This is a genomic window from Lysinibacillus sp. G01H (genome assembly GCF_028872195.1).
In the GTDB taxonomy this organism is placed as follows: Bacteria; Bacillota; Bacilli; order Bacillales_A; family Planococcaceae; genus Lysinibacillus; species Lysinibacillus capsici.
Genome location: NZ_CP118397.1, coordinates 4,554,729 through 4,670,071, shown reverse-complemented (window position 1 = coordinate 4,670,071; position 115,343 = coordinate 4,554,729). Strand labels below are relative to the sequence as shown.

At 36.1% G+C, this 115,343-nt stretch carries 110 protein-coding genes, 1 pseudogene and 1 riboswitch (2 of these 112 cut by a window edge); of the genes and pseudogenes, 75 read left to right on the top strand and 36 right to left on the bottom strand.

Features of this window, described 5'->3' with window-relative positions:
• Positions 1–540: the 5' portion of a DUF3267 domain-containing protein gene (locus tag PSR12_RS23730; protein WP_221682468.1), read on the bottom strand. 30 nt of this gene lie to the left of the window's left edge; only the first 540 of its 570 coding nucleotides appear in the window; it begins with the start codon at positions 538–540; its stop codon lies beyond the left edge, outside the window.
• A gap of 176 nt (positions 541–716) precedes the next feature.
• Between PSR12_RS23730 and rpsF the strand changes: the two genes are divergently transcribed.
• The 11 genes from rpsF (at position 717) to PSR12_RS23675 (ending at position 10,960) form a co-directional block, all read left to right on the top strand.
• Entirely contained in the window at positions 717–1,004 is a 288-nt protein-coding gene (rpsF, locus tag PSR12_RS23725; protein ID WP_016992320.1) for a 30S ribosomal protein S6, read from the top strand.
• Positions 1,005–1,047: 43 nt separating this feature from the next.
• Entirely contained in the window at positions 1,048–1,614 is a 567-nt protein-coding gene (ssb, locus tag PSR12_RS23720) for a single-stranded DNA-binding protein (RefSeq protein ID WP_054548816.1), read from the top strand.
• A gap of 40 nt (positions 1,615–1,654) precedes the next feature.
• Positions 1,655–1,891 carry a 30S ribosomal protein S18 gene (rpsR, locus tag PSR12_RS23715; RefSeq protein ID WP_004233359.1) on the top strand — a complete coding sequence of 79 codons (237 nt, stop codon included), beginning with the start codon at positions 1,655–1,657 and terminating at the stop codon, positions 1,889–1,891.
• 423 nt (positions 1,892–2,314) lie between these two features.
• Complete coding sequence (locus tag PSR12_RS23710; protein ID WP_221682467.1) at positions 2,315–2,698, top strand: hypothetical protein; 384 nt, start codon at positions 2,315–2,317, stop codon at positions 2,696–2,698.
• Positions 2,699–2,977: 279 nt separating this feature from the next.
• Positions 2,978–3,469 carry an RNA polymerase sigma factor gene (locus PSR12_RS23705; protein ID WP_004233363.1) on the top strand — a complete coding sequence of 164 codons (492 nt, stop codon included), beginning with the start codon at positions 2,978–2,980 and terminating at the stop codon, positions 3,467–3,469.
• The gene (locus tag PSR12_RS23700) at positions 3,469–4,218 is read left to right on the top strand and encodes a hypothetical protein (RefSeq protein ID WP_221682466.1); all 750 of its coding nucleotides are present in this window, start codon (positions 3,469–3,471) and stop codon (positions 4,216–4,218) included. The genes PSR12_RS23705 and PSR12_RS23700 overlap by 1 nt, the downstream gene beginning before the upstream one ends.
• A gap of 461 nt (positions 4,219–4,679) precedes the next feature.
• Positions 4,680–5,621: a YybS family protein gene (locus PSR12_RS23695; protein ID WP_221682465.1), complete on the top strand. Its 942-nt coding sequence runs from the start codon at positions 4,680–4,682 to the stop codon at positions 5,619–5,621.
• Positions 5,622–5,634: 13 nt separating this feature from the next.
• Complete coding sequence (locus PSR12_RS23690; RefSeq protein ID WP_004233367.1) at positions 5,635–7,605, top strand: DHH family phosphoesterase; 1,971 nt, start codon at positions 5,635–5,637, stop codon at positions 7,603–7,605.
• Positions 7,605–8,051: a 50S ribosomal protein L9 gene (rplI, locus tag PSR12_RS23685; RefSeq protein WP_004233368.1), complete on the top strand. Its 447-nt coding sequence runs from the start codon at positions 7,605–7,607 to the stop codon at positions 8,049–8,051. The genes PSR12_RS23690 and rplI overlap by 1 nt, the downstream gene beginning before the upstream one ends.
• A 13-nt stretch (positions 8,052–8,064) precedes the next feature.
• Entirely contained in the window at positions 8,065–9,426 is a 1,362-nt protein-coding gene (gene dnaB / locus PSR12_RS23680; RefSeq protein WP_004233370.1) for a replicative DNA helicase, read from the top strand.
• Between the two features lie 244 nt (positions 9,427–9,670).
• The gene (locus PSR12_RS23675) at positions 9,671–10,960 is read left to right on the top strand and encodes an adenylosuccinate synthase (RefSeq protein ID WP_004233375.1); all 1,290 of its coding nucleotides are present in this window, start codon (positions 9,671–9,673) and stop codon (positions 10,958–10,960) included.
• 67 nt (positions 10,961–11,027) lie between these two features.
• Here the strand turns inward: PSR12_RS23675 and PSR12_RS23670 are convergent.
• Positions 11,028–12,358 (bottom strand): IS3 family transposase gene (locus PSR12_RS23670; RefSeq protein ID WP_446720643.1). Its coding sequence is split into 2 segments (ribosomal slippage): positions 11,028–11,971 and positions 11,971–12,358, totalling 1,332 coding nucleotides; the frame shifts between segments, so codons are not numbered across the junction.
• Between the two features lie 111 nt (positions 12,359–12,469).
• Complete coding sequence (locus tag PSR12_RS23665) at positions 12,470–13,309, bottom strand: YitT family protein (protein ID WP_255601677.1); 840 nt, start codon at positions 13,307–13,309, stop codon at positions 12,470–12,472.
• Positions 13,310–13,710: 401 nt separating this feature from the next.
• Between PSR12_RS23665 and PSR12_RS23660 the strand changes: the two genes are divergently transcribed.
• The 9 genes from PSR12_RS23660 to rlmH all read left to right on the top strand — a co-directional run bounded on the left by PSR12_RS23660 (position 13,711) and on the right by rlmH (position 23,332).
• Positions 13,711–15,171, top strand: a complete 1,461-nt coding sequence (locus PSR12_RS23660) for a peptidoglycan DD-metalloendopeptidase family protein (protein WP_221682463.1) — start codon at positions 13,711–13,713, stop codon at positions 15,169–15,171.
• Between the two features lie 214 nt (positions 15,172–15,385).
• Positions 15,386–16,099, top strand: a complete 714-nt coding sequence (gene yycF, locus PSR12_RS23655; RefSeq protein ID WP_221682462.1) for a response regulator YycF — start codon at positions 15,386–15,388, stop codon at positions 16,097–16,099.
• Positions 16,100–16,104: 5 nt separating this feature from the next.
• Positions 16,105–17,970, top strand: coding sequence for a cell wall metabolism sensor histidine kinase WalK (gene walK / locus PSR12_RS23650; RefSeq protein ID WP_221682461.1), 1,866 nt, complete (start codon positions 16,105–16,107; stop codon positions 17,968–17,970).
• Positions 17,967–19,292: a YycH family regulatory protein gene (locus tag PSR12_RS23645; protein ID WP_221682460.1), complete on the top strand. Its 1,326-nt coding sequence runs from the start codon at positions 17,967–17,969 to the stop codon at positions 19,290–19,292. The genes walK and PSR12_RS23645 overlap by 4 nt, the downstream gene beginning before the upstream one ends.
• A complete protein-coding gene (locus PSR12_RS23640; RefSeq protein ID WP_257520865.1) occupies positions 19,279–20,103 on the top strand; it encodes a two-component system regulatory protein YycI in 825 nt (274 codons plus the stop codon). The genes PSR12_RS23645 and PSR12_RS23640 overlap by 14 nt, the downstream gene beginning before the upstream one ends.
• On the top strand, positions 20,103–20,891 hold the full coding sequence (locus PSR12_RS23635; RefSeq protein WP_048395252.1) for an MBL fold metallo-hydrolase: 789 nt from the start codon (positions 20,103–20,105) through the stop codon (positions 20,889–20,891). Before PSR12_RS23640 ends, PSR12_RS23635 begins: the two co-directional genes overlap by 1 nt.
• 166 nt (positions 20,892–21,057) lie before the next feature.
• Positions 21,058–22,353, top strand: coding sequence for a S1C family serine protease (locus tag PSR12_RS23630; RefSeq protein WP_221682458.1), 1,296 nt, complete (start codon positions 21,058–21,060; stop codon positions 22,351–22,353).
• Positions 22,354–22,597: 244 nt separating this feature from the next.
• Entirely contained in the window at positions 22,598–22,762 is a 165-nt protein-coding gene (locus PSR12_RS23625) for a CxxH/CxxC protein (protein WP_004233391.1), read from the top strand.
• 90 nt (positions 22,763–22,852) lie between these two features.
• Positions 22,853–23,332: a 23S rRNA (pseudouridine(1915)-N(3))-methyltransferase RlmH gene (gene rlmH / locus PSR12_RS23620; RefSeq protein WP_274771068.1), complete on the top strand. Its 480-nt coding sequence runs from the start codon at positions 22,853–22,855 to the stop codon at positions 23,330–23,332.
• A 97-nt stretch (positions 23,333–23,429) separates the two neighbouring features.
• Here the strand turns inward: rlmH and PSR12_RS23615 are convergent, their stop codons facing one another.
• Positions 23,430–25,328: a BMQ_0737 family morphogenetic spore coat protein gene (locus PSR12_RS23615; protein WP_274771066.1), complete on the bottom strand. Its 1,899-nt coding sequence runs from the start codon at positions 25,326–25,328 to the stop codon at positions 23,430–23,432.
• Between the two features lie 661 nt (positions 25,329–25,989).
• On the opposite strand from PSR12_RS23615, the gene PSR12_RS23610 reads away from it, so the two are divergent.
• Genes PSR12_RS23610 through PSR12_RS23600 form a run of 3 tightly spaced genes read left to right on the top strand, consistent with a single transcriptional unit; the run spans position 25,990 to position 28,225 of the window.
• Positions 25,990–26,772 (top strand): transporter substrate-binding domain-containing protein, encoded by a 783-nt coding sequence (locus PSR12_RS23610; RefSeq protein ID WP_221682455.1) that lies wholly within the window; start codon positions 25,990–25,992, stop codon positions 26,770–26,772.
• 31 nt (positions 26,773–26,803) lie between these two features.
• Positions 26,804–27,469, top strand: a complete 666-nt coding sequence (locus PSR12_RS23605) for an amino acid ABC transporter permease (RefSeq protein WP_221682454.1) — start codon at positions 26,804–26,806, stop codon at positions 27,467–27,469.
• Positions 27,470–27,496: 27 nt separating this feature from the next.
• Entirely contained in the window at positions 27,497–28,225 is a 729-nt protein-coding gene (locus PSR12_RS23600; protein ID WP_221682481.1) for an amino acid ABC transporter ATP-binding protein, read from the top strand.
• 169 nt (positions 28,226–28,394) lie between these two features.
• On the opposite strand, the gene PSR12_RS23595 is transcribed toward PSR12_RS23600, so the two are convergent.
• On the bottom strand, positions 28,395–32,066 hold the full coding sequence (locus tag PSR12_RS23595; protein ID WP_274771063.1) for a S8 family serine peptidase: 3,672 nt from the start codon (positions 32,064–32,066) through the stop codon (positions 28,395–28,397).
• A gap of 309 nt (positions 32,067–32,375) precedes the next feature.
• Positions 32,376–32,422, top strand: a riboswitch (PreQ1 riboswitch).
• A gap of 126 nt (positions 32,423–32,548) precedes the next feature.
• Between PSR12_RS23595 and queF the strand changes: the two genes are divergently transcribed.
• From queF to PSR12_RS23570, 5 genes are all read left to right on the top strand, one after another.
• Positions 32,549–33,049, top strand: coding sequence for a preQ(1) synthase (queF, locus tag PSR12_RS23590; protein ID WP_004233404.1), 501 nt, complete (start codon positions 32,549–32,551; stop codon positions 33,047–33,049).
• Between the two features lie 104 nt (positions 33,050–33,153).
• The gene (gene queC, locus PSR12_RS23585; protein WP_274771061.1) at positions 33,154–33,813 is read left to right on the top strand and encodes a 7-cyano-7-deazaguanine synthase QueC; all 660 of its coding nucleotides are present in this window, start codon (positions 33,154–33,156) and stop codon (positions 33,811–33,813) included.
• Positions 33,814–33,816: 3 nt separating this feature from the next.
• On the top strand, positions 33,817–34,287 hold the full coding sequence (gene queD / locus PSR12_RS23580) for a 6-carboxytetrahydropterin synthase QueD (RefSeq protein WP_221682452.1): 471 nt from the start codon (positions 33,817–33,819) through the stop codon (positions 34,285–34,287).
• On the top strand, positions 34,280–35,008 hold the full coding sequence (queE, locus tag PSR12_RS23575; protein ID WP_221682451.1) for a 7-carboxy-7-deazaguanine synthase QueE: 729 nt from the start codon (positions 34,280–34,282) through the stop codon (positions 35,006–35,008). The genes queD and queE overlap by 8 nt, the downstream gene beginning before the upstream one ends.
• Before the next feature lie 41 nt (positions 35,009–35,049).
• A complete protein-coding gene (locus tag PSR12_RS23570) occupies positions 35,050–35,589 on the top strand; it encodes a VUT family protein (protein ID WP_274771059.1) in 540 nt (179 codons plus the stop codon).
• A 116-nt stretch (positions 35,590–35,705) separates the two neighbouring features.
• Here the strand turns inward: PSR12_RS23570 and PSR12_RS23565 are convergent, their stop codons facing one another.
• On the bottom strand, positions 35,706–36,896 hold the full coding sequence (locus PSR12_RS23565; protein ID WP_274771057.1) for an MFS transporter: 1,191 nt from the start codon (positions 36,894–36,896) through the stop codon (positions 35,706–35,708).
• Positions 36,897–37,133: 237 nt separating this feature from the next.
• On the opposite strand from PSR12_RS23565, the gene PSR12_RS23560 reads away from it, so the two are divergent.
• Positions 37,134–38,381 (top strand): TerD family protein, encoded by a 1,248-nt coding sequence (locus tag PSR12_RS23560; protein WP_274771055.1) that lies wholly within the window; start codon positions 37,134–37,136, stop codon positions 38,379–38,381.
• A 63-nt stretch (positions 38,382–38,444) separates the two neighbouring features.
• Here PSR12_RS23560 and PSR12_RS23555 read toward each other — a convergent pair whose 3' ends face one another.
• Complete coding sequence (locus PSR12_RS23555) at positions 38,445–39,422, bottom strand: tRNA dihydrouridine synthase (protein WP_221682447.1); 978 nt, start codon at positions 39,420–39,422, stop codon at positions 38,445–38,447.
• Positions 39,423–39,646: 224 nt separating this feature from the next.
• On the opposite strand from PSR12_RS23555, the gene PSR12_RS23550 reads away from it, so the two are divergent.
• From PSR12_RS23550 to PSR12_RS23540, 3 genes are all read left to right on the top strand, one after another.
• Positions 39,647–40,657, top strand: coding sequence for a GNAT family N-acetyltransferase (locus PSR12_RS23550; protein WP_274771053.1), 1,011 nt, complete (start codon positions 39,647–39,649; stop codon positions 40,655–40,657).
• A 130-nt stretch (positions 40,658–40,787) separates the two neighbouring features.
• Positions 40,788–42,656 (top strand): leucine-rich repeat domain-containing protein, encoded by a 1,869-nt coding sequence (locus PSR12_RS23545; protein ID WP_274771052.1) that lies wholly within the window; start codon positions 40,788–40,790, stop codon positions 42,654–42,656.
• A gap of 368 nt (positions 42,657–43,024) precedes the next feature.
• A complete protein-coding gene (locus tag PSR12_RS23540) occupies positions 43,025–44,494 on the top strand; it encodes an alpha/beta hydrolase family protein (RefSeq protein ID WP_274771051.1) in 1,470 nt (489 codons plus the stop codon).
• A 220-nt stretch (positions 44,495–44,714) separates the two neighbouring features.
• Here PSR12_RS23540 and PSR12_RS23535 read toward each other — a convergent pair whose 3' ends face one another.
• A complete protein-coding gene (locus PSR12_RS23535; RefSeq protein WP_274771049.1) occupies positions 44,715–45,161 on the bottom strand; it encodes a MarR family winged helix-turn-helix transcriptional regulator in 447 nt (148 codons plus the stop codon).
• A 280-nt stretch (positions 45,162–45,441) separates the two neighbouring features.
• On the opposite strand from PSR12_RS23535, the pseudogene PSR12_RS23945 reads away from it, so the two are divergent.
• The 4 genes and pseudogenes from PSR12_RS23945 to PSR12_RS23520 all read left to right on the top strand — a co-directional run.
• A pseudogene (locus PSR12_RS23945) lies at positions 45,442–45,504 on the top strand (hypothetical protein); the annotation flags it as partial.
• Positions 45,505–45,626: 122 nt separating this feature from the next.
• Positions 45,627–46,301, top strand: coding sequence for a peptidylprolyl isomerase (locus PSR12_RS23530; protein WP_274771048.1), 675 nt, complete (start codon positions 45,627–45,629; stop codon positions 46,299–46,301).
• Between the two features lie 198 nt (positions 46,302–46,499).
• Entirely contained in the window at positions 46,500–47,054 is a 555-nt protein-coding gene (locus tag PSR12_RS23525) for a sigma-70 family RNA polymerase sigma factor (RefSeq protein ID WP_221682443.1), read from the top strand.
• Positions 47,051–48,139: a DUF4179 domain-containing protein gene (locus PSR12_RS23520; protein WP_274771047.1), complete on the top strand. Its 1,089-nt coding sequence runs from the start codon at positions 47,051–47,053 to the stop codon at positions 48,137–48,139. The genes PSR12_RS23525 and PSR12_RS23520 overlap by 4 nt, the downstream gene beginning before the upstream one ends.
• Positions 48,140–48,183: 44 nt before the next feature.
• Here the strand turns inward: PSR12_RS23520 and PSR12_RS23515 are convergent, their stop codons facing one another.
• Positions 48,184–48,516 carry a BRCT domain-containing protein gene (locus tag PSR12_RS23515; RefSeq protein WP_221682441.1) on the bottom strand — a complete coding sequence of 111 codons (333 nt, stop codon included), beginning with the start codon at positions 48,514–48,516 and terminating at the stop codon, positions 48,184–48,186.
• A gap of 96 nt (positions 48,517–48,612) precedes the next feature.
• On the opposite strand from PSR12_RS23515, the gene PSR12_RS23510 reads away from it, so the two are divergent.
• Positions 48,613–50,157 carry a histidine kinase N-terminal 7TM domain-containing diguanylate cyclase gene (locus PSR12_RS23510; RefSeq protein ID WP_274771044.1) on the top strand — a complete coding sequence of 515 codons (1,545 nt, stop codon included), beginning with the start codon at positions 48,613–48,615 and terminating at the stop codon, positions 50,155–50,157.
• Positions 50,158–50,210: 53 nt separating this feature from the next.
• On the opposite strand, the gene gnd is transcribed toward PSR12_RS23510, so the two are convergent.
• The 4 genes from gnd to PSR12_RS23490 are packed head-to-tail and all read right to left on the bottom strand — an operon-like array spanning position 50,211 to position 55,264.
• Positions 50,211–51,611 (bottom strand): decarboxylating NADP(+)-dependent phosphogluconate dehydrogenase, encoded by a 1,401-nt coding sequence (gene gnd, locus PSR12_RS23505; RefSeq protein ID WP_274771042.1) that lies wholly within the window; start codon positions 51,609–51,611, stop codon positions 50,211–50,213.
• 25 nt (positions 51,612–51,636) lie between these two features.
• Complete coding sequence (locus PSR12_RS23500; RefSeq protein ID WP_257520848.1) at positions 51,637–52,983, bottom strand: GntP family permease; 1,347 nt, start codon at positions 52,981–52,983, stop codon at positions 51,637–51,639.
• Positions 52,984–52,998: 15 nt separating this feature from the next.
• On the bottom strand, positions 52,999–54,540 hold the full coding sequence (gntK, locus tag PSR12_RS23495; RefSeq protein ID WP_274771040.1) for a gluconokinase: 1,542 nt from the start codon (positions 54,538–54,540) through the stop codon (positions 52,999–53,001).
• Positions 54,533–55,264: a GntR family transcriptional regulator gene (locus tag PSR12_RS23490; protein ID WP_036077885.1), complete on the bottom strand. Its 732-nt coding sequence runs from the start codon at positions 55,262–55,264 to the stop codon at positions 54,533–54,535. The genes gntK and PSR12_RS23490 overlap by 8 nt, the downstream gene beginning before the upstream one ends.
• 233 nt (positions 55,265–55,497) lie before the next feature.
• Between PSR12_RS23490 and PSR12_RS23485 the strand changes: the two genes are divergently transcribed.
• The gene (locus tag PSR12_RS23485) at positions 55,498–55,704 is read left to right on the top strand and encodes a hypothetical protein (RefSeq protein WP_221682436.1); all 207 of its coding nucleotides are present in this window, start codon (positions 55,498–55,500) and stop codon (positions 55,702–55,704) included.
• 171 nt (positions 55,705–55,875) lie between these two features.
• On the top strand, positions 55,876–56,148 hold the full coding sequence (locus PSR12_RS23480; RefSeq protein ID WP_004233441.1) for a hypothetical protein: 273 nt from the start codon (positions 55,876–55,878) through the stop codon (positions 56,146–56,148).
• Between the two features lie 68 nt (positions 56,149–56,216).
• On the opposite strand, the gene PSR12_RS23475 is transcribed toward PSR12_RS23480, so the two are convergent.
• Positions 56,217–56,708, bottom strand: coding sequence for a hypothetical protein (locus PSR12_RS23475; protein WP_274771036.1), 492 nt, complete (start codon positions 56,706–56,708; stop codon positions 56,217–56,219).
• Positions 56,709–56,863: 155 nt separating this feature from the next.
• On the opposite strand from PSR12_RS23475, the gene PSR12_RS23470 reads away from it, so the two are divergent.
• The 6 genes from PSR12_RS23470 to PSR12_RS23445 all read left to right on the top strand — a co-directional run bounded on the left by PSR12_RS23470 (position 56,864) and on the right by PSR12_RS23445 (position 62,686).
• Positions 56,864–57,013, top strand: a complete 150-nt coding sequence (locus PSR12_RS23470; protein ID WP_231595739.1) for a hypothetical protein — start codon at positions 56,864–56,866, stop codon at positions 57,011–57,013.
• 124 nt (positions 57,014–57,137) lie between these two features.
• On the top strand, positions 57,138–57,695 hold the full coding sequence (locus PSR12_RS23465) for an RNA polymerase sigma factor (protein WP_274771034.1): 558 nt from the start codon (positions 57,138–57,140) through the stop codon (positions 57,693–57,695).
• A complete protein-coding gene (locus tag PSR12_RS23460; RefSeq protein WP_274771033.1) occupies positions 57,692–58,627 on the top strand; it encodes a hypothetical protein in 936 nt (311 codons plus the stop codon). The genes PSR12_RS23465 and PSR12_RS23460 overlap by 4 nt, the downstream gene beginning before the upstream one ends.
• A gap of 92 nt (positions 58,628–58,719) precedes the next feature.
• Complete coding sequence (locus PSR12_RS23455; RefSeq protein WP_221682431.1) at positions 58,720–59,487, top strand: nucleotidyltransferase domain-containing protein; 768 nt, start codon at positions 58,720–58,722, stop codon at positions 59,485–59,487.
• Between the two features lie 389 nt (positions 59,488–59,876).
• Complete coding sequence (locus tag PSR12_RS23450; RefSeq protein WP_221682430.1) at positions 59,877–61,358, top strand: malate:quinone oxidoreductase; 1,482 nt, start codon at positions 59,877–59,879, stop codon at positions 61,356–61,358.
• Positions 61,359–61,606: 248 nt separating this feature from the next.
• Positions 61,607–62,686 (top strand): ankyrin repeat domain-containing protein, encoded by a 1,080-nt coding sequence (locus tag PSR12_RS23445; RefSeq protein ID WP_274771030.1) that lies wholly within the window; start codon positions 61,607–61,609, stop codon positions 62,684–62,686.
• Positions 62,687–62,785: 99 nt separating this feature from the next.
• On the opposite strand, the gene PSR12_RS23440 is transcribed toward PSR12_RS23445, so the two are convergent.
• The 8 genes from PSR12_RS23440 to PSR12_RS23405 all read right to left on the bottom strand — a co-directional run bounded on the left by PSR12_RS23440 (position 62,786) and on the right by PSR12_RS23405 (position 68,171).
• Complete coding sequence (locus PSR12_RS23440; RefSeq protein ID WP_274771028.1) at positions 62,786–63,067, bottom strand: hypothetical protein; 282 nt, start codon at positions 63,065–63,067, stop codon at positions 62,786–62,788.
• Positions 63,064–63,723, bottom strand: coding sequence for a hypothetical protein (locus PSR12_RS23435; protein WP_274771027.1), 660 nt, complete (start codon positions 63,721–63,723; stop codon positions 63,064–63,066). Before PSR12_RS23435 ends, PSR12_RS23440 begins: the two co-directional genes overlap by 4 nt.
• A 144-nt stretch (positions 63,724–63,867) precedes the next feature.
• Positions 63,868–64,275 carry a MarR family transcriptional regulator gene (locus tag PSR12_RS23430; protein ID WP_004233459.1) on the bottom strand — a complete coding sequence of 136 codons (408 nt, stop codon included), beginning with the start codon at positions 64,273–64,275 and terminating at the stop codon, positions 63,868–63,870.
• An 87-nt stretch (positions 64,276–64,362) separates the two neighbouring features.
• Positions 64,363–65,394, bottom strand: a complete 1,032-nt coding sequence (locus PSR12_RS23425) for an alpha/beta fold hydrolase (protein WP_274771025.1) — start codon at positions 65,392–65,394, stop codon at positions 64,363–64,365.
• A 12-nt stretch (positions 65,395–65,406) separates the two neighbouring features.
• A complete protein-coding gene (locus PSR12_RS23420; RefSeq protein WP_274771024.1) occupies positions 65,407–66,024 on the bottom strand; it encodes a hypothetical protein in 618 nt (205 codons plus the stop codon).
• Positions 66,025–66,065: 41 nt separating this feature from the next.
• A complete protein-coding gene (locus tag PSR12_RS23415; protein WP_004233467.1) occupies positions 66,066–66,473 on the bottom strand; it encodes a permease prefix domain 1-containing protein in 408 nt (135 codons plus the stop codon).
• Positions 66,470–66,799, bottom strand: a complete 330-nt coding sequence (locus tag PSR12_RS23410) for a PadR family transcriptional regulator (RefSeq protein WP_004233468.1) — start codon at positions 66,797–66,799, stop codon at positions 66,470–66,472. The genes PSR12_RS23415 and PSR12_RS23410 overlap by 4 nt, the downstream gene beginning before the upstream one ends.
• A gap of 181 nt (positions 66,800–66,980) precedes the next feature.
• On the bottom strand, positions 66,981–68,171 hold the full coding sequence (locus tag PSR12_RS23405; protein WP_274771021.1) for a M14 family metallopeptidase: 1,191 nt from the start codon (positions 68,169–68,171) through the stop codon (positions 66,981–66,983).
• A 184-nt stretch (positions 68,172–68,355) separates the two neighbouring features.
• Between PSR12_RS23405 and PSR12_RS23400 the strand changes: the two genes are divergently transcribed.
• Together PSR12_RS23400 and PSR12_RS23395 are read left to right on the top strand one after the other, a co-directional pair.
• Positions 68,356–71,097, top strand: coding sequence for an ATP-binding protein (locus PSR12_RS23400; protein ID WP_257520842.1), 2,742 nt, complete (start codon positions 68,356–68,358; stop codon positions 71,095–71,097).
• A gap of 5 nt (positions 71,098–71,102) precedes the next feature.
• Positions 71,103–71,957 (top strand): CheR family methyltransferase, encoded by an 855-nt coding sequence (locus tag PSR12_RS23395; RefSeq protein ID WP_221682422.1) that lies wholly within the window; start codon positions 71,103–71,105, stop codon positions 71,955–71,957.
• Positions 71,958–71,996: 39 nt separating this feature from the next.
• Here PSR12_RS23395 and PSR12_RS23390 read toward each other — a convergent pair whose 3' ends face one another.
• Together PSR12_RS23390 and PSR12_RS23385 are read right to left on the bottom strand one after the other, a co-directional pair.
• The gene (locus PSR12_RS23390) at positions 71,997–73,145 is read right to left on the bottom strand and encodes a SpoIIE family protein phosphatase (protein WP_221682421.1); all 1,149 of its coding nucleotides are present in this window, start codon (positions 73,143–73,145) and stop codon (positions 71,997–71,999) included.
• 151 nt (positions 73,146–73,296) lie between these two features.
• The gene (locus PSR12_RS23385) at positions 73,297–74,304 is read right to left on the bottom strand and encodes a hypothetical protein (protein WP_274771017.1); all 1,008 of its coding nucleotides are present in this window, start codon (positions 74,302–74,304) and stop codon (positions 73,297–73,299) included.
• Between the two features lie 130 nt (positions 74,305–74,434).
• Between PSR12_RS23385 and PSR12_RS23380 the strand changes: the two genes are divergently transcribed.
• Together PSR12_RS23380 and PSR12_RS23375 are read left to right on the top strand one after the other, a co-directional pair.
• Positions 74,435–75,046 (top strand): GNAT family N-acetyltransferase, encoded by a 612-nt coding sequence (locus PSR12_RS23380; protein WP_274771016.1) that lies wholly within the window; start codon positions 74,435–74,437, stop codon positions 75,044–75,046.
• A complete protein-coding gene (locus tag PSR12_RS23375) occupies positions 74,986–75,690 on the top strand; it encodes a GNAT family N-acetyltransferase (protein ID WP_274771014.1) in 705 nt (234 codons plus the stop codon). Before PSR12_RS23380 ends, PSR12_RS23375 begins: the two co-directional genes overlap by 61 nt.
• A gap of 17 nt (positions 75,691–75,707) precedes the next feature.
• Here the strand turns inward: PSR12_RS23375 and psiE are convergent, their stop codons facing one another.
• Positions 75,708–76,160, bottom strand: coding sequence for a phosphate-starvation-inducible protein PsiE (psiE, locus tag PSR12_RS23370; protein WP_004233484.1), 453 nt, complete (start codon positions 76,158–76,160; stop codon positions 75,708–75,710).
• A gap of 207 nt (positions 76,161–76,367) precedes the next feature.
• On the opposite strand from psiE, the gene PSR12_RS23365 reads away from it, so the two are divergent.
• Positions 76,368–76,592, top strand: a complete 225-nt coding sequence (locus tag PSR12_RS23365) for a hypothetical protein (protein ID WP_004233486.1) — start codon at positions 76,368–76,370, stop codon at positions 76,590–76,592.
• Positions 76,593–76,645: 53 nt separating this feature from the next.
• Here the strand turns inward: PSR12_RS23365 and PSR12_RS23360 are convergent, their stop codons facing one another.
• Complete coding sequence (locus PSR12_RS23360) at positions 76,646–78,376, bottom strand: methyl-accepting chemotaxis protein (protein WP_221682418.1); 1,731 nt, start codon at positions 78,374–78,376, stop codon at positions 76,646–76,648.
• Positions 78,377–78,570: 194 nt separating this feature from the next.
• Positions 78,571–79,554, bottom strand: coding sequence for a GMP reductase (gene guaC / locus PSR12_RS23355; protein ID WP_004233490.1), 984 nt, complete (start codon positions 79,552–79,554; stop codon positions 78,571–78,573).
• Between the two features lie 235 nt (positions 79,555–79,789).
• On the opposite strand from guaC, the gene PSR12_RS23350 reads away from it, so the two are divergent.
• Positions 79,790–80,209, top strand: a complete 420-nt coding sequence (locus PSR12_RS23350) for a VOC family protein (RefSeq protein ID WP_221682417.1) — start codon at positions 79,790–79,792, stop codon at positions 80,207–80,209.
• A gap of 61 nt (positions 80,210–80,270) precedes the next feature.
• Here PSR12_RS23350 and PSR12_RS23345 read toward each other — a convergent pair whose 3' ends face one another.
• Both PSR12_RS23345 and PSR12_RS23340 read right to left on the bottom strand, forming a co-directional pair.
• Positions 80,271–82,220 (bottom strand): methyl-accepting chemotaxis protein, encoded by a 1,950-nt coding sequence (locus PSR12_RS23345; RefSeq protein ID WP_221682416.1) that lies wholly within the window; start codon positions 82,218–82,220, stop codon positions 80,271–80,273.
• 279 nt (positions 82,221–82,499) lie between these two features.
• Positions 82,500–84,449, bottom strand: a complete 1,950-nt coding sequence (locus tag PSR12_RS23340) for a methyl-accepting chemotaxis protein (RefSeq protein ID WP_221682415.1) — start codon at positions 84,447–84,449, stop codon at positions 82,500–82,502.
• A 225-nt stretch (positions 84,450–84,674) separates the two neighbouring features.
• Here PSR12_RS23340 and PSR12_RS23335 point away from each other — a divergent pair, with 225 nt between their 5' ends.
• Complete coding sequence (locus PSR12_RS23335) at positions 84,675–85,055, top strand: VOC family protein (protein WP_048395473.1); 381 nt, start codon at positions 84,675–84,677, stop codon at positions 85,053–85,055.
• Between the two features lie 87 nt (positions 85,056–85,142).
• On the opposite strand, the gene PSR12_RS23330 is transcribed toward PSR12_RS23335, so the two are convergent.
• A complete protein-coding gene (locus PSR12_RS23330; RefSeq protein WP_221682414.1) occupies positions 85,143–85,889 on the bottom strand; it encodes a hypothetical protein in 747 nt (248 codons plus the stop codon).
• A 282-nt stretch (positions 85,890–86,171) separates the two neighbouring features.
• Between PSR12_RS23330 and PSR12_RS23325 the strand changes: the two genes are divergently transcribed.
• The 5 genes from PSR12_RS23325 to PSR12_RS23305 all read left to right on the top strand — a co-directional run bounded on the left by PSR12_RS23325 (position 86,172) and on the right by PSR12_RS23305 (position 90,511).
• Positions 86,172–87,371, top strand: coding sequence for an acyl-CoA dehydrogenase family protein (locus PSR12_RS23325; RefSeq protein ID WP_274771011.1), 1,200 nt, complete (start codon positions 86,172–86,174; stop codon positions 87,369–87,371).
• A 3-nt stretch (positions 87,372–87,374) separates the two neighbouring features.
• Positions 87,375–88,238, top strand: coding sequence for a transporter substrate-binding domain-containing protein (locus tag PSR12_RS23320; protein ID WP_048395478.1), 864 nt, complete (start codon positions 87,375–87,377; stop codon positions 88,236–88,238).
• A gap of 82 nt (positions 88,239–88,320) precedes the next feature.
• Positions 88,321–89,028: an amino acid ABC transporter permease gene (locus PSR12_RS23315; protein ID WP_221682411.1), complete on the top strand. Its 708-nt coding sequence runs from the start codon at positions 88,321–88,323 to the stop codon at positions 89,026–89,028.
• Positions 89,029–89,040: 12 nt separating this feature from the next.
• Positions 89,041–89,742 carry an amino acid ABC transporter permease gene (locus PSR12_RS23310; RefSeq protein WP_274771008.1) on the top strand — a complete coding sequence of 234 codons (702 nt, stop codon included), beginning with the start codon at positions 89,041–89,043 and terminating at the stop codon, positions 89,740–89,742.
• 13 nt (positions 89,743–89,755) lie between these two features.
• Positions 89,756–90,511, top strand: a complete 756-nt coding sequence (locus PSR12_RS23305) for an amino acid ABC transporter ATP-binding protein (protein ID WP_048395482.1) — start codon at positions 89,756–89,758, stop codon at positions 90,509–90,511.
• A gap of 51 nt (positions 90,512–90,562) precedes the next feature.
• Here PSR12_RS23305 and helD read toward each other — a convergent pair whose 3' ends face one another.
• On the bottom strand, positions 90,563–92,866 hold the full coding sequence (gene helD / locus PSR12_RS23300; RefSeq protein ID WP_274771006.1) for an RNA polymerase recycling motor HelD: 2,304 nt from the start codon (positions 92,864–92,866) through the stop codon (positions 90,563–90,565).
• A 438-nt stretch (positions 92,867–93,304) separates the two neighbouring features.
• Between helD and PSR12_RS23295 the strand changes: the two genes are divergently transcribed.
• Together PSR12_RS23295 and PSR12_RS23290 are read left to right on the top strand one after the other, a co-directional pair.
• A complete protein-coding gene (locus tag PSR12_RS23295) occupies positions 93,305–94,261 on the top strand; it encodes an AAA family ATPase (protein WP_221682408.1) in 957 nt (318 codons plus the stop codon).
• A 24-nt stretch (positions 94,262–94,285) separates the two neighbouring features.
• Entirely contained in the window at positions 94,286–94,924 is a 639-nt protein-coding gene (locus tag PSR12_RS23290) for an RNA ligase family protein (protein ID WP_221682407.1), read from the top strand.
• Between the two features lie 185 nt (positions 94,925–95,109).
• Here the strand turns inward: PSR12_RS23290 and PSR12_RS23285 are convergent, their stop codons facing one another.
• On the bottom strand, positions 95,110–96,300 hold the full coding sequence (locus tag PSR12_RS23285) for a coenzyme F420-0:L-glutamate ligase (protein ID WP_274771003.1): 1,191 nt from the start codon (positions 96,298–96,300) through the stop codon (positions 95,110–95,112).
• 122 nt (positions 96,301–96,422) lie between these two features.
• Here PSR12_RS23285 and PSR12_RS23280 point away from each other — a divergent pair, with 122 nt between their 5' ends.
• Entirely contained in the window at positions 96,423–97,340 is a 918-nt protein-coding gene (locus PSR12_RS23280; protein WP_221682406.1) for a LysR family transcriptional regulator, read from the top strand.
• Positions 97,341–97,356: 16 nt separating this feature from the next.
• Here PSR12_RS23280 and PSR12_RS23275 read toward each other — a convergent pair whose 3' ends face one another.
• Positions 97,357–98,238, bottom strand: a complete 882-nt coding sequence (locus tag PSR12_RS23275; RefSeq protein WP_221682405.1) for a LysR family transcriptional regulator — start codon at positions 98,236–98,238, stop codon at positions 97,357–97,359.
• Positions 98,239–98,351: 113 nt separating this feature from the next.
• On the opposite strand from PSR12_RS23275, the gene PSR12_RS23270 reads away from it, so the two are divergent.
• The gene (locus tag PSR12_RS23270) at positions 98,352–99,371 is read left to right on the top strand and encodes a YeiH family protein (protein ID WP_274771001.1); all 1,020 of its coding nucleotides are present in this window, start codon (positions 98,352–98,354) and stop codon (positions 99,369–99,371) included.
• Between the two features lie 111 nt (positions 99,372–99,482).
• Here the strand turns inward: PSR12_RS23270 and PSR12_RS23265 are convergent, their stop codons facing one another.
• Positions 99,483–99,815, bottom strand: coding sequence for a heme oxygenase (locus tag PSR12_RS23265; protein ID WP_048395499.1), 333 nt, complete (start codon positions 99,813–99,815; stop codon positions 99,483–99,485).
• A gap of 219 nt (positions 99,816–100,034) precedes the next feature.
• Between PSR12_RS23265 and PSR12_RS23260 the strand changes: the two genes are divergently transcribed.
• From PSR12_RS23260 to PSR12_RS23205, 12 genes are all read left to right on the top strand, one after another.
• Positions 100,035–100,721, top strand: a complete 687-nt coding sequence (locus PSR12_RS23260; protein WP_257520832.1) for a response regulator transcription factor — start codon at positions 100,035–100,037, stop codon at positions 100,719–100,721.
• The gene (locus PSR12_RS23255; RefSeq protein WP_257520831.1) at positions 100,705–102,120 is read left to right on the top strand and encodes a sensor histidine kinase; all 1,416 of its coding nucleotides are present in this window, start codon (positions 100,705–100,707) and stop codon (positions 102,118–102,120) included. Before PSR12_RS23260 ends, PSR12_RS23255 begins: the two co-directional genes overlap by 17 nt.
• 208 nt (positions 102,121–102,328) lie before the next feature.
• Positions 102,329–103,030 carry a polyphosphate polymerase domain-containing protein gene (locus PSR12_RS23250; RefSeq protein ID WP_257520830.1) on the top strand — a complete coding sequence of 234 codons (702 nt, stop codon included), beginning with the start codon at positions 102,329–102,331 and terminating at the stop codon, positions 103,028–103,030.
• Positions 103,031–103,049: 19 nt separating this feature from the next.
• On the top strand, positions 103,050–103,733 hold the full coding sequence (locus PSR12_RS23245) for a DUF4956 domain-containing protein (RefSeq protein ID WP_131521792.1): 684 nt from the start codon (positions 103,050–103,052) through the stop codon (positions 103,731–103,733).
• Between the two features lie 42 nt (positions 103,734–103,775).
• Complete coding sequence (locus PSR12_RS23240; RefSeq protein ID WP_221682400.1) at positions 103,776–105,557, top strand: CotH kinase family protein; 1,782 nt, start codon at positions 103,776–103,778, stop codon at positions 105,555–105,557.
• An 86-nt stretch (positions 105,558–105,643) separates the two neighbouring features.
• Positions 105,644–106,246, top strand: coding sequence for a class I SAM-dependent methyltransferase (locus tag PSR12_RS23235; protein WP_221682399.1), 603 nt, complete (start codon positions 105,644–105,646; stop codon positions 106,244–106,246).
• 403 nt (positions 106,247–106,649) lie between these two features.
• Positions 106,650–107,870 carry an ABC transporter substrate-binding protein gene (locus PSR12_RS23230; RefSeq protein ID WP_016992165.1) on the top strand — a complete coding sequence of 407 codons (1,221 nt, stop codon included), beginning with the start codon at positions 106,650–106,652 and terminating at the stop codon, positions 107,868–107,870.
• A 146-nt stretch (positions 107,871–108,016) separates the two neighbouring features.
• Entirely contained in the window at positions 108,017–108,892 is an 876-nt protein-coding gene (locus tag PSR12_RS23225; protein WP_016992164.1) for a branched-chain amino acid ABC transporter permease, read from the top strand.
• Positions 108,893–108,904: 12 nt separating this feature from the next.
• Positions 108,905–109,840 (top strand): branched-chain amino acid ABC transporter permease, encoded by a 936-nt coding sequence (locus tag PSR12_RS23220; protein ID WP_048395511.1) that lies wholly within the window; start codon positions 108,905–108,907, stop codon positions 109,838–109,840.
• Complete coding sequence (locus tag PSR12_RS23215) at positions 109,840–110,619, top strand: ABC transporter ATP-binding protein (RefSeq protein WP_048395513.1); 780 nt, start codon at positions 109,840–109,842, stop codon at positions 110,617–110,619. Before PSR12_RS23220 ends, PSR12_RS23215 begins: the two co-directional genes overlap by 1 nt.
• Positions 110,619–111,326, top strand: coding sequence for an ABC transporter ATP-binding protein (locus PSR12_RS23210; RefSeq protein WP_004233555.1), 708 nt, complete (start codon positions 110,619–110,621; stop codon positions 111,324–111,326). The genes PSR12_RS23215 and PSR12_RS23210 overlap by 1 nt, the downstream gene beginning before the upstream one ends.
• Before the next feature lie 114 nt (positions 111,327–111,440).
• Positions 111,441–111,938: a cupin domain-containing protein gene (locus tag PSR12_RS23205; RefSeq protein ID WP_202342475.1), complete on the top strand. Its 498-nt coding sequence runs from the start codon at positions 111,441–111,443 to the stop codon at positions 111,936–111,938.
• 41 nt (positions 111,939–111,979) lie between these two features.
• Here PSR12_RS23205 and PSR12_RS23200 read toward each other — a convergent pair whose 3' ends face one another.
• On the bottom strand, positions 111,980–112,699 hold the full coding sequence (locus tag PSR12_RS23200) for a DUF6904 family protein (RefSeq protein ID WP_221682398.1): 720 nt from the start codon (positions 112,697–112,699) through the stop codon (positions 111,980–111,982).
• Between the two features lie 27 nt (positions 112,700–112,726).
• Positions 112,727–113,428: a 23S rRNA pseudouridine(2604) synthase RluF gene (gene rluF / locus PSR12_RS23195; protein WP_221682397.1), complete on the bottom strand. Its 702-nt coding sequence runs from the start codon at positions 113,426–113,428 to the stop codon at positions 112,727–112,729.
• 241 nt (positions 113,429–113,669) lie between these two features.
• On the opposite strand from rluF, the gene adh reads away from it, so the two are divergent.
• Positions 113,670–115,190, top strand: coding sequence for an aldehyde dehydrogenase (adh, locus tag PSR12_RS23190; protein WP_004233561.1), 1,521 nt, complete (start codon positions 113,670–113,672; stop codon positions 115,188–115,190).
• Between the two features lie 21 nt (positions 115,191–115,211).
• Positions 115,212–115,343, top strand: the start of a protein-coding gene (locus PSR12_RS23185) for a DUF779 domain-containing protein (RefSeq protein WP_221682396.1). Its footprint extends 228 nt past the window's final position; only the first 132 of its 360 coding nucleotides appear in the window; it begins with the start codon at positions 115,212–115,214; its stop codon lies off the right edge, out of view.

The window sequence follows — 115,343 nt, the reverse complement described above, 5'->3', positions numbered from 1 at the left end:
AACATACAGCTTTGGTAATTTAGGATCATCCTGTACGATAGCATTACGTGGATATTTACGTAGCTCTTTATACATGGCAAAATCGCCTACAGCTCCAGCTATTAACACCGCCCCTATCAATATTAAAACAGTACTGTTAAGATAAAACCCAACAATGGTTGGAAGTACTCCAGTCGTCCAGAATGGCAGTAATAAAGCTTTTTTCATAGCATGGTTGGGGAGAGGTTGCTCAGTAGTTGCATAGGCAATACCTTGCTCTAAATTTATGCCATATTTTAAAGCTTTAAAGGGAACTCTGCCAAAAATCATAAAGCCAATTAAATGACAAGCCTCGTGTAGGATAATAAAAATTATATACAGCACAACAAATAGTGCTGTGCCACCAATCATCTTCCAAAAAGAAAAATGGAAATCTTTAAAGCAAATATATTGAATGGCAATAAATAATATGACAAGACCACTTGTAATCACAAAATTGTCGATCATTAACTTCTTTAAATCTAATTCGATAACGATAGGCTCCTTATCGTTGGTTAACATGAAGGCACTCCTTTCATAGATAATGAAATATACTGCCATTATATAACGAATTATTAGTTTGTGACTTGAAAGACATGTACCTATATGTTACAATTCATTGATGTGAGTAATAATTAATTACTTGCTCCTTGCTCCCTTAATTAGGAGAGCCTAAGTCCATAAGGAGGTGTAAACAGATGAGAAAATACGAATTAATGTACATCGTACGTCCGAACATTGAAGACGAAGCGAAGAAAGCTTTAGTTGAACGTTTCAACGAAATGTTAACTTCTAACGGTGCAGAAGTCATCGAATCAAAAGAGTGGGGCAAACGCCGCTTAGCTTATGAAATTCAAGACTTCCGCGAAGGTTACTACCAAATCGTAAAAGTAAACGCTACTTCAGATGCAATCAACGAGTATACACGTCTTGCTAACATCAGCGAAGACATCATTCGCCACATTGCAGTTCGCGAAGAAGCTTAATAATTAATTTTTTACAAAACGCTGAAAAGGAGGTTGTATTCTGATGATTAACCGTGTCGTATTAGTTGGAAGACTAACAAAAGATCCTGAGCTACGTTATACACCGAATGGAGTTGCGTCTACAAGATTTACAGTAGCTGTAAACCGTGCATTCTCAAATCAACAAGGTGAACGCGAAGCTGATTTCATTAGCTGTGTTGCTTGGCGTAAACAGGCTGAAAACCTAGCGAACTTCATGCGAAAAGGAAGTTTAATTGGGGTAGAAGGTCGTATCCAGACAGGCAGTTATGAAGGACAAGATGGTAAGCGAGTATACACAACAGATGTCGTGGCGGATAGCGTACAGTTTTTAGAACCCCGTAATGGTAGCGGTGCTCCTGCTCCTCAATATGGTGGACAAACTTACGGTAATAACCAACCGTCATATGGCGGTGGTCAACCACAACAACAGTTTAGTGGCGCTATGCCAGGGCAGGGTTCCTATGGCGGCGATTCGTATCAGCAAAATCAACCACCTATGAATCAGCCGAATTATACACGTGTAGATGAGGATCCATTTGCGAATAGCAAAGGGCCAATAGAAGTATCTGAGGATGATCTTCCATTCTAATGCTTCTAAATGATAAAAAAAGATAAGGAGGAGACACACTATGGCACCACGTCGCGGAGGCCGCAAACGCCGTAAAGTTTGCTACTTCACTTCAAACAATATTACGCACATCGACTACAAAGATGTAGATTTATTAAAAAAATTCATCTCTGAGCGCGGTAAAATTTTACCACGTCGCGTAACTGGCACTAGCGCTAAGTACCAACGTAAATTAACTTCAGCTATCAAAGTATCTCGTATCATGGGATTACTTCCATTCGTAGCAGAAGATAAATAAAATTTATTTATTAATAAAAGCACAACAAGGTTTTCATAACCTTTGTGGTGCTTTTTTTTATTTATACTGTTTCTCAAATATTGTTGCTATAAAGGAAAGTTAGGATTATTCAACAATCGTGCACGATTGTTGAAGATCGTTATTGAACTAAAGCACCAGGTTAGTTCAATAAGAAAAAAAGAGCTGCATACGCAACTCAATGATTTTTATCTAATCAATAACATATATTTACCCCCTAGAATATATGTCAATTCATGCATAGATTTGTTATTTATTGTTTTCAAGATAGTTTCCTTTTTCCCTTAAACAGGCGTGTTTTTATTTCCTTATAACTCAGAAAATTCAGAATTATCGTTGACGAAAAAACCGTTATCATATATATTATAGTTGTGCAAATTACAAATTAAGGTGGAAGTGGAAATTATGTTTAAATTAAGTAAATTGGCAGCAATGATGCTTGTTGTACTTATGTTTTTTGCATCTACTAGTTCAACTAATGCCGCAGAAGTTGTTCAAAGCGAGAAATTTGAAACTAATATTGTTGGGGAAGTAAATCTATCTTTAGCAGGAGATGATTATCCAGATGACTCAATCTCTCCTTTCGGTTTCTATCTTTATAAGGACGTGGATATCCCTTCTCCTCAAACTTATTCAACTCACAGCAATGTACCAGCAACCTATTATTATGAAGCATTCAGTGGATCATATTGGTATAAGGGTTGGATAAATCTTTACAAAACAGAAAAACTTACAAATGGCACTTGGAGAGGATATTACAGGGGAACAGTTTCTGCTTGGGTTGAATAAATTATCAAATGTAAAATTATTTCAAGCTCACCTATTTGGTGGGCTTGTTTTATTTAAGAGAACGATAGATATAGCAAAGTATCAACGATAGGTACCTAAAATGACATTCTAATTACACAATATAATAAGATTAGATTCGGATAGAAGACTATTGGAAAATATTTTTCCAATTTTTTTGCATCGATTAGTTTTTAGGTAAGATTATTTTCTAAAATTATTTTATTTAAAATGTCACCAAATGGTAACTTCATGTGTGTTATAAGTGAAAGGAGTTGATGGATGTTGCAACAATTAGTTTGGTCGAACGAACTAGATATAGAACGAATTGTTGATAAATATGGAAATATGCTTTTTAGAATGTGTCTTGTTATTCTATGCAATGAGAATGATGCAGAGGATGTCGTACAAGACACTTTTATTACCTATCTAACTAAATCTCCACCATTTAACGATTCAGAACATGAGAAAGCATGGTTGATTACTATTGCTACAAATCGCTGCAAGAATATGAGAAGGTACAATATTATTCGTAAACATATGGATATCAATGATTTACAACTATATTGTAAGGATGATGAAAACTATGGTTTAATTGAACATCTTATGAGATTGCCAAATAAACATAAGATTGTCTTGTTACTTTATTATGTAGAGGGCTATAAAGTAGATGAAATAACAAAAATACTTGGCATTACTACTTCAGCAGTTAAAAAGCGATTACAACGTGGAAGAGAGCTTATTCGAGAAAAATATCGAAAGGAGAATGAATGATGAACTTTGATAAGATTAAAGAAGCTGTTAATACTATTGAAATGCCAAAAACTATGAAAAATCGTGTGAAAAAGAATTGCAATATTATAGAAAAGAAAAATTTTAAAAGGCGGATTTCTGTAGCTTGTGCATTTGGATTCCTATTGTTAATTATGATAGGTATTCCGTTTTTCAATAATAATGGAAACTTTCAAGTCGCAAATTTTACAATCACAGCTTATGCATTGAGTGATGATGGGAATCAGCCAAATACCAAACTTTCATCAGATAAAGCTACTTTTAAATTATCAACTGAAGCTAGAGGTAGTACAACTGATATAACTGGAGATGTAGGTAATTTAATCTTTACAAAGCTTATGCTAAATATAAGTGGAGAACATATCGACTCAGTCACTTATACCATTAGCAAAGGCAAGTTTATAGAGGATGTTACACTTACAGCTAAAGAATATGCAGACAAAGACTGGTTATTATCAGAAAAGATATTTATGATTGGAAGTTCGCCTGGTTCAGATATATACAACGGTACAAAGGAAATTGGAAATACCTATACAGTTGAGTATAATGAACAGGATAAATATCAATATTCAATTGCAATTCCTCATGATGGCAATTTGGTAATAGATGACGACATAATAATCAAAGTCATTGTAAAATATACAGATGGAAGCTCTGAACAACAAGATATTGCTGTAACTCAAGAATCAAATTCTTTAAAATCAAATTCTATTTCATTAAAGCTTAATTAAAATAATCGAGATGTAATACTACTGTACAAAGAACTAAGTTAACTGGAGAAAAGAAGAACTAGTAGAAAAATCTACAGGATAGATTAGAAACCAAACATTGACGAGGATACTTATTACTCTTGGTAGTATTGTTGGGTACGGAATTTATGTTGAATTTAGTTAAATTAGTTAGTATCATGGGATTACTTCCATTCGTAGCAGAAGATAAATAAGATTGATGACGTTAAGGTAACTGACCTTACATCAATTTTGAATACCAGCATATTACGATATTCGTATCGAGTATGCTGGTTTTTTGTTATGGTTAAAAGAGAATTACCAGCCACTTAGGTAAAGGCCTGAATTAAAATTGAAAAAATAATGACAATGTACTTAGTGATCTAAGTGATTTTTGTTCAATACTATGAAAAAATGGTACAATAAAGGGTAGTAAGTTTGACTGAAAAAAAGGAAGGTTTTCAATGCCGAATAATCAAACAAAAGCGCTTGTACAAGGCTCAATGATGGTTGCACTTTTTACAATTTTAATGCTAATTTCTGCATATGTACCATTCATCTTTATAGTAGCTTTATTATTCGCTCCACTACCGATTGCTTGGTATAGCGCAAATTACAAGCGTTCCACATCAATACTCGTAGCAATAGTAGGCTGTATCCTAACCACTATAACGAGCGGAATATCCATGCTGCCATTTGCCTTTATTTTAGGGTTAATAGGTGTCGTTATGGGTAACGCTATTTATTTGAAGAAGAGTAAGCTTTATTTATTTATGTCCACGGGGATTGCTAATCTCCTCTCGATGGCAATCGTTTATATTGCCTATGTAAAGCTTTCAGGAATTGACTTCATAAGCATGAGTTTAGAGATGGCACGTAAAAATTATGAGCAATCTAATGAATTTGCGAAGAATGTAACAGGTCAAGTAGCCATAAATCCAGAACAGCTTGAGGCAATGTTTAAAACAATTGAACTGACTATGCCTGCAACAATAACAATTTCAGCATTTTTTGCTGCATTTATTATTATTACAGTCAATTTACCAGCTCTAAAACGACTAGGGGTAGATGTTCCAAAATTTGCTCCGTTCCAAAATATGCGATTACCACGCTCTATTTTATGGTATTACATGATTGTGTTATGCATTAATTTATTCATGCGTCCTGAGGCTGGTTCTACGTTAGATATCATTGTATTAAATGTTTCTTATATTTTATGGTTGTTACTTATTCTACAGGGAATATCTTTTATCCATTATTTTATCTCTAGAAAAGGGATGCCAAACGGAGTTAAATGGGTAGCTACTTTGTTAGCCATTCCACTATCATCCTTTATGATCTTACTCGGTATTGTTGATTTAGGTTTTGACGTACGTTCACTTGTAAAGGGGAAGACTAAAGAATAAGGGGCTGATTGTAATGGGGACTTTTAGAAAACGACCAATTCGCTATCCGCTTTTTGTTCTTTCCATATTTGGAACTGTGACGTTCGTGCTTCTATGTATTTGGAATATCGGGATAGGTATCGGTTATGGTGTAGGTTTTGTTTTACTGATGGCCTACACATGGAAGGTAGAGAAGATAGCTTTTGAGGAAACAGAAAAGCACATTGAATCTATCTCCTTCCGTATGAAAAAAGTAGGGGAAGAGGCACTACTTGAAATGCCAATTGGGATACTGCTGGTTAATGAGCAGTACGAAATCGAATGGTCTAATCCATATATGCAAGGCATTTTAAATATGGAATCATTAGTTGGAGAAGGTATTGTAAATATATCTGATGACATCTATGTATTAATGAAGACCGAGGAGACTAATGAGGCGACGATTACACTACGTGATCGGAAATATCGTGTTTATTATAAAAAAGAGGAACGACTACTGTATTTCTTTGATATAACTGAACAGATTGCCATTGAAAAGCAATACTATGCAGACCGTACAGTAATCGCTATATTGTTTGTCGATAATTACGATGAAATCACGCAAGCCATGGACGATCAACCACGTAGTTTAACCAACACAATGGTTACTTCAATTGTCAATGAATGGGCTGCAGAGCATGGTGTATTTGTCAAACGAATATCATCAGATCGTTTCTTAGCAGTATTAAATGAATCCATTTTAACGGAGCTAGAAAAGAAAAAATTTGCTATATTAGATACCATTCGAGAAAAAACAGCTCAAAAGAATTTATCATTAACATTAAGTATTGGTGTAGGAGCTGGATCATCCTCATTAGTGGAGCTTGGTGAGTTGGCACAATCCAGTCTTGATCTTGTATTAGGACGGGGTGGAGACCAAGTGGCGATAAAGCAACCTACTGGAAAACTTAAATTCTATGGTGGAAAAACAAATCCAGTCGAAAAACGTACACGTGTTAGAGCGCGCGTTATTTCACATGCATTACGCGATTTAATTCAAGACAGTGATCAAGTGTTTGTTATGGGACATAAAAATCCTGACATGGACTCCATTGGTGCTTCTGTAGGTGTACGGAAAATGGCACAAATGAATGATGTAAAGGGTTATGTCATTATCAATTTTGATGAATTAAATGGTAGCGTTACACGGTTAATGAATGAAATAGAGAGTAAATCAGATTTCTATGAAAATTTCCTTACACCAGAGGAAGCCGCTGGTAAAATGACTGAGAAATCGTTGCTCGTTATTGTTGATACACACAAGCCGAATTTAGTAATTGATGCACACCTATTGAAATTAGCTGAAAAGGTGGTTGTAATCGACCATCATCGTCGAAGTGAGGACTTTATCGAGAATCCTACACTCGTTTATATGGAGCCATATGCGTCGTCCACAGCTGAGCTAGTGACAGAGTTACTAGAATATCAGCCGAAGCGTGCAAAAATTAATATGCTAGAAGCTACTGCATTACTAGCGGGTATTATCGTTGATACCAAAAGCTTTACACTTCGAACAGGAGCACGTACATTTGAAGCAGCTTCTTATTTACGAACAAATGGAGCAGATACAGTATTAGTCCAACGTCTCTTGAAGGAGGACGTGGACACATATATAGAGCGCTCCAAGATTGTGCAAACAGTTAAGTTCGTAAAACCAGGAGTAGCTGTTGCTGTAGGTGAGGAATCAAAAGTGTATGACTCTGTCTTAATTGCGCAAACTGCCGATATTTTACTAACGATGAAGGATGTTAGTGCATCCTTTGTCATTGCACATCGGGCAGATGGCAAAATTGGTATAAGTGCACGATCACTTGGCGAGGTCAATGTACAGCTAATTATGGAGAGGCTTGGCGGCGGTGGACATTTAACGAATGCTGCCTGCCAAATAGATGCTAAATCCATCGATGGTGTGAAAAAACATTTAGAAGAGGCCATAAATGAGGTCTTTGAAGGGAGTTCTGACTAATGAAAGTAGTATTTTTAAAAGACGTTAAAGGAAAAGGGAAAAAAGGTGAAATTAAAAACGTAGCTGATGGCTATGCACAAAATTTCTTAATCAAGAATGGCTATGCAGCGGAAGCAAATGCGCAAGCTTTAAGCCAAATAGAGGGGCAAAAGAAATTAGAGGCAAAAAATGCTGCTGCTGAATTAGCTGAAGCACAAGCACTAAAGGAAAAAGTAGAAGCACTAACAGTTGAGCTAAAAGCAAAATCAGGTGATGGTGGCCGCTTATTTGGCTCAGTATCTACAAAGCAAATTGCTGATGCATTACAAAAAGTGCACGGCATTAAAATTGACAAACGTAAAATGACTTTACCTGATGGGATTCGTTCACTTGGTTTTACAAATGTTCCTGTAAAACTACATCATGAAGTATCAGCAACGTTAAAAGTACATGTAACGGAAGAATAAGGAGCGACAATCCATGAGTGAACCGATGATGGACCGCGTTCCACCGCATAACCGGGAGGCGGAGCAATCGGTTATCGGTGCTATCTTCCTTGAGCCACAGGCATTAATAACAGCATCAGAAATTTTATTGGCAGATGATTTTTATTTAAATGCCCATAAGAAAATTTTCGAAACGATGTTGCGCTTAAGTGATCAAGGAAAAGCGATAGATGTTGTAACAGTTACAGAAGAATTATCAGCTAAAAAAGAGATTGAGGACGTTGGCGGGCTTTCTTATTTACTAGAGCTCGCCAATGCTGTCCCTACAGCTGCCAATGTCGCTCATTATGCCAAAATCGTTGAGGAAAAGGCCCTCTTACGTCGATTGATTCGAGTGGCTACGAAAATTGTCGAGGACGGCTATACACGTGAAGACGAAGTAGAGGCATTATTAGGCGAGGCAGAGAAGAAAATGATGGAGGTTGCCAATCGAAAGAATGCAGGTGACTTTAAGCATGTTAAAGATGTGCTAGTGGAAACTTTCGATAATATTGAGCAACTTCAATCACAAAAGGGAGAAGTAACGGGTATCCCGACTGGCTTCCGTGATTTAGATAACATTACTGCTGGCTTTCAACGCAACGATTTAATCATTGTTGCTGCTCGTCCATCTGTAGGGAAAACCGCCTTTGCATTGAATGTTGCGCAAAGTGTTGCTGTACAAGCTCGTGAAAATGTTGCAATCTTTTCTTTAGAGATGGGTGCAGAGCAACTGGTCATGCGTATGCTTTGTGCAGAAGGAAATATAGATGCACAAGTTTTACGTACAGGTGCTTTAACTACGGAAGATTGGGGTAAACTAACTATGGCAATGGGTAGTTTATCGAATTCAGGGATTTTTATTGATGATACTCCAGGTGTACGTATCAATGAAATCCGTGCGAAATGTCGTCGTTTAGCTCAGGAGAATGGACTAGGAATGATCTTAATTGATTATTTACAGTTGATTCAGGGGAGCGGCAAGCCAGGAGAAAACCGTCAGCAAGAGGTATCAGAGATTTCCCGTTCCTTAAAGGGATTAGCCCGTGAATTAAAGGTACCTGTTATTGCGTTATCACAGTTATCTCGTGGTGTTGAGCAACGACAAGATAAACGGCCAATGATGAGTGACTTACGTGAATCGGGAAGTATTGAGCAAGATGCTGATATTGTTGCGTTTTTATACCGTGATGATTATTACGATAAAGAATCTGAGAATAAAAATATGATCGAAATTATCATTGCGAAACAACGTAATGGTCCAACAGGAACCGTTACATTGGCCTTTAAAAAAGAATTCAATAAATTCATTAATGTGGATTGGTCACAAATGCCACCTCCACCGCCACGTGATTAGTCAAGTTACTCGTCATTCAGATAAGTTGCCTATTAGGAATGAAATATTACCCTTAGAATAATTTAATCTGAATGTTCGATAATATTCATACCATTCTGTTATTAAACACGAACGTTGAATCAGATTTTTTGATTTTATGTTCGTGTTTTTTCACTATTTTTTATTGACGAGTTGTTTCTATCATTGTTACAATAATTGAGGCTTGAAAATTGAGATACAAAGGTATCTAACGGAGGTGCTGATTATGACATCAGTAGTAGTTGTAGGAACACAGTGGGGAGACGAAGGAAAAGGTAAAATTACAGATTTCCTTTCGCACAAAGCCGATGCCATCGCTCGTTTTGCCGGTGGAGATAATGCAGGACATACCATTAAAATTGATGGTGAAACTTATAAATTACATTTAATTCCATCAGGGATCTTCTATAAAGATAAAACTTCAGTAATTGGTAATGGATTAGTTGTGAATCCAAAATCATTAGTAACAGAGCTTAAAGGTTTACAAGAGCGTGGTATTAATACAGATAATCTACGTATTTCTAATCGTGCGCATGTGATTTTGCCTTATCATATTAAACAAGATATTGCGGATGAAGAAAGTCGTGGAGACAATAAAATCGGCACAACTTGTAAAGGTATTGGACCTTGTTATCAAGATAAAGTAGCACGTATTGGGATTCGTATGGCTGACTTACTTGATAAGGAAATCTTTGAGGAAAAACTACGTCATAATTTAGCCATTAAAAATAAGTTATTTGAGAAATTCTATGAAGTTGAAGGCGTAACATTCGAAGAAATTTTTGAGGAATACTATGGTTACGGACAAGAAATTGCCAAGTATGTTACGGACACATCTAAAATTTTGAACGATGTCCTTGATGAGGGCGGTAAAGTGCTATTCGAAGGTGCACAAGGAATTTTACTTGATGTCGATCAAGGTACGTATCCATATGTAACATCTTCAAATCCTGTAGCTGGAGGAGTAGCGATTGGTGCAGGTGTTGGGCCATCACGCGTAACAAGTGTTATTGGTGTATCTAAGGCCTATACATCTCGAGTAGGAGATGGACCATTCCCAACAGAATTGTTTGATGAAGTAGGTCAACAAATTCGTGAGGTTGGTCGCGAATACGGTACAACAACAGGTCGTCCACGTCGTGTAGGCTGGTTCGACACAGTCGTTGTTCGTCACTCACGCCGTGTAAGTGGCATTACTCATCTTGCTCTTAACTCTATCGATGTTTTATCGGGCTTAGAAACAGTAAAAATTTGTACAGCCTATAACTATAAAGGTGAAACAATCACAGAGTATCCAGCAAATCTTCATATTATTGAACAATGTGAGCCAATTTATGAGGAGCTTCCAGGCTGGTCTGAGGATGTAACAAGCTGCAGAACTTTAGAAGAGCTACCTGAAAATGCACGCCGCTATGTGGAGCGTATCAGCGAACTAACAGGCATTCAAATTGCTACTTTCTCTGTTGGACCTGCACGTGAGCAAACAAACGTGTTAGTGGATGTTTGGGAAGCATAATGAAATAAAATGAAAAGGGCGTGCCAAATGTAAAGTGTACCCTTTGTAAAGGACATTTTGAAAAAGGTTAGGCAACTTCTTGAAGCTGCAGTCTGTATTTTACAGGCGGCAGCTTTTTTAAATCCCACTGACCTCGATAATGGTTATAATAGATCATATAGCTTTTCACTTCTTGTTTTACGTCTTCCAATGTCTCACAATCTTTTATATTCGTCTCATCTTTAAAATGCCCAAAGAATGATTCTTGAGGTGCGTTGTCCCAACAGTTTCCTCGGCGTGACATCGATTGACCTAAGCCCATTTGTTTCACGAGTTTTTGGAACGCTGGATTGGTATAATGAAAACCTTGGTCTGAGTGGATGAAGGCGTCCTGAGCTAGATGCTTTAGCTTTTTCAGTTTTTTCAAAGTGTCGAGCACAATTTCCATTGTGATGCTATCTGCTACTTCATACGCCAAAATCTCATTCGTCTCAGCGTCTTTAATCGTTGATAAATAAGCACGTTTACCATTTTTATATGTCAAATACGTGATATCTGTTAAGAGGACTTTACCAGCCACGCCTTGTTTAAATTGGCGTTCGAGCATATGTGGACACGTACGATGTTCTTGTGTGGCTTTGGCTAGACGACGGTAAGGATTCGCTTTACGAATTGGACAGATAACCCCGAACTTCTTCATAATGCGGCGAATTCGCTTCAGATTATAGGTAATACCATATTGATGGTGAAGCGTCATTTTGATTTGACGTGCGCCTTTGTGACGTCGTCGGAATCGATACGCTTTTAAAATCACTTCCTTTACGACTTCATCTGCTTGGTGTTTCATCGCTCTTTTTTGAAGAGATTCTTCCTTAAAATAGTTATAATAGCCTGAGCGTGATACCTCCAACACTTCACAAAGATAGCGTACCATTCGCTTCAATCCATACGTTTCAATCGTTTGACCAATCAGTTCAAATTTCAGTTCTGGTGCGAGTTTTATTTCTTTTTCAACATCTGCCTTTCGAGTAAATCGATCTTTTTTAATAGTTCGTTTTCAGCTTCTAGTAAACGCATTTTTGCTTCAAGTCGTGCATACTTTTCCTCTATACTTAATTCTCGCTCGATAGGACGTCCTGTACTGTGTTTTCGAGAATCTTCTAAACCGGTGATTCCACGTTTTTTATAAGCTGTTCTCCACCTAGTACCTGCTCTGTGAATACGTGTTATACCAATCGCTTCCACGTCAAATCCCGCTTCTTCAAAAATTTCTCTTGGTAATTTTCCTGTTTCAGATTGTGCAATAAATAAGCGTTTAAACTCATCCGTATACGTAATCGCTTTATTGCTCACAGCTTTTACATACGGATTCTTTTTTAATTCATTTTGTTGGTGGGGTGTTAAAAAGTTCTTAGTCATAGTAGTGGCTCCGAATCTTGTTTTTTTCAATTATAAACAAAAATGCCCTATAAGATGACCTTTTTCAAGTGTCTATCTTATAGGGTACAGTTTAATGCGGCATGCCCTTTTTTAGTGAATATCTTTCTTCTTAAAGCGACCACCTTTTACCTCGGCGATATTACCGATGGCTAGAAAAGCATTGTCATCTATTTCAGCGACGATTGTTTTCAATTTAGATTCTTCTAAACGAGTTATAACGGTAAATATGACTTTCTTGTCATTCCCCGTATAAGCTCCCTCTCCGTGAAGGAAAGTAACACCACGACCAAGTCGATCCATAATCGTTTGTCCAATTTCATCAATTTCATCACTTATGATATAAACAGATTTTGATTCTTCCAATCCTTGAATAACAATATCAATCATTTTATAGGCAATATAGTATGCAATGATGGAGTACATGGCTTGCTCCCAATTAAAAATAAATCCTGCCACCGTAAAAATAATGATATTGAAGAACATGATGATTTCTCCAACTGAAAAAGGTGTCTTGCTATTTGCTAAAATAGCTAGTATTTCAGTTCCATCCAATGAACCTCCATAACGAATGACAATACCGACACCAACTCCTAAAATCATTCCTCCAAAGACTGTTGCCAATAATGTGTCTTCCGTAAATGGATGGATATTATGTAAGGCAAGTGTTGAAAAAGAGAGTACGGTAATACCTAGACCTGTGGACAATGCAAAGGTTTTACCAATTTGTTTATAGCCTAAAAAAATAAAAGGTAAGTTTAAAATGAAGATGAAAATACCAAGGGGTAATTTTAATAAGTGAGATGTGATAATGGAAACACCTACGATGCCACCATCCATAATGTGGTTGGGTACTAAAAACAGTTCCAAGCCCAATGCCATTATAATCGCGCCTAGCGAAACCATAATAATTCTTGCAAAAACTTTTCGCATGCTATTTTTCTGAGATCTCAACACTTTTGTTGTGATATCAGCGGTTTGTGAATCACTCAATTTAATCGCTCCAATCAAATAGTGTACCTTCTATATATATTTTATCGGAATATTAAAAAAGTAAAAAGTATTAAGTCAAAATTCCCTTGAAAAAAATTTTAGAATAGTATAACGATGATAGTTAAATTAATTTTGAGAACCAATATATGAATAAAATTACAGTATTTATAAACTATATAAAATATATTCTATGTAACAATAAGTAGATAAATAATACATTTACATTACAAAAGAGTTAAATCGTTCAAACGTCATTTTCTTTATGGTACATTATAGGGGTGCAAAAAATCCTTGTGGGTAAATCATCCTACAGTAGGGTAAAGTTGGAAGGGGCTTTATTGATGAATTCGTTTTGGAAGAGAAAAGAAGAAAACAATAGATTCACCTACAATTTTTCTTCTTTTAAAAAGGCTTCAATCGTTGTAGTTTTAATGACAAGCCTAACGATTAACATGGGATTTGCTAAGGAATATAACAAAGAAAACTTAAATAAAATTTACCACGTCTATGTGGGGAATGAATATATTGGTGCAGTATCTGATGAGAAAGCAATTCAAGAAATAATTGCATCAAAAGAAAAAGTGGCAAGTCAGCAATTCAAAGGTTTATCCATTGATGCTAGCTCAGCTGTTAAAATAATCCCAGAACAAGTATTTACAAACGAAACAAAAGATGCAGAAACATTATCAAAACTTAAGCAATCTTTAGTGGCCAAATCAGATGCCTTTACATTATTAGTAAATCACAAACCAGTAGTATCACTAAAGAATACAGAAGCTTATGAGAAAACTGTTCAAATGTTAAAGCTACAATATGTTTCCCAGCAAGAATTAGATAACTTATCAAAACGCCAAGCTAGCAATAATCTACCAGAATTAAAAGATGGTGAGTCTAGACTTCTAAATGTTTCTTTTAAACAAGGCGTTTCAGGGTTATCACAAAAAGTGACACCCACTGATATATTATCACCTGAGCAAGCCGTGAAGTTTTTAATGACAGGTTATCTTGAGCAAGAAACATACAAAATTGAATCAGGAGATGTGTTAGGGTCAGTTGCTAAAAAACATAATTTAACAACAAGTGAACTACTAGCTCTCAATCCGGATATCACAGTAGATACAGTTTTACAAATTGGACAAGAATTAAATGTTACTGTGGCAAAGCCATTTGTGACACTTGAAGTAAAAAAGGAAAAGAAAGTTGCGGAAGTCATTCCGTTTAAAAAAGTAATTGAAGAAGATCCTACAATGTATAAAGGTGAAAAGGTCATCAAGCAAGAAGGTGTTAATGGAAAAAAAGAAACAACTTATGCATTAACATCTGAAAATGGTACACAGACATCAAAAGTTGCCTTAGAGGAAAAAATACTTCAACAACCAGTAGATGAAATTGAAGTAGTTGGTACAAAGGTTATTTCTTCACGTGGAACTGGAGAATTTGCATGGCCAGCAGTCGGGGGCTATATTTCAAGTGGTATGGGTGAACGTTGGGGAGCCTTCCATCGTGGTATTGATATCGCTCGACCAAGTAACTATAATATTTTGGCTGCTGATAATGGTGTAGTGGTTGCTGCTGGCACTTCTGGCACCTATGGTAATCGTATTGTTATTAATCATAATAATGGTTTTACAACACTTTATGGACATTTATCTTCAATTAATGTTGAAGTCGGACAAGTAGTGGAAAAAGGTTCTGTGATTGGTATTATGGGTTCCACTGGAAATTCGACAGGTACACATTTGCACTTTGAAGTTGAAAAGAACGGTTCATTAGAAAATCCGTTATCTTATGTAGGCCGATAAAACATGTTGAATAGAAGGCAGTCCGAATAATGGACTGTCTTTTTCTATTATTTCCCGAGAAATAATTGTTGAATTACATCGCTTTTTGTCACAGTAATAGAGGGATTGAATATCGATTAATGCATAGAATCCGAAAGCATGATAGAGTTAAGAGTAGTGAATTTACAAATACACATTGTTTAAGAATAGATAAGAAGCGAAAGGGAGAGTATGTATGAATAAAACAATTTTAGTTGTTGATGATGAGAAACCAATCGCAGATATTTTGCAATTTAATTTAATAAAAGAAGGCTATAAAGTTATTTGTGCTTATGATGGTGATGAGGCATTAAAGAAAGTAGAGGAAGAGCAACCAGATTTAATGCTTTTAGATATTATGCTGCCAAAGCGTGATGGCATGGAAGTTTGTAGAGAAGTACGTAAAAAATATGATTTTCCGATTATTATGCTAACAGCTAAAGGCTCTGAAATTGATAAAGTATTAGGATTAGAGATGGGTGCAGATGATTATGTCACAAAGCCATTTAGTACAAGAGAGCTGATTGCACGTGTAAAGGCCAATATGCGCCGTTTACAAGTAGTCGCTCCAGCTACAGAAGAGGCTGAGGAAGAGTCGAATGAGATTGTCGTAGGTTCGCTTGTTATTCAACCAGATGCCTATTTAGTAATGAAGCGTGATGAAGCAATTGAATTGACACATCGAGAATTTGAGTTACTTCATTATTTAGGGAAACATATTGGACAAGTAATGACACGGGAGCACCTCCTACAAACAGTATGGGGCTATGATTACTTTGGTGATGTACGAACTGTTGATGTAACAATTCGCCGTTTACGTGAAAAAATTGAGGATAATCCTAGTCATCCCGCTTGGATTGTCACGCGACGTGGTGTAGGTTATTATTTACGAAATCCTGAACAGGAGTAATAGGAATGCAGAAAGTGAGCTTCTTTAAATCCATTCATGTAAAACTAGTGCTGATTTATATTTTATTAATATTGCTTGCTTTACAAATTATCGGTATCTATTTCGCTCGTGAGTTAGAAAGAAATTTGAAGAGCAACTTCCAAGATTCCATTTTTCAGCGAGTTGACTTGATGCAATATAGTCTTCGTGAGGAAATTTTAAAGGAACGCGATGAAAGCATGCCTAAACTAGAGGAGAGCCTAAAGTCAATTGTTATGGAGTTTTCTACTGGTTTAAGGGATGTTTCAAATGGTGATATTTTAGAAATTCGTGTCATTGACAATAGACAAAGAATACTTGCAACATCTGAGCTTGAAAACCAGAATTTAATAGGTCAGCGCTCTAATACTGACCTTGTACGTCGAGCGATATCTGCCGAAACACTGTTTGATATTATTAAGCTGGACAATAAGACGAGAAATCGTGTGTGGGTTTTAGCGAATCCCATTCGTGCGGGTGCAGGACCAGACGATGAAATCATTGGTGTACTCTATATTGAAGCCAATATTGAATCAGTTTTTGAACAAATGAATGATATTAATCAGATTTTCCTTGGTGGTACCGCAATGTCCTTGGTCATTACCATCTTCTTAGGTATTCTTGTGGCAAGAACAATTACACAGCCAATTGCTGATATGCGAAAGCAGGCTCAGGCAATGGCGAAGGGGAACTATTCTCGAAAGGTACGTGTATATGGTACAGATGAAATCGGCCAGCTAGCCATCACCTTTAATCATCTAACCAACCGTTTGCAGGAAGCCCAATCGACCACAGAAGCTGAACGTCGAAAGCTAGATTCAGTTCTGAGTAATATGACAGATGGTGTAATTGCAACAGATCGTAAGGGACGTATTATTCTCATCAATGACCCTGCATTGGAATTACTGCATATTTCAAGAGATATTACATTAGGGCGTCCTATCGCCTCGGTATTGGGGATTGATCAGGAATATAGTTTTGAAGACTTAATTCATATGAATGATGCCGTGAATTTAAACTTTAGTACAGCAGATGCCCCCTATATACTTCGTGCTAATTTCTCTGTTATTCAAAAAGAAACAGGCTTTATTAATGGTCTGATTACTGTTTTGCACGATATAACAGAGCAAGAAAAGATTGAAATGGATCGTCGGGAATTCGTATCAAATGTATCACATGAGTTAAGAACGCCATTAACAACAATGCGCAGTTATTTAGAGGCACTTGCAGATGGTGCATGGAAAGATGAAAATATTGCTCCTACGTTTTTAAATGTGACACAAACCGAAACAGAGCGTATGATTCGTTTAGTAAATGATTTACTGCAGTTATCAAGAATGGATAGTTCAGATTATGAGTTAAATAAAGATATTGTCTTATTTAATTCATTCTTTAACCGCATTATTGACCGATTTGAAATGTCTAAGTCTGACAAGGTACAATTTGAACGATTATTCCCTGAAACATCCTTTTATGTAGAAATTGATACGGATAAAATCACACAAGTTATTGATAATATCATTTCCAATGCTATTAAATATTCTCCAGATGGCGGCAATATTCGCTTTGGGTTTACGGGACAGGATGACATGTTGAAAGTCATGATTTCAGATGATGGCATGGGTATTCCTAAAGAAAATGTTGGCCGTATTTTTGATCGTTTCTATCGTGTGGATCGTGCACGCGCTCGTTCTATGGGAGGAACAGGCTTGGGACTAGCTATTGCGCGGGAAATGATTGAAGCACACGGCGGTAAGATTTGGGCTGAAAGTGAAGAAGGACATGGTACAACAATTTTCTTCACATTACCATATGATGCAGATGAATTTGGTGAGGCAGGTGAGTGGGAATGAAATATATAGAGCCAGTTAAATCTGTTGTATTATTTCTACTTGTTATGCTGAGTGTGATTTTAACTTTTTTAATTTGGACCTATACACCTGATTATAAATATATTGAAAAAACAGAGGGAGAGGAAATTTTAATTAAGCCGCAAAAGGATATGGAGGATATTATTCGACCATACAAGGCTATTTTCCGTTCTGAAGAAGAGTTTACAGGCACAGTTTCTAATGCAGCTATGAAAGATATGATGAAAGTATTTAAAGGCTGGAATGTTTTAGATTTGGTGTCTGTAAACAATAATCTTTCTGCAAACTATGTGAATCAAATTATTGGCGCAGATCATCGAATGACAATTTTTTTTACGGGAGAGATTCCATTTTCAGCTTTTAACACAACCTTTCAGTTCACAGATAAGGAATTACCAGAAACAACGTTCAATCGTATGATTATAGATTGGAGTAATTACAATAGCAAAGAATTAATGTTGTATTACATTAGTGGCAATAACCAATCATTATTCCGCTCACATGTCAGTGTGCCAAACATGAATCAATTTATACAGGAAGTCATAGAGCCTGCAAAAAAATATGAGGTTTTTAAAGAAGTAGAGAGAGAAGGCTATACATCTCTTTATTTGGCGAACAGTAATATTGAATCTGTAAAATATACATATTTTATTGAGGATATTACGCCAGAATTATTTAAAAATGTGCTATTCCCAGATCCAAATATTGTGCAGCGGAATGTGGAAAGTGCATCCTCTGAAAAATATACAGATGGTATGTCGTTAATGACCTTAGAAACAAATCTTAAATCATTAAACTATGTTTATCCTGCTGCAGAAAGTAGTATTAGAGTCGAGCCATCCAAGCTTTTAAAGGATAGCTTTGAATTTATTAATGAGCATGGAGGATTTACGGCAGATTTCCGCTATACTTCATCCAATACCAATAAAAATCAAATAGATTATCAAATGTATTTGCAAGGTTTCCCTGTCTATAGCAATCATGTTATTACACGAATGACAACGATTTGGGGAGATAGTCGAATTTTCCATTACAAGCGTCCATACTTCTCATTGGATATGGATATATCATTGGAGAAAGAAATCAAAGAATTAGCATCAGGTGCGGAGATCGCAGAGAGATTAAAAAGCGCTAACAGTATTCCTCTGTCTGATATCGATGAAATCGTCTTGGGCTATTATTTAACACAAAATCAAGAACAGAATATATTTATATTTGAACCTTGTTGGTTTGTTATTCGGAATGGTACATGGACTAAACTGACTCCTGAAGTATTAGGAGGTGTTAAAAATGGATTGGAATAGAACAAAATCTATTTTTATATTCGTTTTTTTAATACTGAACATCTTCTTGTATTCACTTTATGTCAATCGCTATAATGAAGCAAAAGATATTGAGGTACCGGGTGAAAGAACAATAGAAGCCCGTTTAAAGGATGATAATATTACCTATGGCACATTACCAAATAATATTGAATCTGCTTCGTATATGACAGCTCAAGTGCATAAATTCACACCAGACGAATTTAGTAATAGTAACCAGCAAGTTAAATTGAAGGATGATAATAATACAAAGGCTCGTGTTATTTTTATGAGGCCTGTTAAATTACGTAATGTAAGTGATGACGCAAGCTTTACAGATTTTGTCCTGGCAAACATCATTGAAGGTGAATCTTATGCTTTGTGGAAAGTAGACCGCGAAGAACGAGTCGCAATTTTTTTCCAAAAGACAAACAATCGAATGTTCTATTATAGTGGTTCATTAAAAATAAAATGGAATGCTAATAACGAAGTAACAATGTATGAGCAAACAATGATTGATAACATTGAAGAAATGGAACAGCAGGAAACCGTTATTCCACCACTTCAAATTATTCAAACTTTGTATGCGAAAGGACCGCTCAAGCCAGATTCTCGCATTACACAAATGAAACTAGGTTACTCAACGCTTGTTAAATTGACACGTACTCAGGTACTGGTGCCAACATGGGAAGTTCAGGTGAAATTATCTGATGGGACAAAAGAGGAGTACTTTGTGAATGCAGTAGAAGGTAAAGTCATCGAAATCCAGGAGGACAAGCAAGAGAGCGAAGAAGAAGACTGGGGAGTTGAATAATGCGATTTAGTGTTTTAGCAAGTGGCAGTACAGGGAATTCGATTTATGTAGAGAATGACGATCATGCTTTTATCGTTGATGCGGGTCTTAGTGGGAAAAAGATGGAGCAGTTATTTACAAAAATCGACCGTAATATGAAGCAACTCAGTGGTATCTTTGTTACACATGAGCATAGTGATCATATTAAAGGAATTGGTGTACTGGCACGGAAATATAATGTACCAATTTACGCAAACGCCAAAACGTGGCAGGCAATGGATGGGCTTATTGGGGACATTCCTGTAGAGCAACGTTTTGAATTTGAAATGGATACAGTGAAGCATTTTGGTTCTTTAGCTGTTGAATCCTTTGCTGTTTCACACGATGCAGCAGATCCGATGTTCTATACTTTTCATGAAAATGATCGCAAGCTTGTCATTATTACTGATACAGGCTATGTCAGTGATCGTATGAAAGGAATTATTCGAGGCGCTGATTCATTTGTCTTTGAAAGTAATCATGATGTCAATATGCTTCAAATGGGACGTTATCCTTGGTCTATTAAACGTCGCATTTTAAGTGATGTAGGACATGTATCTAATGAGGATGCAGCAATTGCAATGAGTGAGGTTGTATTTGATAAGACGACGAATATTTATCTTTCACATTTGAGTAAGGATAATAATATGAAAGAGCTAGCACGTATGAGTGTCGCACAAACCTTACAATCTTGTGGCATCCTTGTTGGTGAGCATGTTCATCTATTTGATACGGATGCAGAAGAACCGACGAAATTGGTTACGGTTTAATCAGAGGCTATTTAGACAAAATTTGAAGCTGTTCAACGCATAAAAAATGCATTGAACGGCTATTTTTTATGCCTATTTTATTTGTTTTTCATCTGATTTTAATGTTTGAATCGTAAGATTAGGGTAACAACTAATTAGATAGCACTCAAAGGAAAGGATGAGGATCATGAGCTATTTCCAAGATGATGATAAAAACAGTGATTTCCTAAAAAATGATGAGGTACCGAAATCACCTCTTCAAGAAAGACTAGAGCGTGAGGAGCAAGAAATGCAGACTAAGCGCATGAAAAAGAAAGGTGGCGGAGGTAAAGGCGGCTATTTCTTTAGTGGTTTGGTCGGTGTCATTATAGGTGCTTTACTTGTGTGGCTTATGCTACCAGGACTTGTAAGCCAAATGCCTGGAACAACAACAAGTAATACAGGAAAAAATAGCACAACAATTAATCAGGTAGCTACAGAAGTAACGACAGATGTGACAACTGCAGTTGATAAAGCCTCACAAGCAGTTGTTGGTATCACAAATATTCAAGAAGTAACAAGCGGAGGTTTTTGGAGCCCACCATCAACGACAACAAAAGAAGCAGGAAGCGGTTCAGGTGTTGTTTATAAAATTGAAGGTGATAAAGCCTTTATCATCACAAATAACCACGTTATTGAAGGGGCAAAGCAGTTAGAGGTCACAATGCCAGACGGAACAAAAGAACCGGCTCAATTAGTGGGTCACGATGTTTGGACGGACCTTGCAGTTATTTCTATTAACTCTAAAAATGTTAAAACCGTTGCGACATTCGGGAATTCAGATGTATTAAAACAAGGTGAAACAGTGATTGCCATTGGTAACCCACTTGGTTTAGACTTCTATGGTTCTGTGACAACTGGTGTTGTTTCTGGTAAAGACCGTTCTGTACCAGTAGACTTAAATGGTGATGGCACAGAAGATTGGCAACAAGAAGTATTGCAAACAGATGCTGCGATTAACCCAGGAAATAGTGGTGGAGCACTTGTGAACTTAGCTGGAGAATTAGTAGGAATTAACTCCATGAAAATTGCTGAATCCTCAGTTGAAGGTTTAGGGTTCTCTATTCCAATTAATTCAGCTATTCCAATTATCGAGGAATTAGAGAAAAATGGAGAAATGAAACGTCCAACAATGGGAGTTTCACTTGCAGATTTAACAGATGTGCCATCATTCTATCAACAACAAACATTAAAATTACCTGCAGAGGTGACAACAGGCGTTGTTGTAACAGATGTCATGAATAACTCACCAGCCTCAAAAGCAGGGGTTCAACAATACGATGTTATTGTAGAGATGGATGGTCAAAAAATCGAAACAACTATAGATTTACGCAAGCATTTATATAATGACAAAAAAATTGGTGATAAGCTAACATTAAAAGTGTACCGTCAAGGTAAATTAGTCGAGCTATCACTAACATTAACAAACGGTAATACATTGTAAAGAAGATGAAAAGCGATGAGATCTAATCAATCTCCATCGCTTTTTTTATGAGGATGGAGAAAATACTTTTATGAAATATTGTGGATAACTAGAAAATTGTGAATACTAATTCCACACAGTAAATCGGGAGTAAAAGGCACTTCTTCCATACATGCTATTACTTTGTTACAATAGATTGTGGATAACATAGACTGATTTGTGAATAAGTTTGTGGAAATTTCGGAAAATAAGGAGACATCAAAAAATGGAAAAGTACAGCTGTGAAAGCCATATAGATCACGCTTTAGACATGTTTGTAGCAGAGCAAAAAGTGTTCCCAATTATGGATAAAATCGAAGAGGATAAAAAGTTATCCACAAAGTGTAGCTACTGTGAACAGGCAGCAGAATATATTGTATCAAGTAAATAACTTTACACAATATATAGAGAGTGCTTGTGGATATGTTGATAACTTTTGTGGATAATTTGTTTGTAAATGAATTGTAAAGGTGGATAACGTGTGAATATAACGATTGTATCAGTCGGCAAACTAAAAGAAAAGTACTTGAAAATGGGGATCGATGAGTACGTAAAACGTCTTGGCGGCTATGCAAAAATCGATTTGGTTGAAGTGCCAGACGAAAAGGCACCTGAACAACTAAGTGAAGCTGAAATGGATATCGTCAAGAAAAAAGAGGGCGAACGCATCCTGGCGAAAATTAGCCCAGATGCTTACGTCATTGCATTAGCCATCAACGGCAAAATGAAAACCTCCGAACAAATGGCTGCCGATATTGAATCCCTCATGACCTACGGCAAAAGCAAAATCGCCTTCGTCATCGGCGGTTCGCTCGGTCTACATGAAGATGTGTTAAAGCGTGCAGATGAGCAGCAATCTTTTGGTAAGATGACACTTCCTCACCAGCTCATGAAGCTTGTGCTAGTCGAGCAGATTTACCGTAGTTTTAGGATTATGAAGGGTGAACCTTATCATAAGTAAGTGAGGTTTTTCAACGGAGAAAACTATTTAAAAGAAAGTGTATATCAACAAGAGGACCAATCTTTCCTTCATTGAAAGGCCTATATTAATGAATCTATCATACAATAGCTGTTGAGACATTACCCATAAGATCAAAAGCACTTAATGACATGGTTCCGGGTGCAAAAGTTGTATTATAACCAACTGGATCACTTGGAAAAACGACATCATAAACAAATGGGAGAGGTGCTACCAATCCCCATGGTAAGGCGACATTAAAACTGTTGTTATAGACTTGTATCTGGCCATTTGCTGGGATGGATGTCGGCAACCCAAGTGTGTAGGTGTAGTCTACATAAACGGATAGGTTACTTGATACTGAAAACGGGTCTATATTATCGATAGGTGCATTTGGGTTTGTAATTTGATTATTTTCAATGAGAATAGGTGTAATTGTTGAAAAAGTATAGGGATCTGTAGGAGGAATAAATGTAATGGTCGGTCCAGGTCGATCTAGTTGGTTAACAGTATTATGGGATACATTTATAGAGATATTCTGGCTAGCTGCCAGGTTAAATAATACGAAATGAGAAAATCGTGTCATGTTGTTATTTTGGATAATATAAGTGGCATCGCTAAAAGTGTCTGTAGGTGTGTCAACCTGAAATATAATAGCGTCTTGGCTATTGGGCCCACCTGAAAAAGTGTTGCCAGAGATATTCATTGTGCCTGTTCCGCTTCTTAATTCTATTGCGTGACGAGTACCTGTATGAATAAACGTTGAATTAATAATGGAAAGATTTGAAGCATTGATAATGGCGAGACGCTTTGGTCCTCCTTCAATAATTACGTTATCAAACGTAATATTATCATATAGACCATTTCCAGGAGCATGTTCTATTCTCAATAACGATACATCATCAGCAGCTGTAATGGTCGGGCTAATAAAATGAAGATTTTTAATAGTTACATTATCTGCAGTTATATACAGATTCGATTCTACTGGTGGATTTGGAAACTCAACAACTGTATTTAGTAAGGAAAGACCTGTAATTGTTAGCGGCTTACTTACAGTAATAGGAGTAGCTTCAACAAAGGTCCCTGGAAAAACAATAAGAGTATTATCAGGTGCAGCGTCATTAATCGCTGGTTGAATGTCGTTATAGTACTTACCTGAATTAACATTAAGTACACGTCCACTTGGTGTAGTACAAACAAAGTCTGATGAGAGAATAATTCCACCTATAGGGCAAAACATACAGTCGGTAGAAATACTAGTTAAAAATAATGTACAACTTTGATTACTACAAATTAAAGTCTCTTCACACATACCTGTACAAGGTTTACAAATAAAATCTCCTACGGCAATCCCATTACAAGGACCAGTAGTGAGCGCTACTTCGTATACACAAGAAAAGGGGATATTAATCTGTGGAATTTTAATTGGTGTGGTAACCCAATCATATACTTTAGGGACTTTTATACATAGATTTTCATCTTGTTGAGGTGTAGATGTTTTTGGATCTTTATCAAGTGAAATTAAAGGGTATTGGTCTGGAAGAATAGTCTTGATAATTGATATATTTTCCCTTGGATTACAAAATTGAGTTGTAATATTTATAACAGTGTTAAATGAAGATTGTACCGATAAACAAAAATCCACAAAAAGTAATAGTCCTTGGAAGATGTCATCAGAATAAACGGTTTGAGAGAAACAATGAAAATCAGTATATGAACAGGTAATTTGTGTGCCATTAGGTGCACATAGCACGATTAGTTTTGTTTCAGAAAAAGGTTCTGTATGTTGTGTTCCGTTATCCAATACAATAGTCACAAAGCCACTGATTAGAATCTTTACTTGTTGAAGTTTGACATGGGATCCATCTGGGAGAACTACACATTTTTCAGAACGTGAATTTTCTGAAGTTAATTCTTTATAAATGATGCTTCCAGGTAAATTTGGTTCAAGTGGCAGCCCCTGATTATCGGATAGAAAACAGGAAACGACGCTTACCATAACTGCCCCTTACTCGACTTAAGTTTGTTCATAGACATTTATTCGCTCCTTTTTAAACTAATCAAATTATTGTATGTACGTTGCCTAAAAATTTTAAGGTAATTAGCCTAGTTTTCAATATATATTCACTATTAGCGAAATAAAATTTAAATCATATAGAATTTGCAGAATGTTTTCTCGTTGAAGCTGATTAAATAGGGTATCAACAAAGATTACTTAATTGATTTTTCGAGTAATAGAAATCTATTCTAAAATAGAGTTAATTCAATAGTAATACTTTTTTAACACTTGGATATCAATGATGACAAATTACTGTTGCAATAATTTGTAGAGGGACAAGAATGGTAATGAAGAAAATTTAATAGAATTAACTATCAAACTTGTATAAAATCGCACTTACATCAGTTACGGTGAACCGTATCATAAGTAAGTGCGGTTTTATTAGTTCTATACATCTAAAATGCTGCATTTTTAGAGGAAAGAGAAGACTTGAAAGATAATTATATAATGCAAAGTTTGTAGAAAAAGTATCAGGCACTTTTAATAGTGCCTGATACTTTTTTGTTTTATTGGGAGTAGATTGGGTATTAACTATCATAAGCAAGTTATATAGCAAGAGGTGTTGTAGGAATTTACGAAAGGGAAAGGAGTTATAGCCAATATGTTGTTGAGTAAAAAGTTACTATTGATCTTTAGCACAATCGTAGTCTGCCTTATATCTGGTTGTGTAGAGAAGCAGAAGCTTGAAGACGGATCTGAACTGATCAATAAAAATCAATTTGTTTTTGCTACTTCTGGTGAATTTAAGCCATTTAGTTATATAAATGACGATCTTACAATGTCAGGTTTTGATATTGAGGTTGGTGAAGCGATTGCAAAGGAAATGGGCCTTGAGCCGGTTCAGAAACGAATCAAGTTCAAAGGGATTGTGGAAGGGGTGAAAACGGGAAGAGCGGATGCAGCAGTTGCAAGTCACACGATTAACCCGCAGCGGAGTAAACATGTTTCTTTCTCTACCCCTTATTATTATTCAGGACCGAAAATTTTCACCAGACCGGATAGTAAAATTAGGACTGTTGAAGATTTAAAGGGAAAGGAAGTAGCTGTTGCAAAAGGATCAACTTATGCAGATACAGCTTCCAAGTATACAGATAACATCAAAACATATGACAGTGATATTACAGCATTAAAGGCTTTAAGCAGTGGACGTCATGATGCAGTAATCACAGATTTTGTTACAGGAAAAACTGCTGAAAAGGAAGGTTTTAAGATTAAAGGACAACAATTAATTAATCGCAGTGAACAAGCGATTGTGTTGCCTCAGGATAATCCAAAACTATTGAAGCGAGTAAATGAATCTTTGGAACAACTTCGGGAAAATGGAACATTGACTCAAATCAGTATCAAATATTTTGGTGAGGACATTACCAAAAAATCCGAATAAACCAATGCTATAAAAGAAAGGAAGTAGTACTTTGCCAAGTTTTTCGCATTTTTTTCAAATACTAATCGAAACAAAAGGTGTATTCTTTAAAGCTATGCTTTTAACATTAGAGCTGACGGTGGTTTCTATCTTACTGGGAATCATCATCGGACTAGTCTTTGCCTTATTAAAAATTTCTAATATAAAAATTTTAGAACTTATTTCAGATATATATGTCTATTTGGTTCGAGGAACACCACTGATTGTTCAAATATTTATCCTCTACTTCGGAATTAGCGGGATTTTCCTTCTTCCTGATTTTTGGGCTGCTTCACTTGCTCTAGCGCTACATAATGGAGCTTATATTTCTGAAATCCTGCGAGGAGCAATTCAGTCAGTCGATAATGGCCAATTTGAAGCAGGACGCTCGTTGGGAATGACAAAGACAATGACATTAAGAAGGATTATTCTCCCACAGGCATTCCGTAGAGCGTTGCCGCCTTTAGGCAATCAATTTATCATCAGTTTAAAAGATTCTTCGTTAGCCGCATTTATCTCCATGAATGAGCTGTTTAATGTAGCGACAACACTTGGGTCGAATAATTTCGATGAAATGACCTACTTACTCATTGTAGCAGTCTACTATTTATTGCTGGTAGCATTGATGACATTTGTAGTGAACCGCACTGAACTAAAATTAGCAGTAAGCGACAGATAGGAGCTGAAAAGATTGGATACCAAGGAAATGATTAAAATAAGTCAATTGAATAAATCGTTTGGAGACTTACATGTATTGAAAAATATCGACATGACAGTCTACGAGAGCGATGTTGTTTGTCTAATAGGATCGAGCGGGTCAGGGAAAAGCACCCTTCTTCGCTGCTTGAACTTTTTAGAAAGAAAAGATAACGGCAATATTATAATTGAGGGAAATGAAGTCAATCCAAGGACAGATGACCTTAACAAGATTAGAGAAAAGGTTGGGATGGTGTTTCAAAATTTCAACTTATTCCCACATAAAACGGTTTTAGAAAATATTATTGAAGCACCTGTTATGGTAAAGGGTGTAGACAAAGAAAAAGCTATCATCAAAGCAAAGCAATTACTGAAAAAAGTAGGTTTGGAGGATAAGTCGGATGTCTATCCTAGTAAACTATCAGGGGGGCAAAAGCAACGGGTGGCGATTGCTAGAGCACTTGCGATGGAACCAGACATTATGCTTTTTGATGAGCCAACATCGGCACTCGATCCTGAGCTCGTGGGAGAGGTTTTAACAACCATGAAAGATTTGGCTGAAGAAGGAATGACAATGGTTGTTGTTACCCATGAAATGGGATTCGCAAGAGAAGTAGCTGATTGGATTGTCTATATGCATGATGGGAAAATTATTGAACGCGGCACACCTGAACAATTTTTCAACCATCCGCAAGAGGAGAGAACACGGGAATTTTTAACTGCGACAATGCTTAAATAAAACTAAAAGGTTCTGAACGGTAGGGTTAGAATCTCTTATGGTTTTGCATTAAATATTGGATGCCTAGATAAAGCTTGTACAGCCAACCTTATTATAAGTAAGTGAAAATAGCAAAAAGAGAAATTGCAAAGCGCAATTTCTCTTTTTACTGGAACCGTACTTATTTTAATTATAACTCAACCTCGGTAACTTCATTATTACCATTACCATTACCGTTGCCGTTGCCATTGCCCGGCTTTTCAACCGACACGTCAAATGTTAATGTGTGGTCACCATACGTTGCTGTAATTGTGGTAGTACCTTGACCTTTACCTTTTACAGCCCCTGCTTTTACAGTAGCTATTTTATCATTTGCTACTTCGTAGGTTGCAAGCGTAGTAACATCTTTTTCTGTTGTTCTACCCTCAAAAGTAGTTACCTCAGTAATCTTAACCATAACCTCTTTACCTATTCTAGTTTCAACCTGAGCTTGGTCAATTTCTAGTGTTACGATTGGTGTTTCTACAACAGGTGCTTTAACTGTAACACTTACCGTAACCTCATGATCACCATATGAAATAGTAATCGTAGTCGTGCCCTCACCTATAGCAGTTACTAATCCATTTGCTATTGTTGCAACATTTTCATCTCCCACAACATAAGTAGCTTTTGAAGTTACATCTTCCTCTGTTGCTTCACCTTCTGGAGGAGTAGACGTCTCTGTTACCGTAAGTTGTGCAGATTCTCCAACTGTTAGGTCTAGCTCAGTTGGATTGACAGAAAGTGTTACTTTTGGTTCAACTACATCTTTTTCAAATATTAATGCTTCACCAACATTCCCTGCAGCGTCTTCAATTTTTACTGATACAGCATTTGTTTCGGTTGTTACTGGGAATGTGAAGCTACCGTCTTGATTTAATTCAAAATGAACTGGCGCTTGTATTTCGCCATTCACTGTCGCAATATAAGAAGCTTTTAATTTATCATTTAAATTGTAGTTTAAACCATATAAATATAACTCTTCATTGTAGTCGATATACTTATCTGTTACCTTTCCTGTAGCGACACCTTCAGCTACTGAACCAGTAATTTCTGGTTTAGTCGTTTTCACGATAATTGGTCCAACATAATCGGAAACTACCCCTGATGCCGCAAGACCAGTAAAGTCAATTGTATAGAGACCATCTGGAATTGTTGTGGCAGGTTCTGTTCCCCATGGTTTGTATTGCCCAGCAACATTCAGCGTATAAGAGCCTTTTCCTAGTGCAGTACCTGCATGTAGATAACCGATGTAGCCGTCTCCATATTCTCCGCCTTGAGGATTCATAATATCCCATAGCTCGATATAGTTAGTTGTTACATCGCCAGTTAATGTAAATGAAAGTACAGCTGAATCTTTCACGCCATCTCCATTAAAGGAGAGGTCTGTTTCTGTAATCTTTAAATCTTTAATTTCAGTTACTGCCTCGCTTCCAAAGTCAGCTGCGAATGGCAATGAAATTTCTGTAGCACCACCGCTGATGTGAATATACCCCAGTATTTCCGAGCCGTTTGGAGCTGTAGCTTGTGAAGCCGTTAATGTAAGATTTAACACTTGCTCACCAACTAGATTAAATGTTGGCTGGTCGACTGTAACAGTTGCATCACCAAATGTTTTTGTCACATCAATTGATACGTTATAATTACCGCCGTTCCCCTTTATATCTTTTACTAAAACTTGTTTCGTTACGGAAATATCCTGGTCTTTAAGTGATTGTGGACCAAAAGTAACTGTCCCTTTTAAGTTTTCTGAAACAGCTCCAGTTCCGTCTAAAATTGCACTATCCAATGCATAGGCAAGAATTTCTGGATGTGCTGCAGCATAAGCATTTACACGACCTGCACCTTGAGAGAACACATCATATTTTGTTTTATCTAAAACCTTTGCTGTATTAGAAAGCGCCACTTTTATGTCGAACGCATTCCAATCAGGATTTGCTTGTTTAAGTAATGCAACAATACCTGTAATATGCGGTGTTGCCATAGAAGTTCCTGTTTTACGATCATATGCCTCTGCATAATCTGCATCAGGGAAATCCTTTTTATACATTGGAATCGTTGACATAATATTTGTTCCAGGTGCACTTACATCTGGTTTAATATCAAAGTTTGGCGTAGATGGTCCACGGGAACTTGAATCGTTTACTTCATCCCCCAGTGTTTTTGTGGAAGTAAATTGACTAAAGCTGACTCTTCCAGCACCACCGACTAATGCAGCACGAATTGCATTACCATCCGTTTGGGACATATCAAATGTTGGTAGAAAAGCAAAGGAATCACCCAGGAATGTACCTGAAATATTAGGTGCATTTGTTCCACCAGCAAAGTTATGAATAATTGTGGCGACTGCTCCATTTGCCTTTGCGTTCGCAATTTTATCAACAAATGCGATGCTGCCACGAGAGATCAATGCCACTTTACCTTTTACATCGATTCCCTCATAGTCTTTTACTTCTCCGTTTCCAGGAATAGCAACTAGGTCAAATTCTCCTTGAAGCTGTGTTGCTAAATCCCTTCCAAAAGTTGTGCCCATTAATGGGAGCTGTTTTGTTAAGTTGTAGTCACCAACTGTAACATTCACTTCACCGTTATACATTGTTTCAGGATTTGTTGTGTTACCAACAGCAATTCCTAAACGAGCGGTTGCAGGCGTGCCCATTGTTCCTCGATTTGGGCCGGAGTTCCCTGTTGCAATTACTCCGATTGTTCCAGCCATCATTGCATTATTAATAGCAAATGAACCTGCGTCCGTTTCAGAGTTAGCCCCCCCACCAAGAGAAAGGTTGATTATGTCCATTTTTTCTGTTACAGCCGTTTCAATTGCTTTAACAATACCAGATGTAGCCCCACTTCCATATGCACCAAGAACACGGTAAGCATAAAGGTCTACTTTTGGAGCAATTCCTTTAATGCCGAAATTGTTAGCTCCAATTGCTGCAATGGTTCCAGCAACATGGGTACCGTGAGAAGTATAGAACGAGCTTCCCTTTTCATTAAATTCAGGTGTTCCAGCAGGACGCTCAGAAGGCAATGTTTCCGATGCATCGTCATCTGCCCGAGGCTTTGTGTAAGTTGATGAATTTGGAATAAAGTTTTTCCCACCTTTATAAATTCCAGCGAACTCGGGGTGATCTGCATCAATACCAGTATCTAATACTGCTACCTTTATACCTTGTCCTTCAATTCCTTCATTCCAAAGCTGTTCGATGCCGAGGAAAGAAATACTTGTATTCATTTGAGCCTCTAATTGATCTTCCTTAATCAGTTCTGATGATTTCATTGTCTTATCTTCTGATGCGTAAACAATTGCATCAGGTTCAATTAATGTTATTCCTTCTATTGAAAGCAGCTTTGGGAGATCATTTGCTTTCACAGTTGCTGCAAAACCGTTTAAAACAGTATCAAATGTGTAGCCTTGAGTCATTTGAACATTTTTAGTAGCTAATTCTTTTTTAACCTGTGCTTGTTGAGATTTTACATTTGACCGAACTTCATTTGCTCGCGCATTAGAGAACTTTTGGCCTTTCACTTGGCTCATTCCTTGCTCTAGTGCCACAGGCTTTTCAGATAAATGTACGATGACTGCAACTTCTTGATTGCCTGATACATTTTGTAAGCTTTCGTGAAGAGTTGGACCATCTTTAGACAAGCTTAGCTGTTCAGCGATAGCCGCCTTTAATTGAAGTATACTTTCACTTTGGCTATCCTGCTTGAATGGTTTCGAATCTTCAGCATTAGCACTCGATAATGGAACCAATAGAAAAAGCACCATAACGAAAGCTATCATACTACTTAAAAACTTCGTAAACTTAAACTTTTTCAAATCTCATTTCTCCCTCCACTCATAATTATCGCACTTTTCAGTTTAGTGTGATATTTCCAATTTATCACAGGTGAGATAATTCGAATATCGGAATATTAAAAAATCTCAAAATATTGATAATTAGTATTACTTTGTCAAAAATGAATTAATTCTATTTTCCTAGTAATTTAATAAAAAAGTAGAACTTTCAAATGAGTATTGACTTACAGTAATTCATACTTTTTATCATTTAAGAGTTTTATAAAAAATCCATTTGACGTTCTGTATTATTTTTTGTACGATATGGAAGAAAAGAATGCCCGGACTAGAACGGGAGAGGTTCATAGCTGATACCCTCTATAAAAAACTATGGAAACATGACAATATGCCATGTCCATATCGGACGTGGCTTTTTTTTATCTGTTTACTTATGTTTTAAATAGAATGATTGGTGATGCCTCTCTTGAAAAGTGTTGGGAAACATTTTACAAGGAGGTTTTTTTATGTCTGGCAGAAGTCATGAAGAAGGATTAAAGGATTTAACCCTATTAGGTAATCAAGGTACAAAGTATTCCTATGATTATGCACCTGAGGTATTAGAGGCAGTGGATAATCTTCATGCTAATCGAGATTATTTTGTTAAGTTTAATTGCCCAGAGTTTACTAGTTTATGTCCGCTTACAAATCAGCCGGATTTTGCAACGATGTACATTTCATATATCCCAGATAAAAAAATTGTTGAAAGTAAATCTCTAAAGTTGTATTTATTCAGTTTTAGAAATCACGGCGATTTTCATGAAGATTGCGTGAATATCATTATGAACGATTTAATTGCACTACTTGATCCAAGATATATAGAGGTTTGGGGGAAATTTACTCCACGTGGGGGTATCTCGATTGATCCATGGTGTAACTATGGGAAGCCAGGAACGAAATACGAAGAAATCGCCAATTATCGTTTAATGAACCACGATCTTAACCCAGAAAAAATTGATAATCGATAAATGAAGCAAGAAAGAGGTTTTTAGCTACCCTCTTAAAAAAACTAAGAAGAAAGCAGCACTTTTTCTTAGAGTGCTGTTTTTTCGATATAAGGGAGTCTTTATAGATGAAAAAGAAAAAAGCAATTGTAGTATTTAGTGGAGGTCAGGACAGCACAACTTGTTTGTTCTGGGCAAAAGAACGCTTTGAAGAGATTGAGGCAGTAACTTTCGATTATGGTCAAAGGCATCGTCTTGAAATTGACTGTGCGAAGGTGATAACAGAGAAGCTTGGTATCAAGCATCACATACTTGATATGTCTCTCCTGAATCAACTTGCTCCGAATGCATTGACACGACAAGACATAAAGGTGAAGGACGGAGAAAATGGTGAGCTCCCATCGACTTTTGTGCCTGGCCGCAATCTCCTTTTTCTTTCATTTGCGGGCGTTTTAGCGAGCCAAGTAGGGGCAAAGCATATTGTAACAGGTGTTTGTGAAACTGATTTTAGTGGATATCCGGATTGCCGAGATGTCTTTATTAAATCCTTAAATGTAACGTTAAATTTATCGATGGATGATTCCTTTGTGATTGATACACCCTTGATGTGGCTGAATAAGGCACAAACATGGGAATTAGCTGATCAGCTTGGGGCACTTGAGTTTGTACGACAAAGAACGTTGACTTGCTATAACGGTGTCATAGCAGATGGCTGTGGTGAATGCCCAGCATGTAAATTGCGAAATAAAGGGCTTGATGAGTATTTAAGTTATAGGAAGGAGTCTTAAGGCATGTCAGATTTTAAAATCGTTGAGAGACTCCAGAAAATTGATGTGGATATTCAAAGAAATCAATTGAACTACCATGCAAAGCGTGTTCTCATAAGCAAAGAATTTACCTTCGATGCTGCTCATCATCTACATCATTATGAAGGGAAATGTAAAAATCTGCACGGTCATACCTATCGGGTAGTATTAGGGCTGAGTGGCTACACAGATGAACGTGGTTTGATAATTGATTTTGGCGATATAAAAGAAATATGGAAACAAAAAATAGAGATTCATTTGGATCACCGCTATTTAAATGAAACGCTTCCACCCATGAATACGACGGCAGAGAACATTGTTGTTTGGATATACGAAAAGTTGACTGAGGCCTTGCTTGATGAAGGATATAACGGTGTGCGTGTAGAGTTTATCAGGCTTTACGAAACTCCAACAAGCTATGCAGAAGCTAGACGGGAGTGGCTGGAAGTTGAGTAAAGTACCTGTTATCGAAATTTTTGGGCCAACGATTCAAGGAGAGGGTATGGTCGTTGGACAGAAGACAATGTTTGTAAGAACTGCGGGCTGCGATTATTCCTGTTCTTGGTGTGATTCATCGTTTACGTGGGATGGCAGTGGAAAGCATTTTATTGTCCAAATGACGGCGGAAGAGATTTGGGCTGAGCTGAAGCGGCTTGGAGGTAATGGTTTTTCATTTGTCACAATTTCAGGCGGCAATCCTGCACTCAATCCGAATTTAGCAGAGCTTATTGCCATTTTAAAAGAAAATGACATAAAAATCGGGGTAGAAACACAGGGGAGTAGGTGGCAAAAGTGGATGTATGAGATTGATGAACTGACAATTTCACCAAAGCCACCTAGTTCTGGAATGACCACAGACTACTCGGTGCTCTCTTATATCTTCGAAAAACTTGAAGATCGAAACAGCAATCACCATGTATCTCTCAAAATAGTCGTTTTTAATCAAGAGGATTACGATTATGCTAAACAAATTCACCATCTATATCCAATGATTCCTTTTTATCTTCAAGTCGGTAATGATAATCTCACGACAATTGATAATTCACAATTAATGATGCATTTATTGGATAAATATCGTGCGCTGATTGATAGAGTAATGAAGGATGAGGATTTAAGAGATGTTAAAGTACTGCCACAGTTACATGCCCTTGTGTGGGGAAATAAAAGAGGTGTATAGTGTGCCATTACAAAAATTAAATTTACTTGAGGAGTAATAGTTTGAGAATATTATTTTATTTATTATCTATTGTTATTGCTAATGTGGTAACGGCAGCATTTGCACCATTACATTTTGGTATGTTTATTGTCCCAATGGGAACGCTTTTAATTGGGGCAACCTTTATTTTTCGGGATCTAGTACAAAATAAATATGGTAGAAAAAAGACGTATTTATTTATTATTACAGCGTTAATTTTATCAGCTGTGGTGTCATTCCTACTAGGTGATACACTTTTGATTGTGGTAGCCTCAGCACTATCATTTGTTGTCGCTGAAACGGCCGATACTGAAATTTATACTCGATTAAAATTACCAATGGCTTGGCGTGTGTTCTACAGTGGTATTGTCGGAGGATTTTTAGATTCTGCAATTTTCGTAGTAATCGGCTTAAGTCCACTTGGTGCCAATATATTGCCATGGGAAGCGGTACCTGCCGCCATTTTGGGGCAAATTATTGTGAAGACAATTATACAAATGGTTGGTGCAATTATTTTAAATAAAGTTGGACCAATGAAAGATAAATATATTATTCCAGAATAATTATTCCTTATTATGAAGATACGGATCACATGTAAGCTTTTTAAAAATAGGCCCATTCGTTTTATTCGAATGGGTCTGTTTGATTTATATTCCTTTTAAGATACCTATTGCAATTTTTAAGCCGTTTTCTTTTGTTTAAGGTCTAAATGATAACTAAAGAAAGTTAGTAGACTTGCACCGACGGCAACTATACCACCAACCCATGTGACATTCATCAAATTTCCTTGATGATATACAATGCCGCCTAATGCAGACCCAAAAGCGATGCCTACGTTACTTGCCACTGGCATAAGAGAAGCTGCAAGTCCTTTAGCATCTGGTTTGTAAATTTCGGCCAAATCTATTAAGTAAAGCTGAGTAGATGTTGTCAAGAGGATGGCCATGAGTGACATTAGTCCGATGTTCGCTAATCCTAAAATAAAATGATTTGTCGTCCAAAATAAGCTTGTCAATACAATAGCTTGGGCGAGAAAAACAAACCGAAGTCGGCCGATGGCATTGTGAGTGGCAATTTTACCGGCAAGAATGTTGCTGAAAATCGAAAGGAAGCCGTAGCCGAATAAGATTAAACTTATAGAATTATTTGGTGCACCCATTCCCTTTAAAATAGGAACAAGGTACGTAAAGACTGCATAGGTTGCACCAAACCCGAGAGCAGGAATGAAAAAGGCAATTAAAATTCGAGGCTGAATCATTAAAGAAAATTGATCCCGTATTGAGCTTCGTACTTGGCTGAGTCGAGTAGGTAAGACAAAAAAAGATGCCGCAAACGCCAATCCTCCGAGAAGAGTGGTTAACATAAAAGTGGCATTCCAGCCGAACCATTCAGCGATTACAATTCCAATGGGTACTCCCACTACGTTTGCCAGTGTAAATCCACCGAAAACAAATGATATAGCAAGGCTGCGTTTATTAATCGGCATGGTTTCGCTTGCAACAATCATGGCTAGAGAGATCAATACACCTGTTACAATCGCGGTCATAACCCGAAGTATAAGGAGCATAATATAGCTCGTTGAAATTACACACAGAGCATTTAAGGCAATGAAGGAACCTATCAAAAACAACATCCATTTACGCTTTGGAAAATGGCTTGTTGCTGACATGACGAGTGGTGTAGCGATGGCAAATGTGATGGCGAACGCAGAAACGAGTGTGCCTGCTTTTGCATTTGTCATATGAAGGCTTGAAGAAATATCAGTTAAAATCCCGACAATAACAAATTCGCTTGTCCCCAGAACAAATGTTAATAATGCAAGTGTTAAGATAAGTAACCAATGTCGCTTGGATAACTGTGTATGATCCATAAATACCTCTTTCTTTGATGAATGTAACTGTGTTAATTAGTAGACACACAATTTAAACATCATATCATAAAATGTTTTTATGAGAAATTAGATTAGTTTTACTATATGCCGGTGTTTGTTTCCGACTATTTTCCTATAAAGAAGGATTTTGTAAATATTACTCGAATTTTTTATTGGAAGAGTAACTTTTTTATCTATTTTGTATGTATAAACAATAAGGGGAAAAGGGGGATTCACATGATTCAATTCCTTCAGATGGGAGCAAATACAGTTATAAGTTCCAAAAAAGGTAGTGTTACTATTAGCTACGAAATGTCTAATTCGATTGATATTTCGTTAACTGCATTCCTTTTAACGGATGCAAATAAGGTACAAGGAGATAGCGGCATTATATTTTATAATCAACCAACTAGCTTATCTGGTGCAGCTACCCTGATACCATCTGAGAATGTAGGGAATATAAAAATACATAAAATGAATTTTGACATGAGTAAAATCCCTGAAGGTATTACTAAAATAGCAATAACAGTTACAGAAGATAATAGCCGAGGTTTTTCAAATGTGAAAAATTTAAAGGCAGAAATCCGTACTGATAATAATGTTATCAATTTAGCACCAGCTAATTTTGCAAATGAAAATGGAATCGTAGTATTAGAATTATATCTAAGAAATAGTCAGACAAAGGTGAGATCTATATGGCGCGGATTTGATTCTGGGTTAGAGGGGTTATGTAAAAATTATGGTGTTGAGGTTGAACCTGAAGAGCAAAACAATCTTTCTGAATCAACAACTATAAAAAAACAAATGCTGATAGAACCTGATCAATCACGAAATGTTCCAAAAAATACAAATAGACAAAGCATGTTGTCATCGATAAATCTTGAAAAGGTAAAGGGGAATGTCAGTCTCACCAAAGGTCAAAAGCCAGTTATCATTGATAAAACGCCTGAAATTACTGCTACGGTATCATGGAAAACTGGTACTGACTACGATATATATGCTTTAGTCTATACAAAGGATGGTCAGCAGATCGATGTAGCTATGTTTGGGGCGAAAAATACACCCCCACTTAGGAGTTTTCACCATGGGGTAGTCGAACACATGGGGGATGTTGGGAGAGATGCTGGTTCAACAAAAACTGAAGTAATCAAATTGAGATTAAATAATAATGTTTTAGCTGTTGTTCCTGTGGTTTATTCCGCCCAATCAAATGGCACAGGTTCATTCTACAGATATAAGGTGTCCATGAGTATAGATAATCATAATGGAACCTCCGTTACTATTTTTGCTAAAAATGCTAATAATAATGATAGAATTTATTCCTGTGTGCCTGGAATACTTCATAATACTCCAGATGGTGTGATTATCAACCCATTAGAGCTTTATAGTGAACCGAATTCAGAACGTAGACCTAAGCTGAAGATGGGCTCTTCTAATATGGTAGAAGTTCTAATGGATAAAGGCCCAATAAATGATTACAAGTAAAAGCAAATAAAACGGAGATTGGCGATAGCCAGTCTCCTCTTTTTTGTCACAACTTAATAAAGGTTACTCCTTTTGTTCGTGGGCAATATACGCAGCTAGTAATTCACGGACTTCATCCGTAGAATTTGCACTCAGTAATTGAACTCTTAATTGACTAGCCCCTTTGAAGCCACGTATATATATTTTAAAGAAACGTTGTAATGCTTTAAATGAACGTGTTTCGAATTCCTTGGAATAATGGTCATGAAGATTAAGGTGTAGGTATAGTAAATTAAGGTATTCTTTGGCGCTATGCTCTTTAGGTTCTTTTTCAAAGGCAAATGGGTTTGAAAACACACCGCGACCAATCATTACACCATCGATACCGTATTGCTCAACTAGTTTTAGACCTGTTAAACGATCAGGAATATCACCGTTGATCGTCAGTAATGTGTGGGGAGCAACTTCATCACGTAGTTTTTTGATATCTCCAATTAATTCCCAATGTGCAGCGACCTTGCTCATCTCTTCCCGTGTACGGAGATGAATAGAAAGATTGGCGATATCCTGTTTTAAAATATGTGTAAGCCACTCACGCCATTCTGTTACATCCGTAAAGCCAAGTCTTGTTTTGACACTAACGGGTAAGCCTCCTGCTTTGGCTGCTTGAATAATATCTGCGGCTAGTTCAGGATGAAGAATTAATCCAGCTCCTTTACCTCTTTCTGCTACATTATCAACTGGGCAACCCATATTAATATCAATTCCCTTAAAGCCTAATTCCTTCATACCAATACTCATTTTACGAAAATGTTCAGGGTTGTCCCCCCAAATATGTGCAACAATAGGCTGTTCATCTTCTGTGAAAGCTAAGCGGTTTCGTACATTATCTAATCCATCTGGATGACAATAGCTCGTCGTATTGGTGAATTCTGTAAAATATACATCGGGTCTCCCAGCTTCCTGAATGACATGACGAAATACAACATCTGTCACATCCTCCATTGGAGCTAAAATGAAGAATGGCCGTGGTAAATCTAGCCAGAAATTTTTTTGATTCATTGCTAAAAATCCTCTCTTTCCAAAATACTACCTTGCAAAAAGATATCATATTTACTTTATTTCTACATAGTTAACTGGCTTAGCTTAAGGAGAGAAATGCATCCTTGTAATTAGACTTAGGTTTTTTTAGATTAGAAAGTAATCAAAAATATCCAACAAAATCCTGTATTATCCATAATGATATAATATGTAATATAATGTAGAAATTTAGGGGGAGTGTTGAAATGGCAAAATATGAGTATAAAACAATTGGTATGAATGATATACCTACAATGGCTGAATTACTCGTTAATAGACAGAGCCTTGAAGGTGAAGTATATCCATTTCTAAACAACAGCTGTCTTAATGCTGAACATATAACAAATACGCTTGAAAACTTATTTGCTCATAATAATATTAAGGGGATTGGAGCATTTATTAAAGATGATCTAGTAGGATATTTAATCGGCGTCATCAAGAATGACTCTCTAAGAGGCAGACATGTATGGGTACCATATGAGGGATTGGCAATCAGAAAGGATCAATGCGCTGAGCTTATAAGAAAATTATACGCAGAGGTTTCAGTGGTATGGCTAGAGCAAGGTTGTTTTATGCATTACACGATAATCCCTCTTGGAAATGAGGCTTACTATGATGCCTACCAGCGATTAAGCTTTTCTATACAGCAAGTACATGGGGTCATGAACATTAGGGATTATAAACCATTTGAAAATAGATGTAATGCAGAGATTAGGGTTGCAAATAAAATGGATAGTGAGATGTTGGGGAAAATGTCTAGGATCATTCAATCGTATCAAAATTCCACACCTACATTTGAGCCTGTATTCCCTGAGGTTGTCATGAGCATAAAAGACTCATATAAAAGTATAGTAGAGGAGAATGATGATACATGTTTCGTTGCAGTAGTGGATGGGCAGGAATTAGGATTTCAAAAATATTATCCTATCCATTCAGATTTGATGACACCTGAGCATGCAATAGAGTTAACGATTGCAGGTACTTACTCTTCTCAAATGGGAAGAGGTGTGGGAAAAAAGCTGATGAATGAAGGCTGTAGAAGGATGAAAGAGGCGGGCTATGAGAATATCATTACAGATTGGCGAATTACTAATCTTGCTGCATCAACTTTTTGGCCTAAGTGCGGTTTTAAGCCAGTAGCCTATAGAATGGTTAGGTACATTAACAGTGATATAGCCTGGGCAAACTTTCATAACCCAAGTATAGGATTATTGTAAATCTAGTTAAGTATTTATCGGCTAGACAGTTAAAATTTAGTTTTAGATTGCTTGTCTATATTTCGTAAATATTGACATTTATTTTTTAGACAACTAAGCTTAATGGAAAAATAGTGCTGGGGGGCTGCCAGTGGAATTTATTAAATTAAATTGTCCAAATTGTAATGGAAAAATTGAATATAAAGAAGAGCAAACATTCAAATGTCCTTTTTGTGACACGGAGATCATGTTGAAAGAGAATAAAATTTATTATGTAGATCAAACAATTAATAATTATTATGGAACAGCTTCTCCTAATACAACATCCCGTCCAAAAACAAATTTAAAGCTGCTCTTTATGATACCAATTGTCATGATATGTCTATTCCTTGGGTATTTTCTTTTAAGTAGTAATCAAACAGAGGATGGAAACCGTGAAGAACTATCCGTTCGAACAATGCCTGAAAGTGAAGTTCTTCTATTCTTTTTAAAAGATATTTTTGATAAAGGTGGGACGATGCCAACAAAAGAAGAGATTGCAAGTATTCGATATTTGGCTGCCTACTATTCTGACGATCAATGGCATTTTGATTATAGTCTAGAGGATCCTTTTACAAATAAGGAAGCTAAAATTTCTACTTATATCATTATGGATAAATTATTAAATACGCAAGAAATTGAACAAAAGGACTTTGAGGCCCTTACTGGCTTAACGGTTTTAAAGCTCATGAATGATTATGAAATATCACAAAGTGAGAAAGTAAGTTTCCAACATCTTGAAAACTTAAAAAGTTATACTGGTAGCTTTAATGAATCATTTAGTAAAATTGCGGGATATTTTAGTGAAAAATCAAATGTTAAAGAGCTTTCTATCCAAATAAGAAGTAATGATGAACTGGCTTTATTATTACAGTTCCCTAATCTTCAATCGCTTGAACTATCTTATGTGACTGAAGAGGTAACAGATTTCCAGATTCTAAACAAATTATCGCTGAAATCACTGTCCTTAAAATCGATCAATGATTTAAAGTGGCTGTCTACACTAACTAATCTAGAATCGTTAGCAATAGACATTAGTGAAGCTACGGATTTTAGCCCACTTTACTCATTGACTCAATTACAAGAATTGAAGCTTACGTCAGTAAGAAATTTAAAAACGCTTGATTTTATACAAAACATGCCTAAACTACAATCTTTAGATCTTGAAAACATGAATATAATCAATTTAGATAGACTTAGAAATATGTCATCTTTAACAAAGCTACGTTTAGCTTCTCCTGGTCAAGTGGAATTGTTGGATATGGTAAACAGTCTAACGTCATTGACGGAGTTATCCTTAACTGGTTATCATGGTGATATTTCATCGATTGTAGCGCCCCATTTGAAAAAAGCAGAGCTGAAGAGTTCATTTTTACCAAAGCTAGAAGCACCCGCTTTAAGAGATTTGACGGTTTCTATAAGTGGATCGGATTCGCAATTGAATGGTTCAGAACTACTGAAATACCCACAGCTAGAACAGCTTACAGTCATGGAGTATGGAACTCTTACAGGTATTCGTTCATTAAATGACCTACCTCATTTGCAAACAATCAATTTAAATGAGACTCTCTTTTATGAAACCAATGAATTATTCAATTTACAGCATGTAAAAATGTTAAACTGTCATGAATGTAATTTTCAGGTGAATAGTAAGCCATTTACAAACAACGTGCTGGAGCATTTAATTTTAAATGACGTCTCCATTCAAATTGGTAATGGGGAATGGGTGCAAGAAGTAGATAAGATCATGCCTTATTTTGCTGGCTTTACAAATTTACGTTCATTCACTTTACAAGATAGTTCACTACAATCGTTAAATTTCTTGGGAAATTGGCAACAAATAGAGGTGCTTCATTTAGAAAATAATGCCATTTCAAATGTAGAACCTTTAGTAAATTTGCCTAACTTAAAAAAACTATATATTTTAGGGAATCAGGTACAAAATCAATCTGTATTAAACAAAGGGATTGAAATTTATTGACGTCATATTTATAAAACATGAACTATTTAAATTTAGGCTGGTACATGTTCTTTAAACTTTAATATGTGTAGTACAGTAATTAAAACCTTTATCTCAGTACATTTTAAAGATAGAAAATTAAACCAAAATTAGTAAAAAATAAGAAAAAATTCATTTAGAAACATACTTACAATACAAGTCATTATCTTTGTTTGTACTGTAAGTATGTTTTTGTTATATCATATTTAAAATATTCCGATTTTCTGAACTTATGGGGTTTAAACAATATTTATAAAATGCTTCAGAAAAAATTGACAATTATATTATCGTGATTTAGAGTTAAGTAAAGTTAACTAAACTTATTGATTTGATGATAGGAGATGATAGTATTGAGGCTGTTTGAAGGGATGTTAATTGTAGTTCATATTTTATGGTTATTTACTTTTCTCTTTAGGTTTGATGTAAAAATAAAATTAATCACTAACATCAGTGCATTTATCCTTTTAATAATTCATTTGGAACTTGAGGGTTATCGGTGGCAAATGGGATTAAGTTATATTTTATTTATTCTTTTAACTGAATTAACAATGAAGGCACTCATTCAAAGGAACAGAAAAAATGTAAAGTCCATGGTTGGGAACATGAAAAATAAAAGAAAAGTAAAAAAGTATTTATATATTTTATTTATTATCATTTACTCGATTAGTAGCTTTGTGTTAGTAACAGTCATGCCTGTTTTTCAACTTCCTAAGCCTACAGGACCTTTTGAAGTAGGTATGAATTCAAGACACCTGAAAGATGAATCCAGGAAGAACTCAGCTCAAAAAGCTGGGGAATTGATGATACAGATATGGTATCCAGCAGATGTGGAAGAGGATGTGAAGGAAATACATTATGAACCCTTTCCATATGAAGAATGGTCAGGAACAATCGAATTCATTTTTTCTACTCCGCGCATTTTATTTGAATATTTGAAGTATGGACAAACTAATAGTATAAAAGATGTAGCTGTAACCAATAAACAAGAAAAATTCCCAGTACTTTTATTTTCCCATGGATATGGTAGTACAAGAATGCAAAATTTTTCTCAAATGGAGGAAATGGCGAGCCATGGATATATTGTTGTAAGCGTTGACCATACAAATGATGCGGCTTATACGAAGTTTCCAGATGGAAGAGAAATAATGAATCAGAAAAACGCATATTCTTATTCTTTTAATATTGCAGATGAGAAAGATGTTAAAACTCGATCAACAGATATAAGCTATGTGATTGATCAATTAACTACAATAAATGATAAGGATCCTTTAGATTTATTTACTGGAAAGATGGATATGAACAAAATAGGTATATTTGGTCATTCATATGGAGGTTCAACAGCTGCTCAAGCATTGTTGGATGATAGAAGAATTTCAGCAGGAATCAATATAGATGGTCCATTGCATGAGCCAGTAGCCAGCTCAGGATTTGATCAGCCTTTTATGTTTATTTTAGATGAAAATTATCTTTACATACCTGATGAAGAAATACAATATACGAATATCACTACAGAAGAATTTCAAAAGTACCATGATAAAATTACAGAGCTTGCTGATTATCACTATAAGGAGGGGATCAGGGGAGATACTTTTATGCTCACTTTTATAGCAGGAGATCATTACACTTTTTCTGATTTCCCTTATCTCTCTCCTTTATTGTCATGGAATATTGATATAGATCATTTTCATGAAGTTATGAATAAGTATATTTTGGCCTTTTTTGATCAATATGTGAAGGGTGAAGCTCCTGATCCGTTGCTTAGAAAAGAGATAATAGAAGACCAGTTTTACTATTTCGAAGCTAATATTAAAAATGATTAATAGTTTAAAATAATATAGTTGTGTAAGAAAACTGTAATATATTTCTTTATACACTATTCAAACGTTTTAAATTAGGATGAAATTTTCAAAGGTATTTCTTTATTTCTGAATCATTTTTTCTAAATCTACAATTAAAGTTAATTTAATCTATCAAAGGCAGTCTTAGCTACACTGTTTTGAAAATGGGTGAGCTTAGATAGGTAGATAATTTTATTAGTCCTTAATCAATTTCATTTTTATTTCCGACAATTTTATTTAATGTATCAAGAATATTTTTTAACTCTATTAAGCTTGCTTTGGAATAATATTTTTCCACAAGAATTTCATCGATTTTTTTAATAAGCTGATGAAACTCTTTTCCTCTATTTCCAAGATAAATAAAGGTCTCTCTACGGTTTGTTAAATTATCTTGACGATAAATCATTTTCATTTCTTCAAGCTTTGAAATAACTTGGCTAACTGCACTTTTTGAAATATCGAAATGAGTTGCTATATCTTTTGCAATAACAGGTTCATTTCGAATTATATAACTCATAATAATTTCCTGTTGAGGAGTTAAGTGGAAATTCTGTAATTCTTCGATCTCTTTTGTTTCTTGTAAAACTAACAATTTAAACTGCTCAAATTGTTGATTGATTTTGTCTATTATTATTAAATAATCATGCACAGATTTATCATCCTTCATATATTTTTTTAGTTAAGTTAATTTTGCTTAACTAATATATATTTGTCAATTTTAAAGGTATAGATGAATTATAGACAATTGTGCAAATAAATAAAGAAAAATCTTTTTCATTAAACAAAATGAAGATTAAAAGAGGATATACGGATTATTAAAAGGGTGTGGACATTTTTAAAGTGTCAGAAATTTATAAGTGATCCACGTGTGAATATCCTAGTAGTGATTTTAAAATTAGGAGAAAGAATACTTTGGAGACAATGAACCGAGATTGAATCGAATAATCAGGAAGTATGATCCATTAATGTATTTATGTTTCCTCATAACTTGAGATAAATGAGCGTAGGATTAAAGAACCTATGCCCATTTTTTATAAGTTATTATTAAGATTTGTCCTACAGTTTAGATAGTTTTATAATGAATTGATGCTTAACAAGAGGAGTTGAAAAGGATATGTTCGTACGTAATAAAGGTTTGTTTTTTATGCTATCTCTGCTAGCCATTATTGTTGTTTTGACAGGCTGTGGTACAGCTAAGGATAGTGAGAAAACTGAGGGAAAAACAGCTAAAGAAACACAAGAAACAATGGATTACGCGTCAAAAGTGAAGGAAAATCCAATTGTGACGATTACGATGAGCAATGATGAAAAAATTGTTATTGAATTGGAGCCTACTGTAGCACCAAATACAGTAGCTAACTTTATTGCTTTAGTAAAAGATGGATTCTATGATGGTCTTATTTTCCATCGAGTTATTCCTGATTTTATGATTCAGGGTGGAGATCCGAAAGGAAATGGTACTGGAGGGCCTGATTATTCGATTGATGGTGAGTTTACCTCAAGTGGATTTGAAAATAATATGAAGCATGAACGTGGTGTTATTTCAATGGCTCGTTCGAATGATCCAAACTCAGCAGGCTCACAATTTTTCATTATGGTAAAGGAGGCCTCACATCTTGATGGGGAATATGCTGCTTTTGGCAAGGTGATTGCAGGTATGGAAACAGTTGATGCCATTGTTGGAGCAGAGCGAGATGCTACAGATAAACCACTCGAAGATCAGCAGATGAAAAAGGTAGAGGTGGATACAAAGGGCTTTGATTATCCAGCACCAAAGGTAAACAAGTAGCTTGCGTCCCAATGCTATTGGTTAAAATCTAAAAGTTAATATAAACATTAAAAGGGCTAAATCTATTGAGATTTGGCCTTTTATATTTGTTAAAAAATTGAAATTATAAATATTTTTGATTAATATGAGAAGAAATTTAAGATTGAACGATGTTATATATAAAGGATCCTTTATGTTTGTGGAAGAAAGGGTGTTTGCATGAGGGTAACAGATGAGAATTTTATAAAGCATCTTAAGAAAAAACGGGAAGAAGCACTTCAATATGTCATTGATGAATATATGGGGATTGTCAAAGCGATTATTTATAATGCTCTAAAATCCTATAATGATCCTCAAATAATAGAGGAATGTATTAGTGATACATTTTTAGGGGCTTATGAAAATGCTAAACAATTTAGAGGCGATAAAGAGGATTTTAGAAGATGGATTTGCACGATAGCAAAGTTTAAAGCCATTTCGAAACAAAGAAGATTGTCTAAAACGCCATATTTTTATGAGCTAAATGAAACAGGTGAAGCCGCAATATCGGCTGAAGAGGAATACTTAATCAAGACAACGACAGAGGAAGTGCTCATCATGATGACGCAATTAGAGCAGTTAGACCGTGATATTTTTACAATGAAATACTTTTTAAATATGAAAAACGAAGAAATTGCTATTCATTGTGGTTTAACAAAAGCCGCTATTGATAATCGATTATATCGTGGGAGAAAAAGATTACAGCAAATTCGTTTGGGGGGAAGTATGACATGAAAAAGCTATATAAACAATTTAATGATTTAAATCTTGATATAAATATAGAGCCGATGGAAGTGAGCACGCTTGAAAAAGAGAGAGTGAAAAGAAATGTCATGATGGTCAAAAAGAAAAGGCATTTCATTAAAAATTTTATTGTTGCAGCTACTTTTTTTATTGCATCCAGTATGACACTTAGTTATACATTTCCTACATTTGCTGCAAATTTACCGTTTATCGGAAGTATATTCGAATTGTTTATTGATGATGAAAGGTATGTATTTAACAATTATGATCAGTTTTCTACAAGTGTCGGAGTGAGCCAAGAAAGTAATGAAGTTGAAGTCACTGTTAATGATGCTGTATATGATGGCGAAAATATTACTATTGCTTACACTATTAAAAGTGAAAAGGATTTAGGAGAAAGGCCAGTTTTATATGGTGACAATGGTGAATTAACTGCTGAGGAATTTGGTAATAGGTATCGATATGACGGCTACTCAACAAATTATTTGGTTCAAAAGATAAACAGCAATGAGTATGCAGTATTGTATATTTTTGAACTCATTAGAGGCTCTAAGCCCGAGGAAGTTCACATTAATTTTCAAGGAGATCAAATTGTTGATTTAAATAATGTAAATAATTCAGTAGCAGGAGACTGGTCATTTGAATTTACTTTAGAGAAGCTTGAAAGTGAAACAATAAAGGTGGAAAAAGATAGTATGAAAACAGAAGGGAAAGATATAAAAATTGAAGCTTTTAAAATAACGAAAACACCTATCGCTACAACATTTTATCTTTCCGAAGAAGTCTTGGTGGAGAAAGAAAATGAAGCTTGGCGAGGAGTTCTCATTGACTATATTGTGACAGATGATTTAGGGAATGATTATAATGTCATGCATTTTAGAGGAACTGGTCATAGTACAGATTTCAAAGGGCGTGAAAATTTCCCTCGTATTGTTGTAAACAAATTTGATGAACAAGCTACCTCGATTATGATCACGCCTGTAGTAGGTGTATACAAAATTAAGGATAGTACAGGAGCATTAGAACCGATAAAAGAGCCATATAAATTAAAGCCTATTGCTGTTCCAATAAAGTAAAAAATTAAAAGAGTATGTAGGAAGAACAACCTTACATACTCTTTTTACTTATCATCTTTCTTTGGGATCGAAATAAGCCATAAAAAATCATCTTCTATTAACATTTGAATGTCTTGTCCCTCACGAATTAGCTGCTCAGCTTTATGCTGCTTGGCGCTTATACCCCTACGTTTATTACCAAGAACAACGAAATCAGTATGCTGTGTAACAGCTCCCTGTAAATACCCTCCATATGTTTTTACTTGTTTGGCGGCTTCGGATCGTGTCATGGTAGAAAGGGCGCCTGTGAATACAATTTGTTTGTTATAAAAGGGGTGGGTTAGATTTTCAACTGGATCAGAAAAGAAAATAATTTCTGAGTTATCCTTATTGATCATTTTCGTTACTCCTTAAAAAAATTTATCTATAAATAAATCCACAAAATTTTATATGTATGCTACATTAAAAATAAAAATATAAAGAGGTACATAGACATGAATTCACAATTGACTGCTTTCATTACTCTTAGCTGTACATCAGGTGTACTAAATTTGTATTTATGTTTATACGTATTTCTAAAACGCTACAATTATACAAAAATTGCTCAATTGTTTATTAGTTATACAGCACTAATCGCAGTATATTGTTTTGCCTCTGCTTTAGGTTTAATCGCTACAACATTGAGCACCATAAAGGTTTGGACAGCCATCCAATATGTAGGTATGGCTTTTTCAACGCCTCTCGGGTTATTGTTTATCATGCAATACCTGGGCTTTCATCTGACAAGGAAAAAGATAATGGCTCTTCTTGCCATTCCTTTTATTAGCTTAATCATGGTTGCTACAAATGATATACACCATTTTCATTATAGAGTTTTTGAAATAGATCCTGTATTAGGGGCACCTTATGTGCATCAGGAAATTGGCATATGGTATATCATTCATGGCATATTTACTTTTGGCTGTATGTTCGTATCTTTTTTATTAGTATTAATCCATTGGAAAGAGACTACTAAGTCCTATCGGCAACAATTAATTGCCTTAATGTGTGGTCAACTTATTCCTATGATAACAGCATTCATCTATTTATTGGGCTTAACACCTCAAGGAGTTGATCCTGTTCCAATGGTATTATGGGCTTCGTCATTTTTGTATTTATGGTCTATTAATTCCTCCCGATTATTTAGGGTGATGCCTGTTGCCAAGGATGCAATATTTCATAGTATCAATGATGGGGTTATTGTGTTAGATGAATCTGCCCGATTAATAGAGTTAAACCAAGCCTGCAGCAAGGTGCTTCCACAGCTAACCAGATCCATGATCGGTAGGGATATTAGGAAAGCATGGCTTGAAGTAACTGGGCAAACGATGCCATTTACATTAGAGGCAGCGGTGAATACGCAAGACATCGAGATTGTGCTTTCTGCTCATACTTATCAAGTGCGCGTTACAGAGCTGCAACATGTTAATCATGGAAAGGGGCTATTACTCATTTTCACTGATATAACAGAATTAAAGGAGCTACAAAGACAGTTAGAGCAACTGGCCTTTTATGATGAACTTACACAAATTTATAATCGCCGAGCTTTTTTTCAACAATGTAATCAAGTTTACAGCGAGGCAAGAGAATCATCAACGACTTTTACTGTTATTTTAATGGACATCGATCATTTTAAAAACGTCAATGATACGTATGGGCATGCTATCGGTGATCAATTACTAGTTCATGTCGTAAAGGCTTGTCAGAGTGTGTTGAAAAAAGGAGAACTGTTTGCACGGTATGGCGGTGAGGAATTTGTTCTTGCGCTCAAGGACTATACATTATTAGAGGGGCAAGCATTAGCTAATTTGCTCTGTAATAGCGTAGATTCCCAGCCACTTATGACTGCTGAGGGAGCAATTCATGCTACCATTAGCTGTGGTGTAGCTGAAGGTACAAAGGGACAAGAGACACTGTATCAGCTTTTAAACAATGCGGATAAAGCACTGTATGCGGCAAAACAAGCAGGACGTAATCGAGTACATGTTTATCTAGAATAAAAAAGCTAAAATATACAATCATTGAGGGAATGATGTATATTTTAGCTTTTTACTTACCAATTTGTATGAAAAACTCCTTCTACATCAACTCGTTCATACGTATGCGCACCAAAATAATCACGTTGTGCCTGTAACATATTAGCATTAGATGAACCTGTTCGATAACTATCGTAATATGTGAGAGAAGCACTTAAGCATGGGAACGCACTTCCTGCTTGGATGCCTTCACAAACTATTTTTCTTAATCCATTTTGATAGTCCATCGTCTTTTCTGCAAAGTATGGATCAATTAATAAATTATTTAGTGAAGGTTGCTTTTGATAGGCTTCACTAATAACATTTAAAAATTCTGCTCGAATAATACAACCACTACGGAAAATTAATGCTATATCTTTTAATGGTAAATTCCATTCATAAAGCCCAGATGTCATTTTATATTGTGTAAACCCTTGCGCATAAGCACAGATTTTCCCCATATATAGAGCTTGGCGGACGTATTCAATCCAGACATCTTTATCTAGATTTTGTTGTTTATAATTTGGCCCAGATAGTATTGCCTCTGCTCGAATTCGTTCCTCTTTTAATGATGAAATATAGCGAGCGAATAAGGCCTCCGTAATAATTGATGTAGGAATACCATTATCTATAGATTGCAGGCTTGTCCATTTCCCAGTACCTTTTTGACCAGCTTTATCTAGAATCATATCAATTAGTGGTAATCCTGTTACCTCATCTTTTTTCCTTAAGATTTCAGCTGTTATTTCAATTAAATAGCTTTTCAATTCGCCCTGATTCCATGTTTCAAAAATAGTAGCAATTTCCTCAACGGATAATCCTATATTTTTTCTTAAAAACGTATAGGCTTCTGCAATGAGTTGCATATCTGCATACTCGATTCCATTGTGTACCATTTTAACGAAGTGACCTGCGCCCTTAGGACCAATATACGTACAGCATGGTGTATCATTTACCTGCGCTGCAATCTTTGTCAGTATAGGTGCTACTTTGTTATAGACCTCTTGATCACCACCAGGCATGATAGATGGGCCTGTCAATGCTCCAACTTCACCACCAGAAATACCAATCCCTAAATACCCGATTCCTAAAGCTTTAAGTTCATCGTATCTTCGCTCTGTATCTTTATAATGAGAGTTGCCGCCATCCATAATGACATCGCCCTTTTCAAGGAAAGGCACTATTGACTGAATAACTGAATCTATGGCATTACCAGCTGTCACCATCAAAAAGATCTTTCTTGGTTTTTCTAAAGCTTGTACAAACTCTTCTATTTCATAGTAGGGAGTAAGCGCTTGTCCTTCAATTTTTTGTAGAAGTTTGTCGGTTAAATCTCGTGTGTAATTATAAACGGCTACTTGCTCGCCCTTATTAGCCATGTTTAAAGCGATATTACTTCCCATAACGCCTAAACCGATAACGCCAATTGTATTTAACATTGCGCTCGCTCCTTTTTAACTTTTTTTAAACAAATAAACTTAGTAATAAAATAAATCCTAAACCAGCTACAGATACAATTGTTTCTAGCAAGGTCCATGTAGCAAATGTTTCCTTCATGCTTAATCCAAAATACTCCTTAAACATCCAGAAACCAGCATCATTGACATGTGAAGCAATTAAGCTTCCTGCACCTGTTGCCAGTACGACTAAAGCAAGATTCACATCACTTTGACCTAACATTGGGATGACTAGCCCAGCTGTTGTTAAAGCAGCAACTGTAGCTGACCCTAATGAAATACGTAAAATAGCGGCAATAATCCATGCTAGTAAAATTGGCGACAAGGTAGTTCCATTGAAGAGTTCAGCTACATAATCACCAACACCACCATCAATTAATACTTGTTTGAAGGCGCCACCGCCCCCAATAATTAAGAGCATCATACCAATATGTGAGATTGCTGTCGTACATGATTCCATTACTTGCTTAATAGGAATTTTCCTTGCAATACCCATTGTATAGACAGCAACTAATAAGGAAATTAACATGGATGTACCTGCTTCACCGATGAAGCGGATACCTGCTAAGAAGCCATTATCCTCAAAGCCAATTGTTTTTTGCAACAGTGTAATAATAGTAGCAATGGACATCAAAATAACGGGTAATAGTGCAGTGAAAACACTTATTCCAAAACTCGGTGTGTCCTCTAGTTCAAATGTTTTTTGTTCACCTAGAGAGGCGATATTTCCAGTTTTGTTGAATGATTCAGGCACTAACCTTTTCGCTAATTTTGTAAATAAAGGCCCTGCTAAAATAACAGTCGGAATGGCAATGATAAAGCCGTAAAGCAATACCTCACCAATATTTGCCCCAAATTCACCAGCGATAACGGTTGGCCCTGGGTGTGGTGGCAAAAATCCATGTGTGACAGATAAGGCTGCGGTCATTGGAATTCCCAAATATAAAATAGAAACCTTTAATTGTCTTGAAATAGCGAAGACAATTGGGATTAATAGCACAAGACCTACTTCAAAGAACAGTGCGATACCGATAATAAAGGATGCTGCTACAACTGCCCATTGAATGTTCTTTTCTCCAAACTTATTCACAAGGGTCATGGCAATACGCTGTGCACCCCCAGAATCGGCAATTAATTTTCCTAGCATCGCACCAAGACCAAATATTAATGCCAAGTGGCCTAATGTTCCACCTAACCCTGCTTCAATCGTTTTTACGATGCCATCTAAAGGCATCCCAAGAGCTAATGCCACACCGAATGAAACAATGATTAATGAAATAAACGTATTTAATTTAAAGCCCATTATTAAAATTAACAGCGCGATAATACCAATACCTACAATAACTAATGGCATGTATTCTCCTCCTTTTTAGTTGGGCTTAATTAAGCTCCTTTGATACTGAGCAATTGACGAATAGTCGTCTGCTAATACTCTAGATAAACGAATGAAAATTGGGAGTAGCTGTCTATATTCTTTGGCCGCCTCTTCAATTGGCGTATGTTTATAAGTGTCTCCAACCATGTCAGCGACAACGTCAAAGGAATCGATTTGTCCAATAGCATATAAGCCTAAAATACAAGCGCCGAGACAGGAGCTTTCATAGCTTTCAGGAACTACCACTTCGGATTCAAAAATATCCGCCATCATTTGTCTCCAAATCTCAGAGCGTGAAAAACCACCTGTTGCTTGAATACGAGTGACGGGGCTTTCCATACATTCCAGTAATGCTAAATAGACAGTATATAAATTGTAGATAACCCCTTCGAGGGCAGCTCGTATCATATGCTCCTTTTTATGAGACATGGTTAAACCAAAAAATGAACCACGGACATCTGGATTCCATAAAGGCGCACGTTCACCTGATAGATAGGGATGGAATAGCAGTCCATCAGCGCCAGGTCTAACACGTTCAGCAATTTTCGTTAACACTTCATATGGATCAATACCTAATCTTTTAGCTGTTTCAATCTCTGAAGAGGCAAACTCATCGCGAATCCAGCGTAATACCATACCACCATTGTTTACGGGTCCACCAATAACCCAATGATTCTCTGTTAAGGCATAGCAAAAAATTCTACCCTTTACATCTGTTTTGGGCTTATCAATTATGGTACGGATAGCACCACTTGTCCCAATAGTGACAGCAATTTCGCCTTCTCGAATGGCGTTCACACCTAGATTAGAGAGCACGCCATCACTTGCGCCAATGACAAAAGGTGTTTGTGGGTCAATACCAATTTGTTTAGCTAAAAAGTCATTGCAATTCAAAAATAGTTGAGTTGTTGGTACAAGTGTTGATAATTGTGCTTTCGTAATACCTGCAACAGTTAAAGCTTCTTCGTCCCAATCTAAGGTATGGAGATTCATCATACCCATACACGAAGCTAATGAATAATCGACGACATATTGATCAAAAAACTTTTTAAAAATGTATTCTTTAATACCGATATATTTCTTTGTTTTGCGCGCGATTTCAGGATGTTCATGCACAAGCCAAGTAATTTTGCTTAGTGGTGACATTGGATGAATAGGTGTACCTGTTCTTTTATAAATTTCATGACCATTCCAATCAGCTTTAATTTTATGTGCCCATGCTTCACTACGATTATCTGCCCAAGTGATGACAGGTGTTAACGGTTGATCATTTTCGTCCATAGCGATCACACTATGCATAGCACTACTAAAGGAAACAAATAGTAATGGTTTATCAGAATGAACTTTCATAATGTTGGTAATGGCTTTTAGTACAGCTTGAAAGATTTCTTCTGGATTTTGTTCTGCTGTTGAAATATCCGGTGTATATAATGGATACCCAATATTTTCCTGTTGAATAACCTTCCCATGTTCACTAAATAATACGGCCTTAGTGCTAGTAGTCCCTATATCAACACCTAACATATAGTTAGTCATTTTGTGGCTCAACCCCTTTAGATAGCATCTGCTGTGACCGCCATAAATCTTCTACTTTACCTTGAACATCATCAAAATTTTCATGTAAGGACTTAATCATAAGCTCTCGATCTTTGGCTCTAATAGCATCAATATAGAGTTCATGATTCTTCACAATACGAGTAAAATCCTCATATTTCTCTTTAAAGCGCATGCGCATAGACAGCAAAATCAAGCCTTCCATTACTGGCTTTAAATTATTCCAAATCATGGTGATATAGGAATGTCCGATGGAGCGAATAATTGTCTCATGGAACATAACATCCTGATAAGAAAATTCGTCTGCATCGTTATACTTAATGGCAACCTTCATCATTTCTAATGTTTTGCTAAGTTCTAGTGCTAAGTTAGTTGTATCCATTTTTATGAGACGTTCAAACACAAAAGTTTCAATCAGCAATCGAACATCATAAATTTCTTCAATCTCTTTTTCCGATAAACCAATGACAACAGCACCCATTTTTTCCAATCGAATGATATTTTCAGAAGCTAATATTCTTAAGGCTTCACGAATGGGTGAACGACTTACTTCAAAATCAGCTGCTAGTTTGTTTTCTGAAAGAATGGTACCGCTTTCAATTAAACCTGAAATAATACGCATTCTAAGTTCATATGCTACACGATCGCCTGTTGAAGCCTTAGAAAGCCACTTTTGTGGATATAGATAATCATTATATTCGCTCATACTATCACCTTTTTTATTTTGAGTATACTTGTATACAAGTATTATAGTCAGAAAGAAAATAAGATTGCAAGCGACTTACTAGCAATCAAAAATTGAAAAGCCTCAACTCTATACTTAGCTAAAAAATAATTAATGCACATTCTTTTTTACTGCTTGGACAAACTTTAGAATGAAAAGTTCATAAAACATATACAAGGTTTTAAAGCTTTTCAAATAATCGATGAAGGATGGTTATGTCAAATATGAATACAAATCGTAACAAATCAAATGGTACGAAAAGTGCAAATAAAACAAATCAACAGCGTCAGACACTTCATCGTGAGGAGTTTGGTGCTGAATTTGAGCTTGAATCAGCTTCAGCACAAATCAACAACTTTGCTGAAACCCAAGGAAAAACAGGTATCAAGCAACCAGTCAGTGAGAGGACTGCATGGCACTAATTTATATTTGACAACTATTCATGACATTGAGGGAGGACTAAGGCATGTGCCTTAGTTCTTTTATTATAACCTGGGAAATATTGTGTTTATTTTCTTCCATACATATTATCAGAGCATTTTATAATACTACATCTAGAGCAAAGAAAACATTGAGAAGGGAAGATATATACATTGGCTAAGCACTCCGATACAAGTTGGAAGCAGGATCATCCTAGCACATTGTTTAGTAACTCTGTGCAAAAGGCGGATCGTCTATTAAAGCATGCAAAGTCACATCCAGAGGAAATAGCAATCGAACATGCATTTAATCAGATTAAGCATGCTGAAAATGCACGTTTCAATGCAGAACAATATGGTGAACATTTGGATACTGTTCAGCAAAATAAAGAATATCTAGAGCAGATTAAACAACAATTACATGAAATGAAAAATGATACTGAATAAATAATAACAGTCAACAACGGCTTAAATTCACGTAGTGAGGTTTAAGCCGTTGTTCAAATATGATTAAATTAACACCAAACAATGATTTCATAGGGAGTGGTTTGAGCAGGAATACTCCTAGTGGTAGGACCATAAACAACAATGAGGTTTCGATTGGCAGGACTATTGGTAAAAGGCTGCCCATTTTTAAGTGAAATAATCGTAGTAGGAGAAAGGTTTAATTGTAATTGTCCATCACTACTCAGTAATTGTTGATTAAAGAAATCTACCTTTACATTATGATAATTGCTTTCTTTTACAATAATTAAAGCACGGTATTGTGGCGGGTAAATCATCGGTACAGGTGCATCTCCATCATAATATCCTGTTACCCATTCACCAGTTGTGACAATTTCACGATTAACAAAATAGGTGGAGGGAGAAATAATAAAATTGACGACCCCACCAGCACCATCTTCTAAGGTCATTATTTTATAACAACCGTTCTTATCTCCGTTTTGCCCAACAGAAAAATCACTGATTTGAGTGATAACACCTCGAAAAAATTTAAAATTGACCATACCCATTCCCTTCTTACATATTTCTCATTTTTAGCGTATCATTTTAATTTATGTAGCATTGTAAAATTAGGTGACAGACGATAAATAGGATGCTATTTGATAGCAATCAACTTATACTAAACATGCTTACTATTAGGTCAGAGGAGTGGCATCTATTGAATTGGATTTCTAAAAATAAGAAAATCTTTCTATTATTAATTTTCGTTGTTATTGTTGTCGCTGGTATACTGGATATTAAATATGAGGGATTATTCTTTCAGCTATTACCTACATCAATACAAACATTTTTATCTAATTTATTTTGAAATGTGGAGAACCGTACCTAAAAGAGTGCGGTTTTTTCATTAGCAGAATTTTTGCCACAACATGCAACCAATTGTTTGGATTATCTACTTTATAAGTAAGAGTACATAAAAGGAGAAAATGCAAATGGACGATGAAAAAATAGTTGCTTTATACATACAACGCTCACAGCAGGCTATTTTAGAAACAAGGAAAAAATATGGAGCATATTGTAGAGTAATAGCAAGAAGAATCTTGGCAAATTTGAGGGATGTTGAAGAATGTGAGAATGATGCCTACCTAGCTGCATGGAACACAATCCCTCCACAGATACCAAGAAAACTATCTATTTTTTTAGGGAGAATCATACGTAATATTGCACTTGATAAGCATAGCTATAATACAGCCAAAAAGAGAAACAATGAGTTTGAGGTCATTCTCACAGAGCTGGAAGAATGTCTAGCTTCTTCTCATACGGTAGAAACATCCTATGAAGCGGGTGAACTTGCTCAATACATTAGCCAATTTTTATATACCTTAGATGAACAATCTAGAAATATATTTATTCAACGATATTGGTACTCCTATTCTATAAAAGATATTTCCTTACACTTTCACATGAGTAGTAGTAAAGTTAAGTCCAACTTATTTAGGACACGTAATAAACTAAGATTTTATTTGGAAAGCGAGGGATTATATATATGAAAAAAGAGGAGTTATATCGTGAAATTGGGTTTATAGAGGAAGAATTAATTGAAGCCGCCAACTATGAAGTAAAGAAGAAAAGTTTTTCTAAAAAATGGCTCGCTGTGGTAATAAGTATGATGATCGTAAGCTCAGTTTCTACTGCCACAATAGCAGCAGCTTACTATAAACATCAAAATAATGAGCTTTATATTCGTTATTTATCAGCAGAGGACATGGAACTAATGCCAGCTACAAAATATGATGCAGATAAATTTCTAAAAGCTCTAGATAGTGACAAAGAGGAGTATATCTATATTGCAATAAATAGACTAGTAGAGAGCTATAATGATGAAAAGTTGAGAAATAAGGCGTTAAAGGCTATTCAGCCATTTATACAAAGTGATAACAAAAAAATTGCAAATTCGGCTATTTTTGCTGTCGATATTTTATCGGGAAGCTTTAAAAGTCAGCAGGTATATAAATTAGCAGATGGGAGCGTCTTCTTTACTTTATTCAATAATTATTCAGATTACGGAAGCCAAAATGTTCTTTGGCGTATAAAAGATGATGTGCTAGAGGCATATTCTAGCTTCTCCAGTCCATCAATGTATATTAAAGAGATAATTCCTTCACCTGATCAGAAATTAATTGCTATTGTCACGAACTCTAATAAAAGTGAATTTGTTGAAGTCATCAATGTGGAAGAGCGAATGGTAAGCCCAGAGTTAGTAGAATCTTCAAGGGTTAAATATGGTGCTGAGCAAGGGTTAGATACTTGGATTCGAACAGATCATGAAAACTATAGCTATGTGGATCATCTTAGATGGAAGGGAGATGCTACAATAGAATTTGAAGCTAGTCTCTCCTATGATGATACGGCGATTATTAAAGACGTGGTAGTCACTTATGAAGTTAGCCAAGAGAAATTAACTGTTAAAGAAATTAAATAAGAAGCAGATAAAAACAGAAAACGTATTAAAGGTTTTCTGTTTTTTCAATAGTATTGTAGAAATAAATCAATTAAAAAGGGAGTGAATGATCAATGGCAAAATGGAAAATAGCCTTAGAAACGTTCCTGAAAGAATGGCAAGATAAAGAGGAAGTTATAGGAGCGCTCGTATGTGGGAGCTATATTACTGGAAATCCCTCTAAGCGCTCTGATATCGATGTTCATATTATTTTGGCGGATAATGTGGGGTGGAGGGAAAGAGGGAATCGTGTTATTGATGGTTTTTTAATTGAATACTTTGCGAATCCACCAAGTCAAATTCGTGGGTATTTCCAAGATGATTTTAAAAAAAGAAGAACCATGTCGATGGTCCAATTTAAAACAGGGAGAATTTTATTTGATTATACTGGAATAATAAATGATTTAAAATTTGAAGCAGAAGAATGGCTCAAAGAAAAATATAAAACAATGAATAAAACGGTCTTAGAAATAAAAAAATATGAACTATGGGATGCACTAGATAATTTAAAGGATTGTTATGAGCAAGATAAAATGAACTTTTCCTTTACCTACCATAACTCATTAGCCAATTTATTTTTGTTGTACTGTCAGTATTTAAATCTAGAAACGATACCCTTTTATCAAATCTATGCCTATCTTGAAGATCCAATTTACCTGCAAAAATATAGTAAGTCAGCATTTCCAGATGAGGACTTTAGAGAAATTTTTATGAGAGCAATGCATGAGGACAATGTTGAAAAGATGATGGCGTTATATGAAGCAGTAGTGGAGTATGTGTTCAGACAAATGGGCGGTTTTCATATAGATGGCTGGCATATAAAAAGCCCAATCGAAAGTTAATCTTTGGGTAAAGGAAAGTTAGTTCAGATACAAGACGAACTCCATATTTATATGTTATTATACAGATATAATAATAAAAAGAACCTATTTTTTATGAAAATGTCAACCATTTTTAGGCCGATTATTCCAATAAGCTTAAATAATTCAATTTTTATCTAGAACAAAAAGTGATTTTTTTGCTTGAATTATGATCGGAAAGTCTCGAAAAAAGCTGATAACTCTCATATAAATAGTTGATATTTTATTCTTGAACTAATTGTGATAAACTGCAATAAGGTAATAATTGATACAGAAATGGTGTGCTCCGAGGTTGCTCCATGGCTACAGTACTTCTAAAGTGGGAGTGCTTACATCCTTTCTGCAAATCTTAACATATAAGGAAGGTAAAAATGAGTAACAGACAAATTAAATCAGATGTTATCTTAATTGGTGCCGGAATCATGAGTGCAACTTTGGGAACATTACTCAAAGAATTAGCACCAGATTGGAAAATAACAGTGTTTGAAAAGCTTGAAAAAGCAGGCGAGGAAAGTTCTCACGAATTAAACAATGCGGGAACTGGACATGCTGCATTATGTGAGCTGAACTACACATCAGAGAAAAAAGACGGATCAATCGATATCAAAAAAGCGATTAATGTTAATGAACAGTTCCATGTTTCAAGACAGTTTTGGTCGTATCTTGTAAACAATAAGCTGATCAATAATCCACAAGACTTCATTATGCCTTTACCACATATGAGTTTAGTACAAGGGAAAGAAAATGTTGAGTTTCTAAAGAAACGTCATGAAACGATGACAAAAAATCCTTTATTTGAAGGAATGGAATTTTCTAATGACCCTGAAACACTAAAAAAATGGATTCCACTTATTATGGAAAATCGTCCTGCTGGTGAAGACATTGCTGCAACGAAAATTGACACTGGTACAGATGTTAACTTTGGTGCTTTAACACGTATGTTAATTGATCACTTAAAAGCAAAAGATGTAGATGTTAACTATAATCATAGTGTTGAAAGTTTAAAACAAGCTAGTGATGGTACATGGGAAGTACGTGTGCACGATTTAGACGGCTGTAAAATGGAATATCATTCAGCAAAATTTGTCTTCCTTGGAGCTGGTGGAGGAAGCCTAGAATTACTACAAAAATCAGGTATTCCTGAAGGGAAACATATTGGTGGATTCCCAATTAGCGGTTTATTCTTAGCATGTAATAATCCAGAAATAGCTGAACAACATCATGCAAAAGTATACGGAAAAGCAAAAGTTGGTGCTCCACCAATGTCGGTTCCGCATCTTGACACACGTTATATTGATAACAAGAAATCATTACTATTTGGACCATTCGCAGGTTTCTCTCCTAAGTTCTTAAAAACAGGTTCAAATATGGATTTATTTGCTTCTGTAAAACCGCATAATATCACAACTTTATTAGCTGCGGGCGTGAAAGAGATGGGCTTAACAAAGTATTTAATCCAACAGCTTATGCTTTCAAAAGAACAACGTATGGAAGAGTTACGTGATTTCATTCCAAATGCTAAAAGTGATGATTGGGATATTATCGTAGCTGGACAACGTGTACAAGTAATTAAAGATACAGAAGCTGGCGGTAAAGGAACACTTCAATTCGGTACAGAAGTTGTAAGTGCTTCTGATGGCTCGATTGCAGCTTTACTAGGAGCTTCACCAGGTGCATCTACAGCTGTACATGTTATGCTTGAGGTTCTTAATAAATGTTTCCCTCAACATATCAAGGAGTGGGAACCAAAAATTAAAGAAATGATTCCATCTTATGGTCTATCATTAGCAGAAAACCCTGAGCTTCTAAAAGAAATAAATGCAACAACAGATAAAGCACTTGGCTTAAAATAAAAGTAAGTCATGGTAAGCGTTTAAGAAATAGCTCTCAATCTATTCTGATTGAGAGCTATTTTTAATTTAAAATAAATTCTTTCCTGGGAAATTTTGAATCCAATTGCCATCTTTTTAATAAAGGAACCATCAAATTTGCTATAAATCTTGCCCTGTGTTTTATGACACTATAGCTCTATGTCCCATTGTGATATAGATGGTAGTTTTCTATACTTTGTATATACATTAAGAAGGGAGCCAATCTATAGATGATTAAGCTACAAGATATTGGAACATTTCCAGAACTACCGGACCTTGCAATGTATATCTATACTGGTAATATTACGGCTTTGCAAGTTGCGAGGGATAAAGGCTGGAATATTGAAGAAGAGATATGTTTAAGTCAGCATATATCATTAAGCCCATTGGATTTAGCATTGATTGCACAAAGATTGGATGTAGTAAAATTATTAGTTGAATATGGGGTTAATTTAAATGTGGAAAAAAATCCTTCTTTTTTAAGGGCTGTTCGATATTGTAAAGAAAATATAGTACGTTACCTTGTTGAACAAGGAGCCAAATTAGATGGCTATAATCAAGTTGGATCTGGAGCCTATTCTCAGGCCTACTATGGCAATAAAAGAAATATCCCTCTTATTCATGAACTTGGACTTGATATAAAGCAGCATGGAGGTCCAGTATTGCGTCAGGCTGTGTCGAATTTTGATAAAAAAACAGTCACTTATTTACTTGATCAAGGAGTAGATATTAATTATCAAAAGCCTGATATGGTCTATCCCTATAAAGCAACACCATTAACAGTTGCAACACGAATGGGAAATATAGCTATGGTGAACTATTTGATTGAACGAGGTGCAAACGTCACTTTAGCGGAGAAAGATGGTGAGAGAGCTTATACAATTGCTGTACGTATGAAAAATATGGAACTAGCAAATTACTTAAAGGCTCTTGAACCAATAGAACTCCACACTATTGAAAACAAAAAAGAGACATTGAAAAAATACAAGTTACCAGATGAATTGATAAATTTTTTGTCAGGAGATCGACTGCATCTTGAGCTTGCACCAAATGATTATGACATTCACTATATCGATTTTTTCAAACTAACTGATACAATTGAGATGATACTAGGTCATAGAAAGCTCCTCCTTCTTTCCGCAAATATCGACAATTACTCTGATTTGCAAATAGTCTGGAACCCAAAAGGAGAAGGCCAAATAGGGTGCTATGATGTGGAGCATGAGGAGTATGCTAATTTATGTAGTTTTAAAGAATTTATTGGTAGACCTGAAATATACCTTATCCGTTTTCTTGAAGGAGAGCTTTAGCAATGCTTAAAACTGCTGATAAAATTGTGAATCAACTTATTTAAAGTTGTTGAGAGTAAGCATATTCTATCTAAAAAATATGCTTACTTTTTTATTGCTTTATATTCGAAGATTTGACAAACAAAAAACAATAGAACGTTTAATATATGTGGCACAAAAGAACAATAGAAGAGCTACTAACAGGGCGAAGGGGATGCTGAACATAACAGGAAGGTCTACGCCATACCAAATGCCCATTTTAATTTGATCGACTCCGAATGTTCTTAAAAAACCAGCGATTATGGATAAGCCAGCGCTTAAAAGTAATCCAACGTAAAGTACAGATAATACCACTAAAGCTAATGAGCAAAAAAAATTCTTTAGCATTTTTAGAAGTATCATTCTTTTTCCCTCCGTATAATGTGATGCACCTTTGAACTGGAAGCTATTGAATAATCATCCGTATAGTAAAGTGTCCCGATTACACTATTTTCCCCCACTTGGACGACTTCCCCTTCCACAAATTCTGCATTTGTATTAGATATTTGTAGGTATTTTCCACTAACTGTGTGACAACGTAATATTTTCTTAAATAACGGAAGAAGGGTAATCCTATCCTTTTCTATTATCACATTTTCAGCCCTTAACCTGCCAATTTCGCTTTCTCCCGATAACTTTAAATGAAAGTGATTTGCGATTATTTCCACAGCCTTGACTATTCCAATGGCATCAAATTGCTCGCTCTGTAATTTCTCTTCAACCATTAGCTTTCCAGAACTATTGATTTTTTGGATGAAACCATTACATATTTTAATATTACCAACATTTGTCAGTTCATCAATTTGGCAATAATCCTTTAGCTTACACGAGCCAGAGCTATTAAATATCTGCGCTGTAACTGGATAATAGAAGGAGCTATGACCATGAGTGGACACTTTTATTAAGTGTGCTTCTTGATGTAAAGATACAACTCCTCGAATGTTTAATTGTTCATAATCAGCATTCAAATGTTTAATTGTGCCGTTCGTTTGTGTAAGGGTACGGAGTTTTTGAAACATAAAATCACCTCATTATAATTTAATTAATATATATTTTAATTATTAAAATATATATTAATTAAATTATATGCTACTTCCATTTGTCAAGAACAAAAGCATTGCTTAAATTAAACAATAAAAAAAGGATTTCAATTTGTTGAAATCCTAAAAAATTTTATTCATTAATAGGTTTACTTCGCGTAAGATGTTGGCCATGTCTATGAGTTTATCCTGAGAAAACTTTAAAAAGATTTCTTGAACCTTCATGTCACCAATATTGGTTAAAGCCATTTTGACTACACGTCGATCATTATTTTCCCTAATTCTTTGTATGAGTTCGAGTTTTTCTAGTTTATCGCACATGGAAGTTACAGCTCCAGGTGTTACACTAAAGAATTCAGCAATTTCTGTTGCCTTCATCCCATTATTTATTTTTAGCTGTAGGAGCAATATTAATTGGTTTTGTGATAACGCTTCTCCTTCAGATAAAAGATCTACAAACATCTTCGACTTCTGCTGTATTTCCAGCATTTCTTTCATAATAATTTCTACATTGTTTAGATTTTCTGGCATATAATCACGTCCATTAAAATATTTAATAATTAAATTATATAGCAATTAAATAAATGGTACCAAGTGTAGAATTATTTTAAGAAATATTTATTTTTTAAAAGTCGTACGCATCCATTCGAAAAATCTCTCTTTTTCTTCGAACTGGGGGTAGTGAGCAGATTGTTCATATGCTATGAATTCTTTTTTCTTCGCGATAATTTGGTCGAAGTATTTTTTAGCGCTATTCGATGATGTTTGATAATCATAATCTCCCATTACAAAATAGAAGGGAAGAGTCAGTGAATTAACTTTCGCAGGAAGTGGGGACTGTAAGACTTCGTTTACTAAAACTTCTTGGGATAGGGATATCCCCTTGCTATAGCGAATAATATCTAACAAATTATATTCGGTACTAAAAAGCATCCCTAACATATTTCCATCAGGGTTAGTAATGAGTCTTGTAGCTCCACCGTATTTGCTCACTAAATGACGAGGCGTAAATGTTTTACCACTACTAATTTCCTCCATTAACCTTTGTAAATGTGCAACATCCTCTGTGTTACTCTTAAGTTGAGCCTGTTTGATCGTAAAGTGTAAACTGTCCATCTCACTTTCAATGGTATTACTCATTTGACCAATCCCTACATAGGCCTCATATTTTTCAGGAGCTTTAGCAGCTGCTTGTGTGGCAATATATGTACCGTAGGAATGACCAATTAAGATGATTTTTTCTTTATCTAGATCATTAGCAATATAGTCAGTCAGTGCTAGTAAATCCTCCACAAGCAAATCAGATGAAAGATTGGAGTAGTCCTCAAAAAAATGATAAGACTTCCCACTAGCCCTTTGATCATAATTCACCACTGTAAATTCGGTTTCCAATAAATCTTGATATTTTTTAGCGTAGGGTATTTCAGAGCAACCTGGTCCGCCATGGACAAAGAGGATTACAGGATTATTTTTGTTATGGCCCCGTATCATGATTTCATGGTCACTGCCGTTAATTTCTACCTGTTTTAGCGTACTGATGCTGTTCATGTCTTTTATAGATGATGTCCATGTTGGAAATACAAGTGCTAATAATAGTAAGGAAGTCATAATCAAGAGAAGATATTTAATGAACTTTTTAATCCTTTTCATACAATACCTTCTTTACATGCGTTTCATAAAGCTAGCATGATACATTTTTCTTTTATACACATAAAAATACATACTCAGAGGCCACCAAAGGGTAACAAAAATAGGGTAAATCGCCCATATAACGCTTGGTGAAGAAACAACATTTACTGTAATGAAAAAGATACTTATTAGTATCGTAGCTGTAACGGAGAATGCTACAAAGGTTTTTCGTTGCGCATGATATAAAGCTAGAGGCCACCATATCACTAAAAAAGCAGGATAAATTGCCCAAGGGTAGTGAGGAGATACAATCATATTCAATATAGTGTAATAGATGATGGTAGAAGCACATCCAATTAGAGCTGTTTTTAACGTTTTTGCCTTGTCATCTAAGTACATGAGGATTGGCCACCAGATAATTGGATAAATCGCATAGACAAACCATAAATGATCTGGTGCGTAAATATAATTTTCAACTATTAAAAATGTAATAATTAAGGCACTACAAACAATTGAGTATTGTTTATACAATTTTTTAGCCATAAAGAATAACGTAATGGGCCAAAGTAGTAGCAATAAGCATGGATATACAAACCACATTGTTTGAGGAGATGTCGTATAATTAACAAACCCTAAAAAAATCATTGTCATCAAGCTCCCCACTATAGAAAAGTTTATAAAGTTTCTCATGTTTATTCACCCCATTTCTTACGAGACCACACGAAGTACATCGATAAAGGCCACCAAAGAATGGCGAAAATCGGATAGATTGCCCAAATAATATGTGGTGTGTAATAAAGATTAATAAAAATAAAAAATGCAATAATTAAGCCACTACCCCAAATTGAGAACTCTAAGTTTAATTTGGCCATGTTTTTCTTTGCTGGCTCTTTAACACCTAACTCTTGCTTTAAGTCTTCGATATCTCCAAATTCTACAATGGCTTTATTAATGGCATCCTCTTGTTCTTTACCCTGGTCTATCAAGTAAAATACTTTTTCTTCAAGATTTTCAATGATTTCTTGTTTAACCATTTCCGTTTCGTTATTTCGAGGAATGTCTTTAAAAAGCTCATCAATATGGTTTTTTATTCTTTTCATTCTAAGCCCTCCATAAATAAATCGATTATTTCCTTTACTTCCGACCATTCTTTCACTAGCTCATTTAAATAGGCCTTACCTAATGATGTAATACGGTAATACTTTCGTTTGCCTCCATGCGAGACATCTCCATAATAGGCTTCAATAATTTCCTTTTTTTCGAGACGTTGAAAAACTGCATACAAAGTTGCTTCCTTGATTTGAAACCGATTGTTTGTACGGAGACTTATTTCCTGAGAAATTTCGTAGCCATAACGGTCTTTTTCTGAAATTAACCGTAAAATAATCGAATCCAAATGTCCTCGGATAATATCACTGCGAACCATAAGTCACCTACTTTTTTATTGCTCTATCTGTCAGAGTAATAGTAGCAAACATTACTCTGTCTGTCAAAGTAATTTATTCCCTTTTTTTTACAATGATGATGAGACCTTCCTATAAAAAAACTCCATTCGCTAAAAAGCCCTTAAGGACAATTTCTTAGCGGATGGAGTTCGTCTACTCTTTTTACATATACAATGCAGCAAGAAAAATCCCTAAAGACTCCTCGTAAATGTCATCGAACTGACTGATTGGTAAAGGATTTGTACCACTTCCTAATTCAACAGTGAAGCCTGGTCTATGCCAATCTTGAATAAACCAATCCTTATAACCAGCATAGCTTCCAGCAGATTGAACGGGCTCATAGCCACTTACTCTACTAAATTCATTTACAAGCACCTCTGATTCGGGGGGTTCTAGATTTTCAAAGCCCCAATATATAACACGTCCCTGTGTATGAAATGCTAATACTCTTGAAAAATCACGCTGCTTGGTTAAATCAGCCATTGCAATGGCTTCAGGTTCAGATAGTGGTCTTTCACCACCATAATCTCTTGGCCCTGGTGTTGTTGGATTACGGGCACTTTCAAGCTCCCATTTGGCAGGGAATTGGTCATTCAAATCAATTCCATGAATATTTGCTTTCCAGCCAGAAAAATCAGCGTTATCATTATTCCATGCAATTAGTTGATTTCTTAATGCTTCATCATTTGGAGGGCCTTGTATTACTAAATCTACGCCATCAGGATTTACCATAGGAACGATAGAAAGGAATGTTTGCTGATAAAGAGAAGATGGAGAAATTCCACGAATACTACTATGATTGGTGAGGGCGAGCAAATAGTCATTTAAAAATGTTAGAATAATAGGTGTAGTAATCCATTCGTTTGCATGGAAGGAGCCATTATAGTGTACACGTTTTGCACCATGGCCAATTGACAGCTCAGGTAGCTCTTTCCCTAAAACGGAGCTGCCAATGTTTGAGCTTTGAAGAAAAGGATATGCGTCAAGGAGCTTTCTGAGATCGTTCATCATATGGGTATACGTGTAATTTTGCTTACCATTAACTAAACGCCATGTGATACGTTGGGGTATGCGAATCATTTGACCGATTTGTAAGCGATTTGGATTGAGATCAGGATTAACAAGCAATAGGGCGACTAGGGGAAGATTTCGGCTTTGGGCAATCTGCCAAAAAGAATCTCCTTGTTTAATTTGATAGTTGTTGGTCACAAAACCAGGAATACGAACCCGTTGTCCAACTCTTAAAAATTGAGGATTTATGTCTTCATTGGAATCTAAAATGAGTTGAAGAGGAATTTTAAATACCTCACTGAAATGCCAAAGTGAATCTCCTGGCCTTACGATAATATCCACATGTTTTCTCTCCTTAATTAGAAATGGTTCAATATAAAATGTATATGAAAAATGCATAGACTTATTAATACAAAATCAGCAAAATTTCTTTATTAAGAATCTAAAAGAGGATAAAATGAGTTATTTTTAGATGTATACTAGTAATCATAATAAAGTAAAAGAAAGGTAAGGGTAGGAAAACCAAATGTTAAATAGATTAAAAATGGGTATACGCTCAAAGATTACATTAGGTTATATCGTAATCATTCTTTGCTTACTTGCCACGGTTGTCATATTAAATAATCAAATTACATCTTTGCAGAAGGAAAGAAATTTTATTATTAAGTACGATTCCAATGTTCTAACTTTAACGAATGAAATTGAAAAATATATATTGGATATGGAATCAAGTCAACGTGCTTTCATCATTACGGGTAGGCAAAGTTATCTGGAACCCTATGATAATGCAGCTGAAAATTGGAAAATAGATTTTAATGAACTCTATCAACAAATGAAAGATAAACCAGCTCAACAGGACAAACTTAAAGAGATAGAGGAAACAATTGAACATTGGATTGCAACGTCAGGCGAACCAACTATTCAATATAAAAAGGATAATAATGTAGAAGCATTAAATGATTTTTTTAAAGTGGATAATGGTCGTCAGGATATGGAAAAAATGCGCAAATTATTCGATTCATTCCGTGCCACTGAAAATGCTTATACTCAGAAGAAGGCAAGTCAGTTAGACAAGCAAAATAGTAAATTAACTAGTGCTTTATTTGGGATCTTAATTTTAGTTTCTACAATAGCTATTGTCATCGCTAGTGGCATCTCCCGTTCAATTGTAAAAACGATAACGGAAGTAACACAAACCATTCAAGAAATAGCAGCTACAAAAGGTGATTTCACTAGAAGAATCCATGTGAATACAAATGATGAAGTGAATGAACTTGCTAATGCAACGAATACACTTTTAGAGTCAGTCGAAAAGAGAGAATGGCTACAAAGCAATGTAGCTGAAATCGTGACAAATTATCAAGGTATTTCAGCAATTACAAAATTAGCGGAGACCTTCCTATCAGAAGTAGCACAGAAAACCCAAGCATCTCTTGGAGCATTTTATGTTCGGGAAGTAACAGAGAACCAAGTACAGTTTGTGAAAAAGGCTGCTTTTGCTGACACGGATGATTGTGTTGGTATGGAGAGTTTCAAAATAGGACAAGGGTTAATCGGTCAATGTGCATTAGAAAAGAGAGTACTATTCTATGATAATATTCCGAGAGACTATCGTTTAATCAAAACTGGATTAGGTGAAATTAGACCACAAAATATTTTATTGATTCCTGTCATTTTTGAAAATGAAGTTATAGCGGTTGTTGAAATAGCAACAATGGCTAAATTCAGTAAGTTACAGCAAGAATTAGTGAGACAGGTTACTGAAACCTTTGGACTAACAGTTAATAGTGTTTTAGGGCGTATGGAAATTGTACGTCTATTGAATGAATCTAGAGCAATGACCGAGGAATTGCAGGTTCAATCAGAAGAGCTTCAGACTCAATCTGAGGAATTGCAAATGCAGACGGAAGAGCTGACAATGATTAATGAACAGCTTGAAGAACGCACGAAAGAGGCAGAATCTAAATCAAGAGAACTGGAGAAGGCGAAGAAGGAATTAGAAGAAAGTGCAGAGCAGCTTATCCTTAACTCTAATTACAAATCCGAATTTTTAGCCAATATGTCACATGAATTAAGAACACCTTTAAACAGCATATTAATATTATCGGAAATGCTAGCAGAAAATAGCCAACACAACCTAACAGACGAGGAAGCAGAGTTTGCTAAAGTTATTCATTCTTCAGGGGAGGACTTGCTTGCTCTAATCAATGACATATTAGATTTATCTAAAGTTGAGGCAGGGAAGCTTGATATTATTTTTAATGAGGTGAATATGAGCGAAGTACCTGTGCAAATAGAACACACCTTTGCACCAGTTGCGAGGAAGAAAAACGTAGCATTCCATATATCTAAGGCTGATCATGTAGTGGATGTATTCTATACAGATGAAAAGAGATTCCAGCAAATCTTAAAGAATTTATTATCGAATGCCTTTAAATTTACTGAGCAGGGATCTGTCACATTAGACATTAAACAGCTTACACCGCAACAACTAACCAATAATATGCAGGAGATAAGCAAGGATTGGTTAGAAATTACTGTTTCAGATACAGGAATAGGTATTCCAAAAGACAAACATCAGCTGATTTTTGAATCATTCCAGCAAGCAGATGGAGCTACGGTCCGAAAATATGGTGGAACGGGTCTGGGTCTTTCTATTTGTAAGGAGTTTGCTAAGTTACTTGGTGGCTGGATTACATTGCAAAGTGCTGAAGGACAAGGGAGTAGCTTTACGTTAACGCTTCCGAGCCTGCCAAATGGAATTGAAGAGGAGCATTGCCAAAAGCTTGCCATGAACGAAGTGGCTGTTACGATGGTGGAAGAGGAGCAAATAATAGAACAACCACAAGCAATGGAGGTAGCCCTTCAACAAGAGGTAGAGGTGTTTCAAGGGAAAAATATTTTAATAGTTGATGATGATAACCGTAATATTTATGCGCTAAAAACGGCTTTAGAAAAAAGAGGCATGCACATTCTAGTTGCTAAAGATGGGCTAGAATGTTTAGAGATCTTGCGAGCTAATCCAGATATCGATCTTGTACTGATGGATATAATGATGCCTAATATGGATGGCTATGAAGCGATGACTATTATTCGTCAGCAAATGAAACGTATTGATTTGCCAATCATTGCATTGACTGCTAAGGCGATGAAAAATGACCGTGATAAATCATTACAGGCAGGTGCATCTGATTATATTAGTAAGCCATTAAATTTGGATCAATTAATATCAGTTTTAAGAGTATGGTTAGTTTCTAAGGGGAGTTAATGAACATGGAACAATTTCAGCCTTTGGAGCAAAATATACAATTAAATAAGCATACAAATTTAGAAATTGATTTGTTACTAGAGGCTATTTATCGTTTATCGGGTTTTGATTTTCGGCAATATAATCGTTCATCCATTTCACGCAGAATCTACAATAGGATGGGGATAAATAACATCCCAACGATTTCACGTGTACAAGAAAAGGTCATTCATGATAAAGAATTTTTAGAGCAGATATTAAATGATTTTTCGATAAATGTAACGGAGATGTTCCGTAACCCTAGCTTTTTTAAAGCCTTTCGTGAAACGGTCATCCCTGTTTTACGAGAATATCCAGAAATCCGTATTTGGCATGCAGGGTGTGCAACAGGTGAAGAAGTATATTCGATGGCTATCTTGCTTCAGGAAGAGGGGCTAATAGAGAGATCTGTTATTTATGCAACAGATATGAACGAGCAAGTATTAGAAAAAGCTAAGAAGGGAGCCTTTCCAATTCATAAAATGCAGGCATATACAAAAAACTATATGCTTGCTGGAGGTGCCCATGCTTTTTCAGAATACTATCAAACAGATTATCAATATGCTTACTTTCATCCAACATTATTGAAAAATATTATTTTTGCTCAACATAATTTAGTAACAGATCATTCATTTAATGAATTTCATGTCGTTCTGTGCAGAAATGTTCTTATTTATTTTTCACCTAAGCTGCAGAGCCAGGTACACCAATTATTTTATGAAAGTCTAAGTGACAAAGGTTTTTTATGCTTAGGGGATAAAGAAACATTGCGATTTGAAGAGGTTATTTCCAAGTATAAGGATATTTCTGGAAGCGAAAGAATTTATCAAAAAATGTTTTAGTGAGTAAGAGGCTATCTTTAACGGATAGCCTCTGCTTTTTTATATAGTTTTAGAGCTAGCTTGAATCATTAAAACACACATGTCATCAGGCTGATTCTCTTGTTTATCCTTAGGCAAGAGGTTATCGATTAGGCATTGCGAATAATCCCACTTAGAGGATGTTAGCGTTTGCAAATGCTTTTCTGATTCTAATTCACAGGGCCCCATTGCCTCTAATACACCGTCTGTAAATAACACGATTTGAATGTCATGCTCATATTGAATATATTGCTTTTTCACTTTTATTTCATCGAAGAAACCGACTGCACAGCTACCCTGATCTAATGGAATACATGTTTTTTCATCGATTAGTGCATATCCAGGAGGATGGCCAGCATTTATGTACTCGACTGTTTTTTGCTCTGTATCAATGATTAAATAAATCGCTGTAAAATAATAAAGATTATTCTCTTTCCCATCTTGTAATAGCGTCATATACCGATTCAGTTCTTGGATGACAAGTTCAGGTTCCACCAATTGTTTAACCGCCTCTCTTAGAACAGAGGAGATGAACATACAAACCAACGCTGCAGATATACCATGACCCATCATATCCAATAATATTATGGCATAACGATGATCGTCTATTTTGTACCAATAATACATATCTCCTGCCAAATTAGAGGATGGCAAATATGAAACTTCAATACGGATGTCATTCTCATTTAACGGTGGGCTAAGAAGACTTCTTTGTACATGGGTTGCTAAATCTAGCTCATATTGTATTTTCTTTTCATGCTGTGTGTGCCAGTCTAATTCTGCCTTTAAACGTAAGGCAACACGCATTCTGGCCAGCAGCTCTGTTTTATTAATTGGTTTAGTAATATAATCTACACCACCAATGTCTAGGGCTTCTGCCAGTTTGTTTTTATCCTCGAGTGCTGTAACGAAAATGATTTGAATATCTTTCAATCTCTCATTTTGCTTAATGCGTTTGCAGGCCTCAATACCATCTACTTCCGGCATCATAATATCTAACAAAATTAAATCTACTGAATTTCCTGTCGGATTGGGTGCATCTAATTGTAAATAATCAAATAGCTCATAAGCAGATGAAAGAGAAACACAGTTATCATAACCTGCATTTTTTAGTATTTTCTCAATGACAAATAAATTGACTTGATTGTCATCTACTAGAAGAATGGTCATAGTACTTTCCCCTTACTCTGATTGAATTGTGCAGATTATTTTTCACATATACAAAATACTTTCAACTTTATCATTATACAAAACATCAGAGAATAAAGGTATTTTGGCGATTTTAATGTAAGGTTTACTAGGTATATGAAGTAGAAGGGCGTTATATTTTCGCTTTTTTAAATCCTTGGTAGATATCAAATGCATTTGCTAAAACAGCAATAATCATACTGACAAGTAGGATTTTATCAATAGTGAATGCAACTTTAGCTGAGGTTGTGTCTGTAATAGCCGCAATATAAGGGATAGAGGCGCTGTGAATAAAATCTTGGTGTATCGCTATTAAAATAAACACAATCGTTCCAACACTTTGAAGTAGTGCATTAGTGAAGGCGATAGGCATTGTCCACTGTCCTGCACGCCATTTTAATAAGGTTAAAGTGAGACTTAGGATAATACATAGTAAGACCATGGGAACAAACGATTGTAAAATATTTTGATTAAAGATAGGCATTACAAATTTTAAGCTGCCGTTGTCATTTGTTGTATAAATACCTAAAAGACGATAGGCATTCCAGTAAACAAAAGAAAAAATAAGTATCCCTAAAAGGCTCAAAATCGTATCACTTATAGGAATAATTTTATCTTTGGGAATTCTTTTAATTTGTACTAAATCATCAGGTGACCATGGCTTGGTATCTCTCAGAAAAGGGATCGAAAGCTTTTCAGCCCCAGAACGGTCCTTAATAATAAAAATAACCGTAACCCAAAACAAAACGTGAAATAACACAGCAATAATTGCAGCAATAATCCCGACAAATGCTGTAATAATGGTTGTGAGAAGTGCTTCTTCTCCAGAATAGAGAACAATTTTCTCTATTATTTGAACAATGATTGTAATAAGAATTGCCCAAGGAATAATTAGCTTGATGGTTCTTGTATATTGTTCAAAATTCTTTGGACCAATTAAAAAGTGGGGAGTATCCCGATAGCTTGCTGCAACTTCTACTGGGCTTCCAAGCTTCCTGAGTACTCCCTTCACTTCGGATTCAGAATATTGCTCTGGCAGCATATCCTCAATAGTAGCCTTTAGTTCAACCTTGATTTTCTCACGTTTATTTTTATGTAGCCTTTTAGTCACTTCGTGAATATATGAATCAATTAAAGTCATACATTTTCCTCCTTTAATCATTTTCAGTACTCATTAATTGGTCGTGGTAATATATGTTATTATGGGGTATAAAAATTAATATGAAAAATTCGTGAACAACATGCAACAATTTGAAAATGGAGGGGAAATAATGAGGGTTGTAGAGAAATTATTAAAAGAGCAAGATTTTGTAGCCTTTGTAAATATCGTTGTGGGGGCGTATCCAGGAAGATTGAATGGAACACAAACAACAAAAGAACAGCTGAAAAATCTCTTTATGCAAAATCAAAGCAATGATGAATCTCTTCATTATTATGGACTTTGGGAAAATGACAAACTCATTGGTGGTATGCGACTACATGGCTTTCAAATGAATCTGTTCTCTAAAATGCTACCAATTGGTGGGGTAGGACTTGTTGCAGTTGATTTATTACATAAAAAAGAGAAGGCTGCAAAAGAATTAATCCAACATTTCTTTAACATCTTTTTAGAAAAAAATATTCATTTTGTGGCCTTGTATCCGTTTAGACCAGATTTTTATAAAAAAATGGGTTTTGGCTATGGACCGAAAATCTATCAATACTTGGTAGAGCCTTCAAGCTTCCCGAAAGGACCAACCAAAAAGCACCTTAAATATTTGACAGTTGAAGATCAACAACAGCTAGTAGATTGCTACAACAGGGTAGTAGCAAAAAACATGGGATGTTTCTTAAAACACAATCGGAACTATCTTTTATTTTTAATAATCCAGATAACTATGTGATTGCAATGGAACAGGAAGGTACAGTTCAGGGCTATATTGCCTTTTCTTTTAATAAGCAAAGCGATAGTAATTTTATGCTCAATAATTTGGTGATTAAAGAGTGGATCTATGAAACTCCTGAGGCTTTGCTAGAGCTTAGTACATTTTTAAACAGTCAAGCGGACCAAGTAACCCGAATCGAATGGAATACACAAGAAGAAAATGTCCATTTCTTTTTAGAGGATGTAAGAAATGGTACAAATCATTTAATTCCAAGTGTCTACCACGCAAGTGCCGTGTCAGGAGTTGGTCTAATGTACCGTATCATTAATGTGAAGGGCTTTTTTGATGAGCTAATAACACGCAATTTTAACGGTGTTACTTTGACATTTAAATTGAATGTTATGGATTCGTTACTGGCAAAAAACAATCAGCAACTTATTGTTGAGGCTGTTAACGGTACAATTAAAATGATAGAAAGTGATAGCTATGATGTTGAAATAACGATAGATGTAGCTGAGCTTTCATCACTAGTAATGGGCGTAGTAACGGTCCAAGAGCTATTTATGCTTAGTCGAATACAGATTAGCGATAATCAGTATTTACAGGCTTTACAGCAATTCTTCTATGTGTTTGAAAAGCCCACATGTATATCGGCATTTTAGAATGGGCGTGAGGGCTTTTAATCTTTTTTGATGAGAATGGAAGAACGTGTTGGCCTTTCAAGTGGCGTTATATTAATAATAAAGTAGCTTATGATTAGTATGAGGATAATTAATGAATAAATTAACGTATTTAGAGGATGATCATGCTCCACAATAATTAATCGAATCATTGCTGTGATACCTATATAGATAAAATATCGAAGTGGAAAATGGTAATCCTCCTTAAAATATTTAATTATCATTGTGATGAATTCGAAATATAAAAAGAAAATAAGTATATTGGCAAGGAATAGCTTATAATCACCATCTTCCTTAGCAAAGAGTAATATTTTAAGAAATTCAATTAGCTCCTTAAATAACAAAAAACAGAGAATCAGTGCTAATAGTACAAGGCAAACATTGAGAAATAGCTGTAGAGATTTTGGCACAGCTTTAATGAGCTGTAAATAAGTCGTATTTTTTTGATTCATCCAATTCCTCCAATCGCGTTTTGTAAATACATCATCATATGGTCGAGTAGCTGTGTATTATGATATAAATATAACAATTTGTCGTAAATCTTTTCTTTGGTTTTTGTAAAGATTTGGTATATTTTTATGAAAGAAAGTTTTCAAAATAATTTAGTGGTATGCTAAAATAGATGTGCATGAATATAAAATATAAAAGGGGTTTTTAAAATGGCAAAAGCTGCAAAAACTGATGCGAAAATTACACCAGAACGTTTAGAAGAAGCGTTAAATGTTCGTGATCGACTTATTATCGAGCTACTGGTACAAGTACTTGATGAAAAGCTAGTAATTGAGCGTCCTGTATTACGTGAACGTCTAGGAAACCTTGTAGATCTTGCTGATCACGATGCAGAGCTTAAGGAAACAATCCACGCAGTAATTAACAAACTATAATGTAAAGAGGAATGCTACGGATATGCGTAGCATTCTTTTTTTATAGTATTTTATCATGTAAAGCGTTCTACCAAGTCGTACATACGCTCTGCCTCTGTATGAAGCTCCATAGAGGAGTGCATGATAGATGTCACTGCTGACTTTTGTTCGTCAATAGAAGCGTTAATTTGTTCGGTAGCTGCGGCAGATTGTGTAGCGACACTTGCTATTTCATTGATGGCGTTCATCACGACTATTCGATTTTCCGCCATGTCATTCATTCCTTTGTCTAAAGAAACAAGGTGCTTTGTAATGTCATGAATGGAGTCTGCTAGGAAAGTAAAGGCTCCCTTTACTTCCGTAATCGACATTGCCTGATTTTGTGACAGTTGGAGCGTGTGTATCATTTTTGAATCTGAATTAGCGGTATCGACCTCAATACGCTGTAATAGGTTTCTAACCCGATTAGTGGCTTCATTCGTATCCTCAGATAAATGACGGACTTCCTCAGCTACGACAGCAAATCCTTTGCCATGTTCACCTGCACGGGCTGCTTCAATACTTGCATTTAGTGCTAATAGATTTGTTTGTTCAGAAATGGATGTAATTGTTTGTACGACTTGATGAATTTCTTTCATTTGGCTCGTCAAACTTGAGAAAGTTGTTCTTAATTCCTCAATCACTTGCGTAAACTCACTTGAATTTTGAAGTAATACATCTACTTTTTGTCTACCGTTTTCTTGAGATTGATTAATGATATTCATATTTTCTGTAATCTCACTATATTTATCTGTAGCATTTGAGATAAGTGAGGATAGTGTTTCTACTTTACTAATGGCCATTTCTGCTTCCTCAGCTTGTACTACAGCTCCCTTAGATATATCATTGATGGCTTGATGAATTTCATCAGCAGAAGCAGTCGTCTCCTCAGTAATTGCACTCAGCATTTCTGAAGAAACGCGCATTTTGGACGCACTATCCTTTGTATTGTTGACCATTTCGTGTAAGCTATGTTTCATATTATTCACATTACTAGCTAGTATACCTAGTTCATCTTCTGTAGTAACAGGTATGTCATCACCAGTTAGCTTGCCTTTAGCAATATCAGATGTAATGACCATAATTTTTCGTATATAGGTTGTCATTCGTCCAGAGAAGAACCAGAAGAGTGATACACCAATAATCGTTGCAAGGATGGTCATGCCTAGTGTGTAGTATAAAACATTATTCGTACCTGCATTAAAGTCCATTTCGTATGTACCAGCTGCTATAATCCAGCCCCAATGCTTGTCCTTTTCTACATAAGTAATCTTAGGCGCAACGATATCAGGATTTGAGGGAAGGGCCCAATCATAACGTACATATCCTCCTCCAGCATTTGCTGCTTCAATCATTTCTCGTACAAAATAGCGCCCATCCTCTGTTTGTAAATCTGAAATATTTTGTCCTTCTAGAGATGGATGAGTTTCAACCATACCACTATCTTGGAAAGCGTAGAAATAAAAATTATCTCCATATTTAACCGGATTATCAATGGATCTTTTGTTATCTTCAATTTTATTACCAACGATCTGTGTTCTAGCACTTTCCTGAGCTTCTTCTAACGTTAATTTCCCATTTTGAACTTGAGTATCTAACTGGGCAATTAGTTCAAGTATGCCAAGTGTGCCATTTTTAAGACTATCTCGACCTACCTGATCGAGTTCTCCTTTCACCACCATATAATTGACTGTTCCAACTAGTCCTGTTGATAGTAGAATAACTATAATAGCAAGACTAACAAGTTTATTACGTACTGATTTCATAAGATACAACCCCCGTTCCTTCATTCCTTCAATATAGTTCTATTATAATATATAATTTTTTAATAAAATAGAAAATTCTGAAAATAAGTACCGTATTTTAAGTGAAATATGTCCCAAAAAAATCCCCCCAACCAAGAGAAAAAACGGCTCTTAATTGGGGGGATGTTGAAGCTTAATATAGCGATTTACATCAATTAGTACACTTTGTCTCCATTAAAAATAGAGTTCTTCACGATTACATAATCAACATTGCGAATAGCCTCTAGCTTTGTGCCACCAGCATATGAAATAGATGACTGTAAATCTTGTTGCATCTCGATTAATGTATCTTTGATGCTACCTTTATGTTCAACGTACATTTTCTTACCTTCGACGTTTTTACGTTCGCCTTTTTGGAATTCAGAAGCAGAACCGAAGTATTCCTTCACTGTTCTACCTTCGATTTCGATTGTTTCACCAGGTGACTCTTCATGGCCAGCGAATAATGAACCGATCATTACCATTGAAGCACCAAAACGTACAGATTTAGCGATATCTCCATGTGTACGAATGCCACCATCAGCAATAATTGGTTTTGTAGCAGCCTTTGCGCACCAACGTAGTGCAGCTAGTTGCCAGCCGCCAGTACCAAAACCTGTTTTGATTTTAGTAATACATACTTTACCTGGTCCAATCCCAACTTTTGTTGCATCTGCACCAGCATTTTCAAGCTCACGCACCGCTTCAGGTGTCCCTACATTACCTGCAATGACAAAGCTTTTTGGTAAATGCTTTTTAATATGTTGAATCATACGAATAACAGCGTTTGAATGACCATGTGCAATATCAATTGTAATAAAATCAGGTACCAAATTAGCAGCTGCTAATTCTTCGATAAATGTATATTCCTCTTCTTTTACACCAACGCTAATAGAAGCAATTAAGCCATTTCCTTGCATTTCTAGAATAAAGTTTCGACGAGTTTCTGGTTGGAAACGGTGCATGATATAAAAGTAACCGTTTTCAGCAAGTTTCTTAGCAAGATTTTCATCGATAATTGTTTGCATATTTGCAGGTACTACTGGAAGTTTAAAAGTGTGACCACCTAAAGTAACAGAAGTATCACATTCTGAACGACTTTCTACAATACATTTTGCGGGAATTAGTTGAATATCCTCATAGTCAAATACGTTATCCATTATATACACTCCTAAAATACGAATATTTTTTAAGATTTAATTTAAATTGTTCGCCATTTGGTAATTTACATGATTTTTGAGTAAATGTCAAAGCTTTTGTGAAAATAAATAAAAAATTTAAAAAGAAAGGAGCAAACTTACTTTGAAGATGAAATATTCTAGTTATAATTTGTGTTAAGTTTTGTAATCCATGTACAATAGAATTGTTTCAATAAATGACAAAGGAGTGTTGAAAATGGCAGTAGAGGTTTATTTGAATTTTAATGGAAATTGTCGAGAGGCAGTTGCGTTTTACGAAGACGTTTTTAATACGGACAAGGCTGAAATTATGACGTTTGGAGAGACCCCACAAAATCCAGACTATCCATTACCAGAAGAAGCAAAAGATCTTGTCATGCATACACGACTTATTGTATTCGGTAGCAGAATTATGTTCTCAGATACATTTCCAGGCATGCCATTTTCCACAGGGAATAATGTCACATTAGCTGTTGTCTCTGATGACGAAGAGCAAATGCGTCAAGCATTTGATAAGCTTAAAGAAGGTGGTAACGTGAGAATGGGGCTTCAAGAAACATTTTGGAGCAAATGTTACGGCTCACTTACAGACAAATTTGGCGTTGAATGGCAATTTAGCCATGAGGTAAATGAATAATTAAATAACAAGATAAAAGCACGATGATAGGGCTAAACCAAGTATCATCGTGCTTTCTTATTTAGTAATTAAAACGATCTACATAGCCTTGTAATTCATCAGCCATATCAAGCAATGTTTTAGCAGAAGAGGCGATTTCCTGCATGGAAGATAATGTTTGTTCCGTTGAAGCGGCAACCTCTTCAGATGCAGCTGCGTTTAGTTTTGCATGATCTGACAGTTCAATAGCTGTTGCGGATACCTCCTCTACAACGGCAGACATTTCTTGTGCTGAAGCTGATATATCCTCCATTTTAGGAGCAATTTCTCGAAGACTTCCAACGATACTTGTAAATTTCTTTTTCGTATCCTCGGATAGCTGTAAACCTTCTTGAACGTCTGCAGAAGCTTTCGTCATCGTTTGTACAGATTTAGCTGTATCTTGTTGTATGCCTGTAATCAGGGTAGAAATTTGCTCTGCTGATTGATGAGATTGCTCCGCTAATTTACGTACTTCATCTGCTACAACTGCAAAGCCTTTACCGTGTTCACCTGCTCGTGCTGCTTCAATAGCGGCATTAAGAGCAAGAAGGTTTGTTTGGTCTGAAATAGCGCTAATAATTTCTATAATGGAGCCAATTTCTTTTGTACGATCAAATAGGGATTTAATCATCGTATCGGATTGAGCCACAGAATCATGAATGGATACCATTTGATTAACAGTGTGCTCAACAGATTGACTACCTTCTTCCGCTAATTGGATGGCCTGGCTGGATAGGTCTGAAACTTGTAGGGCACTATCTGCTACCTCTACAACACCCTTTGCAATTTCCTCAATAGAAACAGCATTTTGATCGATTCCTGTTGTTTGTTTTTCCGTACTAATCGCTACCTGTTGCATAGCCTCTGTCACTTGCTCAGATGCGGCGATATTTTGCTCAGCATTTGCTGAAAGACCTTGTGCCGAGGTTTGAACGTGTTGTGAGCTTTGATCAACATTGCGGATCAGTCTTTTTAAGCTAACTTTCATTGAGACAAATGCCTCAGCAAGCTGTCCTATTTCATCTTTCGTATGAATATCAATATACTCTGTCAAATCACCTTCACTAATTTTCAGAGCACTTTGCTGTAGTTGTTTAATCGGATTAACAATAGATTTAATCATTGAGAGCATAAAGATAATACCAACAATAATAGAAATACCAATAATGAGTAATGTAATAGTAAAGGTTGAGGTAGCCGCGTTAGTAGCCTCTGCAATGAACATTGTACCGATTATCTTCCAACCTGTGATTTCATTTGTTTCAAAGCGTAAATGACGGTCACCTTCAGTAATTGTACCTTCCTGTTTTTCGTAAACTTTTGAAACATATTCTTCTGTTGCCTCTGTGCCACTTTCCTTATCCTTTTGAGCAATATATAACTTATTATTATCTAACAGAGAGGCAAAGCCCGTTTCTCCAATACGTGTTTGATCTGTCAGTGCACTTAGAAGAGAGATATTTAAATCTAAGGCAATTACGCCAGAATCATCAGGAAGAGCTTGCATAACTGTCACAACGATGTTATTTGTTGATTTTGAGATGTATGGAGAAGTGATGGATACATGCCCTTTATTATCAATGGCTTCTATATACCAAGGACGTTTCCGAGGATCATAATCACTTGCATAGTCATGGACAGGTTCATCAATGATTCGCCCATCAGCAGTCCCTATATATACTAGTTCTACTTCAGGGTGTGTATTTACATATTCCTGAAAAAGACCTTTTAATTCAGCTTTTTTATCATCTTGTAAATAAGACTGATTTATTTTCTTGGCAAAATATTCGATATCATGAACTCTAGGAGCAATTGTATTGGTAATATTACTATTAAGCATACGCACACTTTCCTTGGCGCTTGCTTGCTGCTCTTCTAGTATTTGATTTTTGGTACTTTTAAAGGAGGTATACCCGATTAAAAGTGCGGGAATGAGAAGTATGACTAAAAATGCAAAGATGAGTTTCTTTCTTAAACTAATTCGTTTCATATAGTATTCCTCCTTAAACGACATTATTGAAGTGTAATACAATTAACTACGTGATTGGTTTTATTACACTAGTAGTCTCCTAAGTCGTTCAAATGTTTAATCTGATTCTAAGAGGAAAATGAATAATAATCAACACAATTTTCTGAAAAATCTGGAAAATAAAGTTATGTAACGCTATTATTTGTAGAAAAATATCTTATTTTGTAATTTCCTATCTTTTTGGAATAGAAAAAATCTGAGTTCAATACTTTCTTGAACTCAGATCTAGCAGTTAAATAATTAATATTTAAAACGATTGACATAACCCTGCAATTCATCCGCCATATCAAGTAGGGTTTTGGCAGACGAAGCCATATCTTGCATAGAAGATAAAGTTTGTTCCGTGGAAGCGGCAACTTCTTCCGTAGCAGCAGCATTTAATTTTGCGTGATCGGAAAGTTCAATAGCGGTCGCTGACACTTCTTCTACAACGGCAGACATTTCTTGAGCAGATGCTGAAATATCCTCCATTTTCGGCGCGATGTTCCGAAGACTTTCAATAATGCTCTCGAATTTTCTACTTGTTTCTTCTGTCAATTGTAAGCCTTCTTGAACATCTGTCGACGCTTTGACCATTGTCTCTACAGATTTTGCCGTATCCTGCTGAATAGTAGTAATGAGCGCAGAAATTTGCTCTGCTGACTGATGTGATTGTTCTGCTAATTTGCGTACTTCATCCGCCACTACTGCGAAGCCTTTGCCATGTTCTCCTGCTCTAGCTGCTTCTATAGCAGCATTTAGTGCTAGTAAATTTGTTTGATCTGAAATAGCACTAATCATTTCTAAAATGGAGCCGATCTCTTTCGTGCGGTCATAGAGTGCTTTAATCATTGTATCTGATTGTGTTACAGAATTATGGATGGAATTCATTTGATGTACAGTTTGTTTGACAGATTGTCCACCTTCTTCTGCCAATTGGATAGCATGGCTAGAGAGGTCAGAAACCTGCATGGAACTGTCTGCCACTTCAACAACGCCTTTAGCAATCTCTTCAACTGAAATGGCATTCTGATCAATACCTGTTGTTTGTTTTTCTGTACTAATTGCCATTTGTTGTATAGCATCAGCAACTTGCTCTGAGGCAGCGATGTTTTGTTCTGCATTAGCAGATAAATTTTGAGCGGCTGTTTGGACATGTTGTGAGCTTTGATCAACATTACGAATTAATTTTTTTAAGCTTACCTTCATAGAGATAAAGGCTTCGCCAAGCTGACCAATTTCATCTTTAGAATGGATTTCAATAAACTCCGTTAAATTACCGTCACTAATTTTTAATGCGCTTTGCTTCAATTGATTAATTGGGTTAACAATAGACTTTATCATGAAGAGCATGAAAATAACGCCAACGAGAATGGAAATAATAATGATAATTAAATTAATGTTCAATGTGGATGCCGCAGCTTTTGCAGCTTCCGCAGTAAACATTGTGCCAATTACCTTCCAACCTGTTAACTCATTCGTAACAAATTGTAAGTGACGGTCTTTTTCAATGATAGTACCGCTTTCCTGCTCATAAATTTTTGTAATGTAGCTTTCCGTTGCCTCTGTACCACTTTCTTTATCTGGCTGAGCAATGTAAATTTTATTGTTATCTAAAAGAGAAGCGAAGCCCGTTTCTCCAATACGTATATTATTCGTAATGTCACTTAATGTAGAAATATTTAGATCTAATCCTAATACGCCAGAACCATCTGGTAATGCCTGAGTAATTGTAATGACAATGTCACCTGTAGATTGTGTAACATATGGTGCAGTAATTGAGGTCTTCCCATTATTAGCTAAAGCCTGCTTATACCAAGGCCTTGTCCGAGGGTCGAAGCCATCAGGATACTCTTGAACAGGCTGATCATATAGTTTGCCTTCAGCAGTCCCAATATATATCAAATCTACTTCAGGGTGCATGTTGACATATTCACTTAATAATGACTTCAGTTCTAAAATGCTATCATCTAGAAAGTAGGTTTCACTAAATTTTTGTGAAAAATATTGTACATCTTTCAATTTTGGTTCAATCATGTTTGTAATATTGGAATTTAGAATGCGTACACTTTCAGTCGCACTTGCGCGTTGTTCCTCTGAAATTTGTTGTTCAGCACTTTGGTAAGATACTATTCCAATCAATAGTGTTGGGATGAGAAGCATGGCTAAAAACGAAAAAATAAGCTTTTTTCTTAAACTTAGTTGTTTCAATTGTATTATCCTCACATAATGTTTTATTCTATACTTTTCCCTTAAAGGTAAATAATACTCATTCTATCAGAAATAAAAGAAAAGTTAAGTACTTTGAATTAATTATTTCCTAGTAATATATATCATTATCAATTGTTCGAAATTTCCCTAAATTGATGGCGTTAGAAGCTATATAAAGCCACTTTTTGATGTATACTAATGCTCAAAAGAGGAGGGAATGAAGTCATGATTCATCAAATTGGACAAGTAATGTTATATGTCAATGATCAAGATGCAATTGTAAAGTTTTGGACAGAAAAAGTGGGGTTTGTTGTCATTTCTGAACAGGAAGAGGCAGGCATGCGCTGGATTGAAATTGCACCAACTAAGGAAGCTCAAACATCCTTTGTGCTTCACAACAAAGAAATTATTGCTAAAATGCAACCTGATCTAAATTTAGGAACACCTTCTATTATGTTTTACGCTGATAAAATTGAAGAGATGTACCAAGATTTTCAGGCAAAGGGCGTTAAAGTAGGAGATCTAGTCATGATGCCAATGGGTAGGGTTTTTAACTTTGCTGACCCTGAAAATAATTACTTTGCCTTGGTTGAAAAGAAAAAGTAAAAAACGGAATCTGCTTGTTTTTTGTTAGAGTTAAGTAAAAATGAGCAGATTCCTGTTTTAGCTATATTTAATAGCTAGATTTGTCGTCTATGATAAATCCTCACCAAAAATACCAACCGTTTGTCGATCTATTATAAATTCATGACCGTTCCATTTTAAAATATTTTCTACATAGCCTAACCCATCAGCATGATATCTACCTGCAATTTCTTGATATCCTAAAATTTCATACGTTCCATCTCGGTCGTAATCAACAGGATATAGTCCTCCAAAAGGATCTACCCAGCCTTCAATCGGTTGCTTCAAGGTGCCATCTGAATTATAAATTTCAGCTAAGTAATCGGCTCCTTTATACTGTAAATCAATTGTGTATTTAATAGCAGGATTAAAACTCTGAACAACAGCCTTATAATGATCTACATAATTGACATTATATTTAAGTTTATTATTAAAAGACTCTGCATCAAAGATGGAACGAACTTGATTGTTGATGGAGGAAAAAATCTCACCATTAACAATTCCACCGCTACCTCCTGTATCAGACACAACAAGAATATCCTCAATATGATTACCAGTAAAATCGCCCAAAAAAATAGTCGGATTATAGCCCATATTCTGTTTCAATGGAATTTGCTCCATTTGTCGTGTTTGACCATAAAAAATAGACAGTGTTAGATTTCTCCATAAAGGACTATCAGGCTGTTTAGTGCCCATTAAAAAAATGGTTTCAAAAAAACCATCCCCGTTAATATCTCCAAACTTAGTTTGAATAACTTGTGGAGCCGAATGGGTTATGATACCACCGTTTAGTGGTGAATTTAAATTATTGGTCATATATGCACCTCTTTCATTAGTCTTAGCATATGTTGTAAGAAAAGCTTGGTGCATAAATCAAAGGTAAAAATTGAAACTTTGTAATACATATTAAACTTACAAAAAAACTAGAATTTCACCCATTGACATTTTCTAATGCGAAAAGTATTATAAGTGTCAACGAATCAGAAAATTCAGTACCAAATAGTATCTCACTACATTCATGTAGCAAGAGATTTTTTTTCACTATCAATCCTTAGTAAATTTATACGATTTATATATATTGGGAAGAAGGAGATTCATTTGAAGAATTTATTTGTAAAAACAGAGCGACAACGATATTGGCTAGATCAGCTAGCTGCTTTAGCTGAGCCAATCAAGGCAGAGGCTGTTGAGGTAGATGAGCAATCTCGTTTTCCATTCGAAGCACATCGATTACTTTTACAAATTGGCTATCCTCAACTTACTTTACCGAAACAATATGGCGGAGAAGGGTTATCTGTCTATGATATGGTCCTCATACAAGAGACGCTAGCAAGCTATGACGAAAATGCCTCTCTTTCCCTTGGGTGGACATTAGGCGTTGTCGGTGAAATTTATGAAACTAAACTATGGACTGATGATCTATTAATAACTTTTGCTGAAGAAATAAAGAGAGGGGCCATGATTAATAGAGCTGTTAGTGAAGCGGCAACAGGTAGCCCAACACGAGGAGGGCGGCCAGGGACAAATGCCATTTCTACTAAAGGTGGCTGGCTAATAAATGGGCGCAAGATTTTTACGACTGCATCTCCGGTCCTCGATTATTTCCTTACCTCCGCCTGGATTGAAGAAAAGCAGCAAGTTGGTTTCTTCCTCATTCATAAGGATTCAGCAGGTCTATCCATTGAGGAGAATTGGGAGATGTCTGCAATGCGAGGCACAAGCAGCCACGACCTTGTGTTAAAAGATGTGCTTATTGCAACAGAGCATTTAGTAGAGTTACCAAGTCATCCGAGTGGTGGCAAGATAAATGGCTGGATACTCCATATCCCAGCAACTTACTTAGGCATTGCACAAGCAGCTCGTGATTATGCTATTCATTTTGCTAATCACCATCAACCGAATAGCCTGAATGCGCCAATTAGTACATTGCCAAACGTACAACAGCTTTTAGGGGATATTGAATTAAAGCTCCATCAAGCACGTTTTGTCTTATACGGAGTGGCTGAGGCTTACGATGATCCTGCTAGACGTGGACTAATAACAAATGAAATGGCCGTTGCTAAACATACAGTAACAAACATGGCAATAGATATAGTCGATAAAGCGATGCGTGTAGTGGGGGCGAAAAGCTTGCAACTATCCAATCCATTACAACGTTATTACCGCAATGTTCGTGCAGGGCTTCATAATCCACCGATGGATGATATGACGATTATTAAATTAGCGACTGCCGCTATTGAACAGCAGAAATTATGGGAAAATCAATCATTAAATCACGTGAAAAATAAGGAGAAATGACATATGAAGAAGAATAAGATTTTTCAATTTGCAGCAATTGGTTTGGCTTCTATCGCATTATTAGCAGGTTGTAATTCAGGAGAGTCTGCAGATAAAGATTCGGGTGATGGCGAAAAGGTACGTACAGTAAAAGTAGCCTACGATCAAGCGTCAAAGCCTATTAGTTACATTGACGATAATGGAAATCCAACTGGTTATGATGTAGAAGTAATGAAATTAGTAGATGAATTGTTACCTGATTATCAATTTGAGTATGTAGGTACAACAAGTGATGATTTATTAATTGGTGTGGAGCAAGGGAAATATCAAGTAGGGGTTAAAAACGCATTCTTTACTCAGGAACGTACAGAGAAATTTATTTTCCCGAAGGAATTCTTAGGTTTAAGTAGCGCAGGTTTAGTTTTGCGTAAAGAAGATGAAGGCGTGAAAACATTAGCAGATTTTGCGAAAAAGGGCTATTCTTTAGCACCAATTGCTGCAAATAATGCTCAATATACAATTATCGATGAATATAATACGGCAAATCCAGATAATAAAGTAAAACTTGAGGCTGGTGACGCATTTACTGTTGATGTAGTGCAGTGGGTAAATGAAGGTCGTGTTGATGGTGGTGTCATGATTGAAGGACCATTTAAACAACAAGTACTTGCAGAAGATGGCCCATATTATAACCTAAAAGATGACGTTGTCTATAACGAATTTGCTGTTATAAAAACATGGCCACTGTTCAATAAAAAAGAGCAAGAATTTGCTGACGCTTATGATAAAGCAATAGCTCAGGTTAAAGAACAAAAGAAAACAAATGAATTAAGTACAAAATTCTATGGCCGTGATTTATTTGAAGTACTGGAAAACGTAAATCGTTAGTTTAAATCGGAACGAATAGTTAGGCTGTTGAGTCAGTAATGCTCAGCAGTCTTTATTCATAAAAACAAAAGTTGGTGAGGAAATGGATAAATATTTTGACGCAACCTACATTTGGAACGCAGTCCCAGTGTTATTGCCATTTTTAAAAATTACGTTCTTAGTTGCAGGGTCCTCCATTATCTTAGGTACCCTATTCGGCTTATTGCTGGCGGCAGCTAAGCTATCTTCAGTCAAGTGGCTAACTAAATTCGCCAATCTGTATACAACGATTATGCGTTGTACACCCTCCATTGTTTTGTTATTTCTTGTCTATTATGGCGTCCCAGCATTAGCAGAAAATGTTGGTCTTAATCTCCATTCAATTGAAACGGCCATATTTGTTGTTGTAACCTTCACCTTACAATTCGCGGCAATCATGTCTGAGGTGATACGGTCTGCCTACTTAGCCATTCCAAAAGGGCAGTTTGAAGCAGCCGTTAGTGTAGGGCTAACACCATTCCAAGCCTATCGTCGAATTATTTTTCCACAGGCACTGGTTGTTGCTTTACCAAACTTTGGAAATGGCATGATTGCTTTATTACAAGAAGGTGCACTCGCTTATACTATTGGTCTAATTGATATTGTAGGTAAGGCAAATCTAATTATAGCAAGTAACATCAATGCTCATGCCTTAGAAATTTATATTGCATTGGCTATCATTTATTGGGTGTTATCTATTATTATAGAAAAAATATTTACTATATTAGAAAAGGTATTTGGCAAGGGTAAGAAGACCCTAGAAACAACTTAAGGAGGCGTGAAGGTGAATTATCAATTTTTACTTGAAACATTTTTCGTAGCTTTGTCTGGTGTTCCTATCGCGCTTCTAGTCACAGGTGTTGCTTTGGTGATAGCTTTGCCACTGGGGTTTTTGCTAGCACTAACTAGGATCAATAAAATTCCAGTTATCCATCACCTAGCGAAGATTTATGTTTCTTTTGTTCGAGGAACGCCGATTATAATACAAATTTTCATTATCTATAGCAGTATACCGTTAATGTTAAAAATTATTTTTGAAAAATATCATATTGCGTATGATATTTATAAAATCAATCCAATTTGGTATGCGTTTATTGTATTTGCATTCAGCTCAACAGCCATTTTAATTGAGGTCTTTCGATCGGCGTTAAGTACCATTGAAAAGGGGCAACTAGAGGCTGCAAACTCAGTAGGTTTGTCAACATTCCAAGCGTATACTCGCATCATCATTCCACAGGCATTAGTAGTGGCATTGCCGAATATTTGCACAGCTACTGTTAATCTCATTAAAGCTACATCGCTAGGCTACGCAATGTCGCTTCCTGAAATTACACTGAAGGCAAAAGTAGCGGCAAACGTTGGCTACAATTATGTAGAGGCCTATTTGGATATCTTTATTGTGTACTTAATTTTATGTAGTACGGTTGAATACTTGTTTAAGCGTTATGAAAAATATTTAAGCAAATACAAAATGGCAAATGTCTAAGGGGTGAACGAGCATGTTAGAAATTAAAAATATTCATAAATCATTTGGTGGCAATGAAATTTTAAAGGGTGTTGATTTAGCTATTGATAAAGGGGATGTTGTTGTTATTTTAGGCCCCAGTGGCTCAGGAAAAACAACATTATTACGTTGTATCAATTTTTTAGAGAAGGCTGATCAAGGCCATGCGACATTTGGTGATATTCAGGTTGATTTTCAACATGTAAAGAAAAAAGACGTGCATGCAATTCGCCAACGTGTCGCATTTGTCTTTCAAAACTATAATCTATTCACTAATAAAACGGCATTAGAGAATGTAACAGAAGGGTTAATCATTGGACGTAAAATTCCTAAAGCACAGGCTGTGGAAATTGGTAAAAAGGCACTTGATAAAGTAGGTTTATCAGACAAATATGATGCCTATCCGAGTCAGTTGTCAGGAGGTCAACAGCAACGTGTTGGTATTGCACGAGCTGTTGCTTTGAATCCTGATATTATTTTATTTGATGAACCAACGTCCGCACTTGACCCTGAATTGGTAGGTGAGGTTCTACAGGTCATGAAAAATATTGCAGCGGAGGGTACAACAATGCTTGTAGTAACACATGAAATGGGCTTTGCCAAAGATGTTGCCAATCGCGTAATTTTCATGGATGGAGGAGTGGTTGTAGAGGAAGGTAGCCCTCATGATATTTTCGTCAGCCCAAAAGAGGAGCGAACGAAGAAATTTTTAAAACGTGTCATTCCAGAAGACTATACGTTCTATATATAAAACAGCAATAGAACAGGAGAATCTGTTATTTACAGATTCTCCTGTTACCTATTATTGAAGGAAATACGTTAATTTATTAATGGAATAAATGTGCAGCTCATGCATAGCTCTCGTACACGCCGTATAGAAATAGTACCGTTCGCTTTCTCTTGAGTAATTAGCTGCAGATGCATTATAGATGATGACCGCATCAAATTCGATGCCTTTTGCCATATAAGCTGGAAGTAATAAAATACCCTTTTTAAACTGCTTTGTATGATGATTGATCAATTGAATATCTACTCGATTGTTTAATTGCTTGTAAACAGCAGAGCACTCGGCTGCAGTTTTACAGATGACAGCAATTGTTTCGAATTCAACAGATAAATGGTTGATGTTTTGAATAATTTGATCCATTAATTCCACTTCATTTGGCACAATAGTAATCGATGGTTCGGGGCCAGTTCGATTAAAAGCTTCTACTTCACTACCGTCATTTAAAATTTTGGAAGTGAGTTGTATGATTTGCTTTGTCGAACGATAGCTTTTTGTTAATATCATTTTTTCTGCCTGCTCACCATATAATGGAGTGTCCAGTAGAGAAGGATTACTAAAGGTATGTGGATGAATCGTTTGATGGCCATCACCTAAAATGGTCATACGTGCTTTTGGGAATAACTGCTGTAATACAGTAAGTTGGAATGGTGAATAATCCTGTGCTTCATCAATTAATACATGACGGATCATCCTATTGGTCTGTTGTCCTTCAATTTTGTCCTGTAAGTATAAAAATGGTGCAGCATCCTCATAGGCAATCAAACGCTTTGCTAAATTAGGGAGTGTTTGTAGACAAATGTCCTCCCAGTTGTCTGGCTTAAGGTGTTGTAAAACCTTGTTAATAGAACTATTCAAATCAAAGAGCTGTCGATATGTACCCAACATATGGACAAACTTTAACTGGTGAACGGAGTTACGTAATGGTTTAAAGTGTTTTTTGACAATTTGTCTTGCTAATTTATAGCGTTCTTGATCAAAATCATCAAATGAATTTTCAGTATAACGCCCCTCATATAAAAGTTCACTATATGATTTGGAGTAGTCTTCTTTATCTAATAGCTCAGTAGCTTCTTCTACCCACTCCTTTGTACGCTCAGCCTTTTCCAATTTCGTTAGCCGTTGCAATAACCATTCTTTTACTAATTGTAGACGATCTGGTATCGACATAGTAGAAGGGAAAGAATAGAAGTATTCGGAAATCTCCTGTGCAGTAATAATACGTTCACCGCGAAAAACGATATTTTTAAATAACAAGCCTTTATCAGATAAATAACGAACATACTGATCCAGCAAATGTTTAAAAGTGAGGCTCGCTTTAAATGAAATGATGCTTAATTTTGTTTGATACTGAGCATCATCTTTTTCTATTAACAGATCTTCAAGTTGCTCATAAGGATATTCCAATTGAAACTGTTTACCTAATCGCTTTTCAGCATATTCTATAAACGTTAACTGCTGCATATTATCTTCACCTAAATCAGGTAAGACTGAATGAACATATTGATTAAAAAGTTGATTAGGTGTAATTAGCAATATTTGATCGGCTGTCATTTCATCACGATAACGGTAAAGAAGATAAGCTACCCGCTGTAAGGCTACAGCTGTTTTGCCACTACCTGCAACGCCTTCGACAATAAGATAGCGTGAATTTACATGGCGAATAATTTTATTTTGCTCTGCTTGGATTGTCGCAACAATACTACGAATATGCTCATTTGCATTTTGGGCAAGGATATCGAGCAATAGGTCATCACCAATTGTAAGGCCTGTATTAAACATGGATTGTAGTTGACCATTTTTAATGATAAATTGCCGTTTTAACAGCATTTCTCCATGAATTTCTTCACCTAATGTTTCGTAGGATGCATCACCAGGTGTGTAATCATAATACATACTCGATATAGGCGCTCGCCAATCAAAAATGACGATATTTTCATCCTGTTTATCTAATAATGTGGCTACACCGATATAAATTTTTAAAGGGTCTTGTTGCCCATCTTGTAAAAAGTCAATACGAGCAAAATAGGGTGACTGTTGTAAACGTTCATATACCTTTACATTACGAATTGCACGTTCCTGTGCAAGCTCTGAGTCAGATAAAAGCTCTGCCTGCTGCTTAATTGCAAAAAAGGTTTCGTCTACATCCTCAGCGGTATCTAGATTGACTCTCACATCGTTCCAAAAGGATTTCTTTAAGACAACAGCATTTTCTTTAAAGCCTTTTTCTTTATGCTCTAACTCTTTTATTTTATGAACAATAATGTTTAAAGAATCCTCAAGGTGATGCTTTTCTTCCAGCCATTCTTTTTGATTTTCCAACGTTTACTCACATTCCTCTCCATAGTTATTTGCTTCCTTTGACAGTAACCCTCACCTCAATAGATGGTGAGAAGAAGGTAATTGTGATGCTATTTTAATTGTTTGTCCAACCACCAATTAGAATATAGTGAAAGTATCCAAATGCAGGTGATATGGGGGGATTGAAGCAGGAAATTTATCATACATCTACTTCGGAAAGAAGTATAGTCTAGAAATTATTGTAAATTTATGATACAATAAATGTGTAAGGTAATAAGATATTGATATACAGAGACTGCTCTACAAAAAGGTGGAGCCGTCTTTTTTATATGTAATATTGCTTCATATTATGACTGATTATAATAAATTGTTATTAAAAATAAGTGAATGAAATGCTATAGAGACACTAAAGAATGTGGCATGTCATACGATATAGAAACTTGAAGGGAGGTGAAAAGAATGAAGGTAATCTTTACAGTGGGGTTGCCGGGTAGTGGAAAAAGTACATTTGTGAAACAGTTAGCTAAAAATGAAAATGCAATTGTCCTATCAAGCGACGCTATACGCCAGGAGTTATTTGGAGATTCAACGAAGCAAAAATCACGTATAGTCTTTCGTACGTTATATGAACGTCTTAATGATTTAGTGGCAAAAGGATTTTCTGTCATTGTGGATGCAACCAATATTGAACGAGAGCGCAGGATGTTTGCACTTCGTAAAATACCAAGTACAGTGCTAAAGGTATGTTATTACTTTGATACACCTTATTCAATCTGTGTAGCCAGAAACCAGCAAAGGAAAAGGCATGTACCATTAATCGTGATGGAAAAAATGAGAAAGCATTTAGAATTCCCAACACTAGGAGAAGGATTTAATGAATTGCATATTGTCCATGAATCAAGTCCCTATGATCTTTCTCGACAACAGTTTATTTCACTCATACAAGGCCACCCCACCTATGAAGAGCTTTTTCAAACACTTCAAGCAGTCCCACTTTTCAAAGAAATTTATCAATTCGATCAAGAAAATCCATTCCATCAATTTTTGCTATGTCAGCATACGTATTTTGTGTACGCGTATATCAATGAGTACTACTTAGAAAGCGATAAACTAGCTCTACAAATAGCTGCATTGTTTCATGATGTCGGTAAACCATTTTGTAAAAAATATAAACCTTTGCAACAGCGTTATGGTTATTTTGGACATGAAAATGTATCTGCTCAACTGGTTTGCCATTTTCTATTAGAGTTGGGCTTTGAAAAGGAACTTGTATTAAAGGTTGTTCATTTAGTGCAATATCATATGTTAATCCAGTATGGGGGAGATAGAGGGGGAAGCCAAATTTATCATTTATTAGACGGTGATTTATTAACAAGGCTTTATTTTTTCCGTGAGGCAGATCAATTTGCCAAATAGACATTAGGAAAGGGAGGTGAAAATATGACGAAATTCATGAAATACCCAAGAAGTTTTCATTTACCGTGGAGCAGAGGCTACACCGATGATGATAAAGTTGCTAGAAATGTGAATCATTTTATTGGAAAAGAGGTTGTTGTCACTGAAAAGTTAGATGGAGAAGGGACAACACTTTACAGAGACTATATGCATGCTAGAAGTATTCATTCAGCCAACCATCCTACAAGACATTGGGTAAAAACATTTCACGCGAATTTTGCGTATCGGATTCCAAAGGACTGGCGCTTATGTGGTGAAAATGTTTATGCCAAGCATTCTATTTATTATCAAGGATTAACAAGCTATTTCTACTTGTTTAGTATTTGGAACGAAGAAAATATTTGTTTGAGCTGGGATGAAACCGTTGCCTTTGCTGCAGAGTTAGGTATAGAAACAGTGCCTGTTTTATACCGAGGAATTTTTGACGAAGAACAGATAAAACGTACATTCACTGGAAAATCATTCTTTGAAGGGGAACAAGAGGGGTATGTCATTAGAAATACTAGCTCATTCCATTACGAAGATTTCCGCTATAATTTAGGAAAGTTTGTGAGACCGAAACATGTTCAAACAAGTGAGCATTGGCTAAGAGAAGAAATTATTCCAAATAAATTAAAATCCTAACCAATTAAGAAAAGAAGGGACTGAGCACAATGTAATACTATAGCAAGCATTCAACAATCATCTATTACGAGGTAGGTGCATGGAGTGCATATCCCTTTCCAATGGGACTACGGGTTCGATTCCTGTTATCCTCGCCATAAAAAAATGAACTCTCTTCTTGAGGACGAGAGTTCATTTTTGTTTGTTTATTTAGTGTAATTATCGAAGTAGCCTTGAATGTAAATCATTGGTGTTCCTTTGTCACCCGAACCAGATGTAAGGTCAGATAAGGAACCGATAAGGTCTGTTAATCGACGAGGCGTTGTTCCTTGTGCAGCCATTTGACCTGTTAAATCTTCATCTTTATTTTGAATGTATTCAGAAATAGCAGCCTTTAGTTCTTCACCTCGAAGGTCTGCAAAATCATTGTCCGCTAAATATTTCAATTTAACCTCGTTCGGTGTTCCATGTAATCCAGCGGTAAATGCCGGGGATACAACAGGATCTGCAAGCTCCCAAATTTTACCCACAGGATCTTTGAATGCGCCGTCACCATAAATCATAACTTCTACTGTTTTTCCTGTAGCTTCTTTAATTTTTGCTTGGATTCCATCAACAATTGGTTGGCAAGTATGTGGGAATAATTTAACACTATCCTCTGTTGCTTTGTTCGAGCCAAGTAGACCGTACTCAGCATTGAAACCAGAGCCATTAATTGATTCAGCTAAAATATTATCAAGGCTGTAAACCTTTTCAGCACCGTTCGCTGTTAGAATACGTTTTGTGCGGAAGCGTGAATGAATATCACACGTTAAGATACTCTTTGTGTAATTTAAAATTGTTTTTGGATTATTTGAGAAGATGACCTCACACGTAGCCCCTTCTGCTTCAATTAACTCTTTATAGTATTCAATATAATCTACACCAGTAAATGTGTGTTTTTTATAGCCAAAATGCTCGCGGAATTCAACCTCATTGAGTGTATCCATCCATGGGTTAATGCCTTTTACATCGAGCTCATCAATATCTACAAGGTGATTACCCACTTCATCAGATGGGTAGCTTAGCATTAATACTACCTTTTTTACACCTTTAGCAATGCCTCGTAAACAATTGGCGAAGCGGTTTCGACTTAATATGGGGAAAATAACCCCTACCGTATCATCACCAAACTTAGCCGCTACATCTATGGCAATATCATCAATCGTAGCATAGTTTCCTTGTGCACGTGCCACGACAGATTCAGTTACTGTCACAATATCACGATCCTCGATTGCATATCCTTCAATATGTGCTGCATTTAACACTGTATCTACAACAATTTGTTCAATATTATCGCCTTCATTAATAATAGGACCACGAAGACCTCTTACAACTGTACCGATTACACGTTCCAATTTAATCTCTCCTCATTCTATCTAGCGTAAAGTGATATAAAATCCATATGATTTTACTATAAGGCTCGTTAATGATATAAGTAAAATTAATAGTTCATATAATAGCTATAAGAGGTGCTTATATGATAGGGAAATTAGATTTATATCGTGTTTTTAGTGTTGTAGCAAAAAATAATAGCTTTTCTAGTGCAGCAAAAGATTTATATATGACACAGCCAGCTGTTAGTCAGGCAATGATGCAATTAGAAAATGAGCTTGGCACACGTCTTTTTAATCGAACACCTAAAGGTGTGACATTAACAACAGAAGGCAGCCTACTTTTTGAATATACTAATTCTGCCTTAGGACTTTTAGATGCTGGTGAAGAAAAGTTACTTGAATTCAAAAATTTAACAACAGGGCAATTAAAAATAGGGGTAGGAGATACGATCTCACGTTTCTTTTTAATGCCTTATTTAGAAGCATTCCATACAATGTATCCGAATATTAAATTGCAAATGCTAAATGGAACAACCTCTGAAATTTGTAATTTTATTAAATCAGGTGAAGTAGATATAGGATTTTGTAATTTTCCAATAGAAGATTCAACATTACAGTTAACGGTATGTACAGATATTCAGGATATTTTTGTCTGTGGGGAAAAATATAAAACACTTTCATCTAAAAGTTTAAGCTATGAGGATCTTTTAAAATTTCCTCTTATCTTTCTAGAGAAAAAATCGAATTCAAGGAAGTATGTGGAAGATTATCTTTTTACAAGAGGCGTTCACATAGAGCCAGAGTTTGAGCTAGGCTCACATGATTTGGTACTCGAGTTTGCGCGTAGTAACCTTGGCATTGCATGTGTAACAAAGGAATTTTCAAAGGACTATCTTCAACGAGGTCTTCTTTATGAATTAACTTTAATGGAAAGTATTCCTACGAGAAGCATTGGTATGTGTTATTTGCAGTCAGTACCTCTTTCTAGAGCTGCAATGAAATTTGTTGAAATCATCGAAAATAAACATTTTAATACGAGAAGAACCATAAAAAGAGCTTAGCGACGAGATAAGGCCGCTATGCTTTTTTTATTAAGATATCAATCAGTATGTCGACATTGCGTTTATTTTTCATGGTTGGTGAGCAAAGATAAGAAAATGTTCGCATAAAATGCTGTCCTTCAAGGGGCAGAATAGTCATATCCCCATTTTTTAATTCACGTTCTATCACACAGGCAGACAATAAGGAAAGACCAAGTCCCTGCATAACGCTCTCCTTCACGCCCTGATTACTGCTAATAGTCAAAAGCGATTGAATCTGTAAACCATTTGCTCTGAATAAATGATCCAGATAATAACGTGTTCCAGAGCCTTCTTCACGCGCAACCCAGCTTTGTTGCTGGAGTTTATCAGCAGTCAGAGATTGTTGCTTTGTAAGAGGATGATTACTGTCGCTAACAATAAATAACTCATCTTGCATAAATGGCTTAATGACTAGTTCATTATCATGAGCCTGTCCTTCAATTAGACCAATATCGACTTGCAGTAATTTTGTATATTGAATGATTTCTTTTGTATTGCCAATAATAATTTGAAGTTCAAGTTGTGGGAATTGTTGCTGTAAGCTTGCAATGATTGGAGGTAATATATATTCGCCAATTGTAAAGCTTGCCCCAATGACTAGCGTACCTTGTACTTCTTGGTGATAGGCAGCGATATCTTCTTTTGCAGCTTCAGCTATCGCCATGATTTGCTTTGCTCGTTTATAAAGAATTTCACCAGTTGGTGTAATTTGCACCGATTTTGGGGAGCGAATAAATAAGGTTGTTTGTAATTCTTGCTCTAGATTCTTAATGTGTAAGCTAACACTTGGTTGTGAAATATGAAGTATTTCAGAGGTCTTTGTAAAATTATTGATCTCAACCAGTGTGATAAATGTTTTTAAAGCATCCAATTGCATATCTTCACCTCTATTATTAGAAATATTAATAATAATGATTATATATATGTATTTTACTAATAGTGCACTCTTTATTAAAGTAATAATCAACAAGGGAGAAAGAAGTGAACATCATGGTTAATAGACAACATAAATTAAAATCCACCCTTAATCCAAATTTCTTGAAGGGGATATTATTAACGCTTCTTATTGCTTTAGTAGCGAAATATATTGCCACATTTCCTTTCCTATCAATATTGGGACAGTTGATTATTGCCATTATATTAGGGATGACCTGGCGAGCAGCATTTAAAGTACAAGATTCTTGGCAAGTAGGTATTTCATTTTCTAGCAAGAAGCTATTACGCTTTGGTATTATTTTATTGGGTATGCGCTTAAATTTGGCAGATATTTATCATGCGGGAGCTAACGTTTTTTTTATTGCAGTCATTAATTTGCTATTTGCATTAATTGTTGTGTACGGCCTAACAAAAATATTTAAAGTCGAACAAAAGCTAGGGATATTAACAGCTTGCGGGACTGCCATTTGCGGAGCTGCTGCAGTAGTGGCAATTGCACCTCAAATTAAAGCAAATGAAAAGGAAACGGCGGTAGGGGCAGCGATTGTTGCGTTATTGGGGACTATATTTACACTTATTTATACGGTACTCTATTCCATCATCGATTTAACACCTACTGCGTATGGTATTTTCGCAGGGGGGACATTACATGAAATTGCTCATGTAATTGCAGCTGCATCAGCTGGTGGAAATGAAGCAATTGATATAGCCGTCATTGTGAAATTAACACGTGTGGCCCTGCTCGTACCTGTAGCGATTGTTATTGGTATTTTCTATCGAAGAATGGACAAAAGTGAAGAGAAAAAAGCATTTTCTTTATCCATCATACCGTGGTTTATTTTAGGATTTTTAGCGATGAGTGCTATAAACTCCTTAGGGATTATACCAGCGAATGTATCGCAAGTATTAGTAGATACTGCTTATATCTTAATTGCTATGGCAATGGCAGGTCTAGGACTAAATGTTGAGATGAAAACGTTTAAGGAGCTAGGTGTAAAGGCATTTATTGCAGGTTTAATTGGCTCAGTCTGTCTATCCGTGCTGGGCTATATACTAGTCATTCTTTTATATTGATTTAATCAGTGTTTGTTATACCAAGAAAAAAGACCCTGCATGATCGTTCAACATGCAGGGCTTTTTAGATAGAATCAGAAGATAATGTATAAGTAATTTAATCGTCGTTTACTAATTTAAAGCTTCTATAGAAGAAGCTAATTCCGCCACCACTATTTTGCTGCCGATAATTGGACTGTCAGCCTTTTCTCCCTCAGAACCCGAATTTGGGCGTTGATGGGCTGCAGCAAATGCATCGCTATTACGCCATGCTTGGAAATGCTCCTTAGATTCCCAATACATATTAACACTCATTTCGTCATAAGTAGGATCATCAGTTGAAATTAATACCTCTACTTTATGAAAGCCTTCAAACTGTTGCAGAGGACCTGGCTTTGTAAAATTTGGTGCCATTCTCGCAGCAAAACCGGGTTTTACTTGAATACGATTAGTTACAATAATCATGCTTTTACCCCCCTTAATTTCATTTACTAGGTTTTTGAATGAATTATCAGTGATTATCATTCGCACTCAATGATAAGTGGCTGAGGAAGACATTGTCAATAGATGTCCTCTATATAATCTGTGCTAGTAGTTAATGGGTAATGGATAGGCTGACATTTAACTGACATAATCCAGTGCTATAATGAACATAAGAGTGAACTAGTAGCGAGGTGATTGACTTTGGCAAACATTCTAGTAATAGAGGATGAATATCCAATAAGCCAGGTTTTAAAGGTTTATTTACAAAAAGTGGGTTATAGTGTGACACAATGTTTCAATGGTGGTCAAGCCTTGGTCATGTTTCGTGAAACACAGCCAGATCTAGTGTTGCTAGATATTATGTTGCCAGAAAAAAATGGTTGGTCCATTTTAAAAGAAATAAGAGAACGAAGTACTTGCCCAGTTATCATGTTAACAGCATTAGGTGAGGTTAATTACCGTCTAAAGGGGTTTGATCATGGGGCAGATGATTATATTGCCAAGCCTTTTATCGCAGATGAAGTTGTTGCAAGAGTGAGGGCTGTTTTAAGACGTGCTGTAGGTAGTCCTGAGTCAGCTACTAGTAAGCAGTATGGATCTCTAGTGATTGATTGTAAAGCGCATAAAGTGTGTTTGCATGGAGAAGAGATTGTATTAACGCCAAGAGATTTATCAGTGCTCATGTTTTTAGCTGATCACCCTAATCAAACATTTACCCGTGATCAGCTTATAGATCAAGTTTGGGGATGGGAGTATGAGGGTAGTGATCGTGCTGTAGATTTAGCTATAAAGAGGCTTAGGAAGGCTTTAAAAGAATGGGATGAGGCGGAAGGAGAAATAAAGACACTACGTGGATTGGGGTATCAGCTAAGTGTTCAAAAAAAATAAGCGAATATCCTTACTTCAATATTGGACGAGCCGATATTTACTGACACTCTTTATAGGCTTAGCTATTGTATCTTTGATCTCAGCAGCGTGGATTCGTCATACAACATTTGAAAACCGATTAGAATTAATGGAGTTTTTAGCAGACGAGACGGTCTATCGTTTAACGGATACACCAAATCCTAATAATGGACCTATAAATGGTATTCCAGGTTTCATAGGGGATCGTCAGCGTTTTAATATGAAAGAGATCGATCCGATTTTGTATGTTGTAGATACAGAGGGAAATATACTGACAAGCAACCGTCCAGTACCGCCTGATAGTGCCAAAAATGTAGCTGGCTTGTTGGATGGAAAAGAAGGTACTAAGGAAATAAAGGATGGACTTGAACCTGAATATGTAGTGAAAAGAAAGATAGAAAATAATCATGAGTTATTGGGTTGGGCCCTGGTGATGGAGAAGAAGGAGAATTTAACAAGAGTTAACCAAGCATATGGACAGCTTGCCATATTAATTGGAGCATTAGCATTATTAGGCTGGATCGCTATTTACTTTCTGTCAAAGCGTTTGGCCCATCCCATTAAACAAGTAGCAGAGGCTGCCAAGCATGTACAAGAAGGCAATTATGCAATTGATTTGCCTCAAGATAGTAAGGAAGAGGAGGTCTATGAGCTTGTTTCCTCCTTTAAAAATATGGCAAATAAATTAGAACAGCTGGAGAAAACTCGAACGGAATTACTAGCAGGTGTCACCCATGAATTGAAAACACCTGTCACCTCTATAAGTGGTTTATTACAGGCTGTAAGAGATGGTGTTGTAACGGGACAGGATGCTATGGAATTCATTGAAATGGCTATGGTCGAAACGACAAAAATGAAAACAATGGTTGGTGACTTACTTGCCTTTAACCATTTTGCTGTCGATGCTATCCCTGTGCAGATAGAGTCAGTTGATGTTAATCAGCTACTACGAGAGGCGGTGGCACAGTGGGAAGTAATACAGGAAGATGAACATGTAAAAGTTCATTTACATTTGTTGGAACACCCTGCATTGGTACAGGTAGATATTGTTCGTATCCAACAAATCATTACAAACCTATTAACCAATGCTAAACAGGCGATGGACAAAGGAACAATAACCTTGACGGTGATAGATCAAGCGGAGACTCTGTCAGTGTTGGTGAAGGACACAGGACAAGGAATCCCTCTAGAGGATCAGGCATTTATTTTTGAGCGCTTTTATAGAGGAGAAAATAAAAAATATACTGTTCGCGGCTTGGGTTTAGGATTACCACTTAGTAAAATGATGGCCCAATCCGTAGGGGGCGATTTGCGGTTAATTGAAAGCAATCCCTCTGGAACACATTTTGAATTAGTATTGCAAAAGGCTACTGCGCTATAAGAGCGCAGTAGCCTTTTTATGTTGGTTTAATCCGTCTCCCAGAAAACTGCTTTGTATTGTAAAAGAGAGTTGAAGAATTTGTAAAGCTGACATCTGCCTGACATAAAAGCCCTTTATAGTAAACGATGTAGACGGGAAATGAACATAGGGACGAGCATCATTGAAGGTTTGTCAGTCTGACACTAATACAAGTAGGGAGAGTGATGAGATGCCAATAATTACTTCATTTAATCCAAATGGTCGCCAAGAAATAAAACAAGCGATCTCCTATCCAGATTATGCATTATTAAAAGCCAAGCTTCAGCATGTTATGCAGCGAGATCAACATGCTGGCTTAGACGGTAAATATTTGATTCGTAGTACGTACTTCGATAATTTTGCCAATAAAGTGTTAAATGAGAAAAAGGAGGGCTTTATTAATCGAGATAAATATCGAGTACGCATATACGGCAAATCGAGTGATGTTATTAATCTTGAGCGGAAGAGTAAACGTAACAATGTAACCTTTAAAACAAAATGTTCAATATCTCAAGCTGAGTATGAAAAACTACGTATTGGCGAGATAGCCTGGATGGAGAATGATGATCGAGCGCTAATTCGAGATTTATATCTCGAGATGAATTACAACCATTTGCGACCTACTACGGTAGTGGATTACGAACGAGAAGCCTATGTCTATCCGTTTGGCAATGTGCGTGTGACATTTGATAGTAAGGTGCAATCGAGTCTACGCAACACTGATATGTTTAATCAAAACTTGCCTATGGTCGATGTACTGGAGCCGAATCTTGTAATTTTAGAGGTAAAGTACGATGAGTATCTACCAGACATCATCAAGTATTTACTACAGTCAGTAGATACTCGTGCTGAGGCCTATTCAAAATATCAACTTAGTCGTATGTACGGCTAATAATAAAGGAGAATGAACAATGGATACAATTAAATTTAGTGATATTTTTAAATCCAACTTTTTAGAAAAAACAACCTCATTTTCATTAATCGATTCAATTATTGGTTTAGTAGTCGCGTTTTTTATTGGGCTTTTCATTTATGCTGTTTATAAGAAGACCTTTAATGGAGTCATTTACTCCCATTCATTCAATATCTCACTACTTATAATGACAATGGCAACAGCACTAGTGATTATGGGAATCAGTTCAAATGTTCTGCTGTCACTTGGTATGGTTGGTGCTTTATCTATTGTACGTTTCCGTACACCTATTAAGGATCCAATGGATTTAGTCTATATTTTCTGGGCAATTGTTTCAGGTATTTTATGTGGTGCTGGCTTTATTCCATTAGTCATTATTGGTGCTGTTTTAATCGGACTTGTATTGCTCATATTCGTTAATAAAATAACGGTAGAAAATCCGTATTTACTGATTGTAAAGTTTGAAGAAGAGTTGGCTAATGCTGAAATTGAGCGAATTATTGCTGCGCAAACAAAAAAATTCGCTCTCAAATCGAAATCCATTATGCAACAGAATGAAATCGAAACAACTTATGAAATTCGTGTAAAACAAAATGATGCAAAACTGATGGATGAACTAACAAAGGTAGCTGGTGTAAAATCAGCCATTATGCTGAGCTATGATGGGAATTTCACAGCGTAATGACCTCAATAATAAATAGAACTACGTTGAGAGGTGACGGCTATGATTAAAACCCGAATTGTCTATCTGTGCATGGCAATTTTACTCCTTCACTTTGTCGTGATATATGCTGTACTTCCGAATGTAGGCATTGAAACGAAAAAATCTGAGTTCTCATATGAGAATATAGTGTTTAATAGCAATAAAGTAACCACTGTAGATATCGAGATAGCTGAGGAAGATTGGGCAGATCTGCTGGAAAATGCTTCTGCTGAAGAATTAAAACAAGCAGATATTACAGTAAATGGAAAGAAAATTGAGAATGTTGCTATTCGTACTAAGGGCAATCTATCATTACGATCGGTTGTCAATAGTGACTCAGATCGCTATAGCTTAAAAATTGATTTTGATTATTATGATGATACACAAAGCTTATATGGCTTAAAAAAATTAAATTTAAACAATAATTATAGTGACTCTACATTAATGAGAGAGTATATCTCTTATGAATTGATGGAGCAAATGGGTTTACCAACACCGGCACACTCCTATATGTATGTGACAGTGAATGGTGAGGAGCGGGGTTTGTTTTTAGGGGTAGAAGCTGTGGATGAGACATTCCTGGCTAATTATTACGGCTCTAATGATGGCTTTTTATTTAAGCCAGATGGGATAGGCAGCGATTTAAAATATATTAGCGACGATATCGAAGACTATACAGGCATTGGATTAAAAACTAATGAAGGTAATATTGAACAATCAAAGTTTGTTGAAATGCTAGATGCTATTAATAATGGCGGAAACATAGAAAAGTATATCGATGTCGATGAAATGTTACGTTATTTTGCTGTCAACACAGCACTTGTGAATTTAGATAGTTATCAAGGGAATATGAAACATAACTATTATTTATATGAACAGAACGGTGTATTTTCTATTATTCCTTGGGATTACAACATGTCCTTTGGTGGCTTTGGGGCTGGAGGTGGTAGAATAGCAGGAGGAAACAGCGGAAATCAAGCTGACGCTACTACTAATAAGGAAAAACCAGTGGCACAAAACAATGGACAACCCGATCAAACTGTTGATGGGGATAAGCAACAACGAGATGGCGGCTTTGATATGGGAATGGGCATGTCGGGCAATTTATTAAATGATAGTGCTATTAATTTTAGTGTAACAACCCCTGTTTCCGGCACAACATTAGAGGAGCGGCCACTCCTAAATGCATTGCTTGCTAATGAAGAATACCGTGCCAAATATGAAGAGTATCTAGAAGAGCTAGCGTCCACTTATTTAACAGAAGATTATGTGCAAACTATTACTAAAAAGTTAGCTGTGCTATTAACTACTTATGTGGAGGCAGATCCAACCAAGTTCTCTACTACGGAGCAATTTTTAGAAGCAGTTGAAGGTGAAAATAGCTTGCCGGAATTTGCCAAAAGGCGCTCGGAATCTATATTAAAGCAACTGTCTGGGGAGCTTGTAGTGGAAGCATCTACGTCTTCTCAGGGCAATATGGGTATGCCAATGCCAAGTGAAAATGGTGAAATGAATTCGATGCCAGATGAATTTGATCCAAGTCAGCTACCAGAGGACTTTGACCCATCAAAGAGTCCACCTTTTAATAGAGAGGGTGGAGGTCCGAGAGATGGACAAAATGGAGAACAAATGCAACCTCCTGATGGAAATGGAGCCCCAATGGGAATGCCTGGTGCGAATAGTGAAGCTGCAAATCACGGGCCTGTTATTGATAAAAATACAGTGTTTACAGCCATTACATGTCTAGTGCTACTCCTTCTTGCACTTCTCTTTGTTGTTAAATTTAAACGTAGAGGTCGTTAGAAAATAACCATATCCAATATCTTTGGGTATGGTTTTTGCTTTTTATCTGTTAAAATAAAGCATTCTTTTCTGAGGAGTCCTTTCATATGAATGAACAGCAATTTGATAAACATTTGCATATAAACACGGTGGGAGAGCAATATGGCTTTCCTAAGCTTGCACACTATCATCGTTATGAGCCAACACCCTACAGTGGATTGGAGCAATTATTCGCTACGTATCAGATGCCTGAATATCCAGTATTTATTGATATGGGGTGCGGGAAAGGACGAGTTCCTATTTTTGTGCACCATAAGTTTCATATACCAACCATTGGGATAGAGATGGATGCGGGTTTTTATACGGAGGCTGAAGAAAATAAACGTAATTATCTTCAAAAAATGAAAGCACATGCCCCTATTAAGTTTATTCATACAATAGCCGAATCATATGAAATAAAGTCACGTGATAATGTGTTTTTCTTTTTTAATCCCTTTTCCATCCATATTTTTCGCACAGTCATTCATAATATTTGGAAATCCTATGAGCAGCGCATGCGGGATATTCATATAATTTTATATTATCCGCCTTACGATTATTTACAATTTTTACATCATGGAACACCATTTGAGTTGCTTCATGAAGTTCATTTAGAAAATGAAACAAATATTAATGAGCGCATTTGTGTGTTTGAATTAAAAAAAGCTTAGAGTATGGGGAAGCCCACTCTAAGCTTTTCCCATTTGCAGTACAGGTATCAGCAATTAGTTACTCGTAGACCCTATGATTATTTTCAGGGAAATAATTGTAATAGATGAAGGGGGTCTTTCAATCAACTAGAATTTATTTTGAAAAAACAATTTCATCTGATAGTTTTGTACTAGTCTATAGTTTGAATTAAAAGATAATTCACAAATAACTAATTATACTGAAAAATCACTCTAGACTAAATATAAAGAATGTTTTACAATGAAAAAGGCTTATATGAATAATATTTTCTTTTGTTTTTAGATAGTTATAAATAATTATTTTGGCTATTGAGTAAATGAATTTAATTGTTTATAATTATCAGAAATATCTAATATTTGAGAAATTTTCAGGGGGAATTTAATTATGAGAGAGAGCAAAAAGCTTAAGAAGTTCGGTTCACTTTTAGTAGCATCTTCATTACTTGCTGGTGTTCTTGCTGGTTGCGGTAACGGAGACGATTCAAGTTCTGGCGGAGGCTCATCATCAGGCGGAGGCTCATCTGATGGCGATACAATTAAAATTGGTGCCAACTTAGAGCTTTCAGGGAATGTAGCATCTTATGGTTCCTCTATTGGGCTAGGTGCAGAACTGGCTGTAAAAGAAATTAATGATGCTGGCGGTATTGATGGTAAGAAAATTGAACTGATTAAAGTAGATAATAAATCAGAGAACTCTGAAGCAACTTCAGCTGCTATTAAACTAGCAACGCAGGATAAAGTAGTAGCAATGCTAGCACCTGCGACTTCAGGTAATACAGTAGCTACTGTTCAAATTGCAAATGATAATAAAATTCCTATTGTTACGGGTTCTGGTACAGCACCGAATATCACGGTAAATGAGGATGGCAGTGTTAATGAATATGCTTTCCGTACATGCTTTATTGACCCATTCCAGGGGATTGTAGCAGCTAATTTTGCTTCAGGTGAGCTAGATGCGAAAAATGTAGCTATTTTTGCAGATAATGCATCAGACTATGCAAAAGGTTTAGCAAAATCCTTTAAAGAAACGATTACGAAGAGTGGCGGAAAAGTTGTAAAAGAAGAAGCTTATGTAGCGAAGGATACAGACTTCCGTACACAATTAACAAATATTAAAGCAGCAAATCCAGACTTTATCTTTATCCCTGGATACTATGAAGAAGTAGGTTTGATTGTTAAACAAGCACGCGAAATGGGCATTGATGTACCTCTGATGGGTGCTGATGGTTGGGATTCTCCAACTTTAATTGAATTAGCTGGCGCGGATGCATTGAATAACACATTCATCACAAACCACTATTCTGCTGAGGACCCAGATCAAAAAATTCAAGATTTCGTAAAGGCATTTAAAGCGGCAAATGGTGACAAAGCGCCTGACGCATTCAACGCACTTGGTTATGACACAATTTACTACATTGCTGATGCAATTAAACGTGCAGGCTCTACAGATGGGGAAGCAATTAAAAATGAATTAGCTGCAACAAAAGATCTTTCTTTAGTAACAGGTACTTTCTCAGTTGACGAAAATCATAACCCAATTAAAACAGCAACAGTTCTTGAATTTAAAGACGGTAAACAAGTGTTCAACTCTAAAGTTAATCCTTAATGTTTTGTAAGCAAGGGGGAGGCGGGTAAACACGCCTTCCTTTTTTGTGTGTTAGATAACTAGAATCGTAGAGCAAAACATAACTTTTAGTATCGATCTATGTACTTATTTTTCAATTTTCAGAAAATTTAAAGGAGTGAATGCGCATGGAATGGATACAGCAACTTGTGAACGGTATTTCACTTGGAAGTATCTACGCGTTAATAGCGTTAGGGTATACGATGGTATACGGTATTATCAAGCTGATTAACTTTGCTCATGGTGATGTCTTCATGATTGGGTCATTTATTGGCTTTTACGCTATTGCTAAATGGGAGCTTGGTTTCTTCCCAGCATTATTATTGGCGATGTTAGTTTGTGCAATTTTTGGTGTATTAATTGAACGTATTGCCTATAAACGTTTACGAAATGCGACACGTATCGCAGCTTTAATTACAGCGATAGGTGTATCGCTATTAATTGAATATACAACAATTTTCTTCAGAGGTGCTCAACCGGCAGCATATCCTGAAGTTTTCAAAAATAAATCACTAGATATTTTTGGCGTTCAAATCAGCAGTACTTCCATCTTAATTTTATCAGTCGCAGTTGTACTGATGATTCTTTTACAATTCATCGTACATAAAACAAAAATCGGTAAAGCGATGCGTGCTGTTTCCCACGATGCAGATGCAGCTCGCTTAATGGGTATTAACGTTGACAATACAATCTCTGCAACGTTTGCGATTGGTTCAGCTTTAGCTGGTGCAGCAGGTGTTATCTTTGGGGTTTATTATACAAAAATTGACCCGTTAATGGGTGTTATTCCTGGGGTTAAAGCATTTATCGCAGCTGTTCTTGGTGGTATTGGTATCATCCCAGGCGCTATGGTTGGTGGTATGTTACTAGGTGTTGTAGAGTCCTTAGTAAGTGCACTTGGCTTCTCGTTATGGCGTGATGCTGCGGCATTCGTTATTTTAATTTTAATCTTAATCTTCAGACCATCGGGTATCTTTGGTAAAAACGCCCGTGAGAAAGTGTAGGTGAGCGGTTTTATGAAAAAGTCTAAAGTTTTCTGGGGCTATGCCGTAATAGCGCTAGTCATCTATGCAGTTGTACAATTGTTGATTACAACAGAAGTAATTGATTTGTACTATAAAAATATGTTGATCACAATGTGTATTAACATCATGTTGGCTGTCAGCTTGCATATTGTTATTGGTGTTACTGGACAGTTTTCAATTGGGCATGCTGGGTTCCTTGCAGTTGGAGCATATGTATCCGCTATTATTACAACAAAGCTAATGTTACCATTCCCATTGGCCATCTTATTAGGGGCTGCTGCAGCAGCAGTTGCTGGTTTAATCGTAGGGATTCCAACGCTTCGTTTAAAAGGGGATTACTTAGCGATTGCTACACTAGGATTTGCAGAGATTATTCGTATTATCTTTTTAAATACGGATTATGTTGGTGGCGCAGCAGGGATGCAGGTTAAATATTTATCGAACTGGACATACGCATTCTTTGGCGTAGTGTTAACGATTCTAGTTATCTCAAACTTTACAAATTCTCGTCATGGGCGTGCGTGTATTTCCATTCGAGAAGATGAAATAGCAGCAGATGCGATGGGTATTAACACAACTTACTATAAAGTTGTTGCATTTGCGATTGGGTCTTTCTTCGCAGGTCTAGCAGGAGCCATTTTTGCACATAACTTTTACATTATTCAACCGACAACATTCGGTTTCTTAAAATCATTTGATATTTTAATTTACGTTGTACTTGGTGGTTTAGGAAGTCTTTCTGGTTCAGTGATTGCTGCGATTTTCCTAACAGTCGTGTCTACTTATCTAGCAAACTTCCCAGAAACACGTATGATTATCTACAGTTTAGTATTAATTATCGTGATGCTTTATCGTCCAACAGGCTTAATGGGAACGAAAGAGATAACACAATTATTTAAGTTTGGTAAAAAGGGAGGTACGAAATAATGACTGGAAACCTTCTTATCAATGTTGAAAATATGGGTATTCAATTTGGTGGTTTAAAGGCAGTACAGGGCGTTAATATGTACCTTAACCAAGGCGAGTTGGTAGGACTTATTGGGCCAAACGGAGCTGGGAAAACAACTAGCTTTAATATGTTAACAGGGGTATATACACCTACGGAAGGTACAATTACTTTTAATGGTCTGAAACTGAATGGACTTGCACCCTATCAGGTTACACAGAAAGGGATCAGCCGTACGTTCCAAAATATTCGATTATTTAAAGAGCTATCTGTTCTTGACAATGTAAAGGTAGCCAATCATTCACTTGCAAAGCATTCTATGTGGGCTTCTATATTTCGTTTACCTACACATTTCAAAGGTGAGGCCGAAATGGAGCAACAGTCAATTGAGTTCTTAAAAATCTTTGGCTTAGATGTTTATAAAGATGAGCTAGCTAAGAATTTGCCATACGGGATGCAACGTCGTTTAGAGATTGCTCGTGCGTTAGCGGCAAATCCCAAACTACTCTTATTGGATGAACCAGCAGCAGGGATGAACCCACAAGAAACTCACGATTTAATGGAGCTAATTGCATTTATTCGTAAAGAGTTCGGCTTAACAATATTGCTGATTGAGCATGATATGAGCTTAGTTATGGGTATTTGTGAGCGTATTTACGTACTTGATCACGGACAATTAATCGCTGACGGGACACCAGAAGAAATTCGCAACAATCCAAAGGTAATAGAAGCGTACCTTGGAGAGGAGGTTATCGGCTAATGCTAAAAGTACAAAATATCGATGTTTATTATGGCAACATCCAAGCATTAAAGGGCCTCTCTTTAGAAGTAAACGAGGGTGAAATTGTAACGTTAATCGGTGCAAACGGTGCTGGAAAAAGCACGCTCTTAAAGACATTGTCAGGTTTATTAAAGCCAAAAGGTGGCATTATTGAATACGAAGGCTTTTCGATAGCTGGGAAAGCAGCACAAACTATTGTTAAATCAGGGATTTCACACGTTCCAGAAGGACGCCGTGTTTTTGCTAATATGTCAGTTGAGGAAAACTTAGAGCTTGGTGCGTATCTGCGTAATGATAAAGCAGGTATTAAGAAAGATATGGATCATGTTTTCGAGTTATTTCCACGATTATTAGAGCGCCGAAAACAGCAGTCAGGTACATTGTCTGGTGGGGAACAGCAGATGCTGGCGATGGGGCGTGCCTTAATGGCAAAACCAAAACTGTTATTAATGGATGAGCCTTCGATGGGTCTTGCACCGTTGATGGTGAAAAATATCTTCAATATTATTGAGCAGGTTAATAAAGAAGGAACAACCGTATTACTTGTAGAGCAAAATGCTAATATGGCATTATCTGTCGCTAACCGTGCATATGTACTTGAAACAGGGCGTATTGTTTTATCTGGTTCAGCAAAAGAGCTACAAGAGAGCGAGCAAGTAAAGGCAGCTTATTTAGGCGGATTATAAAAATGTAGGACATCTCATGTTGAGATGTCCTTTTTGGCTTGCGTGATGAAGGAAAATCAGAGGTAGCATTTCCACTTTACTTTTTGGTAAGGTTGAAAAAAGGAGTGATGCTTTTTGAAGTATTCAGCACAATATTTTATTGAACATTTAAAGTTAGCCGAACATCCTGAAGGGGGCTATTACATTTCATCGTTTCGTGCATCGGACGATATAGCAGTGAGAGATGTACAGAGACCGATTTATACTAGTATATATTTCCTTCTGCGCTCACAGGATATTTCACATTTACATCGCCTACAATCGGACGAGCTATGGTATTATCACGCAGGAAGCCCACTAACAGTTCATATGATTTTCCCAGATGGGACATATGAAGCGAAGAAGCTTGGCTTGAATATAGAAGCAGGGGAAGTCCCTCAGCTTGCAGTACCAAAGCATACAATTTTCGGCTCGTCGGTGGAGGAATCGGATACATTTAGTTTAGTCGGATGTATGGTGGCGCCAGGCTTTGACTTTGAGGATTTTGAATTGTTTACACAGGAAGAGCTTTTAGCAGATTATCCTCAGCACAAGGAAGTTATTCATAAAATGGCCTACAAAACAATTGAATAGAAAAACAGCCGTCTCAATTATTTTGAGACGGCATGATTCGTTCACCACAGTATTTCTTCAGGATAATTAAGTTGAATTTGAATATCATGTAATGCTTGTTTCGTTTCAATAGCTGCTTCCATCAGGTGGGATTTTAATGCTACATATTCATGGTCCTCTACCATTAATCGCACAGCAAATGCAGCTAAATGCGCCTGACGTTCCTCTTTACTTAATTCAATATATTCTAGATTTAGAACATCCACGTACTGTGTTGCGAAACGGAAAGTTAAGGGATTTTTAGCATGTAACATTCTTAAAAACACAACATAATCTTCGTCACTTACCTCCTGTTCTAAACATTCAGCAATAGCCGCTTGAAATTTGCGTATAATAGCTATCTCATGATTCCATATAGAAGCATTGTTTAATTTTTGGTGTAGGTCAATAAAATCATTTAATGCGATTGCACTAAAGATAATTTCTGGCCAAAGAATCTCTGTTGAAAAATAGACATTCTTATTTGGAAAGATGAGTTCATGTTGTGTTAGAACACTCTTATTAAGTCCATTACTAACAAACTCTAGGTGATGCTCACCAAGCATAGCATGTCTTAGTTTATAGCAAACGCTTAAAATACGTAGTCGAGGACCCTGATAATCATAGTATTTATTTTCATCACCAGTTACTTTATAAATAGCATTAATTAGTTCATCTAAATCCCAATAATCCGCACTAATTCGTACCCCTGTTAGTTGGTCTGTGCTTTGAATGGATATCATAGTCCTCGCCCCTCCCTTTGGATGTGTCTATTTTGGTGTGTAATTGAGTAGTTTGAATAGTTCTGCTCGTTCCTTCTCCGTTAAATCACGCCATTGCCCTACCTTTAAATTACCAAGCTTAATATTCATAATACGAATGCGTTGTAGACGCTTAACGGAATACCCTAGTGCTGAGCACATTCGACGAATTTGGCGGTTTAAGCCTTGCTCTAAAATGATTTTAAAGACTTTATCTGAAATCTTTTCCACATGGCATGGTAAGGTTGTTGTATCTAAAATATCGACACCTGCGCCCATTTTTTGGATAAATTGCGCAGTTATAGGCTTATCAACTTGAACAATATATTCTTTTTCATGATGATTTTCAGCACGTAGAATTTTATTGACAATATCGCCATCATTCGTTAACAACAATAGGCCCTCTGATTCCTTATCAAGACGTCCGATATGAAAAATACGTAGGGGATGATTGACAAAATCAACGACATTGCCTTTTATATGACGCTCTGTCGTACTTGTAATCCCGACAGGTTTATTCAGAGCAATGTAAACAAGCTGTTGTTCTTTCTTTACCTCTTTACCATCTACGCAAACAATGTCTCCTGCTTCAACTTGACTACCAACTGTTGCTAGTTCTCCGTTAATCGTTACCTTTCCTTCTGCTATCCATTTATCAGCGCCACGACGAGATATGATGCCTGTTTCACTTAAATATTTATTAATACGCATATTGTTCTCCTATATTTTATATTATTTTTAAGTATACCTTAACGTCGCACATACAGTGAATGCTAGAAGCTTTTCTAGCAAAAATAAATTAGTTGGAAAAGTTTTTGAAAAAGTTGAAATTATTTTATGTTTCTGACAATATATTAGGTGAGAGGGTTTCTATGAAAATATTGTTATTCCGATATAAAATAACGTTTTTTGTAGATAGTTCTCATTAAATTGTGTAAAGGGGAGAAGTAAAATGGTTTATGCATTTCCAAACACTGAAGGATCGGTAGTTCAATTCAAAGAGAAATATGATAATTATATCGGTGGCGAATGGACACCCCCAGTGAAGGGTCAGTACTTTGATAACGTTACTCCTGTTACTGGACAAGTTTTTACACAAATAGCACGTTCCACAGCTGAGGATATTGAACATGCATTAGATGCGGCACATGCTGCTAAGGATGCATGGGGCAAAACATCACCAACCGAACGCGCAAACATTTTACTTAAAATTGCGGACCGTATCGAGCAAAATTTAGAAAAGCTAGCCGTTGCTGAAACATGGGATAACGGTAAAGCGGTACGCGAAACATTAAATGCAGACATCCCTCTTGCAATTGATCATTTTCGTTATTTTGCTGGGGTATTACGTGCTCAAGAGGGCTCAGTAAGCCAAATTGATAACGATACAGTTGCTTATCATTTCCACGAGCCAATTGGCGTAGTCGGCCAAATCATACCTTGGAACTTCCCGTTATTAATGGCTGTATGGAAGCTTGCGCCAGCACTTGCAGCTGGAAACTGTGTCGTATTAAAACCTGCAGAACAAACACCAGCATCGATTATGGTGCTTTTAGAATTAATAGAAGATTTACTACCACCAGGTGTCATTAATGTTGTGAATGGATTTGGCTTAGAAGCAGGGAAACCGCTTGCATCAAATCCACGCATTGGTAAGATTGCCTTTACAGGTGAGACAACAACAGGGCGTTTAATTATGCAATATGCTTCTCAAAACCTTATTCCAGTAACATTAGAACTGGGTGGTAAGTCGCCAAACATATTCTTTGAAGATATTATGGATAAAGATGATGCCTTTTTAGATAAAGCTGTTGAGGGCTTTGTGCTATTCGCTCTAAATCAAGGGGAAGTATGTACTTGTCCTTCACGTGCACTAATTCAAGAATCTATTTACGATAAATTTATGGAGCGCGTATTACAGCGAGTAGAAGCCATTAAAGTTGGCAACCCACTTGATCCAAACACAATGATGGGTGCACAGGCATCTAGTGAGCAAATGGAAAAAATTCTTTCTTATTTAGATATTGGTAAGCAAGAAGGTGCAGAATGTCTAATTGGAGGAGACAAAAATAATGTAGGTGAAGGCTTCGAAAATGGCTACTACATTAAACCAACTGTTTTCAAAGGGCATAATAAAATGCGTATATTCCAAGAAGAAATTTTCGGACCAGTAGTTGCTGTCACGACATTTAAAACGAAAGAGGAAGCATTGGAAATTGCTAATGATACATTATATGGTTTAGGATCAGGTGTTTGGACGAGAGATATTAATACGGCATATCGCTTCGGTCGTGAAATTCAAGCTGGTCGTGTTTGGACAAACTGTTACCATGCATATCCTGCACATGCTGCATTCGGTGGCTACAAAATGTCTGGTGTTGGTCGTGAAAATCATAAAATGATGTTAGCGCATTACCAACAAACGAAAAACTTATTAGTTAGCTATAGCGAAAACAAACTTGGTTTCTTCTAATTCGTAGGGAGGTGCATGAGCGTGGTTGAACGTGTATTAGCTACGGAAGAAGCGCTAGCACTAATCGATCTATTAAAAGAGAAACATGGACCTGTTATGTTTCATCAATCAGGTGGATGCTGTGATGGCTCCTCACCAATGTGTTATCCAGAA

Bases quoted from the DNA above. Each gene is read 5' to 3' on its own strand.
- PSR12_RS23350 (WP_221682417.1), top strand. From the start codon at position 79,790: ATGGCAGTAGAGGTTTATTTGAATTTTAATGGAAATTGTCGAGAGGCA.
- rplI (WP_004233368.1), top strand. From the start codon at position 7,605: ATGAAAGTAGTATTTTTAAAAGACGTTAAAGGAAAAGGGAAAAAAGGT.
- PSR12_RS23200 (WP_221682398.1), bottom strand. From the start codon at position 112,699: ATGATATCCATTCAAAGCACAGACCAACTAACAGGGGTACGAATTAGT.
- PSR12_RS23420 (WP_274771024.1), bottom strand. From the start codon at position 66,024: ATGACAATGATTTTTTTAGGGTTTGTTAATTATACGACATCTCCTCAA.
- PSR12_RS23290 (WP_221682407.1), top strand. From the start codon at position 94,286: ATGACGAAATTCATGAAATACCCAAGAAGTTTTCATTTACCGTGGAGC.
- PSR12_RS23435 (WP_274771027.1), bottom strand. From the start codon at position 63,723: ATGTTTCAAAAACTCCGTACCCTTACACAAACGAACGGCACAATTAAA.
- PSR12_RS23445 (WP_274771030.1), top strand. From the start codon at position 61,607: ATGATTAAGCTACAAGATATTGGAACATTTCCAGAACTACCGGACCTT.
- PSR12_RS23665 (WP_255601677.1), bottom strand. From the start codon at position 13,309: ATGCGAAAAGTTTTTGCAAGAATTATTATGGTTTCGCTAGGCGCGATT.
- PSR12_RS23265 (WP_048395499.1), bottom strand. From the start codon at position 99,815: ATGATTATTGTAACTAATCGTATTCAAGTAAAACCCGGTTTTGCTGCG.
- PSR12_RS23455 (WP_221682431.1), top strand. From the start codon at position 58,720: ATGGCAAAATGGAAAATAGCCTTAGAAACGTTCCTGAAAGAATGGCAA.
- yycF (WP_221682462.1), top strand. From the start codon at position 15,386: ATGAATAAAACAATTTTAGTTGTTGATGATGAGAAACCAATCGCAGAT.
- PSR12_RS23515 (WP_221682441.1), bottom strand. From the start codon at position 48,516: ATGATCAATAAGGATAACTCAGAAATTATTTTCTTTTCTGATCCAGTT.
- PSR12_RS23330 (WP_221682414.1), bottom strand. From the start codon at position 85,889: ATGACCAATAATTTAAATTCACCACTAAACGGTGGTATCATAACCCAT.
- ssb (WP_054548816.1), top strand. From the start codon at position 1,048: ATGATTAACCGTGTCGTATTAGTTGGAAGACTAACAAAAGATCCTGAG.
- PSR12_RS23225 (WP_016992164.1), top strand. From the start codon at position 108,017: ATGGAATGGATACAGCAACTTGTGAACGGTATTTCACTTGGAAGTATC.
- PSR12_RS23425 (WP_274771025.1), bottom strand. From the start codon at position 65,394: ATGAAAAGGATTAAAAAGTTCATTAAATATCTTCTCTTGATTATGACT.
- PSR12_RS23365 (WP_004233486.1), top strand. From the start codon at position 76,368: ATGGCAAAAGCTGCAAAAACTGATGCGAAAATTACACCAGAACGTTTA.
- PSR12_RS23660 (WP_221682463.1), top strand. From the start codon at position 13,711: ATGAATTCGTTTTGGAAGAGAAAAGAAGAAAACAATAGATTCACCTAC.
- PSR12_RS23395 (WP_221682422.1), top strand. From the start codon at position 71,103: ATGGAACAATTTCAGCCTTTGGAGCAAAATATACAATTAAATAAGCAT.
- PSR12_RS23320 (WP_048395478.1), top strand. From the start codon at position 87,375: ATGAAGAAGAATAAGATTTTTCAATTTGCAGCAATTGGTTTGGCTTCT.
- guaC (WP_004233490.1), bottom strand. From the start codon at position 79,554: ATGGATAACGTATTTGACTATGAGGATATTCAACTAATTCCCGCAAAA.
- PSR12_RS23275 (WP_221682405.1), bottom strand. From the start codon at position 98,238: ATGCAATTGGATGCTTTAAAAACATTTATCACACTGGTTGAGATCAAT.
- PSR12_RS23415 (WP_004233467.1), bottom strand. From the start codon at position 66,473: ATGAAAAGAATAAAAAACCATATTGATGAGCTTTTTAAAGACATTCCT.
- PSR12_RS23675 (WP_004233375.1), top strand. From the start codon at position 9,671: ATGACATCAGTAGTAGTTGTAGGAACACAGTGGGGAGACGAAGGAAAA.
- PSR12_RS23700 (WP_221682466.1), top strand. From the start codon at position 3,469: ATGAACTTTGATAAGATTAAAGAAGCTGTTAATACTATTGAAATGCCA.
- queC (WP_274771061.1), top strand. From the start codon at position 33,154: ATGAAAAAGAAAAAAGCAATTGTAGTATTTAGTGGAGGTCAGGACAGC.
- PSR12_RS23235 (WP_221682399.1), top strand. From the start codon at position 105,644: ATGAATGAACAGCAATTTGATAAACATTTGCATATAAACACGGTGGGA.
- walK (WP_221682461.1), top strand. From the start codon at position 16,105: ATGCAGAAAGTGAGCTTCTTTAAATCCATTCATGTAAAACTAGTGCTG.
- PSR12_RS23560 (WP_274771055.1), top strand. From the start codon at position 37,134: ATGATTCAATTCCTTCAGATGGGAGCAAATACAGTTATAAGTTCCAAA.
- PSR12_RS23345 (WP_221682416.1), bottom strand. From the start codon at position 82,220: ATGAAACGAATTAGTTTAAGAAAGAAACTCATCTTTGCATTTTTAGTC.
- PSR12_RS23640 (WP_257520865.1), top strand. From the start codon at position 19,279: ATGGATTGGAATAGAACAAAATCTATTTTTATATTCGTTTTTTTAATA.
- PSR12_RS23475 (WP_274771036.1), bottom strand. From the start codon at position 56,708: ATGGTCAATTTTAAATTTTTTCGAGGTGTTATCACTCAAATCAGTGAT.
- PSR12_RS23490 (WP_036077885.1), bottom strand. From the start codon at position 55,264: ATGAGCGAATATAATGATTATCTATATCCACAAAAGTGGCTTTCTAAG.
- PSR12_RS23360 (WP_221682418.1), bottom strand. From the start codon at position 78,376: ATGAAATCAGTACGTAATAAACTTGTTAGTCTTGCTATTATAGTTATT.
- PSR12_RS23430 (WP_004233459.1), bottom strand. From the start codon at position 64,275: ATGCCAGAAAATCTAAACAATGTAGAAATTATTATGAAAGAAATGCTG.
- PSR12_RS23520 (WP_274771047.1), top strand. From the start codon at position 47,051: ATGAAAAAGCTATATAAACAATTTAATGATTTAAATCTTGATATAAAT.
- PSR12_RS23465 (WP_274771034.1), top strand. From the start codon at position 57,138: ATGGACGATGAAAAAATAGTTGCTTTATACATACAACGCTCACAGCAG.
- PSR12_RS23315 (WP_221682411.1), top strand. From the start codon at position 88,321: ATGGATAAATATTTTGACGCAACCTACATTTGGAACGCAGTCCCAGTG.
- PSR12_RS23485 (WP_221682436.1), top strand. From the start codon at position 55,498: ATGTCAAATATGAATACAAATCGTAACAAATCAAATGGTACGAAAAGT.
- PSR12_RS23705 (WP_004233363.1), top strand. From the start codon at position 2,978: ATGTTGCAACAATTAGTTTGGTCGAACGAACTAGATATAGAACGAATT.
- PSR12_RS23450 (WP_221682430.1), top strand. From the start codon at position 59,877: ATGAGTAACAGACAAATTAAATCAGATGTTATCTTAATTGGTGCCGGA.
- PSR12_RS23710 (WP_221682467.1), top strand. From the start codon at position 2,315: ATGTTTAAATTAAGTAAATTGGCAGCAATGATGCTTGTTGTACTTATG.
- PSR12_RS23630 (WP_221682458.1), top strand. From the start codon at position 21,058: ATGAGCTATTTCCAAGATGATGATAAAAACAGTGATTTCCTAAAAAAT.
- PSR12_RS23400 (WP_257520842.1), top strand. From the start codon at position 68,356: ATGTTAAATAGATTAAAAATGGGTATACGCTCAAAGATTACATTAGGT.
- PSR12_RS23510 (WP_274771044.1), top strand. From the start codon at position 48,613: ATGAATTCACAATTGACTGCTTTCATTACTCTTAGCTGTACATCAGGT.
- PSR12_RS23440 (WP_274771028.1), bottom strand. From the start codon at position 63,067: ATGATACTTCTAAAAATGCTAAAGAATTTTTTTTGCTCATTAGCTTTA.
- PSR12_RS23525 (WP_221682443.1), top strand. From the start codon at position 46,500: ATGAGGGTAACAGATGAGAATTTTATAAAGCATCTTAAGAAAAAACGG.
- dnaB (WP_004233370.1), top strand. From the start codon at position 8,065: ATGAGTGAACCGATGATGGACCGCGTTCCACCGCATAACCGGGAGGCG.
- PSR12_RS23230 (WP_016992165.1), top strand. From the start codon at position 106,650: ATGAGAGAGAGCAAAAAGCTTAAGAAGTTCGGTTCACTTTTAGTAGCA.
- PSR12_RS23410 (WP_004233468.1), bottom strand. From the start codon at position 66,799: ATGGTTCGCAGTGATATTATCCGAGGACATTTGGATTCGATTATTTTA.
- gnd (WP_274771042.1), bottom strand. From the start codon at position 51,611: ATGTTAAATACAATTGGCGTTATCGGTTTAGGCGTTATGGGAAGTAAT.
- adh (WP_004233561.1), top strand. From the start codon at position 113,670: ATGGTTTATGCATTTCCAAACACTGAAGGATCGGTAGTTCAATTCAAA.
- PSR12_RS23600 (WP_221682481.1), top strand. From the start codon at position 27,497: ATGATTAAAATAAGTCAATTGAATAAATCGTTTGGAGACTTACATGTA.
- PSR12_RS23240 (WP_221682400.1), top strand. From the start codon at position 103,776: ATGATTAAAACCCGAATTGTCTATCTGTGCATGGCAATTTTACTCCTT.
- PSR12_RS23530 (WP_274771048.1), top strand. From the start codon at position 45,627: ATGTTCGTACGTAATAAAGGTTTGTTTTTTATGCTATCTCTGCTAGCC.
- PSR12_RS23690 (WP_004233367.1), top strand. From the start codon at position 5,635: ATGGGGACTTTTAGAAAACGACCAATTCGCTATCCGCTTTTTGTTCTT.
- PSR12_RS23385 (WP_274771017.1), bottom strand. From the start codon at position 74,304: ATGACTTTAATTGATTCATATATTCACGAAGTGACTAAAAGGCTACAT.
- PSR12_RS23460 (WP_274771033.1), top strand. From the start codon at position 57,692: ATGAAAAAAGAGGAGTTATATCGTGAAATTGGGTTTATAGAGGAAGAA.
- PSR12_RS23555 (WP_221682447.1), bottom strand. From the start codon at position 39,422: ATGAATCAAAAAAATTTCTGGCTAGATTTACCACGGCCATTCTTCATT.
- rpsR (WP_004233359.1), top strand. From the start codon at position 1,655: ATGGCACCACGTCGCGGAGGCCGCAAACGCCGTAAAGTTTGCTACTTC.
- PSR12_RS23245 (WP_131521792.1), top strand. From the start codon at position 103,050: ATGGATACAATTAAATTTAGTGATATTTTTAAATCCAACTTTTTAGAA.
- PSR12_RS23220 (WP_048395511.1), top strand. From the start codon at position 108,905: ATGAAAAAGTCTAAAGTTTTCTGGGGCTATGCCGTAATAGCGCTAGTC.
- PSR12_RS23210 (WP_004233555.1), top strand. From the start codon at position 110,619: ATGCTAAAAGTACAAAATATCGATGTTTATTATGGCAACATCCAAGCA.
- PSR12_RS23335 (WP_048395473.1), top strand. From the start codon at position 84,675: ATGATTCATCAAATTGGACAAGTAATGTTATATGTCAATGATCAAGAT.
- PSR12_RS23615 (WP_274771066.1), bottom strand. From the start codon at position 25,328: ATGGTAAGCGTCGTTTCCTGTTTTCTATCCGATAATCAGGGGCTGCCA.
- PSR12_RS23250 (WP_257520830.1), top strand. From the start codon at position 102,329: ATGCCAATAATTACTTCATTTAATCCAAATGGTCGCCAAGAAATAAAA.
- PSR12_RS23270 (WP_274771001.1), top strand. From the start codon at position 98,352: ATGGTTAATAGACAACATAAATTAAAATCCACCCTTAATCCAAATTTC.
- PSR12_RS23305 (WP_048395482.1), top strand. From the start codon at position 89,756: ATGTTAGAAATTAAAAATATTCATAAATCATTTGGTGGCAATGAAATT.
- PSR12_RS23625 (WP_004233391.1), top strand. From the start codon at position 22,598: ATGGAAAAGTACAGCTGTGAAAGCCATATAGATCACGCTTTAGACATG.
- gntK (WP_274771040.1), bottom strand. From the start codon at position 54,540: ATGACTAACTATATGTTAGGTGTTGATATAGGGACTACTAGCACTAAG.
- PSR12_RS23375 (WP_274771014.1), top strand. From the start codon at position 74,986: ATGTTTCTTAAAACACAATCGGAACTATCTTTTATTTTTAATAATCCA.
- PSR12_RS23695 (WP_221682465.1), top strand. From the start codon at position 4,680: ATGCCGAATAATCAAACAAAAGCGCTTGTACAAGGCTCAATGATGGTT.
- PSR12_RS23645 (WP_221682460.1), top strand. From the start codon at position 17,967: ATGAAATATATAGAGCCAGTTAAATCTGTTGTATTATTTCTACTTGTT.
- rluF (WP_221682397.1), bottom strand. From the start codon at position 113,428: ATGCGTATTAATAAATATTTAAGTGAAACAGGCATCATATCTCGTCGT.
- PSR12_RS23280 (WP_221682406.1), top strand. From the start codon at position 96,423: ATGATAGGGAAATTAGATTTATATCGTGTTTTTAGTGTTGTAGCAAAA.
- PSR12_RS23390 (WP_221682421.1), bottom strand. From the start codon at position 73,145: ATGACCATTCTTCTAGTAGATGACAATCAAGTCAATTTATTTGTCATT.
- PSR12_RS23215 (WP_048395513.1), top strand. From the start codon at position 109,840: ATGACTGGAAACCTTCTTATCAATGTTGAAAATATGGGTATTCAATTT.
- queD (WP_221682452.1), top strand. From the start codon at position 33,817: ATGTCAGATTTTAAAATCGTTGAGAGACTCCAGAAAATTGATGTGGAT.
- PSR12_RS23295 (WP_221682408.1), top strand. From the start codon at position 93,305: ATGAAGGTAATCTTTACAGTGGGGTTGCCGGGTAGTGGAAAAAGTACA.
- PSR12_RS23500 (WP_257520848.1), bottom strand. From the start codon at position 52,983: ATGCCATTAGTTATTGTAGGTATTGGTATTATCGCGCTGTTAATTTTA.
- PSR12_RS23565 (WP_274771057.1), bottom strand. From the start codon at position 36,896: ATGGATCATACACAGTTATCCAAGCGACATTGGTTACTTATCTTAACA.
- PSR12_RS23635 (WP_048395252.1), top strand. From the start codon at position 20,103: ATGCGATTTAGTGTTTTAGCAAGTGGCAGTACAGGGAATTCGATTTAT.
- PSR12_RS23380 (WP_274771016.1), top strand. From the start codon at position 74,435: ATGAGGGTTGTAGAGAAATTATTAAAAGAGCAAGATTTTGTAGCCTTT.
- psiE (WP_004233484.1), bottom strand. From the start codon at position 76,160: ATGAATCAAAAAAATACGACTTATTTACAGCTCATTAAAGCTGTGCCA.
- queF (WP_004233404.1), top strand. From the start codon at position 32,549: ATGTCTGGCAGAAGTCATGAAGAAGGATTAAAGGATTTAACCCTATTA.
- PSR12_RS23610 (WP_221682455.1), top strand. From the start codon at position 25,990: ATGTTGTTGAGTAAAAAGTTACTATTGATCTTTAGCACAATCGTAGTC.
- rpsF (WP_016992320.1), top strand. From the start codon at position 717: ATGAGAAAATACGAATTAATGTACATCGTACGTCCGAACATTGAAGAC.
- PSR12_RS23550 (WP_274771053.1), top strand. From the start codon at position 39,647: ATGGCAAAATATGAGTATAAAACAATTGGTATGAATGATATACCTACA.